Below are 113,628 nucleotides of genomic sequence, written 5' to 3'. Positions count from 1 at the left end.
AGGTGAGGATCGCCCCGATCAGCAGCGGCTTGCGCCGGTCGACGCGGTCGGACAGATAACCGACGCTGATCCCGGCGATCGCCCAGGTCAGCGCCGGGATCCCGCCGAGCAGGCCGATCTGGGCGTTGTTCAGCCCGAGCTCGTCCTTGAAGTACGGGGTCAGGAAGTTCAGGGCGAGCCGGTCGAAGAAGACGAACCCGAAGGTCGCGAACAGGACGGCCAGCAGGACGTTCTCGTAACGACCGCCGCGCGGCGGTGGCACATAGGCAGCGGGAACGCGGGCGGCAGCGGTGTCGGCCATGACCGCCTCAGCGGATCAGCGTGTCGATGACGTCGGCGCCCACCCCGGTCTCCGCGTAGTGCTTGCGGCAGAGCGCGAGGTAGTCGTGGACGTCGAAGTGGCCGCAGCTGTCGCCGTTCTCGTCGAGCCAGATCAGCGGGCCCTTGACCACGAAGAAGCAGCGCATCGGCTCGTCGGACTCGTAGGCGACGAGCGTGTGCCCCTCGCCGGGGGTCTCGAACACGAACGAGCCCGCCGTCGCGGTCCACTCCTGCTCGAGGTAGCCCCACCTCCCCGAGATCGTGTACGCGAACACCTCGTGCGGGTGGTAGTGCCGGTTCACGAGCCCCGCGGAGCGCGCCCACAGGATGTCGGCCCACCGGTTGTCCCGGGGCGAGATCCACAGCGGCCGCGAGCCCACGGTCGGGCTCAGCGGGACGTAGTAGCGCTCGTCGTCGATCGGCGCGAGCTGGTGGAAGACCTCGGGCTGCGCATCCGGCTTCAGCGCGTCGGCGATGGGCTTGAGCCCACGCCAGAACTCTGTTCCCGCCTCGGACATCATCGTCCGCTCCTCTCCGATGCAGGCGGCACCACCGCGGTGCCGCCGGAACCGGAGTCAAGGCGAAGGACCGGTCACCCGTCTTTCCCGAGCCGGACACATCGTTTGCCTGTTCCGGACAGGGCCGCGGCAGCCGCCCGGTGGGTGCGCCGCCGGAAACGGCGCGCGCGGCGACCAGGACACCACTGCTGCGCGCGCCACCCCTCCGTACTGCTCATGGCGATCATCCCGAGCTGATCACCGGAAGTGGTGCCGAGGCGACAGATCTGACCGCCTGGCACCCACCTCCCCTGATCATGGGCACGTTCAGAGCCGTCGTGCCGGCGATCGGGCTACGGTCCGATGCTCCTATGGAGCTCCAGTGGCTTGGGGGCGGCGTGGACCACGCGAGCGCCGTGGCGGCGCCACCGTCCAGGCCACCCCTCCTCGCCGGGCCCTTCGGTGGTGCCGCGCCCATCCGGGCCCACCTCACTTCGGTTGCCCCACGCTCGTCCAGGTCAACCTCCACCAGGCCTTCGGTGGCGCCGCGCATCCTGCGGGGCCGCCCCTCACGCCTCAAGGGCGCTCCGCGTCGCTCCGCGATCGCTACGCGACCCTTGACCCGCGAGCCTCTGCGACCCCTTTCGGGCCCGCTTCGCGGGCAGGCACGGGCCTGCCCTTCCTGGCGCGCGGCGCCACCGAAGGCGGGTCTCGCGGCCATGATCAGGCTTCGGGCGTTCAGGAGCCGGTATCGGTCAGGATCGGTCTGCCTCGGCGGCCGGTGATCGCCGCAAGTGGTGGGAGAGCGACGGATCTGACGCCCTCCAACCACTCCTGGTGATCATGCCCACCGTGATCATCGCAAGTGGTGTGGGAGCGACAGATCTGTCGCCCCCACACCACTCGCAGCGATCAGCCTCACCCGAGGCCCGGCGACCCGCCCGGAGGGCGCTGATCAAGGGCCGAGGGTCGCCGGCGAAGATCAACCAGCGACCTTCTCCCCTTGATCAGCGGCCGAGTGCGGGAGGGCCAAGGGATATCGGTGACACGGGCCTCCTGGCGGCGCCGCGCACCAAGGAGGGCAGGCCCTTGGGCTGCCCGCGCTGCTTGCCCTCAGGGGCCGCAGAGGCTCGCAGGTCAAGGGTCGCGCCAGCGATCGCGAAGCGACGCGCAGCGCCCTTGAGCTGTGAGGGGCGGCCCCGCACAATGCGCGGCGCCGCCAGGAGGCCCCGGGAAAAGCAGACCGTGCGCAGGAAGCCTTGACGCCATCACCCGGCCACCGCCGTGCCCAAGACGAGGACGGCCGCAGCGCAACCCCATCACGCACCGCCTGGGCGACCATGATCCGAACCGGCGGTTGCCCATGGCTGCCCCCACGACCATGGACACCCGATGCATCGGATCATGAGCGCGAACCACACCCGACGGGCTGTCGTACTAGGAGGGACTCGCCCCGCCGGTGTGCTCGATCGACAGCGAGTACACGACGACCTCACCCTCGGCGTCGGCCCCGTCGCCGCGCTCCGGGTTCGACTGCGTGTAGGCGCCGATCTTCCAGTACCAGCTGCTCCCGCTGCGTTCGATCTCAGCGCGCTGCTCGCCGTCGTAGAAGACGGTGATCCGCCCGTTCGCAGCCACGATGCGCAGGTCGAAGGGGGTGCCGAGCCGGTAGTCCGGATCGATGACGATCTGTTCCTTCCCGTCGGCGTACTGGGCGACGAGCGTCGGGCCCTCCAGCCGGATCTGCATGACGTCGTCGCCGCCGTCGTGGATCTGGGCGGACACCACCTCCGGCTTGGCCCGCGGCACCTCGGTGATCGCCTGGCGGGTCTGGAGCGTGTGGGTGCCCTCCGTGTTGGACCAGGCGGCCTTCTCCTCCCCGTTCATCTCGCGCAGCTCGGATCGGGGGTACTTGCTGTTCTTCGTGGTCACGCCACCGGCCGGGGCGCGGAACACCACGCCGGCGCCGTCCGGGGTGAGGTCGAACCACTCGCTGCGGTAGTCCAGCAGCTCGGGCTGGTCGATGGAGTCGGGGTCGCCCGGGGGGCCGATGGGCAGCGTGAGGAACCAGTTCTCGAGATCGAGGAGGTCCCCCGGCTTGCTCGCGGCACCCTGGGCGCGCGGCGGCTCGGCCTCGGGGATCACGGGCGGCAGGCAGATCGGCGGAAGCACCCCGCCGACCCCGACCGCCTGGACCACCGCGCACGGGTCCGCCGGCGGAGCGGGCACCATCGCCGGTTGGAGGGTCAGCACGGCCGTCGCGGCCAGTGCCATGGGCATGGTGAGGGCCGGCACGGCGCTATCCCGCGCGGTGCGGACGGACGGCGGCAGCGGGTTCGTCGAGCAGGCGGAGTGGAACGGCCTCGGGCATGGCTCTCCCGTCATCGAAGGTGCAGGGCGCTGCTGCAGCGGAGAACGAGCGGGTGGCCGGGCCGCTCACCGTGACGACGATTCGCATCGTCCGTGAACGTGATCGTATTTTGGGCTTCACGACCGCGCTCCGGATCGCGCCCGTCATGACCCGAACGTGCTCGTTCCCAGCCGCCCGGGTGAACTCACACGGGTGCGGCACGGCCGCATCGGGTACAGGTGATGCGCTCCGCTCGCCGTGGTCAGTCCGGCGGTGAATAATCGATTTTCACTGAAAGCGTCTATGATCTGGCGCGTGAGTGACACGTCGGCGAAGCCGATGCTCTCCGCCCGGGTGTACGGCGAGCTGCGCGACGCGATCCTGCGCGGCGACTTCGCCCCCGGCGCCGCGCTCAAGCCCCAGGAGCTGGCGAGCGCGCACGGGGTGAGCCTGGCCGTGGTGCGCGAGGCCCTCGTCCGCCTGGTCGGCGACGGCCTCGCCGACCGGCTCACCAACCGCGGTTTCGCCGTCCCGCTGCAGTCCGACCAGCGCTGGCAGGACCTGGCCGAGGCACGGGCCGTCGTCGAGCCGGCCGCGCTCCGGCTGTCCATCGAGCGCGGCGACCTGGACTGGGAGGCGCGCGTGCGCGCGACCCACCACCGCCTGGCACGCACCCCCGCGTACGAGGCAGGAGCGGGCGGGGTCATCAGCGCGGAGTGGTCCCGCGCGCACCGTGCCTTCCACCGCGCCTTGCTGGAGGGCAGCGGCAACGCCGTGCTGCTGGAGACCTTCGACCGCATGTGGCTCGCCGCGGAGCTGACGCGTCGCTGGTCGGCCGGCCGCGGCCCGGCCCGGGACGCCGTCGCCGAGCACCGCCGGATCGAGGAGGCGACCCTCGCCCGGGACGCCGACGCCGCCGCCGCGCTGCTCGCCCAGCACTTCTCGCTGACCGCCGCCGCGCTCACCGAGGAAGCCTGAGCCGGCCGCCGCCCTCGAGCGATGACCCGCGTCCCGCCGTCCCAGCTGGTCCGGTGCCGTTGTGACGCCGCACCCCTGCGCGAGAGCGTCATCGCCGCCGAGCAGCCGCTGCGTTCCCGGTCACGGGGCGGGACCGCCGCCTGATCGTCAGAGCTGCCAGGACCGCAACCACACCGTTTGCGCCGACCGGCGCAGGGCGGACAAGGTCGCGTCCGACAGCACGGTGTCGGTGTCGGTGAGGACGTACCCGTGTCCGCCGCGGGTCGACAGCGACTGGCCCACCACGTTCACCCCGGCGTCCGCGAGCAACCGGTTGATCTCGGCCAGCACCCCGGGCCGGTTCTCGTGCAGGTACCCCATCCGGAACGCGCCCTGAGGACTCGGGGGCGACACCTGCGGCAGGTTGACCGAGAGCGCCGTGCTCCCCGCATCGACGAACCCGAGCAGCTTGTTCGCGACGAAGTGCCCGATCTCCTCCTGCGCCTCCTGCGTGGACCCGCCGACGTGCGGGGTCAGGATGACGTTGTCGAGGCCCCGCAGCGGCGAGTCGAACGGGTCGCCCTGCGCCTTCGGCTCCAGCGGGAAGACGTCGATGGCGGCGCCCGACAGGTGCCCGGACCGGATGTGGTCGCGCAGCGCCGCGTCGTCGACCACCATCCCTCGGGAGGCGTTGATGAACACCGCCCCCGGCTTCATCATCGCGAACCGCTCGGCGCCGAAGAGCCCCGCGTTGCCCGGCCTGCCGTCGACGTGGATGGTCACCACGTCCGACTCCGCCAGCAGCTCCTCCAACGACCCGACCCGGCGCGCGTTGCCGTGCGCCAACCGGTCGGCGGTGTCGAAGAAGATCACCCGCATGCCGATCGCCTCGGCGACGTTGGACAGCTGGGTGCCGATGTTGCCGTAGCCGACGATGCCCAGAGTGCGGCCGCGGACCTCGCGGCTGCCCTTCGCCGACTTGTCCCACACCCCCTCGTGCATCCGCTGCGTCTTCTCCGTGAGCCTGCGGGCCAGCGCGATGATCTCGCCCATCACCAGCTCGACGACGCTGCGCGTGTTGGAGTACGGCGCGTTGAACACCGCCAGACCCCGCTCGGCCGCACTCTCCAGGTCCACCTGGTTGGTCCCGATGCAGAAGCACCCCACCGCCAGGAGGTCCTTCCCGGCATCGAGCACCGCGGGCGTGACGGTCGTGTTGGACCGGATCCCGAGCACCGACACCCCCGGCAGCTCGGCGATGAGCTCGTCCTCGCTCAACGAGCTCGAACGCGCGTCGACCTCGAAGCCCGCACGCCGGAACGCCGCTGCCGCAACCGGATGGATGTTCTCCAGGAGCATCGCCTTCACCCGGCCAACCTAGACGAGCAGCCCCGGACCCGACTCGACCCGGCAGCCGCTGGATCGACCGCCCGCATCCCGCGTTCGGCGGAACGCAGGTCGGCGGACGGTGGTCTCGGAACCCCAGGCGGGTGGCGGTGCACATCGTGCGGGGTCGGTGCACATGGCCGGCAGTGTGTGCCGTGGCGGGAAGGTGTGCACGGTGCCCCTTGTGCGTTCCGCGGAACGCGGCGCGGTGCCGTTGTGGTGCCGTCCTCGTGGGAAACCGTTCCGGTTGGCGCGCCGTACCCGACTCGGGCCTGTCAAGAAGTCTGTGTAAGTCGATCTAGGAATCGGTCAGGTCAGGTAGGGGTTGATGCGCTCGGGGTAGGCCAGGGCGAGCGAGCCGAGGGCCTGTTTCCAGCCCTGGACGACGGCGCCTTCGACCAGCCGGCCCGGGGCCTTGCGTTCGTTGGCTGGTAGGCCCTTCTCCTTCGCCCGGGCGCGGGCGCGTTTGTCCTCAATGTCGCGGATCGCCAGCCACAGCAACTTGATCGCGGCGTCGTCGTTCGGGAAGTGCCCCCGGTTCTTGATGATCTTCCGAAGTTGGTAGTTCAGCGACTCGATCGCGTTCGTCGTGTAGATGATCTTCCGGAGCTCGGGTGGGAACGCCAGGAACGGGATGAACCGCTCCCAGGCGTTCACCCAGGTCGCCACGGCGGCCGGGTACTTCTTGCCGAGGCTGGAGCTGGCGAAGCTGTCCAACTCGGTGCGGGCGATCTCGTCGGTGGGGGCGGTGTAGATCGGCCGCAGCGCCGCGGCGACCTTCTTGCGGTCGGCGTAGGAGACGAACCGCATCGCCGCGCGCAGCAGGTGCACCGTGCAGGTCTGCACGATGCTCTGCGGCCAGGTCGCTTCGATGGCCTCGGGGAATCCGCTCAGCCCGTCGCAACACACGATCAGCACGTCCCGCACGCCGCGGTTGCGCAGCTCGGCGCACACCCCGGCCCAGAACTTCGCCCCCTCGGCTGCCTGCACCCAGATCCCGAGCACGTGCTTGACGCCGTCGAGGTCGACCCCGACGGCCAGGTGCGCGGACCGGTTGCGGACCTGGTGCCCGTCCCGCACTTTGATCACCAGCGCGTCCAGGTAGACGATCGGGTAGATCTCCTCCAGCGGGCGGGACTGCCAGGCCTTCACCTCCTCCAACACCGAGTCGGTGATCTTGGAGATGGTGTCGTGGGACAGCTCGGTGCCGATCGTGCGCTGCAGGTGGTGGGCGATGTCGCGCACGGTCATCCCACCCGCATACAGCGAGATGATCATCTCATCCAGGCCGCCGGTGCGCCGCGAACCCTTCGGCACCAGGCGCGGTTCGAACGTGCCAGACCGGTCCCGCGGAACGTCCAGGGCCACGTCGCCGACCTCGGTGGCCACCGTCTTCGGGCTGGTGCCGTTGCGCGAGTTCGGCGTCCCACGCCCGGCCGGGTCGCCTTTCTCGTAGCCCAGGTGCGCGGTCTGCTCGACCGCCAAGCCGCGTTCGAGCACCGCTTTGATCATCTCCGGGAGGAAACCACCATCGCCGGTCAAGGCGAGCTCGCCCGCATCGACCTGGGACATGAGCTGATCCAGCAGGCCGGCCTCGATCATGCTGTTCACCGCGTCCCGCGCGGTCACCGGCCCGGCATCATCGTCGGCGCCGAGAGGATGGCCAGCCCGTGGCTCACCGGTCATGGTCATCTGTGTACTCCTCAACTCAAGAGGATCTTGTTACACAGACCATCTGACACGCTCCCCGACTCGGACCTCCCGGCCTCACCTATCCGCCCCCGGCTGCTGGTGTGGTCGATCCGGTTCGCCTCTCCCCGCACCTACCGCGGCAGCTGGCTTGGGTTCACTACCGAATTCCGTGGTTGCTCGGGCGGCCGTCCCCGACGCGGGGGCACGGCGGTCCCGACGAACAGCCGACCTGAGTGCCACGCAACCGGCTGTGGTCCCGTTCCCACCCAACAACCCCTGCCATCCAGGCGTGATCAGGTGCAGACGCCCCGTCCCTGGACTGGTCCGGCCTGACCGTGCGCGGATGGGCTGGGGTGCGAGGGTCGGGACCACAGCAGGTCGCGTGGCACCCAACCGCGGCGGTCTCGTCCCCGACCGCCGTGCCCCCAAGCCGGGGACGGCCGCCCACGCAACCACAGAATTCGGTAGTTGACCCAACCCAGCCACCCCCACCAGCCGAAGGGATCGACGGGAACCGGGGGGAACACCCGAGAGGCCGACAACGGGGCCGGGCGCCGAGAGGCCCGAGCCGGGAACGGCGCGCCCACCGGCGGGTTTTGTGACCAGGCCGACCCGACGGGAATCAACCAGAGCCGCACGGACCATGATCCGAACTGGCGGTTGTCCATGGCTGCCGGCACGACCATGGACGCCCGCTACAGCGGATCATGCCCACCAAGATCGCGTGCATCGGTTGCCCATGGCTGCCGCCACAGCAGTAGCGAACCGCTACACCGGATCATGCCCCGCGAGGACGGCAGGACGAGGCTCGGTGAGAGCACCGGGCGCCCGTGATCATCACCACTGCCCCACCCCGACCGGTGACACCCGCTCGGACCGCACGCCGCGCCCACACGATGCGGTATCCTCGAGGTGCATGGGCCCCCCGCATTCGCGGGTATGCGAAGTTCTGGTGTCCGGTCCCCCCTCGTGCACCAGATCGAGTCGCTGATCAGCGGGTTCTCGCACGATCTGCTCGTGCATGATCTGTATGCCGCAGGTCGGCGAGTCCGCTCGCGTCTCGGAGAGAGCCGCTCCGGCCCTCTCCCCGCAACGCCCATCACCCGGCCGCAGCACCGTGCGCGGCAACCGAGGAGGAGTCAGTGGCTCGACGAGGCCAGCCCCAGACCAGGGCTCGCCGTACCGTCCCGCGCGACCGTCGTCACGGCCGCCGCCGCGAGGACGTCAAGCAGGACGTCTACTCGGTGCTCGCCCGCGCCGTCCGGGAGGTCGAGGCGGCCCTCCACACCGGTCGGGTCACGCCGTCGACGCGCACGAAGTTCCAGGCCGTCGCGCTGCTGCTGCGCGACGAGCGCGCCCGGGTCCGTGCGGAGGAGAACGTCACCGACGCGCACCGGGCCGAGCAGCTCAAGCGCCTCGACGGGATCGCGACGATCCTCGCGAAGAGCGCCGTGCGCGACTCCGATCTCCTGGCGCTGCTCGCCGAGGACGCCGTGGTCTCCGACGAGGCCCGGTCGGTCAAGCGCGACATGCTGCGGAGCGCCGGCATCGAGCCCTCCGTCGACGAGCTGCCGCCTGCGGAGCCCGCGGCAGCCGCCGAGCAGCGGGTGGTGCCGCGGTCGGTCGTCTCGCGGCAGCTGGCCAACCCGTTCCTCGCCCCCGACGTCGCCGCCGTCCGGCCGAGCGGACCCCGTCCCACGCGGCTGGCCACGTGGGAGCTGATCGGCCCGCTGCTCAGCTCGTTCGAGCGGGCAGGGAGCGGCGCGTCGGCGTGCATGGACCTCCCCGCGCCCACCTCCCGATACACGCCGCGCGACATGGAGCTGATGCCGCACCAGGCCCGGCTGGTCGCCGCGGCCGCGGCGGGCCATCGCACCTTCCTGCTCGCCGACGAGCCGGGGTTGGGCAAGACGGCTCAGGCGCTGCTCGCCGCCGAGGCGGCCAACGCCTACCCGCTGCTCGTCGTCGTGCCGAACGTCGTGAAGACGAACTGGGCGCGCGAGGCCAAGATGTGGACGCCCCACCGCGCGGCCACCGTGATCCACGGCAACGGCGAGTCGATCGACGGGTTCGCCGACATCGTCGTCGTCAACTACGAGGTGCTCGACCGCCACGTGGGCTGGCTCGGCGGCTTCGGCCTGCGCGGCATGGTCGTCGACGAGGCGCACTTCATCAAGAACAAGTCCTCCCAGCGCTCGAAGCACGTACTGGCGCTCTCCGAGCGGATCCGGTCCTTCACCGCGCGCCCGCTGCTGATGGCCCTCACCGGCACCCCGCTGATCAACGACATCGAGGACTTCCGGGCGATCTGGCAGTTCCTGGGCTGGATCGACGACAAGAAGCCGCTCGCCGAGCTGATGAACGCGCTCGACGAGACCGGCCTGACCCCCGCCGACCCGGGGTTCTACTCCGCCGCCCGCCAGTGCGTCGTCGATCTCGGCATCGTCCGCCGCCGCAAGGTCGACGTGGCCGCCGACATCCCCGCGCGCCGCATCGCCGATCTGCCCGTCGAGCTGGACGGACCGGTGGGGCGCTCGATCCGGGCGGCCGAGCGCGAGCTCGCGCGCCGGATGGTGGCGCGGTACGAGGAGGCGCTGGCCAGCCGCCGGTCCGGCGCCGTGGCCGACGGCATCGACCACGACCTCGTGCGGCAGGTGGCCAGGTGGGAGCAGAAGGACGCCACCACCTCGACGACCGGCGAGAACGTCTTCAGCATGATGCGGCGCATCGGCCGGGCGAAGGCCGGTCTGGCCGCCGACTACGCGGTCCAGCTCGCGCGCAGCGCGGGCAAGGTGGTCTTCTTCGCCAAGCACGTCGACGTGATGGACGCGGCCGAGGAGACGTTCGCCCAGCAGGGGGTCCGCTTCTCGTCGATCCGCGGCGACCAGACGCCCACCGTGAGGCAGCGCAACATCGACGCCTTCACGAACGACGCCGACGTGGCCGTCGCGGTCTGCTCGCTCACGGCGGCAGGCGTGGGCCTCAACCTCCAGGTCGCCTCCAACCTCGTGCTCGCCGAGCTCTCCTGGACCGCCGCGGAGCAGACCCAGGCGATCGACCGCAGCCACCGCATCGGCCAGTCGCAGCCCGTCACCGCGTGGCGCATCATCGCCGCGCAGACGATCGACGCCCGGATCGCCGAGCTGATCGACAGCAAGGCCGGCCTCGCCGCCCAGGCGCTCGACGGCTCGGACGAGGAGGTCGGCTCGTCCACCGACGTGCAGCACGAGGCGCTCGTCGCGTTGCTGACCGACGCGCTGTCGACGGCCCCGACGAGCCTGGAGGGCTGACAGGGGCGAGCGGCACGGGTCAGGGACGCCGGGTGCGGGCGCGGAGGTGGGCCCGCTCGCCCTGGAGACCGAAGAGGGCGAGCATCTCGGTCGGCACGGGGTCGGCGGCGCCGAACCAGTGCGGGACCTGGGTGTCGAACTCCGCGGCCTCGCCCGGGACGAGGACGATGTCCTGGTCGCCGAGGACGAGCCGGAGCCGCCCGTTGAGGACGTAGAGCCACTCGAAACCCTCGTGGCTGCGCTGTTCGGGGGCCGGCACCGGCTCGTCGACGCCGGGCAGGATCAGCTTGTAGGCCTGGATGCCGCCCGGCCGCCGGGTCAGGGGGATGAGGGTCTTCCCGTCCCGTGTCACCGGGCGCATGTGGACCCGCGGGTCACCGGTCGGCGGGCCGCCGATGAGCTCGTCGGTGCTCACGCGGTAGGCCGCGGCGAGCGCGAGTACCTGCTCCAGGTTGGGCCTGCGCGCCCCGGTCTCCAGCCGGGACAGCGTGCTGACCCGGATGCCCGTCGTCGCCGACAGCTCGGCCAGCGTCGTACCGCTCCTGCGGCGCAGCGCCCGTAGCCGGGGCCCGACGGATTGCAGGGTTGCGTTCAGATCGACGGACACCGACGCAGCTTGACAGATCCGCAAAGTTCTTGGCGTCCGGCCACGGCGAGGACGCAGGCTGGCGATCATGACCACTCCGCTCGACGGGCGCACCGCCCTCGTGACCGGCTCCACCAGCGGCATCGGCCGCGCCACCGCCGACGCGCTGGCTGCGCGCGGCGCTCACGTCATCGTGTCGGGCCGGGACGAGGCCCGCTGCGAGCTGATGGTGAAGGCACTGCGCAGTGCCGGTGCGGCCGCCGACTTCGTCGCTGCCGACCTGGCCACGCCGGCCGGGGCGCGGTCGTTGGCCGAGCGGGCGCTGCGGGTCACCGGGCGCGTGGACGTCCTGGTCAACAACGCCGGCATCTACTCGTTCGGCCCCACCACGAGCCGCACCGAGACCGACGTCGACGGCATCTACGGCGTCAACCTGAAGGCACCGTTCTTCCTCGTGCAGGCCCTCGTGCCGCACATGGTGGAGCGCGGGTCGGGTGCGGTGGTGAACGTCCTCACCGGCGCGGCGCACCGCGGTAGCGCGGCGGCCGGGCTCTACGGGTCGAGCAAGGCGGCGCTGCTGCTGCTCACCAAGGCCTGGGCGGCGGAGTTCGGCCCGTCGGGTGTCCGCGTCAACGCGGTCAGCCCCGGGATGATCCGCACGGAGGGCACGGCCGGTGGCGCCGGGTTGGAGCCCATCGCCGCCACGATCCCGGCCCGGCGGCTCGGCGACCCGCACGAGGTGGCCGCGGCCGTCGCCTTCCTCGCCTCCGACGAGGCCGCCTACGTGCACGGCGCGATCCTGCCGGTGGACGGCGGAGCCACCGCGGCCTGACTTCGACGCTTCCACTATGACAGCTGTCATGATAGCAATGCCGGGTGACACCCGAAGTCCGTCAGCTCGAAGGGCCGGGGCCCGCCCCGCGCCCTTCGGATCGCAACAGTGGCGAGAGCTCGGTGACGACGGTGTCCAGCGGCTCGACGTCGCGGTTCACCCTCGCCCACATGATCGCGCCCTCCAGAGCACTGATCATCAGGACGGCGAGGCCACGAGCGCGAGCCGGCGGCACGCCCATGTGCCCGAGCTCGTCCGCCACGGCGCGGCCCCACTGCTCGAGTGCGCCGCGCAGCGGCGCCGTGACGGCCGACTCGGCGCCCGCCAGGTCCGCGGCCGTCGCCATCACCGGGCACCCGCGCTCGTACCCGCGCCGGGAGAACTCGTCCTTCCACGGCTGGACGATGTGGGCGAACAACCCGTCCGGTGACGGTGCGTCCGTGGTCCGGCGATAAGAGGCGACCCGCTGTGCCGCGAACTCCCCCGCCCACGAGACGGCTTCGCCGACGAGCTGGTCCTTGCCGCCGGGGAAGTAGTGCTGGAACGAACCGCGCGGAGCGCTCGCGTGTTCGACCACGTCACGCACCCCGGTGGCCGCCACTCCGCGGGCCCGGATCAGCTGGGCCGCGCTGTAGACCATGCGCTCCCGCGGGCGGCGCTGCGGTTCGGGCATGGCGCACTCGCTCCCTCGGAGACAGCCTCGTATGACACTCGACATAGTAGGTGCGGATGAGCATCGGTTTCCTCGGTCTCGGCGTCATGGGTGCACCGATGGCACTCAACCTGGCCGGAGCGGGCACACCGCTCGTCGTCTGGAACCGCTCGGCCGACAAGTGCGAGCCGCTGCGCGCGGCGGGGGCGAAGGTGGCGGGCAGCCCCGCCGAGGTCTTCGACGAGGCACGGGTGGTGCTCCTCATGCTGGCGGGCGCCGACGCGATCGACTCCGCCCTCGGCCGTGACCCGTCCGGGTTCGACGTCGACGTCGCCGGCCACACGGTCGTCCACATGGGGACGACTCCGCCCCCCTACTCGCGCGCGCTGGAGGCCGACGTCCGCGCCGCAGGCGGGAGGTACGTCGAAGCGCCCGTCTCGGGTTCGCGGACGCCGGCCGAGGCGGGACAGCTCGTCGCCATGCTGGCGGGTGACCCCGCTGCGGTGGACGACGTCCGCCCGGTACTCGGCCCGATGTGCCGCGAGACGATCGTGTGCGGGGCGGTGCCGAACGCGCTGCTGATGAAGTACTCGGTCAACCTCTTCCTGGTCACGATGGTGACCGGCCTCGCGGAGGCCGCGCACTTCGCCGACCGGCACGGCCTGGACATGCAGCGGTTCCTCGACGTGCTCGACGCCGGCCCGATGGCCAGCGCTGTGTCGCGGGTGAAGGTTCGCAAGCTGGTCGACCGGGATTTCGGCGTCCAGGCCGCGATCGCGGACGTCCTCGACAACAACTGCAGCCCGATCGCGGACGCGGCGCGACGGGCGGGCATCGCGTCGCCGCTGCTGGACGTCTGCCACGCACTCTTCGGCGAGGCCCATTCCCTGGGGCTCGCGAACGCCGACATGGTCGCCGTGATCCGGGCGATCGAGCAACGGACCGCCGCACGCGGATGAGCGAGATCGTCCAGCTCACGCTCCCGATCTTCGGCCTCGTGGGGCTCGGCTGGACGGCGGTGCGGACGGGCCTCGCCCCTCGGACCGCGCTCGATGCGCTCGGTGCGTTCGCATTCCGGTTCGCCCTTCCGGCACTGGTCTTCCGGCTCATCGCCGGGCGGCCGCTCGCCGGTTTGCTCGACCCGGTGTTCTACGGCGGCTACCTGCTGGGCGGGATCGTCGTCTTCGCGGTCGCGTTCGCCCTCTCGCGGATCCTCGACCGTCGAGCCGCCGCCGCGGCGGGGGCACGCGCCAGCGCCGCCGCCGTCGGCAACCTCGGGTTCCTCGGGCCGCCGCTGATGCTGGCCTTCTTCGGAGAGCAGGGCGCCGGACCGCTCGCCATGGCGATCCTGGCCGAGATCATGGTCCTGCTCTCCGTCGGAGCCGTGATCATGAGCACCGCCGGGAGCGGCGACCGTGCGGGCATCGGGTCCCTCCTGCTCCGTGGAACGCTCCTGAACCCGGTCGTCGCGGCGATCCTCCTGGGCACCGCACTCGCCGCAACCGGCGCGACGCTGCCCGTACCGGCAGAACGGTTCCTCGCCCAGCTCGGCGCCGCGGCGGGCCCCACCGCCCTGTTCGCGCTCGGCGGCGCGCTCGCGCTCCAGCACATCGACCGCGCCACCGTGGCCACCGCAGCCGCGATCACCACCGCCAAGCTCATCGCCTACCCCGCGTTGGTCTGGTGGATACTCGCCCACCTGCTGCGGATGGATCCGTTCTGGGTCCAGACCGGCGTTCTCATGGCGGCACTGCCGACAGCGGGCAACGTCTACGTGGTGGCGCGGCAGTACGCGGCCGACGCCGACCGGGTCTCCGCCGCGGTCCTGCTGTCCACCGTGGTGAGCATCGTGACGGTTCCCCTCGTGGCTGCGTGGGCGCTCGGGTGACGGCATGACGCCACGGGCGGCGGAGATCGTTCACCCCGCCGTGGGCAGCCGGACCGCGGCGCGACGGAACCGCGGCACCCGCGAGGATGAGGGTGGTCGATCACCGTCGCTCCGCGGAAGGATCAGCGCATGCCCCGATGGTCGGTCTCCCGGCGAACCCTGCTGATCGTGATCGGTCTCGCCGCGCTCGCGGTGGTCGTGGCCGCGCTCGTCGTTCCGCGCGCGAACGTCGCCCGTCCACCGATCGACGTGCAGCTGCTCGCGCTGAACGACTTCCACGGCAACCTCGAACCGCCGAGCGGGTCCAGCGGGAAGATCGACGAGGTCGACGCGGGCGGTGCCGAGTACCTCGCCACCCAGCTGCGCCTGCTGGCCGAGCAGGTCCAGCGGCCCGACACCATCACCGTCGCGGCCGGCGACCTGATCGGGGCCTCCCCGCTGCTCTCGGCGGCGTTCCACGACGAGCCGGCGATCGAGGCCTTGGGGCTGGCCGGGCTCGACCTGGCGAGCGTTGGCAACCACGAGTTCGACGAGGGCTCGGACGAGCTGCTGCGCATCCAGAACGGCGGCTGCCACCCGCAGGACGGATGCGCCGACCCGGCGCGGCCCTACGCCGGAGCCGACTTCCAGTACCTGTCCGCCAACGCGTTCGTCACCGCCACCGGGGAGCCGCTCCTGCCCCCGTACGCGATCCGCGAGGTGCAGGGGGTGCGGATCGGCTTCATCGGGATGACGCTCGAGGGCACGCCCGACATCGTCACGCAGTCCGGGATCGAGGGCCTCGCGTTCCGGGACGAGGTCGAGACCGCGAACCGCTACGCAGCCGAGCTGCAGGAACAGGGCGTGCAGGCGATCGTCGTGCTGCTCCACGAGGGTGGCACGCAGGCAGGCGGCGGGGGGATCAACGACTGCACGAACCTCACCGGCCCGGCCGTGGACATCGTCGGCGGCTTCTCCGACGCCATCGACGTCGTGGTAAGCGGGCACACCCACCAGGCCTACAACTGCGTGCTCGATGGTCGGGTGGTCACCAGCGCGAGCTCGTTCGGCCGGCTGGTCACCGACATCGACATGCGCATCGACCCGTCCTCGGGTGACGTGGTCGAGGCGCGGGCCCGCAACGTGGTCGTCGGCCGCGACGTGGCCCCCGATGCCGCGCAGAAGGACCTGATCGGGCACTACCGTGCGCTCCTCGGGCCCGTCGCGGCCGAGGAGGTCGGCGAGACCAGCGCACCGATCACCCGGGAAGCCGCCCCCTCCGGGGAGACGCCGCTCGGCAACCTCATCGCCGACGCACAGCTCGCCGCCACCGACGACGAGCAGGGCGCCGTCGCCGCGTTCATGAACCCGGGCGGGGTGCGAGCCGACCTGGACGCCGGACCGGTCACGTACGAGGAGGCGTTCACCGTCCAACCGTTCGGCAACTACATCACCACGCTGGACCTGACCGGCGCCCAGCTGGACTGCCTGCTCGAGCAGCAGTTCGTCACCGAGCGGGTCCTGCAGCCCTCGGCCACCGTGCGCTACGTGGTGCGGCAGGCCGGAACCCCCGGAACCGGTGCCGACCCGTGCGCGGGCACGAAGGTCGACGGGATCACGATCGGGGGCGCCCCGGTCGACCCCGCCGCCACCTACCGGATCACGATGAACAGCTTCATCGCAGGCGGCGGCGACGGGTTCTCGGTGGCGACCCAGGGCGCGAACGACTTCGTCGGTGGCGCGGACGTGGACGCGCTCACCGCCTACCTCGGCGCGAACCGTCCGGTCGGCCCACCCGCGACCGACCGCATCACCCTCGGCTGAGGTAAGGCGGTGCGCGAGATCCTTCAGACGGGTAGCCGAACCGTCCGGCGCACCAGCCCGACACCTGCCTGGACCACCAGCGCGGCCACGAGCGCGCACGCGAAGGCGGTGACCCCGACCGGCTCGACCAGCGCCGCCAGCGCGCAGCAGAACGCGGCGAACCCGAACAGACCGCGCAGCAGCCCGGCGAGCATCCGCGTCGCCTCCACCGGCCCACCCTGTGCGAGGGCGAAGGCCGCGACGACGCTGGCCGCGGTCGGGAAGGTCGCGAGCAACCCGGTCCACTGCGGGCCGAGGGCCGTCGAGGCCGTGGTCAGCGAGATGACGAGCACCGCTGTGGCGAGGGATCGGGCGGCGAGGTCCCACGGCGGCGGCGGGCGCATCCCGGTGCCGCCGCCGTGCGGCAGCCTGGGCATGGCCAGCACGGCGGCGGCCACCGCGGCCAGCGTGACCGCGAGCGCGGCGGGCCCCGGCAGGCGCAACTGCGCCAGCCCGGCGTCGACGGCCAGCACCGCTACCCAGCCCGCCACCAGCGCGGCAGGCCAGGACCACCGCCGCCCGGCCAGGGCGAACACGAGCGCGAACGCGGCGAGCGACACCAGCCCGAGCAGCGACGCGGTGGCCGACTCCCGGGTGAAAGCGGCGCCGTGCTCCAGGTGGATGACGAGCAGGACCGGGCCCGCGACTATCGGGAACGCGACCAGTGCTCCGGTGACGGCCGGTCCCCAACGGCGGCCGGCGAGGCTGGACGCGACGACGAGCGCGGGGGCGAGCAGCAGCTTGATCAGCAGAACGACCACTTACGGGCATCCTACGGGCCCGCGACGGTGAGCACGACCTTCCCCGTGGTGCGACCCCCGGCAACCAGCTCGTGCGCCGCGGCGGCCTCGGCGAGCGGGAAACGCGCCGAGACGTGGACCGCGAGCCGGCTGTCCTCGAAGAGGCCGGCGAGCGCTTCCAGCGCGTCGGCGTCCGGCTCGACGAGGTACGAGGTCGCCCGCACCCCGAGCGCCGCGGCGCGCTTCGCCATCCCCTTCGTCCACGCGCCCTGGGCGTTGACCATGATCCCGCCGGGGCGGAGGCAGGCGAGCGCGTTCAGCGCGTGGTCACCGCCGAACATCTGGACCACGACGTCGACGTCACGCACGGCCTCTGCCACGTCGACGGCCGCGTAGTCGACGACCTCGTCGGCTCCGAGCTCCTTCACGAAGCCGTGCTTCGCGGTACTGGCCGTGCCGATGACGTACGCGCCGCGCGCCTTCGCGATCTGCACGGCGAGGTGGCCCACACCGCCTGCCGCCGCCGAGACCAGCACCCGGGCGCCGGGCGCGAGCCGCGCGACGTCCACGAGCATCTGCCACGCGGTCAGGCCCGCCAAGGGCAGCGCCGCCGCCTCGACGAGGTCCATGCCGTCGGGCACCGGCGCGAAGTGCCTCGACGGCGCGGTGACGTACTCGGCGTAGCAACCCGCTTCGTACGGGAACCGCGGCATGCCGAACACGCGGTCGCCTGGCCGGAACCGGGTGACGCCGTAGCCGACCTCCTCCACCACCCCGGCCACGTCCCAGCCGTTCACGAAGGGCAGCCGCAGGACGCTGTTGTAGGCGAGACCCCGGCGCGTGTACACGTCCACCGGGTTGATCCCGGCCGCGACCGCCCGCACGAGGACCTCGGTCGGCGCGGGGGCGGGCCGCGGGAGGTCGACGACCTCCATCGCCTCCGGACCGCCCCACTCCTGCTGACGCACCGCACGCATCTGCACGTCTCCTCACGCCTCGGGTCGGAACAGCGAGTCGAGGAGGCGGTGCGCCGTCTCTCCCATGACGATGCGGGTCGCGCGCGGGTCCTCTGCACCGGCGATCACGATCCCGGCCTGCACCAGAGCGCCGTACACGAGGTGGGTGAGCGCAGCCGCGGACGGGGCCGCGATCAAGCCCCGGTCGACGGCCGCACCGAGGCTCGCGGCCAGCAGCCGTCGCGCGCAGCGCGGGCGGTCGAGCCGTTGCCATCGCTCCCAGCCGAGCACGGACGGCGCCTCCTGCAGCAGGATCCGCTGCACGGCGTGCTCGAGGCAGGCGTCGAGGAAGACGTCGATGCCCGCCGCCAGCCGGCCCCGGACGTCGTCGCCCAGCCGGGCACCGGTGGCCTGCACGCGGTCGAAGATGTCGCCCTCCACCGCGTCCAGCGCCGCCTCGAAGACCTCGTGCTTGTCGGCGAAGTGGTGGTAGAGCGCACCGCGGGTGGTACCGGCCCGGTCGACGATCTCGGTGGTGGAGGTGTCGGCGTACCCCTTCTCGGCGAACAGCGCGATGGCCGATGCCACGAGCACCTCCCGCGTGTGCTCGCCCTGCTCGACCTTGCGGTTGCGGACGGTCACGCGGCCTCCTGCAACAGGCCCGCCAGCGCGGCGGGGGCGGTGACCATCGCGTTGTGGCCGGACTCCAGCTCCACGATGGCGTAACCCAGGTCGTGCGCCCACTCCCGGAACGGGATCAGGGCGGCCGGTACGCAGAGCACCGCACGGCCGGGGACAGCGTCCACGGCGCCCGTGAGGCGGGTCGGGTCGGCGAAGGTCCGGCGCGGCTGCGGCGTCAACCGCTCCTCCAGCCAGGCGACCTGGTCCGGCTCGGTCACGCCCATGGTCGCGGGCGCCGGCACGGCGATGAGGCCGTCGGTCGTCGCCGCGTCGACCCAGTTCCGGAAGAACTCCGGCGCGAGGCCGTCCATCGACGCGCCGTCGGGCCCCACCCAGCCGTCCACCAGCACGAGCCGGGCGATCCGGGCGGGCTCCCGGTCGGCGGCCTCGCGCACGACGAGCCCCGAGTAGCTGTGCCCGACGAGCACGACGTCGCGCAGATCCCCGCTCCGCAGCACGTCCACGACGTCGTCCACGTGCGTCTCCAGACCGACGTCGGGCCGGAGCTCAGCGGCCCGCTCCCCGAGCCCGGTGAGGGTCGGCGTCAGGACGTGGTGGCCCTCCGCGCGCAGCAACGCGGCCACGTCGCGCCAGCACCATCCGCCGTGCCACGCGCCGTGCACCAGGACGTATGTCCCCATCTCCCACTCCCCCTCGAGATCAACGGGAAGGAGCATACGTACGTGCAGCCTGTACGTACAGCTTGTATGTATCTTGCGCAAGACTAACTCCCATAAGTTTTCACCTGTAAGGTGACGGCATGTCGGAAGGACAGGTCCGGGTGCGCAACCGGCGGGGCGAGGGTGCTCGCCTGCGCGACGAGATCGTGGCCGGCGCGGTCGCGCTGCTCGACGAGACCGGCGACCAGACGTCCGTGACCCTGCGGGCAGTCGCGCGCAAGGTCGGGATCTCGGCGCCGTCGATCTACCGCCACTTCGCCGACCAGCCGAGCATCATGTTGGCGGTCGTCCAGCAGGCGTTCGACGAGCTGGAGGCGGAGCTACGCCGCGCGCGGGACTCCGCCGGCGACGACCCCCGGACGCGGCTCTTCGCCACCTGCACCGGCTACCTGGAGTTCGCCCGGACCCATCCCGGGCGCTACCGCACGATGTTCGGCGGGCTCTGGATGCCCGACCTCGAGACGAGCTCGCTCACCGAGGCCGACATGCACGCGTTGGGCGAAGGCAGCTTGCAGCTGCTCGCCGATGTCCTCGGCGACTGCGTCGCCTCGGGCATCGCCACCAGCACGGACCTGTCCGCCGACGCGATCGCACTGTGGGTGGGCCTGCACGGGCTGGCCCACCAGCAGTCGGTGACCGTCAGCTTCCCGTGGCCTGCGGACATCACCGAACGCCTCGTCCTCGCCCTCGCGCACCTCAAGGGTTGACGACGTCGAGCGCCCGGGCCAGCGGCACGCCCGGCCGGTAGGCCAGGTGCCGGTAGGACGGCGCCTCCAGCACGCACAGGTCGGCGCGCGCACCGACACCGAGGCGCCCGACGTCGTCGCGGCGCAGCGCTGCCGCGCCACCGGCGGTCGCCGCCCACACCGCCTCGGCAGGCGTCATCCGCATCTCGCGCACCGCGAGCGCGATGCAGATCGGCATGGACGACGAGAAGCACGTGCCCGGGTTGCAGTCCGTGGCCAGCGCCACGGTGACGCCCGCGTCGAGCAGCCGGCGGGCGTCCGGGTATGGCTGGCGGGTCGAGAACTCGACGCCCGGGAGCAGGGTCGCCACGGTGTCGCCGGAGACCAGCGCGTCGACGTCGGCATCCGTCAGGTACGTGCAGTGGTCGACGCTCGCGGCCGCGAGCTCGACCGCCAGCTGCACGCCCGGCCCGGGCCCGAGCTGGTTGCCGTGCACCCGCAGGCCGAGGCCTGCGGCGCGCCCGGCCTCCAGCACCGCGCGGCTGGCCGGCCCGTCGAAGGCGTGCGGGGAGGCCGGCTCGCAGAACACGTCCACCCAGCGCGCGAACGGCGCGCAGGCCTCCAGCATGGGGCCGGTCACCAGCGCGACGTACTCCTCGACCCGTCCCGCGTACTCCGCCGGGACGACGTGCGCGCCGAGGAAGGTGGTCTCGTCGGTCACCTCGTGGGCGAGCCGGAGTGCTCGCGCCTCGTCGTCGACGGTGAGGCCGTAACCGCTCTTGACCTCGACCGTCGTGGTGCCCTGGGCGCGCATCTCCCCCACGAGCGCCCGCAGCCGCGACCGCAGCCGGTCGTCGTCGGCGGCGCGGGTGGCCGCGACCGTGGAGGCGATGCCGCCGCCGTCGTAGGGGACGCCGGACATCCGGGCCTCGAACTCGGCCGACCGCTCGCCGGCGAACACCAGGTGGCTGTGGCTGTCGACGAACCCGGGCAGCACCGCCCGGCCGTCCACGTCGATGCGCGCGTCGGCGGCCGGGGCCGCGGCGGCGGGACCCACCCAGGCGACCCGGCCGTCGTCGACCACCATTGCCGCGTCGGCCACGATCCCCAGCGGGCCGGGGCCGAGCGCGGGATCGTTGGTGACCAGCTCGGCGATGCCGCTGACCAGCGTGCTCATACGTCCTCCCATAACGGGGCGATGGCGGCGGCCAACAGCCTTCCCACGTCCCCCAGTACGTGCCTGCCGTCGCGCACGATCACGCGCCCGTCGGTCACGACGGAGTGGACGTCCTCGGCGGACGCGGCCATCACCACCTGCTCGGGGGCGATGCCGGCGGTACGGGGGCGGTCCAGCCCCACCGCCACCAGGTCGGCCCGCGCGCCGGGGGCGATGCGGCCCGCGTCCGGCCAGCCGAGGCAGGCGTGCCCGTGCACGGTGAGCGCGTCCACGAGCGCGGCGGGTGTCAGGCGGCCGCGCTCGCCGGAGGCCAGCCGCTCGTAGGACTCGACGAGCCGGGCCTCGGCGAGCAGGTCGACCGTGACGTGCTGGTCACTGCCGACCGTCAGCGGTGAGCCGGCCCGCAGCAGCGCGCGGAACGGGCCGATCCCGTCGGCGAGGTCCGCTTCGGTGCTCGGGCAGGCGCACACGGTGGTGCCCGAAGCGCCGAGCAAGGCGATGTCGGCGGCGCTCAGGTGCGTGGCGTGCACCGCGGTGGTACCCGGCCCGAGGACGCCCTGCTCGGCCAGCAGCGCCGTGGGCGTGGCCCCGTAGAACGCCTGGCACGCCTCGTTCTCCTGCGGCTGCTCCGACAGGTGGACGTGCAGGGGGCGCCGGCCCGCGGCCCGCACGACGGCCGGCAGCTGCGCGGCGGGCACCGCCCGGACCGAGTGCACCGCCGCGCCCACGCGCACGCCGTCGGTGTCCGCGAGCCGGCCGACGCGCTCCGCCCAGGCATGGGCGTCACCGTCGCCGAACCGCACCTGCACGCGGTCGAGGGGGGTGTGGCCGGACGTGCCGAGCCCGCCTGCGAGGTAGCAGGTGTCCAGCAGGGTGAGCCGCACGCCCGCGTCGGCCGCCGCCTGGATCAGGGCCTGTCCCATCGCGTTCGGGTCGGCATACGGCGTGCCGTCCCGGTCGTGGTGCAGGTAGTGGAACTCGCCGACGGAGGTCACGCCGGCCAGCGCCATCTCCGCGTAGGTGGCCCGGGCCAGCGCGAGGTAGCGGTCCGGGTCGAGGCGCGCCGCCACCTCGTACATCCGCTCCCGCCAGGTCCAGAACGTGCCGCCGCGGTCGTGCGTTCGGCCGCGCAGCGCGCGGTGGAAGGCGTGGCTGTGCGCGTTCGCGAAGCCGGGCAGCACCAGGCCGGTGAGCCGCACGTCGTCGGGTCCGGGATCCACGCCGATCGTGACGCCTGCGATCCGGCCCCCGTCGACCGCGACCCGGACCCGGTCGCGCGGGCCGCCCTCCACCCAGGCCCGCTCGCACCAGTACGCCGTCACCCCAGCTCCTCCACGACCCGCGCGAGCGCCTCCACGCCGCGGTGGCAGTCGGCGGGCTCGGCGTGCTCCTCCGGTGAGTGCGAGACCCCGGTGGGGTTGCGCACGAACAGCATCGCCGCCGGGATCCCGGCGGCGGAGAGGATCCCCGCGTCGTGACCGGCGCCGGTCGGCAGCACCGGCGCGGCGAGCAGCGCCGCCAGCCGGTCCCGCAGGCCGGCGTCGAAGGCGGTCGAACCGGTCCACGACTCCTCGACCGGCTCGCTCCCCGCTGCCGCGCCCACCGCGGCGACGACGGCCCGCACGTCCGCCTCGACGGGGCCGCGCGCGTCCAGCCACGCGGTGATGCGGGACGGGATCGCGTTGACCCCGCCCGGTTCCACCCGCAGCTTGCCGATCGTGGCGAGCGCGTCGTGCTCCCCCGCCGCCCGCCGCGCCGCGGTGATGGCCTCGGCGAGGTGCAGCATCGGGTCGTCGCGGTCCTCGAGCCGGGTGGTGCCGGCGTGGTCGGCGCGGCCGCGCAGGTCCAGCCGCCAGCGGCCGTGCGGCCAGATCGCGCTCGCCACGCCGACGGCCGCTTCGTCCGGCGCGTCGACCAGCGCCCGGCCCTGCTCGACGTGCAGCTCCACGAACGTGCCCACCCGCGCCAAGGTCGTCTGGTCCGGACCGACCTGCACCGGGTCGTGCCCGGCCGCGGCCATCGCCTCGGCGACGGTGGTGCCGTCCGCGTCGGTGAGCGAGCGGGCGCGGTCCGGGTCGAGCGCGCCGGTGATGATCCGGCTGCCCGCGCACGCGACGCCGAACCGCGCTCCCTCCTCGTCGGAGAAGACGGCGATGCCCAGGGGGCGGCTCGGCGTCCACCCCCGTGCGCGCAGGACGTCCAGGGCCGCGAGCGCGGACACGACGCCCAGCGGACCGTCGAACGCGCCGCCGTCGGGCACCGAGTCGAGGTGGCTGCCGACGACGAGCCCTGGCCCGTCGGCGTCCGGGTCGCCCCACCACGCCCACAGGTTGCCCGCCCGGTCCGGCACCACGTCGAGCCCGCGCCCCGCCGCCTCGCCGGTGAACCACTCGCGCAGGGCGCCGTCCTCGGCGGTCCAGGCGAACCGGCGGTAACCGCCGCTGCGGCGATCCCGGCCCACCGGCTGCAGGTCGGCCCACATCGCGTCGAACGTCATCGCACCATCGTCCCGGCGGATGTCAGCAAAGCCACTTTGCTGACGTCTCGTGTCGTGAAAGTGGCTCTGCTGACGCTCACTCGGACATCGGGACGCGGATGCCGTGGGTCTCCGCCGTCTCTGCCGCCACGTCGTAGCCCGCATCCACGTGGCGGAGGACGCCCGTTGCCGGGTCGTTGGTGAGCACGCGCTCGATCTTCATCGCGGCCAGGTCGGTGCCGTCGGCCACCGTGACCTGGCCGGCGTGGATCGAGCGGCCGATGCCGACGCCGCCGCCGTGGTGGATCGACACCCAGCTCGCCCCGGACGACGTGCTGACCAGCGCGTTCAGCAGTGGCCAGTCCGCGATCGCGTCCGAGCCGTCGGCCATTCCCTCGGTCTCGCGGTAGGGCGAGGCCACGGAGCCGGTGTCGAGGTGGTCGCGCCCGATCACGATCGGTGCGCTGATCCGCCCGTCGGCGACCAGCTCGTTGAACCGCAGCCCGGCCCGGTCGCGCTCGCCCTGCCCGAGCCAGCAGATCCGGGCCGGTAGCCCCTGGAACGCCACCCGCTCGCGAGCGGCGCGGATCCAGCGGTGCAGCCGGTCGTTCTCGGGGAAGAGCCCCAGCACGGCGTCGTCGGTGACGGCGATGTCGGCCGGGTCGCCGGACAGGGCGGCCCACCGGAAGGGGCCCTTGCCCTGGCAGAACAGCGGCCGGATGTAGGCGGGCACGAACCCGGGGAACGCGAACGCGCGGTCGTAGCCGCCCTTGCGGGCTTCGTCGCGCAGCGAGTTGCCGTAGTCGAACACCTCGGCACCGGCGTCGAGGAACCCGACCATCGCCTCGACGTGGCGGGCCATCGACTCACGCGACCGGTCGGTGAACTCCTCGGGCTTCTTCGCGGCGTAGTCGTCCCAGTCGTCGAGGTCGATGCCGTCGGGCAGGTAGGACAGCGGGTCGTGCGCGGAGGTCTGGTCGGTGACGATGTCGACCTCGACGCCGCGGCGCAGCAGCTCGGGCAGCACCGTGGCGCAGTTGCCGACGAGCCCCACCGACAGCGCCCGCTTCTCGGCCTTCGCCGCAGTGCAGCGCGCGACGGCGTCGTCCACGTCGGTGGCCAGCTCGTCGAGGTAGCGGTGCTCGACGCGCCGCCGCAGCCGGGCCGGGTCGACGTCGATCACCAGGCACACGCCGCCGTTCAGCGTGACGGCCAGCGGCTGCGCGCCGCCCATGCCGCCGCACCCGCCGGTGACGGTGAGGGTGCCGGCCAGCGTTCCGCCGAACCGCTTCTCCGCGACCGCGGCGAAGGTCTCGTACGTGCCCTGCAGGATGCCCTGGGTGCCGATGTAGATCCACGAGCCCGCGGTCATCTGGCCGTACATGGTGAGGCCGAGCTTCTCCAGCCGGCGGAACTCCGGCCAGGTCGCCCAGTCCCCGACCAGGTTGGAGTTGGCGATCAGCACCCGCGGCGCCCACTCGTGCGTGCGGAGCACCCCGACCGGGCGGCCCGACTGCACGAGCATCGTCTCGTCGTCGGCCAGCGTGGTGAGCGTGCGGACCATCGCCTCGAACGAGCGCCAGTCGCGGGCCGCGCGCCCGGTGCCGCCGTAGACGACGAGGTCGTCGGGTCGCTCGGCCACCTCCGGGTCGAGGTTGTTGCAGAGCATCCGCAGCGGGGCCTCGGTCTGCCAGGACCGGGCCGTCAGCGTCGTGCCGCGCGCGGCGCGGACGGGACGAGCACCCTCCATGACGATCTCCTCTCAGCTCAAGGGGCCGGCGACGCTCTCGGCGGCGGCGAGCGCCTCGCCGGAGGCGACGAACGCCACGGCGGCCTCGATCTCCGGAGCCAGCCACCGGTCCGGGCCCGGGCCGGGGACCTCGGCGCGCAGCCGGTCGCGGACGGCGGCCGTGGCCGCGGCCGGCGCGAGCGGTGCGCGCAGGTCGAGGGCCCTTGCGGCGGTGAGCAGCTCGATCGCCACCACCCTGGTGAGCCCGTCGACCGCGCGCCGCAGCTTGCGGGCGGCGGCCCACCCCATCGAGACGTGGTCCTCCTGCATCGCGCTGGACGGGATCGAGTCGACCGACGCCGGAACGGCCAGCCGCTTCAGCTCCGACACGATCCCCGCCTGCGTGTACTGCGCGATCATGTGCCCCGAGTCCACGCCGGCGTCGTCGGCCAGGAACGGCGGGAGGCCGTGGTTGCGCGCCACGTCGAGGAAGCGGTCGGTGCGCCGCTCGCTCATCGACGCCACGTCCGCCGCCGCGATCGCCAGGAAGTCCAGCACGTACCCGACGGGGGCGCCGTGGAAGTTCCCATTGCTCTCCACCCGCCCGTCCACGGTGACGACCGGGTTGTCCACGGCGGCCGCCAGCTCGCGGCCGGCCACCGCCTCGGCGTGCGCGACCGTGTCCCGGGCGGCGCCGTGCACCTGCGGGGCGCAGCGCAGGGAGTACGCGTCCTGGACGCGCGTGCAGTCCGGCGTGCGGTGGCTGGCCATGATCCCGGACCCGGACAGCAGCGCCCGGAGGTTGGCGGCGCTGTCGGCCTGACCGGGATGCGGGCGCAGCGCCTGCAGGTCGGCGGCGAACACCGCGTCGGTGCCCATCAGAGCCTCGACGCTCATCGCGGCGGCGACGTCCGCGGTGCGCAGCACCGTGCGCAGGTCGTGGCAGGCCAGCACCAGCATGCCGAGCATGCCGTCGGTGCCGTTGATCAGCGCGAGGCCTTCCTTCTCCGCCAGTTCGACCGGCTCGATGCCCGCGGCGGCGAGCGCCTCGGCCGCGGGACGCAGCACTCCCGACGCGTCGCGCACCTCGCCCTCACCCATCGCCGCCAGCGCGCAGTGCGCGAGCGGTGCCAGATCGCCCGAGCACCCCAGCGACCCGAACTCGCGCACCACCGGCGTGATCCCCGCGCTGAGCATCTCCGCGTACACGCGTGCGGTCTCCGGACGGACGCCGGTGCGGCCGGTCGCCAGCGTCGACAGGCGCAGCAGCATCAGCGCCCGCACGACCTCGCGCTCGACCTCGGGACCGTTCCCGGCGGCGTGCGAGCGCACCAGGCTGCGCTGCAGCTGGGCCCGCCGGTCCACGGGGATGTGCCGGACGGCGAGCGCCCCGAACCCGGTCGAGATCCCGTAGTGGGGCTCCACGTCGTCGGCGAGCGCCTCCACCACCTTCCGCCCGGCCGCCATCTCGTTCTCGGCGTCGGCGGACAGGCGAACGCCCGCCCCGCCCCGAGCGACGGCAAGGATGTCTGATGGGGCCAGCGGGCCGGTCCCGACGGTGATGGCATGCATTGCTCCATCCGACACCCGCCCGGCGCCACCGCACCATGGAGCAACGCTCGTTTCTGTCCGGGATCCCGGACAGTTGCTAGCCTCGGCGCCGTGTCCGGCCCGGTGAAGGCGCCCGCGGCGCACCAGGTTCTGGCGATCCTGGGCCACCTGGGGCGGCAGGCGGCCCCGGTGCCGGCCGCCGCCGTCGCGCGGGAGCTGGGGCTCCCCCGCTCCACGACCTACCAGCTGCTGGCCACGCTCGCCGAGAGCGGGTTCGTCGTCCACCTCGCCGACGAACGCCGCTACAGCCTCGGTGTCGCGGCCTACGAGCTGGCAACCGGCTACGCGCGTCAGGCGCCGCTGCAGCGCGTCGCGCGGGTACCGCTCGCGCGGCTCGTCGACCGCACCGGGCACACCGCCCACCTGGCCGTCATGCACGGGCACGAGGTCATCTACCTCATCGAGGAGCGGGCGCCCGGCCGTCCACCGCTGGTCACCGACGTGGGCGTGCGCCTTCCCGCCCATCTCACCGCGAGCGGCCGCGCGATGCTCGCCGCCCTGCCCGCGGCGCAGATCCGCGCCCTCTTCCCGCAGCCCGAGGCCTTCGTGACCCGGCACGAGACCGGACCCCGTTCCCTGTCCGCCCTGCGGAGACTCCTCGTGGAGACGCGGCGCAGGGGACACGCCGTCGAGGACGGCGAGGTGACGCCCGGCTTCGTCTCGATCGCCGTGGCCGTGCTCGACCACATGCGGCACCCGGTGGCGAGCGTGGCCGTCACGATGCCGCGACCGGAGCTCGACCCGGATCTGCGGGAGGTGGTCGTCGCCGAGGTCGGCCGGACGGCGCGGGCGATCGCCGCGCGCATCAGCGGCCACACCCATCCACCCGCTAGCGCCCCAGCGCAGACGCCTCGTGATCGTCGTGGACGCGCCGCAGGAGCGCCATGAGCTCCTCCTCGGCGCGGATCCGCGCCCGGTACTTCTCCGGGAGCCTGCGCAGCTGGGCCTCCTCGGCGAGCAGGTCCCGGAAGATGCTCTCGCGCACCGCGGGGTCGGTCTCGCACATCAGGTACTCGGTCGCGTGCCGCCTGGCAGCGGACACGAGGTTGACCGCCCGCCCCTTCGCGCTGGTCAGCGACGCGATCACGGTGACGACCAGCACGCCGACGATGACGCCGAGCGACAGTCCGGTGCCGATCTCGACGACGGACACCGGCTCGCCCCCGTTGATGAACGGCACGTTGTTCTCGTGCAACGCGTGCAGGATGAGCTTCACGCCGATGAAGGCGAGGATGGCGGCCAGCCCGTAGGAGAGGTAGACGAGCCGGTCGAGCAGCCCGCCGAGCAGGAAGTAGAGCTGGCGCAGCCCGAGCAGTGAGAACGCGGTGGCCGTGAACACCACGTAGACGTTCTGGGTGAGCCCGAAGATCGCGGGGATCGAGTCGAGCGCGAAGAGGATGTCGGTGCTGCCGATGGCCACCATCACCAGCAGCATCGGCGTCATGACGCGGCGGCCGTCCACCATCGTGAACAGCCGGTCGCCGTCGTAGACCTCGGACGTGCGGAGGAAGCGGCGGGAGAGGCGCACCATCACGTTGTCCGCTGACCGCTCCTCGGAGTCGCGGGGCCTGATCACGTCGCCCGCCGTGACGAGCAGCACGAGCCCGAACACGTAGAAGACCCACGCGAACGCGTTGATCAACGACGCACCCAGGAAGATGAACGCGGTACGGACGATCAGCGAGATCGCGATGCCGAACAGCAGCACCTTCTGCTGATCGGCGCGCGGCACCCGGAAGCTGGTCATGATGATCAGGAACACGAAGAGGTTGTCGACCGAGAGCGCCTTCTCGGTGATGTAGCCGGCGAAGTACTCCGCCCCCATCGTGGCGCCGCCGAAGACCAGCACCCCGACGCCGAAGAGCAGCGCGATCCCCACGTAGACCGACGACCACACCGCTGCCTCCGAGAGCGAGGGCACGTGCGACCTGCGGACGTGGAAGAAGTAGTCGAAGGCGAGCAGCGCGACGATCCCGAGGACCGTCGGCCACCACAAGGCAGCGGACGTCACGGTCGAAGACAACCAGCAACGCGACGAGGGCGACAGTCCTGCGTCGGCGTGGCGCCCCGAACGAGCCGTTGATACGTTCCAATTCCGGCGACCGGCGACCCGAGGAGTCGAGACGATGCCGTCTGCAGGGCAGGCCGTGCGCACGCTGCGGGAGGGCTTCGCCGCCCCGCCACCGGACGGCCGGGTGATGATGCGCTGGTGGTGGTTCGGCCCGTTCGTCGAGGAGGCCGAGCTGGCCCGCGAGCTGGAGGCGATGGCAGCGGCCGGTATCGGCGGCGTCGAGGTCGCGTTCGTCTACCCGCTGTCCGCGGATGCGGACCGGGACGGGGACGGGTTCCTGTCCGAGCGGCACCTGTCCCGGCTGCGCTTCGCCGCCGAGACGGCATCCCGGCTCGGTCTGCGCTTCGACGTCACCCTGGGCAGCGGCTGGTCCTACGGCGGCCCGCACATCACCGACGCGACAGCGGCCCGGCGGCTGCGGTGGGACGCGCGCGAGGTGTCCCCGCGGCCGCTCCGCATCGCCGCCGCCCGGCCGTGGCCGGGTGAGGAGCTCGTCGCCGCGTACATCGGCGACGGCTCGGAGCAGGAGCCGCCCACGCGATGGGAGCAGCTGCCCGCCCGGGACGGGGCGGTCGAGGTCCCGGCGGGCTCGGGGCCGCGGATGGTCCTCCTCGCCGTCTCGAGCCCGACGGGGCAGAACGTCAAGCGCGCGGCGGCGGGCGCGGAAGGTCCGGTGCTCGACCACCACTTCAGCCGGGCCGCGACCGAGGCGCACCTGCTGGCCGTGGCCGACCCGATCCTCGACGCCGTCCCGAGCGAGCTGGTCACCGCGGTGTTCTGCGACAGCCTCGAGGTGTACGCCGCGGACTGGACGCCCGCCCTGCCCGCGGAGTTCCGCGCCCGTCGCGGCTACGACCTCCTCCCCGAGCTGCCGCTGCTGCACACGCCGGGCGAGGGCTCCGCACGGGTCCGCACCGACGTCGCTGCCACGCTCGGCGAGCTCTACGAGGAGAACTTCGTCGCCGTCGTGCGGGAGTGGGCGCGGGCGCACGACGTCCTGTTCCGCATCCAGAGCTACGGGCAGCCGCCCGGCACGCTGTCGGCCTACCGGTACGCCGACCTGCCGGAGGGCGAGGGGTGGGGGTGGCGGTCGGTCACGCAGACCAAGTGGGCCACGTCGGCCGCCCACCTGTACGACCGGCCGGTGGTCTCGTCCGAGACCTGGACGTGGGTGCACTCACCGTCCTTCGCGGCCACCCCGCTCGACCTCGCGGGCGAGGCCCACGAGCACCTGCTCCTCGGCGTCAACCAGCTCGTCGGGCACGGCTGGCCGTACTCGCCGCCGGACGCACCGCCGCCCGGCTGGATCTTCTACGCGTCCGGCGCGCTGAACGACGCGAACCCGTGGTGGCCCGCGATGCCCGAGCTCACCCGGTACCTGCACCGCCTGTGCTGGCTGCTGCGGCAGGGCGAGCCGGTCGTCGACGTCGCCCTCTACGCGCCCGGCCGCGACGCCGCACAGCGCTTCACCCCCGGCACCCGCGGCTACCTCGACCTCTGGCACGCGACGCGCGAGCACATCGGCGAGTCGCTGCCGGCCGAGCTGCGCGACGCCGGGTACGACTACGACCTCGTCGACGACACCGCGCTGCAGGAAGCCGACTGGAGCCGGTACCGGGTGGTCGTCCTGCCTAACGTGTGCGACCTGCCGGAGCCGACCGCGCGCCTGCTCGAGAAGCACGTCGCCGCGGGTGGCGCGGTCGTGACCGTCGAGGACGTCGACGAGCTGCTGCCCGCGCTGGCCGCGATCGTGGCGCCGGACGCCGCGACCGGCCCGGACATCGGCGTCGTGCACCGCCGCGCGGGCGAGGCCGACGTCTACTTCGTCGCCAACACCGGTCCGGCGCCACGCGCCTTCACCTTCCGCCCGCGCGATGCGGCGGCCTCGTTCGAGCGGTGGGACGCCCGCACCGGGCGGGCCCACCTGGTCACCGCGCACGACGGCGGGGTGCCGCTCGAGCTGCAGCCGTACGAGGCGGCGGTCCTCGTCGCGCTGCCCGCACCCGAGCCGGACGTCCCGGCGCAGCCGCCCGCCGGCCCGGTCGAGACCGTGGACCTCGCCGGGCCGTGGACCGTCACCTACGCCGACGCGCCGGACGTGCGGCAGGACGTGGCGCTACCGCACCGGTGGGAGGACGACCCCGGGAGGGCGGACCACTCGGGCGGCGCGACCTACGAGACGACCGTCGACGTGCCGGCCGAGCGCCTCGGTGGCCGCGTCCTGCTCGACCTCGGTCCGGTCCGTCCCCGCGAGCTGGACGACCACGGCGAGCGGGGCCTGTGCGGGGCGTCGTTCCGCGCCGAGGTGACCGCACCGGTCGGTGAGGTCGCGCAGGTAGTGGTGAACGGCACCGACTGCGGCTGGGCGTGGGCACCGCCGTACGCCGTCGACGTCACCGAGGCGCTGCGCGCCGGGGAGAACGCGATCGCGGTGCGCGTGCTCAACACCGGGCTCGGCGCGCTGCGCGCAGCCACGGAGCTCACCGCGACCGTCGAGGCGGTGACGCGGACCTACGGGAGGAGGTTCCGCATGCAGGACCTGGAGCTCGCGCAGCGACCCACGACCTCGGGCCTGCGCGACGTACCGGCCCTGCGGTTCAGCTGAGGCGGTCAGCCCATGCGGATGCTCGGGTCGATGAACTCGTTGGTGTAGAGGCTGTCGGGGGCCGGGAGCTGGGTGATCGTGCCCTGCGCCTGCTGGATCGGGCCGAACGTCGACACGATCTCCTGCATGCGCGCCGGGTCGAACTGCCCGAACACGCCCGAGGCGGGGTCGTTGGTCACGAGTTGCTCCTCGCGCAGCGCCCGCACCGCGTAGTCGGCGACGCCGGGCGAGTAGCTCCACCCGGTCTGGTAGGTCTCGACGAGCTCGACGATCAGCGCGTTGGTCGGGGCGGGATCGGCCAGGTAGTCCAGCTGGGCCCGCTGCATGATCGGCACCAGCTTCTCGAGGCACGGCCGCAGCTGCTCGAGCCGGTCGGCGCGCACCGACAGCGCCGACGGGTAGACGGAGTAGCCGTAGTCGGCGAGCTTCTGGTTGGCCACCGGCCGACCCCACTCGGTGATCTCGCGCTCGTAGAGGTACGGCTCCGCGGTGACGTAGCCCTGCTGCAGGATCCGCGGGTCGGAGACGAACCGCGCCGGGGTGCCCTCGTAGCTGGTGTCCACCTGGGCGGAGCTGATGATCCCCTGCTTCTCCAGCAGCGCGGTGATGATGGGATCCGATGTGAGAACGGGCACACCGCTCGCCGCGACGTCGCGCAGCGTCTGCGCGCCGGGGTGCGACGCCGGGTCCCACATGAGCATCAAGGGGCTGGTCGTCATCTGCCCGACGACCGCGACGACCGGCTGGTTGGCCGACGCGGCGATCGCCACGTCGGAGTAGACCGTGCCCAGAACGATGCTGTCGTCGAGCTGCATGAGGGCGGGCACCGGCTGGAAACCGACGTTCGGGCCCCCCGGGCGAACTTCGATGTCCACACCTGTGTCGACGCCCTGCGCCACGAGCGAGCCGCGCACCAGCTTCGCGTCGGCGTCGATCGTGCGGTCCGGCCCGACGAGGCTGTACATGCCGCCGTGCTCGGCCTCCGGCTGCCAGTCCTGCTGCATGACCACGGTCGCCGGACAGACGCCGGCCAGGTCGAGTGGGCCACCAGCGGGTGGGGCCGGCGCAGCGGGTCCGGCGGCGGGGGCGGTCTCACCTCCCCCGCACGCACCGAGCACGAGCGCCGCTGCGAGTGACGTGGCGAGGACCGAGGCGCGGAGGCCGAACGTTCGTCTCATGTGGGAGCGCTCCTGACAGTCAGAGGCCAGAGCCAGCAATGTACCGATCATGCACCTGCGGATCGGGAGGCCGGGTGGAACCGAATCGCACGGGACGGTAAGGATGAGGTCGTGACCGACGAGACGCCGAGACCAGACGCGAATACCGGGATCGACACCACCGTCCCGCACTCGGCACGGGTCTGGAACTACTGGTTGGGCGGCAAGGACAACTACGCCGTCGACCGCGAGACCGGCGACGCCGTGATAGCGGTGTATCCGCAGATCAAGGTGAACGCGCGGGAGTCGCGGGCGTTCCTGCGGCGGGTCGTGCAGTTCCTGGCCGGCGAGGTCGGCATCCGGCAGTTCCTCGACATCGGCACCGGCCTGCCCACGGCGGACAACACCCACGAGGTCGCCCAACGCGTCGCCCCGGACGCCCGCGTGGTGTACGCCGACAACGACCCGCTGGTGCTCGCGCACGCGCGGGCCCTCCTCGTCGGCACGCCGGAGGGCATGACCAAGTACCTGCACGCCGACATCCGCGACGTCCCGGACCTGATGAGCGGTGCGGCGGAGATCCTCGACTTCACCGAACCGGTCGCCGTGCTCATGCTGGGCGTGCTCGGACACATCCACGACACCGACGAGGCCCGGTCGCTGGTCGCGCAGATCCTCGCCCGGCTGCCCTCCGGCAGCTACGTCACCATCTGCGACGCCATCCTGACGGAGGCCAGGCGGAACGCCGAGAAGACGTACTCCGAGCGGGACGGCGTGCACTACCACGCCCGCCGGCCGGCGGAGATCGAGTCGTTCTTCGACGGGCTGGAGTGGGTCGAGCCGGGGTTCACCTCCGTGTCGCTGTGGCGCGCCGACCTCCCGGCCGATGACCCGACGGGCAACGTGCTGCCGCTCATGTCGCCGTCACCCGTCGACCAGTACGGCGGGGTTGCGCGGAAGCCGTAGTACTAGCGGGGTGGATCCGAACTGCTGATCACAGCCTTCAGGTGCGTTCCGCAGAACGCGGTCGATTCCGACTCGGGCCTCCCGGCCCCACCTGTCCGCCCGAGCTCCTGGTGCGGCAATCCGGTTCGCCTCTCCCCGCACCTACCGAAATGGTCAGGTCGGCAACATCACCGAATTCGGTGGTCGACCCGACCCGGCCGACGCGCAGGTATTGAACGCCCGATACACCGGCTCTTGCGGCTCATGCGCCGCCCCACCCGGGATCGCGAGCACCGACGAAAGCAAGTCGGTCGGCCTCGTCCAGGTGGTCGCGCCGGCCCAGGACCTCCCAGCGCTGCAGGGCGAGGGGGACGTTGCCCTCACGCCACAGCCGGTCGTGGAAGCCCTGCAGGTCGAACGCACGACCGGCGTGCTGCTGACAGGTCGCGAGCAGGTCGAGGACCTGCAGCTTCCCCATCTGGTAGCTGAGCCCCTGGCCGGGGTTGCCGGCGAAGAAGACGGCCTCTTCCCAGGCTGTCCTCCGGTCCATCGGGACGGTCTCGGCGAGCTGCGCGGCGGCGTCGTCGACCGAGATCTCGCCGAGCGCGAGCGCGACGTCCACCTCGACCCGCAGCGCCCGCAGCCGCATCGCGTTGGCGATGAACTCGGCGCTGGCCGGGGCGTCGTCGAAGAGCCCTGACAGCAGCATCAACTCCTCGTGGTAGAAGGCGATCCCCTCGTTCACCGTGGAGTCGTAGTAGTGGCGGCGGGCCGGATCGGGATGGGCCCAGGACATTGCGAGCTGCTGGGCGTGCACGCCCTCGTGGGCGAGCGCGGTGCGCGGGTCGCGCGCCGCGGCCAGCGCGAAGTACGACAGGTCGGGGCGGGGCGCCGGCACGTAGCGCACGGCGTCCTCGTGCTGACGGGTCGGCGCAGCGCAGTAGTGCAGGACACCGAGCCAGGTGAGCGGTTCCAGGTAGGCGGGTAGCGCGGCGAAGCGGTAGTGGCGCAGTTGGGCGGGCTGGTTCAGGAGGCCCCGCTCGACGTAGAACCGGCGGACGGCGAGCTCGTCGGCGCGCTGGCGAGCCAGGTGTGTCTCCAGGTCGGCGACGAGCGGGGGGTCGGCCGCGTCCCGGTACCGGTTGCGCATGACGGCCTCGGTGGCGACCGCACGAGCCAGTTCCTGGCGGCCCTGCGCGCGCAGCCGCTCCACCGGGTGCGGCAGCAGCGCGACCGGTGCAGGAAGAACGCGAACGCGGCCGGGCCGGGCGCGGTCGGTCCCGTGAACGACGGCAGCTGCACCTCGAGCCACTCCCGGTACTCCACGAGCGCAGCCGCCGCCAGGTCGGTGGCGGCCGGGAGGCCGGCGGCCTGCAGCCGGGGCAGGTGCGGCGTCAGCGCGTGCATCGCGGTGCGCAGCCGGGCGTCGGCGGCGTCGAGCGCGCGGACCGCGTGCTCGGCGAACGACGGCGCGGCACGCCCCGCCAGGTTCTCCCGCGCCTGGGCCAGCACGACGGGCACCCGCCGCAGGTGCCGCAGCAGCGCCTCGGCGCGGGCCGCGTCGATCGGCGGCGGTTCCAGCAGCCGGTTGTAGATGGGCACCAGCGCCTGGTCCAGGTGGAAGCGGGGGTTGCGCTCCCAGCCGCGCAGCAGCTCCAGCTCCCAGTGCACCCGGGCCAGCGCGCAGCCGAGCAGGCGTCCGTCCACCTGCACCGCGACCGGCTCGGACGTCAGGTCGAGCTCCCGGTAGCGCTCGACGAAGGACGCGAGCGCGCGCCGCCGCCCCTGGACCGCTCCGGGCGACCAGTCCGCCACCCACCCGGCCGGCCGCTCGATCCGGGTGATGTCGTCGTAGGAGTCCGGCTGGGTCGCCGCCCGCCACGCCCAGAACTCCCCTGCGAGCCCGTCGAGCCCCATCAGCGTCCTCCCCCGCCGGGAACTCTCACCGCAGCGGCACCCGCCAGCTCAACCGGGTGCCGCCGCGGGGCGTCGGTCCGACGGTGAACGATCCGCCGCAGTCCAGCGCGCGGCCCTCCAGGTTGCGCAGGCCGCTGCGCGCCACGCCCGGCTCGATACCGGATCCGTCGTCCACGACGTCGACGAGGAGCTCGTCGCCTGCCTCCACGGTCAGGGTGACCCGGTCGGCATGGGCATGCCGGGCGGCGTTGCTCACGGCCTCGCGCACCACGGCCACGGCGTGCGCGGCGACGTCCGCTGGGACGAGCGTGTCGACCGCCCCAGCGATCCGCACGGACGGCGTCAGCCCCCACCCCGCGGCCGCGTCCGACGCGGCGTCCAGGAGGCGGCGGCGCAGCCCGCCGTCGGCCGCCTCGCCGCTCGTGTGCAGGTCGAAGATCGACGTGCGGATCTCGCGCACCGTCTCGTCGAGGTCCTCGACCGCCTGCTGGATCCGCCGCTGCACGGCCGGGTCGGGGCTGCGCCGCAGCGTGCTCTGCAGCTGCAGGCCGGTGGCGAAGAGGCGCTGGATGACCCGGTCGTGCAGATCGCGGGCGATGCGGTCGCGGTCGCCGAACACGTCCAGCTGGCGCTGGGCCCGGTTCTTCTCCCCCAGCTCCAGCGCGAGCGTCGCCTGCTCGGCGAAGGAGGTGAGCAGCGGCACCGCGCTGGGCTGGAACGGCGGCGCATCCCGCTTCCGCAGAGCGACCAGCACCCCCGTCACCCGGTCCTGCGACTGCATCGGCACGGCGATCGACGGCCCGAACTCCAGCAGCTCTTCGGCGTCCTCCAGCAGTGCGCTCGCCGAGGGGGCGAGTACCGCGGTGCGCGTCTCGACGACCTCGCGCAGCAGCCGCTCACGCGCTCCGAGCGACCGGCCGACGAGGCGGATGTCCTCGGCGCCCCGCTGAGCGCGCACGGTGAAGTGCTCGTCGGCCGGGTCCGGCCCCAGCACGATCAACGTGGCGTCGGACCTGGTCAGTTCTTGGGCGCGCAGCGCGACCAGGCCGAGGGCGTCCTCCTCGGTCGCGCCCGACAGGATCTCCCCGCGGATCTCGCCGGAGGCCTCCAGCCAGGCCTGGCGCAACCGGGACTGTTCGAACAGGTCCGCGTTCTGCACGGCGATCCCCGCGGCGGCGGCGAGTGCCTCCAGCACGACCTCGTCGTCGGGGGTGAACTCCCCGCCGCCGCGCTTCTCGGTGAGGTACAGGTTGCCGAACACCGAGTCGCGGATCCGCACGGGCACCCCGAGGAAGCTGTGCATCGGCGGGTGGTTCGCCGGGAAGCCGACCGACGACTCGTGGGTACCCAGATCGGCCATGCGCAGCGGCCGCGGGTCGAGCACCAGCTGGCCCAGCAGCCCCTTGCCCTCGGGCGGCCGCCCCATCCGCGCACGCGTCTCGTCGTCGAGGCCCACGGTGATGAAGCGCGAGATCGCACCGTCGGGCGCCAGCACCCCCAGCGCCCCGTAGCGCGCATCGACCAGGTGGACGGCCGACCGCACGATCCGCTGCAGGGTCGCGTCCAGCTCGAGGCCCGCCGCGACCGCGAACACCGCGTCGAGCAGGCCCTGCATCCGGTCGCGGATCTGCACGATCTCCGCCAGCCGCTCCTGCACCTCGTGCAGCAGCTCGTCCAGGCGCAACCCGGCCAGGACGTTCGGTCGCGACCGCGCCGGGTCGTCGTCAGGCATCGCGCCCTCCGGTGGCCTCGCCCGGACCCGTCGTGGACCCGTCTCCAATCTGGCATGCCGGGACGACCGTGAGCAACCACCCGAGCGCTGTGCGTGTCGCGCGGGGGAGGCCTACGGTTCTCGGTATGCGCTTCGCGATCAAGACCCGGCCCGAGCACACGACGTGGGAACGGATGCGGGACGTCTGGGTGGCCGCGGACGAGTTCGACGTGTTCGAGTCGGCGTGGAACTGGGACCACTTCTACCCGCTGAGCGGCGACCTGGCCGGACCGAACCTGGAGGGCTGGACGACGCTCGCGGCGCTCGCCCAGGCCACCCGCCGGATCCGCGTCGGATGCCAGGTCACCGGCATGATCTACCGCCACCCCGCCGTGCTGGCCAACATGGCCGCCACCGTCGACGTCATCTCGAACGGCCGGCTGGAGCTGGGGGTCGGCGCCGGGTGGAACCAGCAGGAGTGCGACGCGTACGGGATCCCGCTGCCACCGCTGCGGGAGCGGTTCGACCGGTTCGACGAAGGCGTCGAGGCGATGATCGGGCTGCTGCGCGACCCGGTCACCACGTTCAAGGGCAGCTACGTCGCGCTCACCGAGGCCCGCTGCGAGCCCAAGCCGGTGCAGCGGCCCCACCCGCCGATCACGATCGGTGGCAAGGGCCCGCGCCGCACGCTCGGCGCCGTCGCCCGCTGGGCGCAGGCCTGGAACGTGATCGTCGCCGACGCGGACGAGTGGCACCCGCTGAAGGAGACGCTCGTCGTCCGCTGCGCCGAGGTCGGCCGCGACCCCGCCGAGATCACGTGCTCGGTCAACGTCCGGATCGACGGCGACGTCCCGCAGGAGGAGGCGATCTCGGCCGCGCTCGACCAGGTCGCGGGTTTCACCGCGGCCGGCGTCGACCTGATCGTGCTGAACCTCCCGCTGGACGCCACCCCGGAGATCCTCCGGCCACTCGCCGACGCGCTCGCGCCGTTGTCCTGACGCGGGGCCTACGCCGGCTGGGCCGCCGTTCCTCCAGCTCCCGGTACGCCGCGATCTTGCCGTCGAGCACCTCCAGCTCGCGGTGGGTGCGCTCGATGCGGATCGTGTCGACGGCGATGCCGGTGCGCCGAGCGGCCTCGGAGATTCACGTCGTGGATGGTGCCGGTCCCAGTAGGAGCCGGTCGACCGCGGCCAGCTGGTCGGCTGCGAGCGGGCCGTGGTTCAGGGCGCCCACGAGCTCGCGCGCCTGCGCAGCCGTCCGTATGCCGGGTAGCGCCACCGCCCGCTCCGAGCGGGCCCACACGTAGGCGAGCGCGCCCTGCACGAGGGTGCGGCCGCCGGAGGTGAGCACGTCCCGCACGGCGTCCAGCCGGGCGAGCCACTCCGGCATCCGGTCGTCGTCGAAGAACGTCCACCACGGGGTGTTCCGGCGGACGTCACCGGCCGGGAGCTGGTCGGGGCTGCGGTACTTGCCGCTGAGCAGCCCCATCGCGAGCGGGGTGCGGGCCAGCACGGCCAGGTCGTGGCGCTCGCACGCCGCGAGAGCGGGCTCGTCGGCTCCGAACACGTTGAGCTCCTGCTGCACGGCCACGGCGTGTCCGCCCGCCGCGAGGACCGCGATCACGTCGGGGTCGGTCGCGCTGGTGCCGTACGCCCGGATCTTCCCGGCCGCCACCAGCTCCTCGAACGCGCCCACGACCTCGTGCGCCTGCTCGGCGCCCGCGCCACCGGGGTGGATCTGGTAGACGTCGATGTGATCCACCCCGAGCCGGCGCAGGCTCTCCTCGCACGCCCTCCGGATGTGCGCGGCGGACAGGTCGCTGCCGGCACCGGTACGTGCGGTCTCGTCGAACACGAGCCCGACCTTCGTCGCGAGCACGACGTCGTCGCGGAACGGGGCGATCGCCCGGCCGACGACCCGCTCGGCGTGCCCGCATCCGTAGACGTCGGCGGTGTCGACGAACCGCACGCCGCCGTCGTGGGCGGCGCGAACCGCCGCCACCGACTCCTCGTCGTCCACCGGGCCCCAGCCCGCGGGCTCGCCGTCGAACTGCCAGTCCCCGCCGAGCGCCCAGGTCCCGATGCCGAGCGCCGGAACGCTCCACTCCCCCACGCTGCGCGCCATGATCGATCCGTCCATGGCCGTGAGGTTGCCCCCTGGAGCGCGCTCCAGGTCAAGCGCGGAGGATCCGTGCGGATCAGTCGTCGTCCGGATCGGCCCCGTCGCCGGGCAGATGGGGGTGGACCGCCTCCCAGCGCTCACGACGCTGCGCCGCGAGGTCCGCGAGCCGGGGGCGCCGGATCGCGTCGATGATCCGGAGGGCGATCGCGCCGACCGTGAGGCACTCGAACCCGGCGAGCATCAGGCGGATCAACGGCGTGACCGTTGCACCGGTGGCGAACACGAGCAGCGTGAACATGGTCGGTCTCCCTCCGGCATCCGCGCCGGCTCTGCCCAGCAGTATGGGTCCTCCGCGCCCGCGCAAACGGCGATTCATCACGACAAGCGACACGGGCCGCCCGATCAGGTGACGCACGACCGGATGCGAGATCACGGATCGAATCCTCCATGGTCACGATCCGTGATTTCCGACCACACCGACCAGCCATCCGATATGTCCGCTTTCCTCCGCTTTCGCTAGGGTCGTGCCAGACGCCGGTGCTCCCCGTCGCTCCCCTCCGGCGTGCACGTCGAGGAGGCAGGATGTCCCGGTTCCCGCGGCGCGCCTGGTGGGCGCTGCTCGGTGCCGTCGCCCTTCTGGTGGCCGGATGCGGGGGTGCCGCGACCGACCCGGACCAGCCCCACCTGTTCGAGGCGCTCCCGGCGCCGTCGCCCCCACCGACCGCCGTCCCCACCCCGCTGTTCGACGACGCGCGCTCGGCGAACGGCCGGCCCGCCGGGACCGCCGGGCGTGAGTGGCGGCTGGTCTTCAGCGACGACTTCGACGGTCCGCGGCTCGATCCGAAGGCCTGGAACCGCTACAACTCCGTCGGCGGGTTCGGCAGCGGCTTCCGCCGCCCCGAAGCGATCACCGTCGAGGACGGGAAGCTGCGGATCACCGCCCGCGGCAACATCTCCGGCGGCATGAACCACGAGCGCAGCCAGACCTACGGGCGATGGGAGTTCCGGGCCCGCACCGAGAAGGGCCGCGGCCTCGGCTCGGCGATCCTGCTGTGGCCGGACTCCCTCGACATGAGGGCCGACGGCGAGCTGGACATGATGGAGGTGCCGGACGAAGGCCGGTCCGAGGCCCACTTCGTGATCCACTACTCCACGCAGAACAAGCTCGCCGGAACCCAGATAGCCGGCGACTTCAGCCAATGGCACACGTTCGCGATGGACTGGCTGCCCAACCGGATCACCTGGTACGTCGACGGGGTCAAGCAGTTCGAGACCACCGACCGCAACGTGATCCCGAGGAGCCCGATGCACCTGGCGATCCAGCTCGACATGGGCCCGTTCGAGGAGTGGATCCCGGCGCCGGACGAGACGACGCCCGCTGAGGTCCGCCTCGAGGTCGACTGGGTACGGGTGTACGCGCGTCGCTAGCCGCCTGGGAGAGGGTGTTGGGCATGGTCACCACGTTCGTCCTCGTGCACGGATCCTTCTGCAACTCGGCGGCATGGGCGCCGACGGTCCGCGAGCTCACGCTGCGCGGGCACCGGGCGCTCGCCGTCGACCTGCCCGGCCACGGACTCGGCGCGACGATCCCCAGCGGCTACCTCGGCACCCAGGACCCGGAGGCGCTCGCGACCGAGCCGAGCGGCATGGCCGGGATCGGCACGGCCGACGACGTCGCCGCCGTCACCGAGGTGCTGCGCCGCGCTCGCGCGAACGGGCCCGTCGTCCTCGTCGGGCACAGTCGCGGTGGCCTCACCCTCACGGCCGTCGGCAACGCCGTCCCCGAGCTGGTGGACCGGCTCGTCTACGTCGCGGCGTGGTGCTGCGTGGACGCGACCGTCAGCGAGTACTCGGCCGGCCCGGAGAACGCCGAGAGCCTGCTGGGCGACACCGGGCTCGTCCCGCTCGCCGACCCGGCGCAGGTCGGCGCGATCCGGCTGAACTGGCGCACCGGCGACCCGGACGTGCTCGACCGGCTGCAGGTCGCCGTGCTCGCCGACGGCTCCCGCACCGAGCTGCTGGCCTACCTGCACCACCAGGAGGCCGACGAGACCATCTCCGTCGACGAGGCCGCCACCCGCGGGCAGGCCGGCACCTGGGGGCGGATCCCGCGCACGTACGTCCGGCTCACCGCGGACCGCTCCGTGCCGCCCGCCCTCCAGGACCGGTTCATCGCGGAGGCCGACGCCCTCACCCCGGACAACCCGACGGACGTGCGCTCGATCGACAGCAGCCACGTGCGGTTCCAGATCCACCCCGGCGAGTTCGTGGAGATCCTCGACGAGCTGGCGCCCGCGAAGGTCACCCCGGGTCGGCAACGGGTGGGGTGACCGCATCGCCGTCAGTGGCCGCGGAAGGCCTCCGCCAGCCACCACGAGCCACCGTCGGACGCGATGCGGGCGTGCACCAGCAGAGGGGCCCTCCGCGGCCCGGCCACCCACTGCGCCACGGCGTCGAGGTCCGCGGGCGCGTTCACGGTGACGGCCTCGAAGCCGTACCCCCGGCCGATCGCGGCGATGTCGGTGTCCGGGAACACGACCGTCGCCGGGTCCTCGCCGGTGAAGTGGTGCACCTCGGCGCCGTAGCCGCGGTCGTCGTACACCACGACCACCATCGACAGGCCCAGGCGCGTCACCGTCTCCAGCTCGGCCGCCGACATCAGCGCCCCGCCGTCACCCAGCGCAGCCACCGTGAGCCGGTCCGGCCGGGCGACGGCGGCGCCGATCGCGGTGGCCAGCCCGAGCCCAATCGACTGGAAGCCCTGGGTGAGGCAGAAGCCGTGCTCGTCGGGAACCCGGAGGTAGGCGCTCGGGTAGCCCATGAAGTTGCCCGAGTCGACGGCCACCGTCCGTTCGGTGGGAAGCAGGTCGTCAAGGGCGATCGTGAGTGTGCGGGGGTCGATGCCGTCGGCGCCGGTCAGGTCCTTGTGGGGCTCGTCGCGCCAGCGGCCGCGCTCGGCGACCGCGGCCGCGACCTGCGGCGTGCGGTAGCCGGTGCGCGGCCCGTCGAGCGCGGCACGGACGTCCGCCGCCGTCGCGCGGACGTCGCCCAGCACGCCCAGGTGCACCGGACGGTTGGCGCCGATCGCGTCGGCGTCCAGGTCCACCTGCACGACCGTGGCGTCCGGGCCGATGAGCGCGCCGTGGCGCATCGTCCACATGTTGAGCGCGCAGCCCCACCCGACGACCAGGTCGGCTCCGGAGATCAGCTCGGCCGCGAGCGGCGTGGCGAAGCCGCCGGAGATCCCCAGCGACCACGGGTCGTCGGCGAAGAGCCCCGCCGCGACGGCGGACGTGGCCAGCAACGCCCCCGAAGCGGCGGCGAGCTCTCGCAGCTGCTGACCGGCACCGCGGGCGCCACGACCGGCGACGAAGACCGGCCGCTCCGCCCCCGCGATCAGTCGCGCGAGCGCCTCGACCGCGTCCGCACCCGGACGGACCGGGGCGAGCGGCTGCGCGGCGGGCACCGGCCCTGCGTCCGCTTCGGCCGCCTGCACGTCGAGCGGCAGGTTGAGCACCACGGTGCGGCGCTGCTCGACGGCGGTCCGGTAGGCGCGGACGACGTCGTCGAGCGCCGTACCGGCTGAGTGCACCCGCTCGGCCACCGCTCCCACCGACCGGGCCAGCGCGTCCTGGTCGATCCGGAAGTTCGAGCGCACCGCGCCCGCCCCGGTGTCGGCGGCGAGCACGATCATCGGGGTGCGGCTCTTCGCGGCCTCGGTGATGCCGGTCAGCGCGTTGGTGAGCCCGCAGCCCTGGTGCACCGTGAGCACGCCGACCCGCCCGCTGGTGCGGGCGTACGCGTCGGCCATCGTGGCGGCCCCGCCCTCGTGCCGGGCGGCGACGTACCCGACGCCGCCCGCGCGCAGCGCGTTCGTCACGTGGAAGTTGCCGCTGCCGACCACCCCGAACGCGTGGCCGACGCCCAGCTCGGCGAGGGCGCGTCCGACGAGTTCGGCGACCGTCACCGCTCCACCAATGCCAAGACGCGCGCCGGGCTGCCGGACCCGCCGACGATCGGCAACGGACCCGCCACGACCACCGCCCCGCTGGGCGGCAGCTGGGCCAGGTTCTGCAGCTGCGTGAGCCCGTACTTGCCGGCTCCGAGCAGGAAGCTGTGGCAGGGGAACGGCGGGTCGAAGCCGTGGGCCGCGCCCGCGTCCGTTCCGACGGTCTCCACGCCGATCCCGATCACCGGGGCCTCCTCGGCGAGCCACTTCGCGCACTCGACCGAGATCCCCGGCGTCGCGCCCGCGTTCAGGAACGCCTCGGCGTCAGCGCTGCGCGCGTCCCAGCCCGTGCGGTAGAGCAGCCACCCGCCCTCCGGCAGCGGCCCGTGCTCCTTCTCCCACGCCCGCACGTGCTCGATCTCGAGGAGGAAGTCGGGGTTCGAGGCCGCCTGGTCGGCGAGGTCGAGCACCGCGGCGGGTGCGAGCAGCTTCTGCGGCGCGACCTGTGCGATGTCCTCCCCGTCCTTCGCCGTGACCCAGTGGACCGGCGCGTCGAAGTGCGTGCCGGTGTGCTCGGAGGTGTGGATGTCGTTCCAGTACCAGGCCGGGCCGCGGTCGTCGTAGCGGCTGATCTCGGAGAGCCCGAACGCCGAAGCGTTGGCGAACGGCGGCGGCAGCTGCAGGACCGGCGTGTCCGCCTGCAGCGGGGCGGTCAGGTCGATGACCTCGACGGTGCGGTCGCGCAGCGCCGCAAGCAGGTCGGACAGCACGGACATGGGTTGCTCCCGGGGCTCGGCGCAGTGCACGAGCCCAACTTATTGGAAATCGCGCACGTCACGACACGTCGAGGACGCTGACCGTCCCGTCAACACTGTTGGACACGTACAACGTCGTGCCGTCGGATGTCGCGACGACGAAACGGGGGCTCCGGCCCACCGGCGTGGTGGCCACCACCGCGCCGACCGCGACGTCGACGGTGGTGACCGCATCGGTGTCCTCGTTGACGACGTACAAGCGCCGACCGTCGACGGAGAACGTCAGATGCTGCGGCGTCGGGCCGACGGGGATCGTCATGGTCGTTCGGTTGCCGATGGTCTCGACGAACGAGATGGTGCCGTCGTCGTAGTTCGCGACCGCCACGACGCGTCCGTCGGGCGAGGCGGCCAGGGCGTGCGGGCTGCGCCCGACGTCGGTCGTGGTCACCACGGTGTTCGAAGCAACGTCGATGACGGAGATGCTGTCGGACTCGTGGTTCGCGGTGTAGGCGCGCTCTCCCGACGGGGAGAACGCGACACTGTGCGGGTTCGGCTCAACCGTCACGGACCTTCCGAACTCCAGCGTCCGCCCGTCGAGGATCGCGACGCTCGCCGAGCCGTGGCTCGGCACGTAGACGTCCCCGGTCGGGGCGGCGGCAAGGGCGTACGGCTGCGGGCTGCTGGGCACCAGCGCCGAGACCGAGCCGCCGGCGAGGTCGATGGCCGCCACCGCGCTGTCGGCCCCCTCGCCGCTGTACATGCTGACGTACGCGCGGCGACCGTCCGGGCCGACCGCGACGTAGCGCGGCGTGCCGGGCACCGGCATCGAGGCGGACACGGCCGCGGCGTCGCGGTCGATGACCGAGACGGTCCGTGAGTCGACGTTGGCGACGAGCACCGGCCCGCCGCCCGGGGAGACGGCGAGACCCTGCGGCGCCTGCCCGACCGGCACCACCGCCCGGACCGTCGGGCCGCCGGCGTCGGACGGCGCGACCCGTTCCGGCGGCATCGCCCCGATCGGATCAGGAGGCGTGGCCGGCTCAGCGGCATCGGTCGGGGCGTCCTCCGACATGGCCGCGATGGTTCCGACCCCGGCGGCCAGAACGCCGATGACCGCGATCGCCGCGACGACCGTCAGCCACCATCGTGCGGAAGACGGTGTGGGGGAAGCCGGCACGTGAGCGGCAGACGCCGGTGATCCAGCAGGTCCCGGCCGCCCTGAGCGGGCCGCTCCGCCCTTCTCGAACACGTTCCCAGCGGTGCCGGCCGGGACGAAGAGCGCCCCCGGCACCTCCACCGACGTGTCATCCGCACGACGAGGAGGACCGGCGACCTGCACCGTCGCGGCCGACGAATCCGGCGCGGAACCGACCTCGACCACGTCGCGTCCGGTCGCCTGCTCGATGTGCTTGCGCTCCGCGCATTCCGCGAATGCGGCGTACTCGTCCGCACGGCTGTCAAGCTCGATTACTGCCGCTTCGGTGGACGGTTCTCCGGCCGCGGCAAGTGCGCGTTTGGCCGCGACGACCAACTCGCCGGCACTCTCGTACCGATCCTCGGACTTCTTCGCCAGCGCACGATCGATGACGTCGTCGAGCGCCGTTCCCAGTTCTGGCCGGATCTGCGAGGGAACGGTCGGGGCGACGTGGAGATGCGCGCGTGCCCACTCCGGAAGTCCGGATCCGTCGGCGTGAATCGGCTTCTGCCCGGTGACCAGTTCGAACAGCACGCACGCGAGCGCGTAGATGTCGGCCCGTTCGTCGATCACGCCTCCGAACTGCTCGGGGGCCATGTACTCGAAGCCGCCGAGGAATTCCTCCGTCTGGCTCAGCGAATGGGTCCGGGTGGCAGCATCAGCGAAGGTGACTCCGAAGTCCACGACGTAGACGTGGTCGCCGAGCGACTCGTCGACGTTCCGGTCGATCAACAGGTTCGACGGCTTGACCCCACGATGGACGAGTCCACCTGCGTGCGCGGCGTCGAGCGCGCCGGCCGCCTGTTCGATGATCGCGACGGCCCGGTCGGGCGAGACCGGCCCGACCGCCTTGATCACATCGGCGACGTCGACGCCGTCGACGAAGCGCATGTCGATGAACAGGCGTCCGTCGAGGTCACCGAACCTGTGAATGGGAATGACGTGCGGGTTGCCCAGGCCGGCCGCCAGTTGCGCTTCCCGCTCGAACCGGGCGCGGAACTCGTGATCACCCGTCAGCCGGGCGGGCAACCGCTTGAGGGCGACGACCCGCTCGCGCTCGGTGTCGAAAGCACGGAACACCTCACCCATTCCGCCGCGGCCGAGCAGGACCTCGAGGCGGTAGGGCCCGAACAGCTCTTCGTGGTACGAGCTCCGGAAAGGCTGATTCACACCTCGAGCCTGGCACGAACAGCGCGCCTTGTCACAAATCTCTAAGGTAGCCCATTAATCTTTAAGGTGACCCGCTGCGACGCTCGCCCTATGTGTCGAACCAATCCCTTTCAGTAGTGATCGGGTCGCGCGGTTCGCACAGCCGCTCCACCGCGTCCCGACACACGTGCCACGCGTGCGTCGCCGGGTCGATCAGCGCGAAGTGCTCCACCCCCGCCAGGGTCACCAGCTCCGCCTCGTCCCCGGCCGCCGCCACGAAGCGCTCGCTCTGCCGGATGGGCACGTTGACGTCGGCGGTGCCGTGCACGCACACGACGTGGACGCCGATCGGCAGCCGTTCCACCGGCGAGGCGAGGGCGTACCGGTCGGGCACGTCGTCCGGGCCGCCACCGAGCAGGTCCGTGGCCGCGCCGTTGCCCACGCCGTTCCGCTCCGCGTCCACGAGGTCCAGCACACCGGCCTGGCTGACCACACCGCGCAGCCGCACGGCCGGGCCCGCGCCGGGGGTGCCCGGTGGCAGGCCGGGGCGCGCGGCGAGCCAGGTGGCGAGGTGCCCGCCGGCCGAGTGCCCGACGGCCACGATCCGGTCCATGGGCAGGTCCCGGCCGGCGAGGAGATCGACAGCAGCGGCGGCGTCCTCGAACGTGGCGGGCCAGCCACCGTCGCCGCCCACGCGCCGGTACTCGATGTTCCAGGCGGCGTACCCGGCGGCCACGAGGTCGGCCGCGAGCGGCCGGCCGAGCTCGAGGCCGAAGCGCCTGCGCCAGAACCCGCCGTGCACCACGACGACGACGCCGCGCGGCTCACCGTCGGGGAGGGTGAGCTCGCCGAACTGGCTGGGATGGTCGCCGTAGGGGATGGCGAGCGGCGTCGGCACGGGGCGAGCATCGCACGTTCGGATGCCACGCCGCGGTGGACGTGGGGGGTACACCCACCGCGACGCGGCTCCGCCGGCTGGGGGGACTCGCCGGCGGCCCCGTGGGTGCGAGCACCCGCGGTTCGGAACCGGAACAGACGAACGGTACCCCCGCCACGACCTGGGGAACCTTGTCTCACCCGGATGACCGGGAATGTCACCCCCACCGCGCGGTGAGCACACCCAATGCGCCCAGTGCCACGGCTGCGGCCGTCGATGCGCGCAGTACCTCCGGGCCCAGCCGCACCGGCCGCGCGCCGGCCTCGACGAGCGTCCCGATCTCGGCGTCGGTGATCCCACCTTCCGGGCCGACCACGAGCAGCAGCTCACCGCGCGGCGGCAGCGCGAGGTCGGCGAGCCGTTCCGGGGCGGCCTCGTGCAGCACGACCGCGAGGTCGGCCCCGGCGACGCGGCGGGCGAGCGCAGCGGTGGTGACGGGCTGCTCGACAACGGGCAGCCACGGCCTGCGGGCCTGCTTCGCGGCCTCGCGCGCGGTGCTGCGCCAGCGGCCAAGTGCCTTCTCCCCCCGCGGCCCCTCCTCCCAGCGGGCCACGCAGCGCGCGGCGCGCCAGGGCAGGATCCCGTCCACGCCCGCCTCGGTGGCGAGCTCGACCGCCAGCTCGCCGCGGTCGCCCTTCACGAGCGCCTGGGCGAGGACCACCCGAGGGCTGGGCGGGTCGGCGTCGGCCCGGGCGGTGATCGTGAGGTCGACGGTGTCGCGGCCTGCGGTGTCGACCACGGCGTGCGCGAGCCCGCCGCGGCCGTCGCAGAGCAGCACGGTCTCACCCGGGCGCAGCCGCTTGACGGTGGCGGCGTGCCGGCCCTCCGGCCCGTCCAGCCGGGCCGGACCCGCCTCGGGGAGCGGGTCGAGCAGGAACAGCGGTGCAGTGGTCACGCGCGGCGGATGGGCATGATCGTTGGCGCCGCGTCCGAGGTGAGGAAGTCCAGCACGAGCTGGGTGACCAGCGCGGGCTTCTCCATGACCAGCACGTGCGAGGTGCCGGGCACCACCGCGAGCTCGGCCTCCGGGAGCGACCGGTACATCTCGATCGTGTGCTCGAGGGTGATCGCGTCGTCGTCACCGGACAGCACGAGCGTGCGGGCCGGAACCCCGGCGAGCTGCTCGGCGGCGAGCGTCGGCCCGGTGAGTGCGCTCTCGATGATCTTCGCCGCGACCACCGGGAAGTGCTCGCCGCCGTCCGGGGAATCCTCGGCGTACCAGACCCCGAGCACGGACTCCTGCAGCTCGGCCACCGCGTCCGGCCCGTGGAAGAACGCCGGGATCAGGCCGTTCTGGTGGAACTGGCCGCTGATCAGCACCATCCGGCGCACGAGGTCGGGGCGGGCGAGCCCCACGAGCAGCGCGGTGATCGCGCCGTCGCTGTAGCCGACGAGGTGCGCCGGCCCGCCGACGACCTCGTCGAGAAAGGCGACGGCGTCCTCCGCGTACAGCTCGTAGCTGAACGGGCCCGGCACGTCGGGGGTGTGCCCGTGGCCGCGTCGATCGGGTGTGAAGACGTGGAACCGCTCGGCGTACGCCTCGCGCACCGGTGCGAACTCGCGCGAGCTGGAGAACCCGCCGTGCAGGTAGACCAGCGGCTCCCCGTCGCCGTACTCGGCGTACCACGTGGGCAGGCCGCCGACGTCGATCAGCGTCATCGGCCGAACGAGTCGCGCAGCCGCGAGAAGATGCCGTGCCCGTTGCGGTTGCCGCCCGCGAGGTCGGGTTGCTCCTCACCGCGCAACGCCGCGAGCTGGCGCAGCAGCTCGGTCTGCTTGGCGTCGAGCTTGGTGGGCACGACGACGTCGACGTGCACCATCAGGTCGCCGTGACCGTCGACGCGCCCGGTGGAGCGCAGCCGCGGCATGCCCTTGCCCCGCAGGGTGCGCACGGTGCCGGCCTGGGTGCCCGGCTCCAGGTGCAGCTCCTCGACGCCGTCGAGGGTGGGCAGCGGCAGCGTGGTGCCCAGCGCCGCGGCCGTCATCGGCAGCTGCACGGTGCAGTGCAGGTCGGCGCCGTCGCGGGTGAACAGGTCGTGCGGCTCCTCCTCGACCTCCACGTAGAGGTCGCCTGCGGGGCCGCCGCCCGGGCCGACCTCGCCCTGCCCGGCCAGCCGCACCCGCATGCCGTCGGCGACGCCCGGCGGGATGCGCACGCCCACCGTGCGCCGCGAGCGCACGCGCCCGTCGCCGCCGCACTGCCGGCACGGCTCGGGGATCACCTCGCCGAAGCCGCGGCAGTTGGGGCAGGGCCGCGAGGTGACGACCTGGCCGAGGAACGAGCGCTGCACGCTCTGCACCTCGCCGCGGCCGTTGCAGATGTCGCACATCGTGGGAGCGCTGCCCGGCGCGCAGCCCGAGCCGCTGCACTCGTGGCAGAGCACGGCGGTGTCGACCGTGAGATCGCGGGTGACGCCGGTGGCGCACTCCTCGAGGGTGAGGTGCATCCGGATCAGGGCGTCGGCGCCCGGCTGCACCCGGCTGCGCGGGCCCCGGCCACGCGGACCGCCCTGGCCGCCGAAGAACGCGTCCATGATGTCGCCGAAACCGAACGCGCTGAACGGGTCGGCCGCACCGGCTGCCCCGCCGCCCCTGCCGTTGCCCAGCGGGTCGCCGCCGAGGTCGACTATGCGGCGCTTCTCCGGGTCGGACAGCACCTCGTACGCGGCGCTGACCTCGCGGAAGCGCTCCTGCGCCTCCGGGTCCGGGTTGACGTCGGGGTGCAGCTCACGCGCCAGCTTGCGGTAGGCCCGCTTGATGTCGTCTGGGCCGGCGTCTGGCGCGACGCCCAGTGTCCCGTAGTAGTCCCGTACCACGTGCGCGTTCCCCATGGTCCTTCTCGGTCAGTGAATGCTCCGGATGCGGCTCCTCGCCGCTCGTCAGCGTCCAGCCAGGATCTCACCAACGTAACGGGCCACCGCGTGCACGGCGGCGATGGAACCCGGGTAGTCCATCCTCGTGGGCCCCACGACGCCCATGCCGCCGAGCACCGTGCCCGGCCCGTAACCGATGGATACCACCGAGGTGTCGCGCATCTCCTCGGCCTCGTTCTCCTCGCCGATGCGCACGGTGACCATGCTCCGCTCCTGGGCGGACGCCAGCAGCTTGAGCACCACCACCTGCTCCTCGAGCGCCTCGAGCACCCGGCGCAGCGAGTGCGGGAAGTCGGCGGCGCTGCGGGTGAGGTTGGCGGTGCCGCCGAGGAGCAGCCGCTCCTCCGGGTGCTCGACGAGCGTCTCGATCAGCACCGTCGACACCGCGATCATGGCGTCGCGGAGGTCGGCCGGCGCGGTGTTGGGCAGCTCGGCGACGGCGGCGGACGCGGCCGCGAGCGGCCGTCCCACGAGCGCGCCGTTGACCAGCGTGCGCAGCTGCGAGACGGCGTCGTCGGAGGTGACGTCGCCGAGGTCGACGACGCGCTGGTCGACCCGGCCGCTGTCGGTGATCACGACCACCATCAGCCGGGCGGGCGTGAGTTGCACGATCTCGCAGTGGCGCACGGTGGACCTGGTGAGCGTGGGGTACTGCACCACCGCGACCTGGCGGGTGAGCTGGGCGAGCAGCCGCACGCTGCGGCGGAGGACGTCGTCGAGGTCGACCGCGCCGTCGAGGAACGCCTGCACAGCGCGGCGCTCCGCCGACGAGAGCGGCTTGACCTGCGCCAACCGGTCGACGAACAACCGGTAGCCCTTGTCGGTGGGCACCCGCCCCGCGCTCGTGTGGGGCTGGGCGATCAGGCCCTCGTCCTCCAGCACCGCCATGTCGTTGCGGACGGTGGCGCTGGAGACACCCAGGTTGTGCCGCTCGACGATCATCTTCGAGCCGACGGGCTCGTGGGTGGCGACGTAGTCGGCGACGATCGCCCGCAGGACGGCGAAGCGTCGCTCGTCGGCGTTCACGACAGCGCTCCTCCCGGCGATGTTGTGTGGACTTCCCCCAGTCTATGTGCTCTGCGCTGGTGCGAGCGGGCCCGCGGGTGCCGCGCGCCGGCGAGCCCGAACCCGGCGGGGTGAAGCGGCGGCGACACTCCCGCCAGGACGGAGCCCCACGACCGCGCGAGCGGGCCGGCGCCGTTCTGCGGGGGAGGCGCGCAGGGAGCGAGGAACGAGCGACCGAGCACCGGCGGAGCAGAACGGCGCCTCGAAGGCCCGCGAGCCCGCCGGAGCGAAGCGGAGGCAAGAGGACACTGTGGTCCGTGCTGATCCGTCGCCCCGTCCTCGACGCCATCGCAGCCGGCACGGTGACGTGTCTGTTCCGGCGCTGGGACCGGCCGCGCGTGCGGGTGGGCGGCACGCAGCGCACGGCGGTGGGCGTCCTCGAGTTCACCTCGGTCGACCCCGTCGACGAGGCCGGGCTGACCGCCGACGACGCGCGAGCGGCGGGTTTCGCCGACCTCGCCGCCCTCCAGCGGGCTCAGCGCGGGGAGGGGCAGCTCCACCGGATCGGGGTGCGGCTCGCCGGGCCCGACCCGCGCGTGGCGCTGCGGGCGAAGCGGCGGCTGTCGCAGGCCGACCGCGCCGAGATCGACGCCCGGCTGGCGCGCATGGATCGGGCCTCGGCCAACGGGCCGTGGACCGCGGCGGTGCTGGAGCTGATCGCGGAGAACCCCGGAGTGCGCGCGCCCGACCTCGCCGCGCGCATGGGCCGGGAGACGCTGCCGTTCAAGCGCGACGTCCGCAAGCTCAAGGAGCTGGGGCTGACCGAGAGCCTGGAGGTCGGCTACCGGCTGTCGCCGCGCGGACGGGCCTACCGCCGCGGCTGATAGATCTCGCTTATCGGGAGATCACGAAGTTTGCTTTGACCCGCCGCAGGTCAGACGGCGACTGTCTACAGTATGACGACCAACGTCACCGATCTCGCCGCACTGCGGGTGGGGCGGGTACGCGAGATCGCGACCGCTCGCCGTGGGCTGCGCGGCCCCCTGATCCCGATACTCCACGCGATCCAGGAGGACCTCGGCCACATCGATCAGGCGGACGTCCCGGTGATCGCGGACGTGCTCAACCTCTCCGCCGCCGAGGTGCACGGGGTCGTCACGTTCTACCGCGACTTCCGCCGCGAACGGGGCGGTCGCACCACGCTCCGGATCTGCCGGGCCGAGGCCTGCCAGGCCGTCGGGGCGGAGGCGCTCGGCGCGCACGCCCGCCGCCGCCTCGGCGTCGACTTCGGCGAGACCACCTCCGACGGAGCCGTCACCCTCGACGAGGTCTTCTGCCTCGGCAACTGCGCACTCGGCCCCGCCGTGCAGGTCGACGGCCGCCTGCACGGCCGGGTGAGCCCCGCGCGCCTCGACGCGCTGCTCGGCGAGGTGGTCCCGTGAGCCGGGTGTTCGTCCCGAGGGACTCCGCCGCCCGGTCCGTCGGCGCCGACGCGGTGGCCGAGCGGCTCGTCGCCGCCGGCGCCGAGGTGGTGCGCACGGGCTCGCGCGGCATGCTCTGGCTGGAGCCCCTCGTCGAGGTGGAGACCCCAGCCGGCCGCGTCGGCTACGGGCCGGTGGCCCCGGAGGACGTCGACGGGCTGGTGGCGGCGGGCATGCTGGAGGGCCGCGGCGAGAACCTGGGCATCGTCGAGGACCTGCCGTGGATGCGCAGGCAGCAGCGGGTGACGTTCGCCCGCGTCGGGGTCGTCGACCCGCTCTCGCCCGACGACTACGTGGCCCACGGCGGCCTGGAAGGGCTGCGAGCTGCGCTGCGGACGAGCCCGACGGCGGTGGTCGAGGCCGTCGTCGAGTCGGGGCTGCGCGGCCGTGGGGGCGCCGGCTTCCCGACCGGGATCAAGTGGCGCACGGTCCTCGGCGCGCAGGCGGACATCAAGTTCGTCTGCTGCAACGCCGACGAGGGCGACTCCGGCACGTTCGCCGACCGGATGCTCATCGAGGGCGACCCGTTCACCCTCATCGAGGGCATGACGATCGCGGCGCACGCCGTCGGTGCCGGCGAGGGCTACGTCTACCTGCGCTCGGAGTACCCGGACGCGGTCGAGACCCTGACGGCGGCGATCGAGGCCGCCCGGGCGCGCGGCTGGCTCGGCGAGCGGATCCTCGGCTCGGACCTCAACTTCGACCTGCACGTCCGGGTCGGGGCGGGTGCCTACATCTGCGGCGAGGAGACCTCGATGCTGGAGAGCCTCGAGGGCAAGCGCGGCCAGGTGCGGGCCAAGCCGCCCATCCCGGCCCTCGAAGGGCTCTTCGGCCGCCCGACCGTCGTCAACAACGTGCTCTCGCTGGCCTCGGTGCCCGCGATCCTCGCCGACGGCGCCGCGAGCTACGCCGCGCTGGGCGTCGGCCGCTCTCGTGGCACCAGCGTGTTCCAGCTCGGCGGCAACATCGCGCGCGGCGGGGTCGTCGAGACCGCGTTCGGGATCACCCTCGGCGAGCTGGTGAACGACCTCGGCGGTGGCACCGCGTCCGGCCGCCCGGCCCGCGCCGTGCAGGTGGGCGGCCCGCTCGGGGCCTACCTGCCGGTCGAGAAGTTCGACCTGCCGATGGACTACGAGGCGTTCGCCGAGGCCGGGGCGATGCTCGGGCACGGCGGGATCGTCGTCTTCGACGACACGGTCGACATGGCCTCGATGGCCCGCTTCGCCTTCTCCTTCTGCGCCGAGGAGTCGTGCGGGAAGTGCACGCCGTGCCGGGTCGGTGCGGTGCGGGGCGTCGAGACGATCGACCGGATCCGCTCGGGTCAGGAGCGCGAGAAGAACCTCGTGCTGCTCGAGGACCTGTGCGAGCTGATGACCGACGGGTCGCTCTGCGCCATGGGCGGGCTGACCCCCATGCCCGTGCGCAGCGCGGTGCGCCACTTCGGGGAGGACTTCGCGAGATGAGTTTGCTGAAGGAACCGGACTACGGCACACCGGCCCGCGAGGGCGCCGCCACCGTCGAGGTCACGATCGACGGTGTCCCGGTCACCGTTCCGCCCGGCACGTCCGTGATGCGGGCGGCCAAGCAGGCCGGCCTCGACATCCCGAAGCTGTGCGCCACCGACTCCCTGGAGGCGTTCGGCTCCTGCCGCCTGTGCGTCGTCGAGATCGACGGCGCGCGCGGCACGCCCGCCTCGTGCACCACCCCAGTCGCCCCGGGGATGGTGGTGCGCACCCAGACCGAGAAGCTGGGCAAGCTGCGCCGCGGCGTGATGGAGCTCTACATCTCCGACCACCCGCTCGACTGCCTCACCTGCTCGGCCAACGGCGACTGCGAACTGCAGGACATGGCGGGCGTCACCGGGCTGCGCGAGGTGCGCTACGGCTCCGGCGTGGACGCCGGGGCCAACCACATGGACGCGCCGAAGGACACCTCGAACCCCTACTTCGACTTCGACGCCTCCAAGTGCATCGCCTGCTCGCGCTGCGTCCGGGCCTGCGACGAGGTGCAGGGCACCCTCGCCCTGACGATCGAGGGCCGCGGCTTCGACTCGAAGGTCGCGGCGGGCGCCGGTGTGTCGTTCATGGAGTCCGACTGCGTCTCGTGCGGCGCCTGCGTCCAGGCCTGTCCCACGGCGACGCTGCAGGAGAAGTCGGTCATCGAGCTGGGCATGCCCACCCGCAGCGTCGTCACCACCTGCGCCTACTGCGGCGTCGGCTGCTCGTTCAAGGCCGAGCTGCGCGGTGACGAGCTGGTCCGGATGGTGCCGTACAAGGACGGTGGCGCGAACGAGGGCCACTCGTGCGTGAAGGGCCGCTTCGCGTTCGGCTACGCCTCCCACCCCGACCGGGTGCTCGCGCCGCGGATGCGCGAGTCGATCGCCGACCCGTGGCGCGAGGTGTCCTGGGAGGAGGCGATCTCGTTCACCGCGCGGCGGCTCCGGGAGATCCAGGCCGCGCACGGCACGAGCTCGATCGGGGCGATCACCTCGTCGCGCACGACGAACGAGGAGGTCTACGCGGTCCAGAAGATGGTGCGCGCGGTGTTCGGCAACAACAACGTCGACACCTGCGCCCGCGTCTGCCACTCCCCGACCGGTTACGGGCTCAAGCAGACCTTCGGCACGTCGGCCGGCACCCAGGACTTCAAGTCCGTCGCGAAGTCCGACGTGATCCTGCTGATCGGGGCCAACCCCACCGACGGGCACCCGGTCTTCGCCTCGCGCATGAAGCGCAGGCTGCGGCAGGGCGCCGAGCTGATCGTCCTCGACCCGCGGCGCATCGACCTCGTCCGGTCCCCGCACGTCGAAGCCGCCCACCACCTGCAGCTCGCCCCCGGCACCAACGTCGCGGTCGTCAACGCGATGGCGCACGTGGTGGTCACCGAGGGCCTGGTCGACCGCGAGTTCGTCGAGGCCCGCTGCGAGGGCTTCGAGGAGTGGGAGGCGTTCATCGCCGGGCCCGAGCACAGTCCGGAAGCCGTGGAGGAGATCACCGGTGTGCCCGCCGCCGAGCTGCGGGCCGCGGCGAGGCTCTACGCGACCGGTGGGAACGCCGCCATCTACTACGGCCTCGGCGTCACCGAGCACAGCCAGGGCTCCACGATGGTCATGGGCATGGCCAACCTGGCGATGGCCACCGGCAACATCGGGCGCGACGGCGTCGGAGTCAACCCGCTGCGCGGCCAGAACAACGTGCAGGGGTCCTGCGACATGGGTTCGTTCCCGCACGAGCTGCCCGGCTACCGGCACGTCTCGGAGGACGGCGCCCGGGAGATCTACGAGCAGCTGTGGGGCACGCCGATCCTCGACGAGCCGGGGCTGCGCATCCCCAACATGTTCGACTCCGCGATCGACGGGTCGTTCCGCGCGCTCTTCGTCCAGGGCGAGGACATCGCGCAGTCCGACCCGAACACCCAGCACGTGCACGCCGCCCTCGCCGCGCTCGAGCTGCTCGTCGTGCAGGACCTGTTCGAGAACGAGACCGCGAAGTTCGCGCACGTGCTGCTGCCCGGCACCTCGTTCCTGGAAAAGGACGGCACGTTCACCAACGCCGAGCGGCGCATCAACCGCGTCCGCCCGGTGATGGCGCCGAAGACCGGCAAGCACGAGTGGCAGATCGTCTGCGAGATCGCGCAGGCGATGGGCTACCCGATGCACTACGACTCGGCCGACCAGATCATGGACGAGATCGCGCTCACCACGCCGACGTTCGCCGGGGTCTCGTTCGACCACCTCGACAAGGTCGGCAGCGTGCAGTGGCCGTGCAACGAGAAGGCGCCAGAAGGCACGCCGATCATGCACGTGGACGGGTTCGTGCGCGGCAAGGGCCGGTTCGTCGAGACCACCTACGTGCCGACGCGCGAGCGGAGCACCCGGAAGTTCCCGCTGATCCTCACCACCGGCCGGATCCTGTCCCAGTACAACGTGGGCGCGCAGACCCGGCGCACGGCCAACGTGGCCTGGCACCCCGAGGACCTGCTCGAACTGCACCCGCACGACGCCGAGGTGCGCGGCATCGCCGACGGCGACATGGTCGCGCTCTCCAGCCGGGTGGGGCGCACCACGCTGCGCGCGGTGATCGCGGAACGCATGCCGGTGGGGGTCTGCTACACGACCTTCCACCACCCGGTCACCGGAGCCAACGTCGTGACCACCGAGAACTCCGACTGGGCCACCAACTGCCCGGAGTACAAGGTCACGGCGGTGCAGGTCGCGCTCGCGCCGGAACAGGCGGCCGTACGCGACGAGCTCGCCTCCCGGCCGGTCCCCGCGGCGGGTGAGTGAGCAGATGGACGGCACACCTCCCCACGTGCGGCTGGCCAACGACATCGCCGCCCAGTTCACCCACAGGCCGCTCGACGAGGCCGCCGAGGCCATCGCCGCGCACGTCCGGGCGTTCTGGGAGCCGCGGATGCGCACCGCGCTCCTGGAGCACCTCTCCGCCGGGGGCGCGGGGCTCGACCCGATCGCGCTGCGAGCGGCGGAGCTGCTCCGCCCGGCCGGTGTGCGATGACCAGCGCGGACGTGCGGCACGCTGCGACCGTGACGGGAACGCTGGCGTGGGACGCGGCGCGCGAGGTGGCCCACGCCGCCGCGGCGGCGCTGCCTGCACGCGAGGTCGACCTCGCCGACGCCGACGGGGCGGTGCTGGCGGCCCCGCTGGTCGCGGCGGCGGACCACCCGCCGGTGCCGCGATCGGCGATGGACGGCTACGCGGTGCGGGGCGCTCCGCCGTGGACCGTGGTCGGGCGCGGACTTCAGGAGAGTGGCTTTCCTGCAGTGACGGGCCCCGCGCTCCTGAGCGAGGGGGAGGCATGCGCCGTGGTGACCGGCGCCCCCCTGCCCGCAGGCGCCACCGCCGTCCTGGCCGATGAGGATGCCGTCCGGGACGGGGACCTGCTGCGCGGCGCGGCGCCACGGGGCCGGCACATCCGGCCGGCCGCCGAGGAGTGCACCGCGGGCGATGAGGTGCTGCCCGCCGGCTCCCGGGTCACGCCGGTGGCACTGGGGCTCGCGGCCGCGCTGGGCCACGACCGGCTGCTCGTGCACCCGATGCCGCGGGTCACCGCGCTGGTCACCGGCGACGAGCTGGTCCGCAGCGGACCGCCGGGGCCGGGGCGGGTGCGGGACGCGATCGGCCCGATGCTCCCCGGGCTCGTCGCACGTGCGGGCGCCCGGCTCGCCGAGCCGGTTGCGGTCCCCGACAGCAGGACCCTTCTGCGTGCCGCGCTGGCGGCGGCCACCGGGTCGGCCGACCTGGTGCTCGTCTCGGGTTCGTCGGCGGCCGGCCCGGCCGACCACCTGCGGGCGACGCTCGGCGAGCTCGGCGCCGAGCTCCTCGTCGACGGCGTGCGGTGCCGCCCCGGGCACCCGCAGGCCCTGGCCCGGGTCGGCGACACGCTGGTGGTGGGGCTGCCGGGCAACCCCCTCGCCGCGCTGGCCGCGTTCCTGACCGTCGCCGTCCCCGCGCTGGCCGGGCTGCGCGGGGAACCGCTCCCGGCGCTGATGGCGGTGCCGGTCCAGGGCGGGATCGCCCGGCACCCGGTGCACACCCGGCTCGTCCCGGTGGCCGTCGAGCCGTCCGGGGCCGTGCCGGTGGGCCGTGCGGGCTCGGCGATGTTGCGGGGCGCGGCCGCCGCCGACGCCTTCGCCGTGGTCGACCCGGGCCCGGCGGACGCGATCGCCGCCCGCCTCCTCCCCCTCGACCCGGGAGCACGCCCGTGGGCCGTCTGATCGCCCGCCGCCCCGTCCTCCGGCTCACCCCGGACGGCACGAGCCGCCGACCGGACGCCCTCGCGGTGGAGGAGCCCCTCGAACTGCGCGTCGACGGGCACGCGCTCGCCGTGACGATGCGGACACCCGGTCACGACGTCGAGCTGGCGCACGGCTTCCTGCTCACCGAAGGCGTCATCGGCAGCGTCGACGACATCCGCGACGCCCGTTACTGCGGTTCACGCGACGAGGACGGCCGCAACACCTACAACGTGCTCGACATCCGCCTCGCCGAGGGCGTACCGCCGCCCAGCACGGGGGTCGAGCGCAACTTCTACACGACGTCGTCGTGCGGGGTGTGCGGCAAGGCGTCCCTGGACGCGGTGCGGCTGCGCTCGCGGTACTCCCCCATCGACGACCCGACCCGCGTGGCACCCGCGGTGCTGGGCGCCCTCCCCGACGTACTCCGCGACCGGCAGCGCGTGTTCGACAGCACCGGCGGCCTGCACGCCGCAGGCCTGTTCACCGCGGCAGGCGAGCCGCTCGTGGTGCGCGAGGACGTCGGGCGGCACAACGCGGTCGACAAGGTGCTGGGCTGGGCCCTCATGCAGCGCCGCGTCCCGGCAGGCGGATCCGTGCTCGTCGTGTCCGGGCGCGCGTCGTTCGAGCTGGTGCAGAAGGCCGTGATGGCCGGGGTGCCGGTGCTCGCCGCCGTCTCCGCGCCGTCCTCGCTGGCCGTCGAGCTGGCCGTCGAGTGCGGCCTGACCCTCGCCGGGTTCGTCCGCGACGGGCGGATGAACGTCTACAGCCGCACCGAGCGGCTCGCTCCGGCCGCACACGCCTCGTGAGGTCGGCCTATCCGTCCTGGCGCCACCGCTCCGCGTACCGCTGGGCGCGCTCGGCCCGCTCCTCCGCGTTGGCCTCCTCGCGCACGCGCGTGGGGGTGCCTCGCGGGTAGCCCGCCTTGAGCGTGCGGTGCTCGGCCGACTCGGTCGCGTAGACCATCGAGTAGAAGAGGCCGATCAGGGCACCGCCGAGGACGGCGCAGCCCCGCACCCACGGCGGCCCCGGCAGGAGCAGGTAGATCACCAGCAGCAGCGGAGCGAGCTGCGCGACCGCGCGCACCAGGTGCCGCAGCTGCCAAGTGCTGGTGGTGACGTCGTGCAGGACCCACTCGCGGTACTCGGACGGCAGCCGTGCTCCGTAGGCGTAGGCCAGCCAGCGCAGCGGTCCCGGACGACGCAGAGCCACGATTATCACCCCAACTTTTGGTGTCCCAAGTATCGTACGCTGGGAACGTGCCTGCCGAACCGCGCCGTGACGACTCCCACGCGGGCGACCTCCTGCGCCTGGACCGCCAGGTCTGCTTCGCGCTCTCCGTGGCGGCGCGCAACGTCGTCGCGCTCTACCGGCCGCTGCTCGAACCGATGGGGCTCACCCACCCGCAGTACCTGGTGATGCTCGCGCTGTGGGAACGCTCCCCGCGCTCGCTCACCGACCTGGCCACGGTGCTGTCACTGGATCCCGGCACGCTGTCACCCCTGCTCAAGCGGCTGGAGGTGGCCGGGCTGGTGTCCCGGGAGCGGGTGCGGGGCAACGAGCGCACGCTGGCGGTGGGCCTCACCGAGCGGGGACGTGCCCTGCGCGCCGAGGCGGAGCGGATCCCGCCGGCCGTGGTGGAACGGCTCGGCATGCCGCTGGCCGACCTCGAGCGCCTGCACGCCGAGCTCAGCGCCGTGATCGCGGCCACCCGCACCGCGGTGGCGCGAACCGGGGACGGGACCGATCAGCCGGCGGACGGCCTCACGGGCACGGCGCGGTGATGTCGCCCGGCGACGGGCCGTCGACCGGCTGGGCCGCCGTGACCCGGTTGCCGCAGAACGTCCCCTGCTGGGCGTCCGAGCCGATGCGCACCGGCTCGGCCGCTGCCCCGGAGAGGGTGTTGTTCTCCAGGACGTTCCCGCCGTTGTCGTAGTCGTCCTCGTCGTCGGCCTGGATCTTCACGTTCCAGCCTGCGCTGTCGGCGATGACGTTGCCGCGCACGATGTTGCCGTGGCCGCGCAGCTCGACGTTGCTGCCGTTGAACTCGCGGGGCTCCGTGTTGCCCGAGCACTCGTTGTTCTCGAACACGTTGCCGTGCGCGTTCTCCTTGACGTCGAGGCACTCGGAGCCGAACGTCCGGATGACGTTGCCGGTGATGGTGTTGTTCGAGCTGGTGTCGTTGTCGGCCATCGGCTGCTTGTCCGAGTTCGGGCTCGTGCCGATGTAGACGCCCTCGCCGTTGTGGTAGGGGAACCGGTCGTCATCATCGTCGTCGGTCTGGCCTGCGCGCAGCCCGCAGTACTGGATCACCGAGTCGGCGATCGTGTTGCCGTTGGCGTTGTTGCGCATGCGCACGCATTCCGTGCCGGCCTCGGTGAGGAACATGTTGCGGATCGTGATGCCGGTGACGTCGCGGGACGTGTCGGCCGAGCCGACGTAGATCAGCTTGCTGTCCTTGATCTGCGGCTGGGCGCCGTTCCTGAAGGCGTCCATCGCGGCGAGGTCGGTGGGCAGCTGATCCGCGCGCAGCTGGTCCTGCCCGTCGATCGTGAACCCTTCGAGCGTGTAGTAGCTGTGGTCGATGTTCACGATGCGACCGGTGCCGTACAGCACGGCCTGGTTGCGCCCCGACGGGTCCTTGCCGTTCTCGGGACCCCGGATCGTGATCGGCGCGGCGGGGTCCCCGTCGCGCTGGGTGGTGATCTGCTCGCGGTACTCACCGGGCGCGAGGTTGATCACCGTGCCCTCCTCCGCCTCGTCCAGCGCGGCCTGGATGGTGCGCAGCGGTGCGGCCTGCGACCCGTCGTTCCCGTCGTTGCCGGCCGGGCTGACGTAGAGCTGCACCCCTTCCGCGGCGGGCTCCGGGGATGGATCCGGAGTCGATCCGCCCATCCTCGAGAAGATCACGACGATGACGATGATGACGATCGCTGCGATCGCCATCCCCGCGATCGCGATGTTCCGGCGGGTGTTGTTGATCGGGGAGTTCTGGCTCATGTGTTGTGGGATCCAGTGTGCGAGTCGGGTGAGGGCGCGCCGCCGCAGTCTCGCGACGCTTCCTTCATGTGGACGTAAAGCACAGCCGGTCGGTTCCGCCATTCCGGTGGTCGCTCGACGAACGGGGGGCTGGAGGACGTGAAGTCACACGGATGCCCCGGCCAACAGATCGTGCACCACCCGGTCGGCGAGGAGGCGGCCCTGCCTGGTGAGCACCGCCCGGCCCGCCGCCAGTGCTGCCGGGTCGAGCAGGCCGTCGGCGCCCGCTCGCCTCGCGGCGGCCGTGCCGGGCCCGTCGAGGAGGGTCAGCGGGAGACCGGCGGCGAGCCGCAGCCGCAACATCACGCGCTCGGTGTGCCGCTCGGCGTCGGTGAGCAGCTCGCGATCGGCCTCCGGCGACTCCCCCGCCGTCAGGAGGCCTGCGTAGCGGGCGGGGTGCTTGACGTTCCACCACCGCACGCCCGCGAGGTGGGAGTGGGCGCCCGGGCCGAGGCCCCACCAGTCGCCGTCCTGCCAGTAACCGGTGTTGTGCCGGCAGACGGCCTCTGGCGAGGCCGCCCAGTTCGACACCTCGTACCAGTCGAAGCCGGCGCCGGCGAGCCGGTCGTCGATCATCTCGTAGCGGGCGGCGGCCACGTCGTCATCGGGGGCGGGGAGCTCGCCACGGGCCACCCGGCGGGCGAGCGCGGTGCCGTCCTCGACGATCAGGGAGTACGCGGAGACGTGGTCGACCCCCGCGTCGAGCACGGCGTCGAGCGAGGCGCGCAGGTCGTCGTCGGTCTCGCCGGGCGTCGCGTAGATCAGGTCCAGGTTGACGTGCCCGATGCCTGCCGCGCGCGCCTCGCGGGCCGCCGCCACCGCCCGGCCCGGCGTGTGGCGCCGCTCCAGCACCCGCAGCACGTGCTGCGCCGCCGACTGCATGCCCAGCGACACCCGGGTGAACCCGGCCGCCGCCAGCCCGGCGAAGAACTCGGGTGACGTCGACTCGGGGTTGGACTCGGTGGTGACCTCGGCACCCGGCGTCAGCCCGAACGCGCCCCGGACCGCGTCGAGCACCTCGCCGAGCCGCGCGGCCCCGAGCAGCGACGGGGTACCGCCGCCCACGAACACGGTGTCGACCGGCCGCCGCCCGACCGTGCGGACGGCGAGCTCGAGCTCCTGCCGCACGGCCGCGAGCCACCCGTCCGGGGACGCGCCGGACCCGGCCAGCTCCGAGGCCGTGTAGGTGTTGAAGTCGCAGTAGCCGCACCGCGCCGCGCAGAACGGCACGTGGACGTAGATCCCGAAGGGCGGCACGGGGAACGAGTCTGCCAGGTCACCGCACGCGCTCGCCGCGGGCGAACACCGCGACCGGGTGGCACAGCACGGCGAGGTCGGCGAGCGGGTCGCCTGCGACGGCCATGACGTCGGCGTCGAAGCCCGCGGTGAGCCGGCCCTTGCGGTCGCCCACGCCGCAGACGGCCGCCGCGGTCGCCGTGCACGTCCGCAGGGCGTCGGCTGCCGGTACGCCGAGCGACGCGAGGTGCGCGACTCCGTACGGGAGCGTCGCGTGCGGCTTGACGGGGCCGATCCCCGAGTCGGTGCCCACGACGATCCGCGCGCCCTCCCGCCACAGCCGCGCGAACAGCGCGCCGAGGAGCGGGATCACGCGAACGATCTGCGGCGGCGGCGGAACGTCGGACGGCGCGACGCCACCGGTGAAGCCGACCGCGACCTGCCGCCGCACGAGCGCGTCGACGAGGTCGGCAGGCGCATCGACGCCGTCGGGGGTGCGGAACCCGCAGTGCTCGATTCCGTCGACGCCCGCGACCAGCGCGTTGCGGATCCCCTCGACCCCGTGGGAGTGGGCCGTGACGGGCAGGTCGCACCGGTGCGCCTCGTCGACGAGGGCGCGCAGCTCGTCCGGCGTGAACTGGGGCTCGAGCGGCATCGAGCCGGGCGTGAGCTCGCCCCCGCTCGCCATCACCTTGACCACGTCGACGCCCCGCTCCGCCCGCTCCCGCGCCGCGGCACGCATCCCGTCGATGCCGCTCGCCTCCCCGCCGAGGAAGTGGCAGTGCCCTCCAGGGGTGGTGACCGGCGGGCCCGCGGCGAGGATCGTGGGCAGCGGGCCGGGCACCCCGCCGCCCCGCAGCTCCAGCGCGAGGTAGCCGCGGTCCCCGAGGTCGCGCACCGTCGTCACCCCGGCCAGCAGCTGGACACGCGCGGCGGCGGCCATCGCCGCGAGCAACTCGTCGTCGTCCTGCGCGACGAGGGTGCCGACCGGATCGGTGCTCGCGTCGAACCCGAGGTGCACGTGGGTGTCGACGAGCCCGGGCAGCAGCGTGGCGCCGGGCAGGTCCACCAGCTCGGCGTCCGGCGGGACGGCGGCGCGCGGCCCGCAGGCGACCTCGCTGATCCGGCCGTCGGCCACCAGCACGAGCGGGTCCCGGACCAGCCCGCTGCCGTCGAAGAGTGCCGCCGCCCGGATCGCCGTGCGTCCCATCGCGCCTCCAGCCCTTTCGGAACCAGGTCGCAGATTCGGGATCATGCGTTTCCGGGAGCTACGTGTTCGTGCTGCCGGGCCGCTGCGCGCGCCGGGCCTCGTCCCCGCCGAACAGCGCCGAGCCGGCCCGGTGCCCCCGCCACAGCTGCGGCCGCAGGCGCTGCACGGCTTCGGCGACCTGGAGCAGCTGCCCCCGTCCGGTGCCGAGGGTCACGAGCCACCGCTGCTCCTCGCCGGGAGCCCTCAGCCGCCCGAGCGTCCAGGCCGCCTCCAGCTCCGGGTGCCGCGCGACGGCCTCCGCGTCCGCCGGGTACAGCTCCAGCCAGACCGGTACCGCCGCCATGCGGCGCGTCACCCAGGGCACCACGTCGTTCGGGGTGCCGCGCAGCTGACGGCGAAGGGCGGCCTCGTTCATCATCACGCCAACGCCCGACAGCTCCGTCCAGCCCAGGCGCACCATGACCTTCCCGCGCCCGTTCCACACGCGGATCCCCTCGTGGTCCACCACCAACCGGGCGGGCATCCGGGGGCGGCTGACCAGCACCCAGAGGTAGAGGAGCACGATCAGCAGGCCGACGGCGCCTGCGATCAGCCGCACGGCCGTTCCCTCCGGCCCGGCGACCAGCGTGGCGAGGCAGCCCGCCGCGACCAGCAGGGCGCTCACGTGACCGATCCACCGCGCGGCGGCCGTGGATCGGGGGCGGGATCTGAGATCGATCTCGTTCGGCGCCACGACGCGGAAGCGTAGGGCGGGGGACCGCCGGCACGGGGTGGTTCGGCGGAACTCGTGTGAGCCCGCTCCCAGCATGCGGACGCCGATGGATCGTGGACCGGACAAGTGGCACCCTGGCTGTCATGCACGCGCTGACCCTGCGACTCGTGGCTCGTCGCCACGTGGATCTGCGCCGGGTGAGCAGCGCTCTCTGTCGGTCTCGCTGATCTCGCGCCCCCCGACCCCCACCACCTCAGCCGAGTCCCGCCGCCGGTCCTGCGCGGCGCGGCCGTGCTGCGATCCGGAGGCTTGAGCCTTGCCCCCCACCACGCCCGTGAAACGCAAGCGCGGCGAAGGCCAGTGGAAGCTGGGCCACCGCGAGCCGCTCAACCCCAACGAGCGCACCAAGAAGGACGACGACGGCCTCAACGTCCGGGCGCGCATCGAGAACATCTACTCGAAGCGGGGGTTCGACTCGATCGACCCCGCCGACCTGCGTGGCCGGATGCGCTGGTGGGGGCTCTACACCCAGCGCCGCCCCGGGATCGACGGCGGCCGCACCGCGGCGCTGGAGCCCGAGGAGCTCGACGACCGCTACTTCATGCTGCGTGTCCGCATCGACGGTGGGGCGCTCACCACCGACCAGCTGCGGGTGGTCGGTGAGATCAGCCGGGACCACGCGCGCGACACCGCCGACATCACCGACCGGCAGAACGTCCAGTACCACTGGATCGAGATCGAGGACGTTCCGACGATCTGGCAGAAGCTCGAGTCCGTCGGCCTGATGACGACCGAGGCGTGCGGCGACACCCCGCGCGTGATCCTCGGCTCCCCGGTCGCCGGGATCGCCGCCGACGAGGAGATCGACCCCGAGCCGGCGATCCGCACCATCCTGGACCGCTACATCGGCAGCCCGGAGTTCTCCAACCTGCCCCGCAAGTTCAAGACGGCGATCTCCTGGCAGCAGGACGTCGCCCACGAGGTCAACGACGTCTCGTTCGTCGGCGTCGTGCACCCCGAGCACGGGCCTGGTTTCGACGTCTGGGTCGGCGGCGGGCTGTCCACCAACCCCAAGATCGCCCAGCGGCTCGGGACGTGGGTCCCGCTCGACGAGGTGCCCGACGTGTGGGCCGGGATCATCTCGATCTTCCGCGACTACGGCTACCGCCGGCTGCGCCACCGGGCCCGGATCAAGTTCCTCATCGCCGACTGGGGCGCCGCGGAGTTCCGCCGCGTGCTGGAGGAGGAGTACCTCGGCCGGAAGCTGGCCGACGGTCCTGCCCCCGCGATCCCCGAGCTGCCGATCGACCACGTCGGTGTGCACAAGCAGAAGGACGGCCGCAACTACGTCGGCGCCGCGCCCGCCTCCGGCCGGGTCTCCGGCTCCACGCTCGTGGCGTTGGCGAAGGCGGCCGAGACCGCGGGGTCGAGCCGGGTGCGGCTCACCGCGCAGCAGAAGGTCGTGGTGCTCGACGTCTCCGACGAGAACGTGGCCTCGCTGTCCGCCGAGCTCGGTGCGCTGGGTCTGCAGGTCGAACCGTCGCCGTGGCGGCGCTCCACGATGGCCTGCACCGGCATCGAGTTCTGCAAGCTCGCGATCGTCGAGACCAAGGAGCGGGCGATCCGCCTGGTCGAGGACCTGGAGCAGCGGCTCGCCGACGTGTCACCCGACGTGCCGATCTCCATCCACCTCAACGGCTGCCCCAACGCCTGCGCCCGCACCCAGGTGGCCGACATCGGGCTCAAGGGCCAGATCGTCACCGACGCCGAGGGCAAGCAGGTCGAGGGATTCCAGGTGCACCTCGGCGGCGGCCTCGGCCTGGACGCCGGGTTCGGTCGCAAGCTGCGCGGCCTGAAGGTCACCAGCGCCGAGCTGGGCGAGTACGTCGAGCGGGTCGTGCGCCGGTTCGTGGCGCAGCGCACCGACGGCGAGCGGTTCGCCCAGTGGGTGCTGCGGGCCGAGGAGGCCGAGCTCAAATGAGCGAGAGAGCCGTTCCGTTCTACTGCCCGTACTGCGGCGACGAGGACCTGCGCCCGTCGGAGGCATCGCACGGCGCCTGGTACTGCGCCGCCTGCCTGCGCACCTTCTCGCTGAAGATGATCGGCATCGGAGTTCCGGAGGTTTCGCGATGAGCCTGGCAACGGAAGTCGATTTGCGCGCGCTCGCCGAGCGCGGCTCGGAAGAGCTCGGACCGGACGCCACGGCGCAGCAGGTGCTCGCCTGGGCCGCCCGGACGTTCGACCGCCTGATCGTCGCATCGAACATGCAGGACGCGGTGCTCGTCGAGCTGGCGGCGAAGGCCCGCCCCGGCGTCGACGTGCTGTTCCTCGACACCGGCTACCACTTCGCCGAGACGATCGGCACCCGCGACGCCGTCGAGACCGTCTACGACGTGCGGATCGTCAACGCGACGCCCGAGCACACGGTCGCCGAGCAGGACTCGCTGCTGGGCAAGGACCTGTTCGCCCGCGACCCCAACCAGTGCTGCGCGCTGCGCAAGGTCGCACCGCTGCAGAAGACCCTCGCCGGCTACGACGCGTGGGTCACCGGCGTGCGCCGGGTGGAGGCGCCGACGCGGGCGAACACCCCGCTCGTCACCTACGACGAGAAGTTCGGCCTTGTGAAGATCAACCCGATCGCCGCGTGGACCGACGAGGAGATGGATGCCTACATCGCCGAGAACAACGTGCTGGTGAACCCGCTGGTCGCCGAGGGCTACCCGTCGATCGGCTGCGCGCCGTGCACGGCGCGGCCGGCCCCGGGCGCCGACAAGCGCTCCGGGCGCTGGGCGGGCACGGGCAAGATCGAGTGCGGGCTGCACGTCTCATGACCGCGACGCTGCCCATCGCCCCGGCGTCCGCGCTCGATGCGCTGGACGCCCTCGAGTCCGAGGCCATCCACATCTTCCGCGAGGTGGCGGGTGAGTTCGACCGGCCGGTGATCCTCTTCTCCGGCGGCAAGGACTCCACGCTGCTGGTGCACCTCGCCGTCAAGGCGTTCGCCCCCGCGCCCGTGCCGTTCCCGCTGCTGCACGTCGACACCGGGCACAACTACCCGGAGGTCATCGACTTCCGGGACCGGCTCGTCGAGCGGCTCGGCCTGCGCCTCGAGGTCGCGCACGTCCAGGACTGGATCGACGACGGCCGGCTGGTCGAGCGCCCGGACGGCACGCGCAACCCCCTGCAGACCGTCCCCCTGCTCGACACGATCAACGAGCACCGCTTCGACGCCGTGTTCGGCGGCGGGCGCCGCGACGAGGAACGTGCGCGGGCCAAGGAGCGGATCATGAGCCTGCGCGACTCGTTCGGCCGCTGGGACCCGCGCAAGCAGCGCCCCGAGCTGTGGAACCTGTACAACGGCCGGCACGCTCCCGGCGAGCACGTGCGCGTGTTCCCGATCTCCAACTGGACGGAGCTGGACGTCTGGCGCTACATCCAGCGTGAGGGCATCGAGCTGCCGTCGATCTACTACGCCCACCAGCGCGAGGTGTTCCGCCGCGACGGGATGTGGCTCGCGGAGGGGCCGTGGGGCGGTCCGCGCGGCGACGAGGCGCTGGTGAAGAAGTCGGTGCGCTACCGCACCGTCGGCGACGGCTCGTGCACCGGTGCCGTCGAGTCCACCGCCACCACGCTCGACGAGGTCATCGCCGAGGTCACGGCATCCCGACTCACCGAGCGCGGCGCCACGCGGGCCGACGACCGGCTGTCGGAGGCCGCCATGGAGGACCGGAAGCGCGAGGGCTACTTCTGATGACACGCGATCTCCTGCGCTTCGCGACGGCGGGCAGCGTCGACGACGGCAAGTCCACGCTGGTCGGGCGGCTGCTCTACGACACCAAGTCGGTGCTCGCCGACCAGATCGAGGCCGTGCAGCGGGCGTCGGTGGACAAGGGGCTCTCCACCCCTGACCTGTCATTGCTGGTCGACGGCCTGCGCGCCGAGCGCGAGCAGGGCATCACGATCGACGTCGCGTACCGCTACTTCGGCACCCCGAAGCGCGAGTTCGTGCTCGCCGACACCCCTGGCCACGTGCAGTACACCCGCAACACGGTCACCGGGGCGTCCACCGCGGAGCTGGCCGTGCTGCTCGTCGACGCCCGCAACGGCGTCGTCGAGCAGACGCGGCGGCACGCGGCCGTGCTCGCACTGCTGCGCGTGCCGCGGCTCGTGCTGGCCATCAACAAGATCGACCTGGTCGACTACGACGAGGGCGTCGCCCGCGCCATCGAGAAGGACTTCGACGAGCTGGCCCGCACGCTCGGGTTCGCCTCGGACGCGGTCGTCACGATCCCGGTCTCGGCGCTCGCCGGCGACAACGTCGTGGAACGCTCCGAGCGCACCCCCTGGTACGAGGGCCCGACGCTGCTGGGACACCTGGAGTCGGTGCCGGTCACCGGCCCAGAGGTGGCCGCCCCGTTCCGGATGCCGGTGCAGTACGTGATCCGTCCGCGCAAGGACGAGCTCCACGACTACCGCGGCTACGCGGGTCAGGTCGCCGCGGGCACCGTGGCGCCCGGCGACGAGGTCGTCGTGCTGCCCGGCGGCGCGCGCACCACGGTGGCCGCCGTCCGGACGGCCGACGGTCCGCTCGATTCCGCGGCCGCGGGTCGCAGCGTCACCGTGCTCCTGGACGACGACATCGACATCTCCCGTGGCGACGTCCTCGCCTCGGCCGCGGAGCCCCCGCGGGTCACCGACGAGCTGGACGCCACCCTCTGCTGGCTCGCCGAGAAGCCGCTGCGCCCCGGCGCCCGGCTGCTGCTCAAGCACGGCACCCGCGTCACCCAGGTGATCGTGGGCGCGGTCGGCGAGCGGCTGTCGCTGGACTCCGACGTCCCACTCTGGGAGCCGGCACCCGAGCAGCTCGGGATCAACGACATCGCGCACGCTTCGCTGCGGACGGCCGACCCGCTGCCCGTCGACGAGTACGCCGACATCCGCGCCACCGGCAGCTTCCTGCTCATCGACCCGCCCACCGGCAACACCCTCGCCGCGGGGCTGGTGGGCACGCCGCTCGCGGTGGCGCGCTAGGGCACCAGGCATGTCACCGGCACTCGTCGCCGTCGCGCACGGCAGTCGCGACCCGCGCTCGGCCGCCACGGTGGCCGCGCTGGTCGACGAGGTGCGCCGGCAGCAGCCGGGCCTGGATGTTCGGCTGTCCTTCCTGGACCTGTCCGCGCCCCGGCTGCCGGACGTCCTCGACGGCGTGGCCGCCGACGGGCACCGGCGTGCCGTGGTGGTGCCGCTCCTGCTCGGGCACGCCTTCCACGCGCGCGTCGACGTGCCGGGCGCGGTCACCCAGGCCGCGTCCCGGCTGCCCGGCCTGGACATCACGACCAGTCCGGTGCTCGGCGGGCACCGGGGTCTCTCGACGGCCGCGCTGCGCCGCCTCGCCGCGGCGGTCGCCGGCCCTCTGCACGACCCGGGACTCGGGGTGGTGCTCGCCGCGATCGGGTCCTCGCACGCACCGGCCAACGCGGCCGTCGCCGACCTCGTGGCCGGATGGACCCGCCGGTTCGGCTGGCACGGCGGCTGCGCGGCGTTCGCGACGACGACCACGCCCACCGTCTCGCAGGCGATCGCCGACCTCCGCGCGAGCGGCGCCCGCCGGGTGGCAGTCGCCCAGTGGATCCTCGCGCCAGGCCTGCTGCCCGATCGGATCGTCCGGGACGCCACCGCAGCAGGCGCGCCCGTCGCTGACGCGCTCGCGGCCGATCCGGGCGTGGTCCGCGCGGTACTCGACCGCTACGACGACACCGCCGCCGGATCCGCACGTCGGCGGGCGGCCAGCTGAGCGGCGCGCAAGCGCGTCCATGCTCTGGCCCCATCCGTGGTCCTGCTCACGCCGGCGGCTCGTCGTTTCCCGCGAGGCGGACCCGCACCAGCTGACCAGCGCGTGCCGAGCGGCTCGGACCCGGAAAAACCGCTGGCCAGAGCCCTGTGCAGAAGTACGGACAAAGACTTGCCGGAACGGGTGGAGCCCGCCGGCAGAAGTCCGGACATTTCAGCGCGATCCCGCAGCGCGGACACCTGGTTGTCCTGGTGATTCCGGGGACGCACGATGGTGTGGTGTCCCCGTCCGCGCTCCTGCCCGCCGGTTCCCGGCGGTCCGAGTCGTCGATGAGGGCCTTCCTGCACTCGGACCTCGAGCGGTTCTGGCCCTCGCGCCGGTGCCACGCGTTCGACGAGTTCTGTCTCTGAGTCTCCGCACCGCCCGCTGACGCCGTCGCGCGCCCGCGCTCGTTCGCCGCCGGTGCGCGCCGCCTGGCCCCCGACTCCAGACAGGACACCCATGCCCCGGCTCCGCCCACTCGCCGTGATCATCGCCGCCGTCACGTTGCTCGCCGCGGCGGCGTGCTCGCGCGCCGAGCCCGACCGTTCCGAAGCAGTGGCTCCCGTGGCGGGCGGCGTCGCCCAGGAGGTGCGTCTCGGGTACTTCCCGAACGTCACGCACGCCCCGGCCATCATCGCGGTCGAGCAGGGCCTCTTCACCGCCGAGCTCGGCAGCACGACGCTGACCCCGCAGACGTTCAACGCAGGTGGTGACGCGGTCAACGCGCTGCTCGGCGGTTCGCTGGACATCACCTACATCGGCTCCGGTCCGGCGATCAACGCCTTCGCGAAGTCGGAGGGCGCGGTCCGGCTCGTCGCCGGCGCAACCGAGGGCGGCGCCCAGCTCGTGGTGAAGCCCGAGATCACCAGCCCCGAGCAGCTCCGCGGCCGGACGATCGCCACCCCGCAGCTGGGCAACACGCAGGACATCGCGCTCAAGAAGTGGCTGAACGCGAACGGGCTCACCGCAGGCGACGGACCGCAGGACGTCAAGATCGCCAACCTGGACAACCCGCGCACCCTCGACGCGTTCCGCGAGGGCAGCGTCGACGGCGGCTGGCTCCCCGAGCCGTGGAGCTCACGGCTGGTGCTCGACGCCGGCGCGAGCGTGCTGCTGGACGAGCGAACCCTCTGGCCGAACGGGCAGTTCCCGACCACGGTTGTCCTGGTCCGCGCCGAGTTCCTGCAGCAGTACCCCGAGACCGTCCGCGCGGTGCTGCGGGCGCACCTGAAGGCGATCGACCTGGCCGAGAGCGACCCGGCGAAGGCGCAGACGATCGTCAACCAGGGTCTCGAGAAGCTCACCGGGAACACACTCGCCGCACCGGTGATCGAGCGGGCCTTCCAGAACATCACCCTCGCCCCGGACCCCCTGGCGTCGACGTTCCCGCAGCTCGCCGAGGACAGCGTGACCGCGGGCATCACCAAGTCGCCCACCGACCTCGCCGGCTTCGTCGACGTCGGCCCGCTCAACACGGAACTGCAGGCGGCCGGTGCACCCGCCGTGGACGCCGCCGGCCTCGACAAGCCTGGAGGCAACTCATGACCGCCATCCTCGACCGGCCCATTTCCACCGACCAACGCGTCGCGGTCGATCTGCAGGGCGTCGGCAAGGTCTTCGGCCGCGGCAGCGAGACCGTCACGGCGCTGGAAGGGGTCGACCTGCGCGTGCAGCCCGGCGAGTTCGTCGTTCTGCTCGGCGCCTCCGGCTGCGGCAAGACCACGCTGCTCAACCTCGTTGCGGGCCTGGACCAGGCGAGCGCCGGCACAGTCACCGTGACGAGCAGGCGCCCGGCCGTCATGTTCCAGGAGCCCGCCCTGCTCCCCTGGCTGGACGCAGGCCGCAACGTGGAACTCCCGCTGAGGTTGGCCGGGGCCGGCCGGAAGGCGCGCCGGGCTCGGGCCGACGAGCTGCTCGACCTCGTCCGGCTGGACGGGCTGGCTCGCAAGCGCCCGCACGAGCTCTCGGGCGGGATGCGCCAGCGGGTCGCTCTCGCCAGGGCGCTCGCGGCGACCGAGGACGGCGACGGCGGCCTCCTGCTGATGGACGAGCCGTTCGCCGCGCTCGATGCGATCACCCGCGACTTCCTGCAGGGCGAGCTGCAGCGGATCTGGCGCGCCACGGGGACCGCGGTGCTGTTCGTCACCCACGACGTCCGCGAGGCCGTGCGCCTCGGCCAGCGGGTGGTGCTGCTCTCGTCGCGCCCCGGCACGGTCGTCCGGGAGTGGAACCTCGCGGAGTCGGGCCCCGACCGCGAGCAGCTCACCGAGGAGATCACGGCGCGGCTGCGGGAGGTGATCTCGACCCATGGCCGCACCTGAGGTCCTCCCGGAGGCGCGCCCCGTCGACACGGCGGCGGTCGGCGCCGGCCTCGACGCGCTCGACACCCCGACGACCGCTCGGGAGCCGGTGCTGCGCCGGGTGCTGAGCACCGTGCTGCCGCCCCTGATCGCGCTCGCGCTCTTCTTCGGCGTGTGGCAGGCAGTCTGGGCGTCGGCGGTCTACCCGGAGTACCAGCTGCCCGCGCCGCTCGCGGTCTGGCACGAGTTCGTCGACACGGTCGTGGACGGCCGGATCTGGGACATCGTCTGGACCTCGGTGCACCGCGCCGTGCTCGGGTTCCTGGCCTCGGTGGTGATCGCCACGCCACTCGGACTCCTCGTCGCGAAGGTCCGGGTCGTGCGGGCCGCGATCGGCCCGCTGCTCGCCGGGATGCAGAGCCTCCCGTCCGTCGCGTGGGTGCCCGCCGCCGTCCTGTGGTTCGGGCTGACCGACGCCACGATCTACTTCGTGGTGCTGCTCGGGGCGATCCCGTCGATCGCGAACGGCCTGGTCGCAGGCATCGACCAGGTCCCGCCGATCCTCCCGCGGGTCGGGAAGGTCATGGGTGCGGGTCGGCTCGACTCCGCCCGTCTCATCCTGCTGCCCGCGGCTCTTCCCGGCTACCTCTCCGGGTGCAAGCAGGGCTGGGCCTTCTCCTGGCGGTCACTGATGGCCGCCGAGATCATCGCGACCTCCCCGCAGCTCGGCATCGGTCTCGGCGCCTACCTCAAGGAGGGCAGCGACTTCAACAGCATGCCCGGGGTCATCGCGGCGATCTTCCTGATCCTGCTCGTCGGCGTCGGCATCGAGCTGCTGGTGTTCCGACCGATCGAACGGCGGGTCCTGCAGGCCCGCGGGCTGGCCCTGACGTGATCGCCGCCGTGCGGCGCCGACACGTCGACCACGGGCGTGTGCACAGCTCGGGCTGTTGTCCCTGACGGACCGTCTCCCGGTGCCGCGTAGCGAGCCGGACCCTGCGTCGCAAAAGGGACAAATCCATGACCGAAACACCTCCCCCTGACGACCCGGCGGTGGGCAGCGCCCGCCGCGTCGCGCTCAACGAGGACTGGGCCGCCACCATCGTCGGCCTGCTGCTGCTCGGGCTGGTACTCACCGGCCTGCTGCCCGGCTGGCTGGTGCCGTGATGGCCGGCACGGAGGAGCGCACCACTTCGCCCGCCCGAGTCCAGGACTCCGCGGCCGTCCGGGCGCTCGCCGGCGTCGCCGTCGTGCTGGTGCTGGGCGCGGCGACCCGGTTCCTGGAGCAGACGGTTCCGGCGGCAACGGAAGGCTCGGCCTTCGGCGAGGTCGCGGCAGTCATCGAGTACCCCGTGTACGCGATCGCGCTGGGCCTGCTGGGCAACGTCGTGCTCACCCAGCTCGGGCTGCGCGATCGGCTCGCCGCCGGGTTCCGCACGGAGTTCTTCATCAAGACCGGGCTCGTGCTGCTCGGCGCCTCGATCAACATCGCGGTGATCGTGCGGGCCGCCGGACCGGCCATCGCGCAGGCCGTCGTGCTGATCAGCGTCGTCTTCGGGTTCACGTGGTGGCTCGGCGGCCGGCTCGGGCTGGACGACAAGCTGCGCGCCCTGCTGGCGTCGGCGGTCTCGATCTGCGGGGTGAGCGCGGCGATCGCCGCGGCGGGAGCGGTACAGGCGAAGCGCGAGCAGCTCGCCTACACCGCGAGCCTCGTCGTGCTCTTCGCGCTCCCGTCGATCTTCCTGCTCCCCGCCCTCGTCGACGCCTTCGGCCTCGGCCCGGCGGTGGGCGGGGCGTGGGTCGGCGGCAACATCGACACGACGGCGGCCGTCAGCGCCGCGGGCGCGATCGTCGGCGAGGAGGCGCTGCAGATCGCCACGATCGTGAAGACCACCCAGAACGCCTTGCTGGGTGTCGTCGCCGTGGCACTCACCGCCTACTTCGCGTTCCGCATCGAACGCAGCGCCGACTCCGCCCGGCCCCGCGCCCGGGAGCTGTGGGAGCGGTTCCCGAAGTTCGTGCTCGGGTTCCTCGCGGCGTCGATCATCGCGACGGTGTTCACCGATGCCGTGGGTTCGGCCGCCGCACGGCCGCTCATCTCCACCGTCAACGACCTGCGGACGACCTTCCTGATCCTCGCCTTCGTCGCGATCGGGCTGGAGTTCCGCGTCGCGCCGTTGCGTGAGGCCGGCTGGCGCCCGATCGGCGTGTTCGCGAGCGCCACCGTTGTGAACCTGGCCGTCGGTCTCGGCCTCGCGATCCTGCTCTTCTCCGGGTTCTCGGCCCCACAGCCATGACCGCGCCGGTGCTCGTCTCCCGGCGCGATCGGGACCTGCGCCGCGACGCGAGCGCGCGGTGTCGGACGAACGGCAGTCCCGTCCGTCCGACACCTCACGAGGAGACCCCAGTGCCGACCCACAGCCGCGAGTCCGTCCGCCAGTCCATCGCCGACCGCCTGTTGAACTCGCTCGAGGACCTGGTGCGCCGCCACCGGGCGCTCGGGCTGCACGCCGCGGAGGAGTCGGCCCTGCACGCCGAGCTCATCGCCGCCGAGGTCGCGCACGAGCTGGCCGTGGCGCGCAGCGCGCTGCACCGGCACCCACCGCTGCGCTGAGCCGGCCTCACCACGCGTAGGCCTCGGGCGCCGGTCCGGGACCGGGGAAGATCTCGTCGAGACGGTCGAGTTCGGCCTTGCCGAGGCGGACCTCGAGCGCGGTGAGCGAGTGCTCGAGGTGCTCGAGGGTGCGGGGTCCGACGATCGGCGCCGTCACGCCGTCCTGGTGCAGCAGCCATGCCAGGCCGACGGCGGCGGGATGGTGCCCGATCTCGTCGCAGTACGACTCGTACGCTTCGACGCGGTCCCGGACCGCGGCCAGCCGTGCCGCGGTCAGGTCGGAGCCGCTGTCGCGGCGCCGGGTCTTGCGCAGGATCCCGCCCAGGATCCCGCCGAAGAGCGGCGACCACGGGATGAACCCCAACCCGTAGTCGCGCGCGGCGGGCAGCACCTCCAGTTCGGCGGAACGCTCGGCCAGGTTGTAGAGGTGCTGCTCGCTCACCAGCCCGAGCGTGCGCCTGCGCCGGGCCGCTTCGCTCGCCTGCGCGATGTGCCAGCCCGCGAAGTTCGAGGAACCGACGTACAGCACCTTGCCCTGGGCGACGAGGGTGTCCATCGCCTGCCAGAACTCCTCCCACGGCGTGTGCCGGTCGACGTGGTGGGCCTGGTAGAGGTCGAGGTGATCGGTCTGCAGCCGGCGCAGCGTCCCCTCGACCTGCTGGCGGATGTGCCGGGCCGACAGACCGCTCGTGTTCGGCCCCTCCCCCATGGGCTCGTACACCTTGCTGGCCAGCACGATCTCGTCCCGCCGCCCGGACTTCGCGAGCCAGCGGCCGACGATCTGCTCGGTCCAGCCCTCGCCGAGCTTCCACCCGTAGATGTTGGCGGTGTCGAAGAAGTTGATGCCGCGGTCCAGCGCCCGGTCCATGATCGCGTGGCTGTCCTCTTCCGAGGTGTCCGGGCCGAAGTTCATGGTGCCGAGAACGAGCCGCGAGACCTGCAGGCCGGTCCGGCCGAGGTAGGTGTAGTGCATGCGGCCGAAGCTAAACTTGCACATCGATGTCAACGTCCAGTGATCGGGCCGTGGAGTGGGTCACATGCTGATCGGTGAGCTCGCGCGGATGACGTCGGTGAGCCCGAGGTTGCTGCGGTACTACGAGCAACAGGGCTTGCTCACGTCCACCCGGCTGCCCAACGGCTACCGCGACTACGCCGACGACGCCCCGATGATCGTCGGCCAGATCCGTGCCCTGCTCGACGCCGGCCTGCCCACCGAGGTGATCCGCGAGGTGCTCCCCTGCGCCGAAGGCAAGCCTCCTCGGTTCGACGCCTGCCCGAGCCTCTCCGCACTCCTGCAGGAGGTCCTGGAGAACATCGAGGCGCGCATGGACAAGCTCGCCCACCACCGCCAAGCCCTCACCCGGTACCTCGACGCGGCTGCCTCGGCCTCGCGCTGAGGCTCCCGGCAGCGACGTCCAGCTCCGCGGCGACCTCGCGCAGGAGCTCCAGCAGGCGCGCGGCGGCCGCGGAGGGCGCGTTCCGCGGGAGCACGGCCGCCACGCGGCGCGCCGAGCCCGCGCCGCGCAGCGGGCGCAGCACGACGTCGGGGCGCACGCCATCGGCCGCGAGCGACGCCACCACGGTGAGGCCGAGCCCGGCGGCCACGAACCCCTGCTTCGCGGTCCACTCCCGCACCCGGAACACGCGTTCCGGGGCGGGATCGGCGACGGCGAAGAGCTCGTCGGCCATGTCGGGAGTGCCCTGCACCCAGCGCTCCCCCGCCAGGTCGGCGAGGCGGACCTCGCGAGCCCCGGCCAGCCGGTGGCCCCGCGGCATCGCGACCAGCAGCGGGTCGCGCACCAGGTCGACCAGCTCGACATCGGCCGGCACGGGTTCGACCGGAACGGCGAACACGACCGCGATGTCGAGGTCACCCGTCGCGACGGCGCGGCCGAGGTCGACGCTGCCGCCCTCCCGCAGCCGCGGATCCACCTGCGGGTGGTCCGCCTCCAGCCGGGCGAGGGCGCGCGGCACCAGCGTGGCGTTGGCGGTGGGCACGGCGCCGAGCCGCAGCGGACCGGCCGTGCCGTCCCGCACGGCGGCGAGCGCAGCGGCGGCGTCGTCCATGGCCTGCAGCGCGATCTGCGCATGTCGGTGCAGCACCGCGCCGGGACCGGTGAGCCGGACACCCCGGGCGTCGCGGTGGAACAGGGCGACGCCCGCCGCCCGCTCCAGGGCGGCGATCCGGCGCGACACGGCCGACTGCGTGTAGCCGAGCCGCCCGGCCGCCGCGGTGAAGGAGCCGTGCTCCGCGACGGCCACGACCAGCCGCAGGTCGGCCCGATCCATGTCCACCGGGAATGTCACCCCTTCCGAGATGTCGCTAGTCGCATGCGTCGTCGCTGCCTACCGTAGGCGGTGTGAGTGCCCCGACCATCGGTCTGTTCCTGCACAACGCCGCGGTCCAGTCGGATCCCACGGCGGCCGCTCGCGTGGCCCGGCACGCCGAGGAGCTCGGCTACGACTCGCTCTGGGCAGGCGAGCACGTGGTGCTGCCGAGCCCGCGCGTGCCGCCGTCGCCGATGGAGCCGGGCGATCCGATCCTCGACCCGATCGTCCTGCTCGCCCACCTCGCCGCCCACACGTCGCGGGTGCGGCTGGGCACCGGGGTGATCGTGCTGCCGCAGCGCAACCCGCTGGTGCTGGCCAAGCAGCTGGCCAGCCTCGACGTGGTGTCGGGCGGGCGCCTCGTGGTCGGCGTCGGCGCTGGCTACCTGGAGCCGGAGCTGTCGGCGATCGGCGTGCCGATGGCCGAGCGCGGCTCCCGCACCGACGAGTACCTCGCGGCGATGCGCACCTTGTGGACGTCCGACGCTCCCATCCATTCCGGGAAGCACGTCCGGTTCGCCGGGGTCGACGCCCATCCGCGGCCGGTGCAGCGACCGCTCCCGGTGGTGGTCGGCGGCCGAACCGCCGCCGCCCACCGGCGCGCCGCCCGCGACGCCGACGGCTGGTACGGCTACATGCACTCGCCCGAGTCGACCGCCGAGCAGGTCACCGCCCTGCGCAAGGCCGCCGCCGAGGCCGGCCGGGATCGCCCGCTGCACATCTCGGTGACGCCGGAACGCCGGCTGGACACGGCCACGGTGCAGGCCTTCGCCGACGCGGGGGCCGACCGCCTGATCGTCGCCCCGCGCGCCGACGCGGACGGGGACGCCCTGTTGCGCTTCCTGGACCGCAACGCCCCCGGCGCCTTCCTCCCGTAGCTCCGCGACTACAGGCGCGGGTCCACCGGCTCCGACTCCAGCGCCAGCACCGCGAACACGCACTCGTGCACCCGCCACAGCGGCTCGTCGCGGGCCAGCCGCTCCAGCGCCTCGACGCCGAGTGCGTACTCGCGCAGGGCGAGGCCGCGCTTGCGGCCCAGCCCCCGCTGGCGGAGCCGGTCGAGGTGCTCGGGCGCGGTGTAGTCCGGCCCGTAGATCAGCCGCAGGTACTCCCGCCCGCGCACCTTCACCCCGGGCTGCACCAGCCCGTTCGTGCCGCGGACGAGCCCGGCGAGGGGTTTGACGACCATGCCCTCCCCGCCCCCGGCCGTGAGGTCGTCCCACCACGCCGTGGCCGCCGCCACCGACTCCTCGTCGGTGGTGTCGACGAGTGCCGTCGCGGTGCGGCGGATCAGCTCGGGATCTGCGGCGTGCAGCCGGTCGGCGAGCGCGAGGTGCCAGTCGTGCGGGCACGTGTGGAAGGCGGCGCCCTCGGCCGCGAGCACCTGGAACGGGGCGAGCTGCACGCCCGCCAGCCCGTCGGTCGGCCAGCAGTAGCGCCGGTAGGCGTCCCGGAACGCGGCGGTGGCGTCGATCCTCCTGTGGACGCGCGCCGCGAGGTCGGCCACGTCCACGCCGCGGCCCGTGGCGGCCTGCAGGGCCGTGTTGGCAGCGGCGAGACCGGCTGTCGCGGCCGCGCCGACGGCGGCGTACTGGTCCCGGATCAGCGCGCCCGCCTTCACGCTCCACGGCAGCAGCTCGGCGTCGAGCAGCAGCCAGTCGGTCGCCAGCTCCTCCCACAGGCCGGCAGCACCGATCGCGGCGCGCACGCGGGTCAGCAGGGCGTCGGTCAGCTCGGGGCCGAAGAACGGGCGGCCGGTGCGCGTCACCACCGTGCCGGGCCCGGGGAAGCGGCGCGCCCCGCCGTCGCGGCACACGAGCACCACCGCGCGGGAGCCCATGTGCTTCTCCTGGCACACGACCTGCTGCACGCCGTCGGAGCGGTAGCCGGCGAATGCTTCCGCGGGGTGCTCCAGCGTGCCGTCGCGGGTGGAGGCGGCGGTGGGCGCCATCGTCGGCGGCAGGTGGACCAGCAGGCGCGGGTCCACCGCGAACCTGCTCATGACCTCGAGCGCGGCGGCCGCCTGGTCGGCGCGCACGGTCAGCCTGCCGTGGTGCGCGGTTTCGATGATCCGCTTGCCGGTGACGTCGGCGATGTGGAGGACGTCCGGGTCACGGGTCGCGGTCGTCGGCTCGGGAACGAGCGGGCGCACCGGCTCGTACCAGACCTGCCGCGCCGGTACGTCGACGAGCTCGCGCTCCGGGTAGCGCAGCGCCGTGAGCTTGCCGCCGAACACCGCGCCGGTGTCGAGGCAGATCGTGTTGTTGACCCACTCCGCGTCCGGGGTGGGCGTGTGCCCGTACACGACGGTTGCGCCGCCGCGGTAGTCCTTCGCCCACGGCAGCCGCACCGGCAGGCCGTACTCGTCGGTCTCGCCGGTGGTGTCGCCGTAGAGCGCGAAGCTGCGCACCGCCCCGGACGCTCGGCCGTGGAAGCGCTCTGGCAGCCCGGCGTGTGCGACGACGAGGCGGCCGCCGTCGAGGACGTAGTGCGCTACGAGGCCGTCGCAGAACGCGTGGACCTGCTTGCGGAACTCCTCCGGCTCCGCGGCGAGCTGGGCGAGCGACTCGGCCAGCCCGTGGGTCACCTGGACCTGACGCCCGGCGAGCGCACGCACCAGCTTCTGCTCGTGGTTGCCGCACACGCAGAGGGCGTCGCCGTCGCCGACCATGCCCATGACCAGGCGCAGCACACCGGGCGTGTCGGGCCCGCGGTCGACGAGGTCGCCGACGAACACCGCCCGTCTGCCCTCCGGGTGGCGCGCGCCGACGGCGCGGCCGTCTCCGTCGCGGGCGATCGCGTAGCCGAGTGCGGTGAGGAGCTCCTCCAGCTCGGCGCGGCAGCCGTGGACGTCACCGACCAGGTCGAACGGACCGGTCTCGCCGCGCCGGTCGTTCAGCAGCGGCTCGACCTCGATCGTGGCGGCGTCGACCTCCTCCACCGAGCGCAGCACGTGCACGCGGCGGAAGCCCTCCTTCCCGAGCGAGCGCAGCGATCGGTGCAGGTCGCCGCGGTGGCGGCGCACGACGTGCGATCCGAAGTCGCGGTCCGGGCGGGCCGCGTTGCGCTCGTGGCACACCGACTCCGGCACGTCGAGCACGATCGCCACCGGCAGCACGTGGTGCTCGCGGGCGAGCGCGACGAGCGGGGCCCGGTCCTCCCGCTTGACGCTGGTGGCGTCGACGACCGTGACCCGGCCGCCCTCCAGCCGCTTGCCCGCGACGAAGCGGAGGGCCTCGAACGCCGGCGTCGTGGCCGACTGGTCGTTCTCGTCGTCGGCGACCATGCCGCGGAAGGCGTCGCTGGACAGCACGGCGGTGGCCGGGAAGTGCCGGCGCGCGAACGTCGACTTGCCGGAGCCGGACGCGCCGACGAGCACGACCAGCGCCATGTCCGGGATGCGGAGAACGCTCATGACGCCGCCTCCCTCTCGAACACGGCCATCTGGGTCGGCGGGCCGACCTCCGGATCGTCCGGGCCGACCGGCAGGAACCGCACGCCGTAGCCGTGCCTGCTCGCCGCCGCGGTGGCCCACGTGCGGAACTGCGCGCGCGTCCACTCGAAGCGGTGGTCGGCGTGCCGGAACCGGCCGGGCTCCAGCGTCTCGAACCGCACGTTGTGCTCGACGTTCGGCGTGGTGACGACGAGCGTCCTCGGCCGCGCCACGCCGAGGACCGCGTGCTCAAGCGCCGGCAGCCGCACCTCGTCGACGTGCTCGATCACCTCCATGAGCACCGCCGCGTCGTAGCCGGCGAGGGAGGCGTCGGCGTAGGTCAGCGCCGACTGCCGCAGCGCGACCCGCTCCCGCTGCCGCTCCGGCAACCGGTCCAGCCGCAACCGCCGGGCCGCGACCTCCAGCGCGCCAGCCGAGACGTCCACGCCCAGGATCTCGGTGAACTGCGAGTCCGCAAGCAGGTCGCGCAGCAGGGCCCCGCCGCCACAGCCGAGGTCGAGGACCCGCCGCGCCCCGGATGCCCTCAGCACGGCGAGCACGCTCCCCCGCCGCTGGACGGCCAGCGGTACGGGCTTCTCGGGGACGTCAGCATGGCCACCTTCATGACCCGTCGTGTCCTGAAGGTGGCCATGCTGACACTCCGGCTCGACGACCGGGGCCTCCAGCGCGTTGTCCAGCGCCGTGACCTCGACCTCGTCCGCCTCGGCAAGGCGCTCCAGTGCCGTCCGGACGTAGGCACCGCGGTGCGCCAGGTAGCGCCTCGTGATCAGCTCCCGCTCCGCGTGGGCGGCCAGCCACTCCCCGCCCGCGCGCAGGAGCTTGTCGACCTCGTCGGCGTCCACCCAGTAGTGCTTGGCGCCGTCGAGCACGGGCAGGAGGACGTAGAGGTGGGTGAGCGCGTCGGCGAGGCGCAGCCGCCCGGTGAGCGTGGTGTCGAGGTAGCGCGAGTCGCCCCATTCCGGGATCTGGGGGTCGAGCGGCACCGGTGTGGCGTCGACCTGCCAGCCGAGCGGTGCGAAGAGCCGCTCGACGAGCTCGGCACCGCCGCTGCACGGCAGGGTCGGGATGTGCACGGTCAGCGGGATCGCCCGCGACGGCAGCTCCGGCCGGGCGGCGCAGCGGCCCTTCATCGCGGATGAGAACACCCCGGCGAGCGCCACCGCGAGCATCGACCCGGCGGCGTAGGGCCGGTCGTTGACGTACTGCCCGAGCGTCGACGCGTCCGACCTGCCGCGGACCAGGGCGATCGGGTCGACCTCGAGCAGCAGCGCCGCCGTGCACAGCTCCGGCTCGGCGCGCGGGTAGAAGACGTGCGCCCGCCCGGCGGTCACGGGGAACGTCTGCGCCCGGTCGGGATGCTTGTGCAGCAGGAAGCCCAGATCGGTTGCCGGTTCCGCCGTGGTGGTCAAGGTCAGGAGCACAGGGCGGAGTCTGCCGGACAGCGCCCGCGGGCTCGCCGGCATTTCCGCGCCGCGCCGCGCCGCCCGACGCGCCGACGATGAAGATCCTCTTTCGGGTGAATCGTGACTCCTTCCGGCGCGGCTCGTTGCACCCCGTGCGGGCGTCGGTGGCTGGGCCAACCGGCCGAGGGAACGTCGATCGGGTGGAGATGACGGTGCGCAGTGCCACGCTGGTCCGTACAGCCTTGGCCGGTGCGGTCGTATGCCTGATCGCCGTCGGCGTCACGGCGCCGGCGCTCGCCGGGGGCGGCGACGGCGAGGGGAGCTGCGCCGGCGTCGGCCCGGTCGACGTCCTGCTGCAAGGCCGGGCCTGCACGGAGGAGGAGCCGGCCGAGAGGGCGGCTCCGGGGAGCCTGCTCAACCCGCAGTTCCCGGACTTCCCCGACTTCCCCGGCCTCGATGACGAGGACGACCAGGACGACGAGTCGGACGACGCCTCCGACGAGGACCCCGACGAGCGGGACTCCGATTCGGAGGACTCGGCCTCTTCGGAGGATCGCGAGGACGGCGACGACGACGCCGCGGAGGGCGCAGCGGCCGCCGGCACGGGCTCCGACGGGGGTTCCGACGACGAGACGAGCGACGCCGCCGGTGGTGAGACGGCCGGCGAGGAGGCCGCGCCTGCCGCTCCCGCCCCCGCCGCGCGCGCCCGGAAGGCCCCGGCCGCGGAGTCCGGGGCCGACGCCGCCGTCGGTGCCGCCGTGCTGCCCGGTGTCGGCAGCGCGGTCGACCGCGAGAAGTCGCCCGGCCTCGACTGGACCGGGGCCTTGACGCCGCGTCGCCCCGCCGCGCCGCAGGAGCCGCCGCTTCCCGGGCCCGCTCACAACGCCCCGTCCCTGCCGCCGGTCCCCCCGGCACCGCCTGCCGCACCCGAGCACACCGCCGACCTGGCCGCCGTCGCGTTCGCCACCTCGTTCCCCTCGCCGATCGAGGCGCGCTGGAACCCGGGTGCGGTCCTGCCGAGCCTGGTGCTGACGCTGCTGCTGCTCGCCGCGCTCGCCCTGCCCGTCGGCCGGCTCAACCGCGCCGCCGCGGAGCAGCCCGACCGCATCGAGGCCATGCTGGCGCGCCTGCGGGTCCCGCCGGGCGCTGCAGGTTCGGCACCGGGCGTGTTCCTCACCGCCGTCGCGATCACCGCGGTGGCCGGCGCGGTGATGCTCGGGTTCCTCACCCCCGAGTTCCCGTTCGACAACTCGGCGCCGGCCATGCTGGCCGGGCTCGCCGTCGCGTTCGTCCTCGTGACGGCGGCGCAGCAGGGCACGCAGCTGCTGTACGTGGCGCGCTGGTGGGGTGTGCGCTGCCACGTGGGTCCGGTTCCCGGGTTCCTGCTGCTCGGCGCGGTCGGCCTCGTGCTCTCACGCGCGATGGGGCTGGAGCCCGGGCTCGTCCTGGGCACTCTGGTGGCCTTCCGCAGCGCCCGGCCCCTGCGCACGGACGAGGAGGGTCCGGCCGTCGCGCTCGCCGCCACGGCGCTGACGGCCCTCGGCGGCGCGGCGTGGATCGTGCGCGAGCCGCTCGTCGCCGCGGCGGGCGCGCCGGGGACGTTCCTGGCGGACGTCGTCGCCACCGCGCTCACGGCCACCGCGGTCAGTGCAGCGGCGAACCTGCTGTTCGCGCTCGTACCGCTTTCGTTCCTGCCCGGAGCCGCGCTGCTGCGCTGGTCACCGGCGCTGTGGGCGCTCTTCGCGTGCACCGGCGGCTTCGCGTTCGTGCACCTCGCGGTGCGGCCGGCGGCCGACGCCCTCGCCGGGCGCGCGGGAGCGCTCGCCGTGCTGCTCGGCGTCTACCTCGTCGTGGCCGCGGGGCTCTGGACCTGGCTGCGGTTCGGGGCCGGCTGGTCCGTCCCGCAGCTCAGCCGCGCATCGCGGCAGAACGGGTAGCGGCGAAGGCGCGGCGGGAGGTCCCGCCGGGGACCCCGCCGACCGCCCAGTCGTCGGGCTGCACGGGGACGATCTCGCCGTGCACCAGCCTGCGATCGACGCCGAGCACGTCGACGATCAGGTCGGTGAGCGCACCAAGCAACCTGCGCCGCAGCTCGGCGGGCCGGTCGGTGAACACGACGGCGGTGAAGTACGGGGCCGAGCGCCCGTCCGCGGGGATGCCGCCGTTGGCCCACAGCTCGGGGCGGTGCAGCGCGAGGTGGGCCCGCACCCGGTCCAGGGGCACCTCGGTGACCTCGGCGTAGCGGGTGCTCAGCGCGACGAGCAGCTCCGCGTGCTGGGCGGAGGTGTGCAGCCCCTCGACGAGGTGGACTTCCAGGACCGGCATGCGCACACCGTAAGGAGCGGCCCGGGGGCCGAACAAGATCCGTGATGTTGCGATTCAGGCAGGCGGCGCGTCGACGATGGTGGACTGCTGCCGCTCCCAGGCGAGGAAGCGTTCGGTCTCGGCGAGGAACGCACCGCCGAGCCACAGCGCGATCACGCCGTCGTCGGCGAGACCGACCAGCGGGAGGAACGCCTCCGGCAGCAGGTCGATCGGTGAGACCAGGTAGGCCAACGCGAGCCCGATCAGCCCGAGCCGGGCACGGGACAACGCCGGGTACCGGCCCGTGACGGCGCCTCGCAGCATCCGCGGAAGGGCGCGGAGCCGCTCGGACGCGCTCGGCGCCCCGGGACGGCTCGACTGCGCCACTGCACGCCACAGAGCGGTGAATGCCGCGATCCGGCGCGGCTTGCTGATCGCCACGACTGGATCAACGCGGTAGAACCGCACGAAGTTCCAGATGGGGTGACCGACCGTGCCCGGGCGGCCACGGTCTACTGTCGGGCCGGAGCACCACGACGCATCTCGGGGGAACATCCGATGGGCCGCATGTCGCGCGCGGGAGCCTCGGCCGCCCTCGTCGTCACGCTGGGCGGGGTACTGCTCGGCTGCGGCGGCCGTTCGGTGGCCGACTCCGACGCCCCCGACCCCACGCGCAGGTCCGCCGCGCCTGCGAACCCGTTCTGCGCCGCCGCCCAGGCCAACCTCAAGGCGATCCGCCCGCTCAACGGGCTCATGGCCCAGGGCCAGGTGCCGCGCGACGAGCTGACCGACACCGTGGCCGCCGTCCGCAGGGCGGGACAGGACATGGTGTTCGCCGCGCCCGCCGACATCCGCGCGGACGTCGAGCGCACCGTGCAGGCGCTCGAGTTGCAGCTGGACGTGCTGGTGGCGAACGGGGGCGACCAGACGGCGCTCTCCCGCGACACCGAGCTCGTGAACCGGCTCAACTCCCCCGAGTTCGCCGGGGCGGGCGAACGGGTGCGCGCCTACGTCGAGCGCAACTGCGCGACGGGCGCGCCCAGCACCCGTCGCTAGCGTCCGATCGCGCGGCGGTTGCGCCCCTTCACCGCGGTGTAGGCGGCGGCGCCGACGAACACGACGGCGCCGATCACGAGCGCCCACGTGAGGAACTTGAAGAGCGCTCCGAGCACTGTGAACGCGAGCCACACGAGCAGCACGCCCCCGAGAACCTTCAGCCACATCGGCCCAGCCTCCTCGCCTCACCCGTTCGACGCCTGAGGCGTCCCCGAAGTTCCCGGACGAAGATGGGGTTGCATCGACGACTACGCGATATATCGTGATGGCACACGAGCCAGTCAGGCTCACCACGAACAGGAGATAGACATGAACGAGCAGAACACCCCATGGCCCGGACCCGCGTTCGGGTTCCGCGGCAGGCGCGGCGGACCGCGCCGTGGTCCGTTCCGTCCGGACGGGCCGCCCGCGCCGCCGTTCGCCGGCCCCGCCGAGGACGAGGAGGCGCTGCGGGGGCACCGGCACCGCCGGCACCCCTTCGGCCCCGGCTTCGGCCCACCCTTCGGCCCCGGGATGCGGGGCTTCCCCGGCCCGCGCGGCCGCCGCGGCCGCCGGACGTCGCGCGGCGACATCCGCACGGCCGTGCTCGCGCTGGTCGCGGAGCAGCCGCGGCACGGGTACGAGATCATCCAGGAGATCGCCGACCGCACCGGCGGCGCGTGGCGGCCGAGCCCCGGCTCGGTCTACCCCACGCTCTCGCAGCTCGAGGACGAGGGCCTGGTCCGCGTCGAGCAGGCCGAAGGCCGCCGCGTCGTCCACCTCACCGAGGAGGGCAGCCGGTACGTCGACGAGCACCGCGAGGAGCTGGACGCCGTATGGGCGTCAGTCGGCCGTGACGCCGACGACGAGAGCGCCGTGGAGCTGTGGGAGCAGCTGGGTCAGCTGCACGCAGCCGCGGCACAGGTGATGTCGGCCGGCACGCCGGAGCAGATCGCGTCGGCGACCACCACCATCACCGAGGCCCGCAAGGCGATCTACCGCCTGCTGGCCGAGTAAAAGGGGGGCCGTGAGCGGATACGGGTGCCGGAGCACTCGTATCCGCTCACGGGTTACGCGCGGACCGCGGGCATCCCCGGGACGAAGTCGGGGTCGATCTGGGCAGCCAGGTCGGCCCCGATCGCTCGGTTTCCCCAGGCAGCGGCGTTGCGCAGGTGGAACTCCACGGTGCCGCGGTGGTAGGCGTCCCAGTCGCGCTCGCGCGCGTCGAGTGCGGCGAGCACGGCGTCGAGCACGGCCAGGTTCTCGGGCTCGAGTGCGCCGACCGGGGCCACGGCCCCGCGCTCGGCGGCCCGCACCCACGCGGACTGGCCGAACCATCCGAGCAGCGCGTCGCCGACCTGGTCCCGCAGGTACCGGACGTCCTCGGCGTCGGTCACCTTGTTGCCGAGCACGCGCAGCTCCACGCCGTGGCCGCGGGCGTGCTCGGCGTACTGCTGGTAGACGCCGATCCCGCGCCGGGTCGGTTCGCTGACGAGCACGGTGAGGTCGAACCGCGTGAACAGGCCCGACGCGAACGCGTCGGCTCCCGCGGTCATGTCGACCACCACGTACTCGCCGGGGCCGTCGACGAGGTGGTTGAGGTAGAGCTCCACCGCACCGGTCTTCGAGTGGTAGCACGAGACGCCGATGTCGGCCTCGTCGAACTCCCCGGTCACGAGGTGGCGCACGCCGCCCGCGACGGCGGAGTGGCGCACCAGCAGCTCACCTTCGGGGTCGAGGTCGAGCAGGCGCGAGCCGCGCCCGGGGGGCGTCGTCTTGATCATCGACTCGGCGCTCGCGATGCGCGGGTTGGTGCCGCGCAGGTGCTCCTTGAGCCACGGCAGGTCCGAGCCGAGCGCGCGCGGCGGTGGGCCGTCGTGCCCGAGTGCCTGGCCGAGGTGCTGGTTGATGTCCGCGTCGATCGCGAGAACCGGTTTACCCAGCTCGGCCAGGTAGCGGCTGAACACCGCCGCCGAGGTCGTCTTCCCGCTGCCACCCTTGCCGACGAACGCGATTCGCACGCCGCCTCCTCCCGCAACTGCCGAACCCGGAGCGCAGATGATAATCATTGCCACGTATGGGTGACGGGAACGGGTACCGGTCCTCGGCCATCACCGGCTGCACGGGACCCTCGAAGGGCTCGGCCATTGGTGGATGACGCAGGATCCCGGCCGGGGCGCCCGCGTTCTCACCGGCTTCTGGGCGTCCCTGGACCACGGGTGACGGCGGACCCGCGCGGCGGCGCAGAGCCCGGAGGTCCGTCGGGCACGTCCTGCCGCTCGGGGGTGGCGCGCCGTGCCGCCAACGCCTTGCGCAGGGGCGGGACCACCACGCCCTCGCTCGCCATCTTGTTCCGGGCCCGCCTGCGCGCCACCAGGACGCCGCCGAGGCCGAGCGCCCACACCGCGTACTGCACCGTCCACGCCACGCGGAACGCCTCCGGCGTGTAGCCGCCGGGGCCGGCGAGCCCGAGCACCACGCCGACGGCGAGCGAGACGGTGAGCGTCGCGCTGAACCCGGCCATGTTGATGATCCCGACCGCGGCCCCCTGGCGGTGTCCGGGGTTGAACGTGCGCGCGTAGTCGAAGCCGATCATGGATGTCGGCCCGCCGAGTGCCAGCACGACCACGAGCAGCGCGATCAGCCAGCGCGGCGCGGGCGGCGGGACGGCGAGCACTGCCGTCCACACGGCGACCGTCACGGCGATCACGGCGATGACGAGCCACGAACGGCGGAACGGGTGCCGCGCGGTGAACTCGCCGAAGAGCGGCCCGGCGACGATCCCGGCCAGCACCAGCAGCGTGAGCATCGCGCTCGCGGCGCCCGTCGAGAACCCCTGGCCTGCCACCAGGTAGGGCACACCCCACATCAGTGCGAACACCTGGCCGGAGAACTGGGTGCCCAGGTGCGTCCAGAAGCCCAGGCGGGTGCCGGGCTCGCGCCACGAGCAGACGAGGCCGTGCAGTACCTCGCGCGTCGCAGGCGCTGGAGGTGGGGCAGGCGCGCCCGGCGGTCGGTCGCGCACGACCGCGAACGCCGCGAGCCCCACCGCCACGCCGAGCGCCGCGGCCGAGACGAACGCCGGCGTCCAGCCCGGACCGTGCAGCACCGCCGCGAGCGGTACGGCGGACAGCACCTGACCGAGCTGCCCGATCAGGCCGGTGAGCTGGGTCATCAGCGGCACCCGGCGCGGCGGGAACCAGCTCGTGACGACCGAGAGGACGCTGATGAAGGTCAGCGCGTCGCCCGCCCCGACCAGCACCCGCGCGAGGATCGCGAGCGGGAGGTCGGCGGCGACGGCCAGCACGAGCTGGCCCGCGGCCATCGTGAGCGCACCGAGGACGATCAATTTGCGGGCGCCGAAACGGTCGAGCAGCACGCCGACCGGGATCTGCAGGATCGCGTAGACCAGCAGCTGCAGCACCACGAACCCGGCGAGCATGGCAGGTGCCGCGTGGAACCGCGCCGCGGCGTCGAGACCCGCCACGCCGAAGGAGGTGCGGTGCATCACCCCCACCAGGTAGGCGGCCAGACCGATCGACCAGACGACCCAGAGGCGATGATGCAGCTTCATCTCGGCTCCATGGTGCCCCCGCGGGCGTGGAAACGGGATGGTGTGCGGGCAGACTCACGTTGCACCCGGAGAGATGTGCGACGGGCGGGGCCGGCGGCTCCGTCGAGAGGCGGAGGTGTGATGGTCGTGCTGGATCCAGCCGGTCTTTATGAGGTGGCGCCAGATGCGCCGCAGCTGGACGAACCCGTGCTGCTCGTGGCGCTGGACGGGTTCGTGGACGCGGGCAACGCGGCCCGGCTGGCGGTGGACGCCCTGCGGGAGGGCCGCGAGCCGCGCACGTTGGTCCGCTTCGACGTCGACCAGCTCGTCGACTACCGCTCACGACGCCCGCCGCTGCGGTTCGAGACCGACCGCTGGGCGGCCTACAGCCGTCCCGAACTGGACGTCGTGGCGCTCACCGACACCGGCGACACCAGCTACCTGCTGCTGAGCGGCCCCGAGCCGGACATGCAGTGGGAGCGGTTCTGCGCCGCCGTCGAGCAGGTCGTGCGGAGGCTCGGGGTGCGGTTGGTGATCAACCTCACTGCGATCCCGATGGCGGTGCCGCACACCCGGCCGATCGGCGTCACGGTGCACGGCACGCGCCCCGAGCTGACCGAGGGCCACGAGGCCTGGTTCGCCACCGCGCACGTGCCGGGCAGTGCGGTCGGACTGATGGAGTTCCGGCTCGGCGAGGCCGGGCTGGACGCCATGGGCTTCGCCGTGCACGTGCCGCACTACCTGGCGCGCGCCGAGTACCCGCAGGCCGCGCGGGTGCTGCTGGACCACGTCGGGCTCGCCGCGGGGCTGTACCTGCCCACCGAGACCGTCACGAAGGCCGCGGAGCGCACCGAGGCCGAGATCGCCGAGCAGGTGGCGGGCTCGGACGAGGTGCGCCAGGTCGTCGAGGCGCTCGAGCAGCAGTACGACATGGTCGCCTCCGGCAGTGCGGAGCGTTCCAGCATGGGCCTGTCGGGCGAGCTGCCCAGCGCCGACGAGCTCGCGGCCGAGGTGGAGCGCTTCCTGCGCGGGGAGGACGACGACAGCTCCTGAGCGTCACCGGCGGTTGTGGACGTCCTCGCCGGTGTGTCCGCGATCATGGAGGCCCTCATCGCCGCAGATGGTGCGGGTAACGAGGTGGTCGCCATTCGGCTTCACGAGTTGCGGGCGAGGCCCGGCGGACCGAGGGTGACCGCACGCGTGACTCGTGGAAGGGGGCAGGCTCCGGCCCAGGCCGGAGCCGTACGGCATGACCATTCACAAGGAAGACAACACGGCAGATACCCCACTACCCGATCCGGCGGCACCGATAACCACTGCCGAGCAGCGTCAGCCGGTCGACTGGTGGATCTTCGGGATCGCCGCCGGCCTCGTCGTCGCGTTCATCGTCTGGGGCATCGCCTCCGTGGAGACCCTGAGCGCGGTCTCCTCTGCGGTGCTGGCCGGCGTCATGAACGCGGGTGGCTGGGCGTTCGTCCTGGTGGCGAGTGGGTTCGTGGTGTTCGCGCTGTGGGTCGCGTTCAGCAGCCGCGGCAAGATCCCGCTCGGACGCGACGACGAAGGACCGGAGTTCCGCACGGTCTCCTGGGTCGCCATGATGTTCAGCGCCGGCATGGGGATCGGCCTGATGTTCTACGGTGTCGGCGAACCGCTCTCGCACTTCACCAGCCCGCCCCCCGGCACGGTGGCGGCCGGTTCGCCGGAGGCCCTCGACGTCGCGATGGCCACCACGCTCTTCCACTGGACGCTGCACCCGTGGGCGATCTACGCCGTCGTCGGGCTGGCGATCGCCTACAGCACGTTCCGCCGCGGGCGCCGGTCGCTGATCAGCTCGGCGTTCGCCCCGCTGCTCGGGGAGCGCCACACCGAGGGGGCGTTCGGCAAGTTCGTCGACATCCTCGCGATCTTCGCCACCCTGTTCGGCTCGGCGGCGTCGCTCGGGCTCGGCACGCTGCAGATCGGCGCCGGGCTCCAGGCCAATGGTTTGCCCGAGCCGGGAATCGGCCTGCTGATCGGCATCATCGCCGTGCTCACGCTCGCGTTCGTCGCCTCCGCGGTGTCCGGCGTGGCCAAGGGCATCCAGTGGTTGTCGAACATCAACATGGTGCTGGCCGGGATCCTGGCGCTCGTCGTGTTCGTCGCAGGCCCCACGATCCTCATCCTCAACCTCATCCCCACCGCCATCGGCGACTACTTCGGCAACATGGCTCAGATGGCCGCCCGCACGGCAGCCACCGGCGGCGACGCCACCGCCGAGTGGCTGTCCGGGTGGACGGTCTTCTACTGGGCCTGGTGGATCTCCTGGACGCCGTTCGTCGGGATGTTCATCGCCCGGATCAGCCGCGGCCGCACGATCAAGCAGTTCGTCGTCGGCGTGTTGCTCATCCCGAGCATGGTGAGCCTGATCTGGTTCGCGGTCTTCGGTGGCGCCGCGATCGACCTGCAACGCAGCGGCACCGACCTCGCGTCCGCCAGCGTCGAGGGACAGCTGTTCGGGTTGCTGCACTCATTGCCGCTGGGCGGGCTGCTCAGCGTGGTCGCGATGACGCTCACCGCGATCTTCTTCGTCTCCGGGGCCGACGCGGCCTCCGTGGTCACCGGCATGCTGTCGCAGCACGGCACGATCCGGCCCACCCGCTGGGTGGTGGTGTTCTGGGGCGTGGTGATGGGCGCGATCGCCGCGATCATGCTCGCCATCGGGTCCATCCAAGCCGGCGAGGGGGAGGAGGACACGGCTCTCACCGGGATCCAACAGATCACGATCATCTCGGCGGCCCCGTTCGCGCTGGTCATGGTCGCGCTGTGCATCGGTCTCGCGAAGGACCTGCACAGCGACCCGCTGATGCGCCGCGACCGGCGCGCGACCGCGGCCGTCGAGCAGGCGGTCGACCACGGCACCAAGACCTACGGCGACGAGTTCGTCGTGGCCGTGAAGCCGCACCCGGACACCGCGCGCAACGGGAGCCCGGCGCGCACGGAGACGACCGAGGAGACCTAGTGCCCCGCTAGGCCGTCTCCAGCACCACCTTCCCGGTCACCCGCCGCTCGTCGATGATCGCGAGCGCATCGGCGGCGCGGTCGAGCGGGAGGGTGGTGCCGATCACCGGGTCGAGCGCGCCGGAGCGCAGGTGGGGCTCCAGCTCGGCCCACTGCTCCTGCAGGTAACCCGGGCGCGCGGTGGCATAGGCACCCCATCCGACGCCCACGACGTCGATGTTGTTCAGCAGGAGCCGGTTCACCTTCACCGTGGGGATCTCGCCCGCGGTGAAACCGACGACGAGCAGCCTGCCCTCCGGGGCGAGGCAGCGCAGCGAGTCGGTGAAGCGGTCGCCGCCCACCGGGTCCACCACGAGGTCGACGCCCGCGCCGCCCGTCAACCCGCGAACGGTGTCCTTGAACCCGTCGGCGAGCACCGCCTCGTGTGCGCCGGCGGCCCGCGCCACCTCGGCCTTCTCCTCGGTCGACACCACGGCGACCACCCGGGCGCCGAGCGCAGCGGCGAGCTGCGTCACCGCCGTGCCCACCCCGCCCGCGGCACCTTGTACCAGCACGGTCTGGCCGGAGCGCAGGTGCCCGCGCACGAGCAGCGCGAAGTGGGCGGTGAGGTAGTTCATCGGCAGGCACGCGCCTGCGGGGAAGCCGATCTCGTCGGGCAGGGGCAGCACGCCGTCCGCCGGCGCGGCGACCACCTCGGCGAACGCGCCGGTCGAGGTGAACGCGGCCACCCGGTCGCCGGGCTGCAGCGGGGAACCCTCCGGCGCCTCGCGCACGACGCCCGCCACCTCGGAGCCGAGCGTGAACGGCAGGTCCGGCTTGTACTGGTAGAGCCCCTTGGTCTGCAGGACGTCGGGGAAGTTGACCCCGACCGCCTTCACGTCCACGAGCACCTGGTCGGGCTGCCGGCGCGGTTCCGGCACCTCCCGCACCTCGACCGCCGACGGCCCGTCCAACCGCAACACCTGAACCGCGCGCACCCGATGACCCCTTCGTCGACCGTCCTCGCCGGGACAGTAGCCGTCAGGGACTCCCCTCGACCGGGTCGCAGGCGGGCCGGAGCGTGCTGGATCCACCGGACGGCCGGCAGACACCGGTCCTGGAGCATGGGGGCATGGCGATCAAAGGCGTGCTCTTCGACTTCTCCGGGACCCTCTTCCGCATCGAGAGCGCGCAGCGCTGGCTCACCGCAGTCCTCGAGGAGACCGGCACCGCCCTTGCGCCCTCCGAGGTCACCCGGCTCGCGCAGCAGCTCGAGCGCGCGGGCGCCCTCCCGGGAGGTGCACCCCCGCATGCCGTGCCCGCGCACCTCGCGGACCTCTGGGCCACCCGCGACGAGAGCACCGAGCGGCACCGCGGCGCCTACACCGGTCTGGCCCGGCAGGTGCAGCTCCCGGACCCCCACCTGTACGACAGGCTCTACGACCGCCACATGTCCCCTGCGGCGTGGCGCCCCTACCCCGACGCCGCGGCCGTGCTGGAGGCGCTGCAGCGGCAGGGGGTCCGGATCGGCGTGATCAGCAACATCGGCTGGGACCTGCGGCCGGTGTTCCGGGCCCACGGGCTCGACGCCGCCGTGGACGCGTACGTCCTGTCCTACGAGCACGGCATCCAGAAGCCGGACCCGCAGCTGTTCCGGATCGCGTGCGACGCGCTCGGCGCCGACCCGTACGACGTGCTGATGGTCGGCGACGACCGCCGCGCCGACGCAGGCGCCGCTGCGATCGGCTGCGCCGTCCACTTCGTGGAGCACCTACCGGTCGACCACCGTCCCGACGGTCTCCGGCCGCTGCTCTCCATGCTCGACCAGCCCGGCACACCGTCGGCGTAACCGGCCCTGCGAGCATGTGACCGACCACGCACGGGCCGAGGGGAAGCGATGGGACTCGTCACGATCGACGTGCCGGAGCCGCGGGAGATGCGCGGGCGGTGGGCCGCGTTCGCCGCCGTCTGCGCCGCCCGCGGCTGGGGCCGCAGCTGCCACGCCGCAGGTGCCGTGTGGCACTTCGACGACGGCGGCGGCAACTGGGCCGACCTGCACCACGTCGGCGGCGGGCGGGCCGTGCTCGTGGGCCACGACCACGAGTACTCCGACACCTACTTCGCGGCCGCGGCCGAGTACTTCCAGGAGCCGGAGACCGATCTCCTCGCGGGCGCTCCCGACTGGTGGGCTCCCCCGGCCCGAGCGGCGATGGACCGCGAGTTGTGGGTCGGGTTCGTGTACGGCTTCGAGGACGGCGTCTGGCGCCGCGCCGAGTACGAGCCGGACGACGGGTTCGGCTCGGTCGGCCTCCCCGCGATCGACGACGAGCGGTGCCGCGAGCTGGTGGTCGAGTTCACGCAGGAGGCTCCCGGCCTGGCCGGCGGCGAGCCGGATCCGCGTGCCGTCGACGCGCTCATCGCCGCCGACGCCGACGTGACCGAGGCGCACGTGCGGGCGCTGATCGGTCCGACCGGCTGGGACCCGGCGGCGGGCGCTGCCGCCGCCCGGGAGTTCCTCCGGGTGTGATCAGGCGGGCACGCCGTCGTCGTACACCACGGCACGCGGCGTGCTCGTGAGCTCCTCCACGAGGGCGGTGAGCCGGCGGTCCATGCGCTGTTGGACGCGCTCCAGACCGTCCAGCTCGCGGGCCAGATCCACGGCGCGGTCCGAGTTGCCGACGCCGTCGAGGGCCCGCTCCAGCTCCGCGCCCACCCGCTCGATCCGCACCCGGCAACGGTCCGAGGCCTGGACGTGGGCGAGCAGCTTGGCGCGCTGATCGGCATCGACGGTGTCCGGCACGGACCCCACGACCTGCTGCAGCCGGTGTGGGTGCAAGGCGGTCCCCCTCACGTGACGGGCATCACCGATGACGGTAGAGCGGGACCCTCCGCTGTGGGAAGGGCCGCCGTTACCGTGACGGCGTGACGGCGTGGGTGGACACGGGCCGGTTCGTTCGCGAGTTCGTGCGCGACCCGCTGCACACGGCGTCGGTGACGCCCAGCTCGCAGGCGCTGGCGGCGGCGATGGTGCGGCCGGTCCCGGCGGTGGGCGAGCCGGTGGTCGTCGAGCTCGGCCCGGGCACCGGCGCGTTCACCCGGGCCATCCAGGAACGCACCGGCGGCCGGGCGCGGCACGTCGCGGTGGAGCTGAACGAGCGGTGGGCGCAACTGCTGACCGACCGCCACCCCGGGGTCGACGTGGTCCGGGCCGACGCCCGGGAGCTGCCGCGCCTGCTCGCCGAGCGCGGTATCGGATCCGTGGACGCGGTGGTCAGCGGGCTGCCGTGGGTGGCCTACACGCCCGGCTCCGACGGACGCGGCCTGCACGCCGTCATCACCGAGGTGCTCGCGCCCACCGGCGTGTTCACGCAGTTCGGCTACACCTGGACCCGGTGGGCCCCGCCCGCGCGGCGTCAGCTCACGGACCTGCGCGCCCACTTCGCCGAGGTGACGACCAGCCGCACGATCTGGCGCAACGTCCCGCCCGCTGTGGTCCACGAGGCCCGCCGGCCCGTTCGCCCGATCTGAAGGAACGCGCACGGCCGATTTGCGCGACCGGTCGAACAGCGCTACTCCGAAAGGCCTCCTCCGGGGAGGAGAAATGCGCGCGGACGATCAGGAAATGGGATCTCCGAATACCTGATCTTCGCCGGTGGTATGCCGCCCGCACAGCGACTATGCGCCCGCATCCGCCTCGACGATGGAGGGATGGGCATGTCCACCGATCCGAGCCGAGAGTCGAAAGAGCCCACGGGATCCACCGGAGACACCGGAGACACCGGACCAGCCCAACGCCGCCGGAACGTCGCCCCGGGTGGGGCGGTCGGCAAGGCCCGCTCGGGCGTTCGCGGCGCCGCGAACAGGCTCGGCCGGGTCGCGAGCAGCACCACCGCGTCCGGCCGGAGCGCCGCGAGCGGCGTGACCACGACCGCCGGCACAGCGGCTGACACCGCAAAGGCGGTCACCACGACGACCGCCGGCACCACGAAGGACCTCGCCACCACGACCGCCGGCACCACGAAGGACGTCGCCACCACAACAGCCGGCACCACGAAAGGTGCCCTCACGACGACCACGGGCGCTGCGAAAGGCGCCCTGACGGCAACGGCGGGCATTGCGAAGGGAGCCGTCTCCACGGTCACCGGCAAGGTGGTGAAGCCGCTGCTGAGCGGGGTCGCATTCGCCCTCGTCGTCCGCAAGGTCATGCTGGTCATCCAGTTCCTGCGTCAGCTGGCCCTCCGGCTGCTCGAGGCGCTCAAGCAGCTCGCACTCCGCCTGCGGGAAGCCGCGGCCCGGTACCGCGGTGGCGAGCAGCAGGAGGCCGTCGAGGGCGAGGAGGCCGGCGACGGTCCGGACGAGCGCCCTGAACCCGCCCCTCCGCGCCGGCCCGAGGGCCGGCGACCGCAGCGACCGGTTCGGCCGCGTCCGGACGGGGCTCAGCCCGACGCGCCTGCACCTCCTGAGCGGCGCCGCGCACCGGCGGCCCGCCGTCCCGAACGGCCCGGTGGGCGTGCGCCGCGAGCGGGCGGGCCGCGGTGACCGACGCCCTCGTCGCTCCCGCCCGAGCGGACAGGGCCGTCCCGGCCCGCGATGCCCCCGGAGCTCAGTCTCCGGGTGACCAGCTGAAGGCCGCTCTGCGGAAGCTCCTATCAACGGTGCTCGAGCGGGCGTTCGGGGTGGCCCTCGACAAGGTCGAGCAGCTGTCCCGGTCGCTCGACGACATCGCGGCACGCGGGGGGTACAAGATCGGCGCGGTGTTCGGTGGTGTCCGTGCCGCCGCCGCGGGCAGGAACCTCGTGTGGGGCGCCGTCAAGGGCGCCTTCTCCGCGTTGAGCCCCGGTGCGAAGGCCGCGATCATCGTCGCTCTCGTATTGGCGCTCCTGCTGCTGCCGGTCACGGTCGTGCTGCTCCTGCTACTGCTGATCGTCGTCGCGATCGTGGCGGTCGTTCAGTCGCGGTCCCGCGGCTGAAAGCGGCCGCGGCGGTCCCGGAGGGGGAACCGATGTTCACCGGCGCGCACGTCATCCTCCACAGCCGCGACGCGGAGGCGGACAGGGCGTTCCTCCGCGACACGCTCGCCTTCCCGAACGTGGACGCGGGTGGGGGCTGGCTGATCTTCAAGCTCCCGCCTGCCGAGGTCGCCGTGCACCCCACCGACGCGGAACCGAAGCACGAGCTCTACCTGATGTGCGACGACATCGAGAAGGTGCTGAACGCGAAAGGCATCTCGGTCGTGGAGCCGGCGAGTGACCAGGGCTGGGGGATCCTCGCGTCGATCCGGCTCCCGAGCGGCACTCCCCTGTCCATCTACGAGCCCCGACATCCCGTCGCCCACGACCTCTGAGCCGCCGCCCCGACTCGCGCGCACCCAGACCGCGACTCGCGTACACCCAGAGCGCGACTCGCGGAACGAGGGCTCGCCCACCCCGCGAGTCGCGGTCTCCGTACGCGCGAGTCGCTGTGTGAGTGCGCGCGAGTCGCGCCCTGGGTGCGGCCGACCGAGCCGGGGGGACGCGGGTCACAGGTGGGGTTGCACCAGCTCGACGTAGCGGCGGGCCATGGTCGCGACCACCTGGTCGCCCGGGGCCGCCCAGACGTCGGCGTGGAAGATCTCCACCTCCACGTCGCCGGTGTAACCCGCGGCGGCGACGGCGCGGGTGAAGGCCGGGAAGTCGACGTGGCCGTCGCCCATCATCCCGCGGGCGAGCAGGGAGTCGGCGGGGAGCGGGGTGATCCAGTCGCACACCTGGTACGACACGATCCGCTCCCCCGCCCGCGCGATCTGGGTGTGCACGCCGGGCTCCCACCACAGGTGGAAGGTGTCGACGACGACTCCGACCTCGTGCGGCGCGAACTGCTCGGCGATGTCGAGGGCCTGCGCGAGCGTGGAGATCACGCCGCGGTCGGCGGCGTAGATCGGGTTCATCGGTTCGATCCCGAGCGTGACGCCACGCTCGACCGCGGCCGGGACGAGCGCGGCGATCGCCTCGGCGGCGCGGATCCGGGCGCCCGCGAGGTCCTTGTCGCCGGCGGGCAGCCCGCCGGGGACGAGCACGAGCGCCTTCGTCCCGAGGCCCGCGGCCTCGTCGAGGGCGCACAGGTTGTCCTCGTGCGCGGCGGCCCGGTCGGCCGGGTCGGACGCGGTGAAGAAGCCGCCCCGGCAGAGCGAGGAGACGCGCAGGCCGGCGTCGTCGACGATGCGTCGGGCGACGTCGACGCCGACCTCGGCCACCGGCTCGCGCCACAGCCCGATCGCCTGCAGGCCCGCGGCGGCGGCCCCGTCGACCGCCTCCCGGAGGCTCCAGTTGGCGGTGGTGCGCTGGTTGAGCGAGAGCCGGGCCAGCCGGGGGTCGCCGGGGGCGGGGGTGTCGACGTGGGCCGGGATCCCGCTGGGGATGTCGAGGACGGTCACCGCACCGCCCCGGCCACGGCGAGCAGGCTGCGCAGCTTGGCGGCCGCCGCCTCCGGGTCCGGGAACAGCCGGGCGGAGTTGGCCAGCGCGAACACCTCGGACAGGTGGACGACCGACCGCGCCGACTGCAGCCCGCCGACCATCGTGAACCCGGCCTGGTGCCCGCAGAGCCAGGACAGGAACGCGATGCCGGTCTTGTAGTAGAAGGTGGGCACCTCGAACACCTTGCGCGACAGCTCGAGGGTGGGCGCGAACTCGGCGTCGTAGCGGTCGAGGTCGCCCTCGTCGAGCGCGGCCAGCGCCGCCGACGCGGCCGGGGCGATCGCGGCGAACGCGCCGAGCAGCGCGTCGGAGTGGTGGGTGCCGTCGCCGCGGATCAGCTCCGGGTAGTTGAAGTCGTCGCCGGTGTAGAGCCGCACGCCGTCGGGCAGCTCGGCGCGCAGCCCGATCTCGTGCTCGGCCGAGAGCAGCGAGACCTTCACCCCGTCGACCTTCGCCGCGTGCGCCTCGACGAGCTGCACGAACGTCGCCGTCGCCATGGCGACGTCCGCCGAGCCCCAGTAGCCGGCCAGCTGCGGGTCGAACGCCTCGCCCAGCCAGTGCAGGATCACCGGCTCGCGCACCTGGCGCAGCAGCTCCTCGTAGACGCGCAGGTAGTCGTCCGGACCCGCCGCGACGGCTGCGAGCTGCCGCGACGCCATGAGGATCACCTGCGCCCCGGTGCCCTCGACGAACTCGACCTGCTCGCTGTAGGCGGCCAGCACGTCGTCGACGGACGTGATGTCGGTGCGGTGGTCGGTGCCTGCGCCTGCCGCGATGCGGGCCCCGTGCGCCTCGGCCTGCTCGGCGCTGCGGCGCACCAGCTCCTGCACGGCGGGCCAGTCGAGCCCCATGTTCCGCTGCGCGGTGTCCATGGCCTCGGCCACGCCGAGGCCGTAGGAGAACAGGTGCCTGCGGAACGCCAGCGTCGACTCCCAGTCGACGGCGGCGGGTGTGCCCGGCACGTTCTCGCCCCACGGGTCGCCCACGACGTGCGCGGCCGCGAATGCCACCCGGCTGCGGTATGGCTCGGGGTGGGTCGTCCACTCCCGGGGCGGCGCAAGCTCGACGGTGCGCCACCCCCCTCCGGCGACCGGGAGGTCCACGCGGAGATCGAGTGCCGTCACCGCGCACCGCCCGACAGCTCCACCCGGATGCCCTCCGCGTTGGAGCGCAGCGCCGCGTCCACGAGCTTCAGGCCGCGTACGCCGCTGGCGAAGTCGTACGGGTGCGGCCGGCCGGCGTCGACGTCGAGCAGGAACTGCTCCCACTGGGCGCGGAAGCCGTTGCCGAACTCCTGGTTGTCCGGCACCTGCTCCCACTGCGCGCGGAAGTCCTGGTCGGTCGGCAGGTCCGGGTTCCACACGGGCATGGGTGTGCGCACGCGGTGCTGGACGCGGCAGCCGAAGAGCCCCGCGACGGCGGAGCCGTGCGTGCCGTCCACCTGGAACTCCACGAGCTCCTTGCGGTCCACCCGCACGGCCCACGAGGAGTTGATCTGCGCGATCACGCCGCCTGCCAGCTCGAAGATCCCGTACGCGGCGTCGTCGGCGGTGGCCTCGTACGGCTCGCCCTTCTCGTCCCAGCGCTGCGGGATGTGGGTGACCGCCTTCGTCATGACGGCCTCGACGCCACCGAACAGGTGCTCGAGCACGTAGTTCCAGTGGCAGTACATGTCGAGGACGATGCCGCCGCCGTCCTGGGCCCGGTAGTTCCAGCTGGGCCGCTGGGCCGGGGTCAGGTCGCCCTCGAAGACCCAGTAACCGAACTCGCCGCGCACCGACAGGATCCGCCCGAAGAACCCGGAGTCGATCAGCCGCTTCAGCTTGATGAGCCCGGGCAGGTAGATCTTGTCGTGCACCACGCCGTTGACGATGCCCGCGGCGCGGGCGGCCTCCACCAGCTCCTCGCCCTCGGCCACCGACTCCGCGGTCGGCTTCTCGGTGTAGACGTGCTTCCCGGCGGCGATCGCGCGCAGGATCGTCTTCTTGCGCTCGCTGGTGACGAGCGAGTCGAAGTAGACCGGGGCGTCGTCCTCGGCCAGGGCGGCGTCCAGGTCGGTGTGCACGGTCTCGATGTCGTGCTTGCGCGCGATCTCGGTGAGCTTCTCCCGGTTGCGGCCCACGATCACGGGCTCGACCTGGAGGCGCGTGCCGTCCGGACGCAGCACACCGCCGTCGTCGCGGATCGCGAGGATGGACCGCACGAGGTGCTGGCGGTAACCCATCCTCCCGGTCACGCCGTTCATGACGATGCGCATGCGTACTACCTGCTTTCTGGAGAAACGGTGGGACGGCCGCCGAGGTACAGCTCGGCGAGCTGGGGGTCGGCGAGGAGCTTCGGTGCGGGGCCGCTGATGTGCACGCGGCCGAGGTCGAGGACGCAGCCGAGGTCGGCGGTCTCCAACGCGCGCCGGGCGTTCTGCTCGACGAGCAGGATCGCGAGCCCGGCCTCGCGCATGGCGGCGACCTGCTCGAACACCACGGCGGTCGCCTTGGGGTCGAGGCCCATCGAGGGCTCGTCGAGCAGCAGGACCTCGGGGCTGACCATGAGCGAGCGGGCGAACTCCACCTGCTTCTGCTGGCCACCCGAGAGCAGCCCGGCCAGGGAGCGCCAGCGCTCGCGGACCACCGGGAACAGGTCCTGCACGAACGCGACCCGCTCAGCGATCCGGGCCTTGTCGGTGACCGTGTACGCCCCGAGCGTGACGTTCTCGGCCACGGTCATCTCGGGGAACACGCTGTGGCCCTGCAGCACGTGGGCCACGCCCGCGGCGAGCATGCGCTGCGGGGAGAGGCCGGTGACGTCCTTCCCGTCGACCCGGACGGCACCCGAGCGCGGGGCGAGCAACCCGCTCGCGACCTTCAGGACGGTGGACTTGCCTGCGCCGTTGGGGCCGACGAGGCAGACCACGGTGCCCGCGGGAACGCTCACCGACAGCCCGCGCAGCACGAGGGCGGCGCGGCCGTACCCGGCCTCGATGTCGCGGAGTTCCAGGAGTGGTTGATCAGACACCGAGGTACGCCTCCAGCACCGCCGGGTCGGCCCGGACCACGTCCGGCGGGCCCTCGGCGATCGGCCGCCCGCGGTCGAACACGACCACGTGGTCGGACAGGCTCATGACCAGCTCCATGTTGTGCTCGACGACGATGAAGGTGCGCCCCTCCGCATTGAGCTCCCGCACGAGCGTGGCGATCCGGTCGATCAGGGCGGGGTTCACGCCACCCGCCGGCTCGTCCAGCATGATCGTCTCGGGGTCGGCCATCAGCACCCCGGCCAGCTCCAGGAGCTTCTGCTGCCCGTAGGACAGGTTGCGGGCCTCGACGTCCTCCAGGTGGTCGATCCCCACCCGGCGCAGCCAGCCCCGCGCCCGCTCCACGTCGTCGGCGGCGTGGGCCGAGCGCAGCAGGCCGGCCAGCCCGCGGGGCCGCACGGCGGCGAGCACGTTCTCCCGCACCGTCATGCGCGGGAAGATGCGGCACAGCTGGAAGCTGCGCCCGATGCCCGCCGCTGCGATGCGGTGCGGCGCCTTCCCGGTGACGTCGCGTCCCTGGTAGCTCACGGTGCCGGAGTCGGGCCGGATCATCCCGGTGACGCAGTTGAAGAACGTGGTCTTGCCGGAGCCGTTCGGCCCGATCACCGCGTTGATCTTCCGGTCCTGGAACTCGACGGTGGCGTGGTCGACGGCGCACACGCCGCCGAAGGACTTGGTGAGCCCGCTCGTCGCGAGGTTCACAGCTTCACCTGCTCCCGGAGCTCCGCCGCGCTGACCTCGCGGATCGAGCTCTGCTGCGGCCGGAACCGGTTGAGGAGCGCCTGGACCGCGGGGATCACGCCGTCCGGCATGAACAGCACGACGGCCGCCAGCAGCAGCCCGGTGGCGACCAGGTGGAACTGGGTGTCGCCGTAGGACACCTTGAAGTACTCGATCGCCACGCCGACGACCAGCGCTCCCAGCGCCGGCCCGAACAGGTGCCGCACCCCGCCCAGCAGCGCCATCAGCACCATGTAGGAGCCGAGCAGGATCGAGAACTGGAAGATCGGGTCGAGGTCGCCGAACCACAGCGCGTAGAGGCCGCCGCCGAGCGCGGTGAACGTCGCGGAGACGACGAATGCGACGAGCTTGTAGGCGAACGTCGGCACCCCGAGCGACTGGGCCTTGTCCTCGTCCTCGCGGATCGCCTTGAGACCCAGGCCGAAGCGGGACCGGTCGATCGTCCACCAGGCCAGCAGCGCCACCCCGAGCAGCACGGCGAAGAGGATGAAGAACACGGCGTGGTGCTGGGGGCGCAGCAGGTCGGGGAACGGGCGCGGCACGGTGAGGCCGTCGGACCCGCCCGTGACGTCCCGCCAGCTCTGGAACACCAGCAGCAGCACCAGCACCAGCGCGATCGAGACGATCACGAACGACGCCCCGCGCACCCTCAGCGCGGCGATCCCGATCGGCACCGCGAGCACCGCGACGACCACGGCGGCCAGCCCGAGGGCGAGGAAGCTCGGCACGCCTGCCCGCGCGATCAGCAGCCCGGTGCCGTAGGCACCCAGGCCGAACCACGCCGCGTGCCCGAGGGACATGTAGCCGGTGAACCCGCCGACGAAGTTCCACGACGTCGACAGGACCGCGTACGAGAGCACGACCACGCCCGCGGACAGGATGTACGGGTTCGGGCTCCAGAGCGGGAACGAGAGCACCGCGGCGGCGCCGACGACCAGCGCCACCCACTTGGAGACGCTGTGACGGCTAGAAGCGCTGTGACGACCAGAAGCGCTGTGACGACTAGAAGCGCTGTGACGACTAGAAGCGCTGGGCAAGGCGACCTCCGAAGAAGCCCTGCGGTCGCACCAGCAGGGTGGCGAAGAGCGCGAGGTAGAACACCGTCTGCGCCCACGTGGTGCCCAGCGGCAGCTGCAGCAGGCTCTGCACGATCCCGAGCACCATCGCCGCGATCGCCGCGCCGGGGATGCTGCCCAGCCCGCCGACCACGATGATCGCCATCAGCGGGCCGATCCAGTGCCAGTGCAGCGACGGGTAGATCGTGGAGTCCAGCGACAGCGCCGCCCCGCCGACCGCGGCCGTGGCCAGGCCCAGCCCGAAGCCGTAGCCGGCCACCCGGTCGGTGTCGATGCCGATCAGCCGCGCCGCCTGCGGGTGCTGGATCGTGGCGCGCAGCGCCTGGCCGAACCGGCTGCGCGTGAGCAGCAGGTACAGCGCGAGCAGCGACAGCGCGGCCAGCCCGAACGCGATCAGCTTGACGACCGCCACCTGCGCGCCGAACACCTCGATGCTCGCGGCGCTGTAGGACAGCTGCACCCGCCGCTGCGTGCCCGAGTAGACGAACCCGAGCATGCCCTCGATGGTGAGTGCCACCGCGAACGTCAGCAGCACCGACATCATCGTCACCGTCGCCGGGCGCAGCCGGGCGATCAGCAGGCGCTGGAACCCGACGCCCGCGAGGAAGAACAGCGGCACGGTGACCACCAGCGAGAGCAGCGGGTCGATGCCGAAGCGCTGGTGGACGTCCCACGCCAGGTACGCGGCGAGCACGAGGAACGCGGCGTGGGCGATCATCACCACCCGCATCACGCCGAAGTACAGCGTGAGCCCGGCGGCGAGCAGCGCGTAGAGCCCGCCCAGCAGGATGCCGAGCACCAGGCTCTGGAAGAGGAGGGATCCGGTCACCAGGTGGCCTTCGGGTAGGTGAGCTCCGCCTCCGCGGTGTCCTTCGGCAGCACGATCCGGATCTGGCCGCCGACGTACTGCTGGATGAGGTGGGCGCTCTGTGGGCGGCCCTGCGCGTCCCAGCTGAGCGGGCCGACCACGGTCTCGACCGTGTTGTTGCGCAGCCAGTCGACGAGCCGCTGCTGGCACTCGCCCTGCTCCGCGCATCCGACGGCCTGCACGGCGGCGGCCACGACCTGGCCGGTGGTGTAGGCGTTGGCCTCGTCCTCGGTGGGCGGGCTGCCGAACTGCGCGGTGTAGCGCTGCACGAAGTCGACGTTGGACGGGTAGGGCGCCTCCGGCGTGTAGCCGGTGGGCGAGACGATGCCCTCGGTGGCTCCGCCGATCGCCTTGGAGAACTCCGGGTTGGTCGGCGCGGTGGAGAACGCGGCGAGCTTGGGCTGGTAGGCCAGCTGCTGCAGCGCGACGATCAGGTTGACCGCGTCCTGGTACTGGGTGCCGCCCACCACGATGTCCGCCTGGGAGTCGGCGATCTGGGCGGCGATCGAGGAGAAGTCGGTGGTGTTGGGCGGGTAGACCTGGTCGACCACCGTCTGGATCCCGCCGGCCTCCAGCTTCTCCTTCAACCCGTACGCCGTGCCCTGCGCGAACGGGTCGTCCATAGCGGCGTACGCGGCCGTGCGGGGCCGCTCCCCCTCCGGCATGGCGAGGATCGCCTCGGCGAGGTGGTTGTAGTGGTCGTTCGCGACGGCGGGGGCGGCGTAGAAGAGGTTGTCGAAGCCCTGCTCGAACACCTGGGCCGCGGCGCCCGCCGGCTCGACGAACAGCATCCCGTACTCCTTGGCGACGCGCGCCGACGGCACGACGAGGCGGGTGGAGAACGGCCCGAACACCAGGTCGACCTGGTCCTGGGCGATCAGCTGCTCGTAGTCGGCCACGACCCGGTCGGCGTTGGACTGGTCGTCGAGGACGCGCAGCTCCACCTGCCTGCCGAGCAGGCCGCCGGTCGAGTTCACCGCCGCCGCCCACGCCTCGTAGCCGCGCTGGATCCCCTTCCCCGGCTCGGAGAAGTCGCCCGTGAGCGGCAGCGAGATGCCGACCGTGATCGGCTCGGACGCCGAGCCGCCGCCGGCCTCGCCCCCGCCGGAGCATGCGGTGAGGACCAGGGCCGAGATGCCGACGAGGCATCCCAGCCGGAGGGCGGTGCGGGCGTTCATCGTGGGGGTCTCCTCCTCGTCGAGGCACGTAAGCGCTTTCCGTAAGCGCTTGCGTAGACTACGGTCGACCCCGGCAGCTGGCAAGGAGGCATCGATGCCAAAGCCCCGCTCGGCACCTCGCCTCGCCGACGTCGCGGCACGCGCCAGCGTGTCGATCGCCACGGCGTCCCGGGCGCTCGCGGGCCGTGAAGGGGTGAGCGAGGCCGTCGCCGCACACGTGCGCGAGGTGGCCGTGCGGATGGGCTACGTCCCCAACGTCCACGCGCGCACGCTCGCGGGCGGCGCCACGTCCACGGTCGGGCTGATCGTCCACGAGATCGGCGACCCGTACTTCGCCGAGATCGCGAGCGGCGTGATCGGGGTGGCCGCCGAGCGCGGGTTCTCCGTGCAGATCTGCCACTCGGGGCGCGACCCCGGCAACGAGCTGCACCAGATCCGCACGCTCATCGCCCACCGCACCGACGCGATCATCGTGGCCGGGTCCGGCTACACCGAGCCCGCGGTGCAGGCCGAGTCGAACGCGGTGCTCACCGCGTTCCAGGAGAGCGGCGGGCGGGTGGCCGTCATCGGCCGCCACCACCTCGCGGCCGACGCCGTTCGCCCCGACAACGAGGCGGCGGGCAACGCCGCGGCCGCCCACCTCCTGGAGCTGGGACACCGCCGCATCGGGGTGATCGCCGGTCCCCCGGTCCTCACCACGGTGGCCGACCGGCTAGGCGGCGTCGAGCGGGCGTTCGCCGACCGCGGCCTCTCGCTCGACGACGTTCCGGTGCTCCACACGGACTTCACCCGCAACGGCGGGGCCTCCGGCGCCGAGCAGCTGCTGGCCGAGCACCCCGACCTCACCGCGCTCATCGCACTGAACGACCTGATGGCGATCGGGGTGCTGTCGGTGCTGCGCACCCGCCGCATCGCCGTGCCCGAACAGGTGTCCGTGGCGGGCGTCGACGACGTCGCCGTGGCGGCCGACCTCGCCCCCAGCCTCACCACCGTCCGGCTGCCGATGGCCGAGATGGGCGAGCTGGCCCTGTCGATGGCGCTCAAGCCCCCGTCGGCGCGCAGGCGGCGCAAGAACACCGGCCACCAGCTGATCGTGCGCGACTCGACGGGCCCGGTCCCGCGCTAGTGCACTGGTCGGGCTCGTCGGCCAGGTAGGGCGGGGCGGGCTCGTACTGGATCGCCGCCCGCACCGCGCGGGCGTTGTCGCGCCCGTGCAGGCGCCCGACCAGCCACAACGCCATGTCGATCCCCGCGGACACGCCCTGGCTGGACACCAGGTTGCCGTCCACCACGTAGCGGGCGTCGCGCACGACCGTGAGGTCCCCGAGCCGCTCCAGCTCGTCCTCGAGGGCCCGTTCGGTGGCCACCCGGCGCCCGCGCGAGACCCCCGCGGCGCGCACGAGGAACGCGCCGGTGCACACGCTCGTGACCCATTCGACGGTCGCGGCCGTGCTCTCGACCCATTTCACGACGGCGGGGTTGGCCATCTCCGCCTCGATGCGGGAATGGGCGCCTCCGGGGACGAGCACCACGTCCAGGGGCGGGTGGTCGTCGAGGGTGTGGTCGGGCAGCACCCGCATGCCGTTCGCGCACCGGACGAGGCCGGGGCGCTCGGCGACGAGCACCACCGTGTCGGCCCGGCCGCAGCGCCGCGAGGACGCGTGGAAGACCTCCCACGGCCCGGCGAAGTCCAGCTCCTGCACCCCGTCGAAGAGGAGGATCCCGTACGTCGTCATCAGCCGGCCCTCTCGAACTGGATCGCGTGCAGGCCCGCGTACCGGCCTCCGCTGGTGAGCAGCTCGTGGTGGGTGCCCCGCTCGACGATCCGGCCGTCCTGCACGACGAGGATGCGGTCGGCGGCGCGGACGGTCGACAGCCGGTGCGCGATCACGATCGCCGTGCGCCCGTCCAGCGCGTCGGCGAGCGCCTCCTGCACCGCCACCTCGGACTCGGAGTCGAGGTGCGCGGTCGCCTCGTCGAGGATCAGCACGCGGGACCGTGCGAGCAGCAGCCGGGCGATCGTCATCCGCTGGCGTTCGCCACCCGAGAGCCGGTAGCCGTGCTCCCCCACCACCGTGTCGAGCCCGTCCGGGAGCGACCGCACCAGGCGCCCGAGCCGGGCGCGCCGGATCGCGTCCCACAGCTGCGTCTCGCTCGCTTCGGGCCGCGCGTAGAGCAGGTTGGCCCGGATGGTGTCGTGGAACATGTGCCCGTCCTGGGACACGACGCCCACGGTCTCGCGCAGCGAGTCGAAGGCGACGTCGCGCACGTCCACCCCGTTCAGCCGCACCGCGCCGCCGTCGACGTCGTAGAGCCGCGGGACGAGAGCCGCGATCGTCGACTTCCCGGCCCCGGACGGACCGACCAGGGCGACGAGCTCGCCCGGCTCGACCCGGAAGCTGATCCCGTGCAGGACCTCGGCGCTGCCGTGCTCGTCGAGGGCCGCGACCTCCTCGAGCGAGGCGAGCGAGATCCGGCCGGCCACCGGGTAGCCGAAGCGGACGTCGTCGAGCTCCACCGACACGGGGCCGGCGGGCACCGGGCGCGCGTCCGGCTTCTCCGTGAGCATCGGCCGGAGGTCGAGCACCTCGAAGACCCGCTCGAACGACACCAGCGCACCCATGACGTCGACGCGCGTGTTCGCGAGCGCCGTCAGCGGCGTGTACAGCCGGATCAGCAGCAGCGCCAGCGCCACCACCGCGCCGGGCTCCAGCCGGCCGGTGAGCGCGAGGTAGCCACCGACCCCGTACACGACGGCCTGGGCGAGCAGGCTCACCAGCGTCAGGCTGGTGAGGAACACCTTGCTCAGCATCGCGATCCGCACGGCGACGTCGCGGACGCGCGCGGCGTGTGCGCCGAACTCCTCGGCCTCCTCGCGCCGGCGCCCGAACAGCCGCACGAGCGTGGCTCCCGGGGCGGAGAACCGCTCGGTCATGCGCGTGGTCATCGCGGCACCGAGTGCCGCGTTCTCGCGCTGCAGGCCGGCCAGCCGCCGACCCATCCGGCGGACCGGGAGGACGAACACCGGCAGCAGGAGCAGCGCCAGCGCGGTGACCTGCCAGGACAGCGCCAGCATCACGACGAGCGACGCGGCGAGCTGGATGACGTTGGTGACGAGGCCCGACAGCGTGGAGGTGAACGCCTGCTGCGCGTCCCGCACGTCGGCGTTCAGCCGGTGCACGAGCGCGCCGGTCCGGACGCGGGTGAAGAACGCGACCGGCATCCGCTGCACGTGCTCGAAGACCGCCCGGCGCAGATCGTGGATCAGGCCTTCGCCGATGCCGGCGGACAGCCGGCGCTCGACGAGCCCGAGCGCCGCGCCTGCGATCGCGAGGCCGGCGATCGCGAGCGCGAGGCGGACGACGGTCTGCGCGTCACCGCGGCCGGCGATCGTGTCGACCACCCGTCCGGCGAGCAGCGGCATACCGACGAGCAGGGCCGCCGAGACCGCCGTGACGAGCACGAGCGCGCCGAGCTCCACGCGGTGCGGCCGGGCGAAGTCCGCGATGCGCCGCAGCGTGCCCGCCCGGACGGCCCTCGGCGTGCTCGCCGCGCCGACCGCGCCGTTCAGGTAGGCCTGCATGCCGTTCATCGGACCTCCACCGCCGTGCGATCCGGGACGGCCCGGGCGTCGACCACCAGGCTGCCGACCACGAGCGCACCCCCGACGAGGTCCAGCCACGTGAGCCGCTCCCCCAGCAGGAGCACCGCGCCGAGCACACCGAAGACCGGGATCAGCGTGAGGTAGGTCGCCGCCCGCGCGACCGGCATCCGCGTGAGAGCGGTGAGGTAGAGCCAGAACGGCAGGGCGTAGTTGAGGATGCCGGCCGCGGCGATCAGCACGAGCTGGCCGGGGGTCGCCGACAGCAGCGGACCCGCCAGCACGACCTGGCAGGCGATCACGAAGCCGAGCGCCCACACCTGCTGGGTGAGCGCGGCCGGCAGCGGCGCGACCGTCGTGACCTGCTTCGACGCCACCACGACGTACAGCGCGGCCGCAGCGACGCTCGCGACGACCAGGCCGTCGCCCAGCCATGACCCGCTGCTCCCGTCGGCCGAGAACGACACCAGCACGGACCCGGCCGTCGCGCCTGCGATCACGACGAGGAGCCGCGGGCGCGGGCGTTGACGCAGCAGCGCCCATGCGATGAGCGGCACCATCACCGGCTCGAGGCTCCCCAGCACGCTCGCGTTGGCGGCGCTGGTGAGCGCGAGGCCTGCGAGGGCGAACTGGTAGGCGATCCCGGGCTCGAGCAGGCCGACCCACCCGTGCCTCCACGCACCCGCCAGCCCGGCGCCGGTGACCGCGCAGGCGGCGGCCAGCGCGCCGACGGAGGCGATCAGCTGCACCACCAGCACCGAGCCGGGCGCCGCCCCCGTGACGTCGAGCGCGAGCTTCGTGAGGACGAGGCCGCCCGCCCAGGTGGCGGCGCTCGCCACCATCAGCAGCGGCCCGCCCGCCCTCACGTCCCCGCCCCGATCGCGAGCGTGACCGGGCAGCGGTCCTGCGGGCACCGGTACTCGTCGCACAGCCGGCAGATCCGCTCGGCCGACTCCTCGTCGCCGGTGACCGCGGCGAGGAGCGCGGAGACGACCCGCTCGACGTCGGCCTGCTCGGCCGGCGCGAGGCGCGCGATCGTGCGCTCCAGCCACCGGATGCGGGCGTCGGCCTGCCGTTGCCACACCTCCTCCCCGGCGACGGTGAGGTGCAGCGAGACGGTGCGGCCGTCCACGCCCGCGCGGCGCTCCACGAGCCCGGCGGCGGCGAGGCGGTCGACGGTGCGCACGGTGCCGGGGTGCGTGATGCCGAGCGCGACCCGCACGGCCCCGATGCTGCAGCCGGGCGCCACCCCGACCGCGTTGAGCGCCGCCGCGTCGGTGGGCGCCAGTCCGGACGACGCCGCCAGCTCGGCGGTCTGCGCGTCGGCGAGGGCGACGCCGAGGGCGCCGAGGAGGTTGGCGGTCCGCGAAAACATGCCTCAGTTATATAACAGAGTCATGTGTCCGTCAACACACCGGCCGCACGCACAGCCGCGAGAGTGACTTCACAGACCCAGCCCCGACTTCACACAGGGCCCGCCCTATGCGAAGTTCGGGTTGGGTCTGTGAAGTCACCTCGAGGAGCTGCCGGGGCGTTACCCGGAGCACACCCGGTCGGGCGATCTTTAGTGGGGGCCCCCTCGATCGGGAAGTTCGGGGCCTGCCAAGGTTGGTCGAGTGCGACTCGTGTTCGGCCCCGACGATCTGGAGGAGTACTCCGCCGTTCGCGACCGCCTGCGGCTGCACATCGTCGCGTGGGCCCGCAGGAGAGGCATCGCGGTGGAGCCGTCGCTGGTAGCGGCCGCCTTGGACCACAAACACAGCGTCGACGGCCGGCTCGGCCATTGGACCCGGAGACACGTTGCGGACGCGCTCGCCGTGTGGTTCCCGCGCACCGTGGCGCTGCTGGAGGACGACCGAGACGCCGTCCCCACGGCGTTGCACGCCCTCATCGGCTTCCTCGACGAGCACGACTGGCTGGACTCGCGTTCGGCGTCGGCGGTCGAGCTGCACGAGCAGATCCGCGACTCCACGCCCGCGCTGCACGACGCACTGGACGACGAGCGCAACCACGACCTCGGCACGTTCTGGGCCGTGCAGATGCTGCGCCACGGTGTGCCCACGGCCGACCCGGCGGCCGTCGCGCGGTTCCTGCAGCAGGTGCACGCGGGCGAGCTGGAGATCGACCGCGCGGCCCTGGACGAGATCCAGCGCCGGCACGCCGACGAGAAGCCGGAGCCGCCGCAGGCCGAGCTGCCTCCGGTGCTGCCGCCGAGCGCGGCGCAGATGCTCGCGGCCGCCGACTCCTCGGTGGCACTCGCCCGGCTCCGCGCGTTCACGCGGTGGGTGCGCGCAGGCCGCGCCCTCACCCGCGAGGGACGGCTGCTGCTCTCCGACGCCCGCGCCGTGGCCGACGCGCTCGACCTCGACCACTTCTCCCGCGACCGCGCCCGCACCAGCGACGACATGCCCGAGATCAGCCTGCTCCTGCACTGGGCCCGGCAGGCCCGCCTCGTCAGGGTGGTGCGCGGGCGGCTGGTGCAGGTCCGCAACGCGGCACCGCTGCTGTCACGGCCGATCGAGCTGTGGAAGCGCGCGTTCGAGGCCGTCGGCGGGATCGGTGAGCACTTCGGCGGCAGCAACGTGTTCGGGGCGCCGTCGCTGTTCGGGATGAGCCTCGGTGAGGCCTACCCGATCCTGCTGTACCAGCTCTACGCCGCCGGCGGCGAGCCGATCCCCGTCGAGCGGTTCCACCGCGCCGTGCGCGAGACCGTGAACGAGCGGATGGGCTGCGTCGTCGACGACCTCGCAGGCGACGTGGAGCACCGGCTGTGGCGCCGCGACGTCACCGCGCTGCTCGACGCGCTGGAGCTGCTCGGCGCCGTCCAGCTGTCGGAGACCCCCGGCGTGGAGGACGGCGACGACATGGCCGAGCTCATCGCGCTCGCCGGGCGGGACGACCCCGACCCCACCCTCGTCGCGCTCACCCCGATCGGGATCTGGGCGGTGCGGGAGATGCTGGTCGAGCGGGGGGTGCACGCGCCGCTGGTCGGCGAGCTCGCCGACGAGGACATCGAATACGTGTGCGTGCGCATGGCCGGCCTGAGCCGGGAAGTGGCCGAGGCCGAGCTCACCGCCTGGGTGCGGGCCCGCTCCGGGCGGGCGGCGAGCCACGAGATCATGCGCTACCTGCAGCGCGTGGAGGTGCCCGCCCACCGCGAGCTGGCGCTCTTCGCGCTGTCGCGTTGCGGCGCGCCGGGACGGGAGACGAGCCGCTGGCGCGCCCGCATCAGCGCCGCGCTGCGAGCGCCGTCGAGCGGTGCCCAGCCCCGCGTCGAGTGCGACGCGCGACTCGCCCGCCCCTGACCACCCGATCGGGTGACACCGGCGCCGCACTGTGACACCGTGGCGCGGCGGCGCGAATACGGATGCGTACAACAGCATCCGACCGAGCGCCGAAAGAAGGAGCCGACGTGGCCACGCCCGACCCCTACCAGCACTGGTCCGGGGCGCCGAAGCACTGGGTGCACGTCCCGGCCCAACGGAGCGGCCCGCCCGCGCCCGACGAGCTCGACGCGGCCGCGGGCGACCCGACCGGCGCACCCGGCCGGGTCACGCGCGGTGAGTGGACGGTCGCCGCGATCGCGGTCGCCGTTGCCGTCGCCGCGTTCGTCCTGATCGGCACGGGGAGCGCGGTGACGGGCGACGAGTCGCCGCCCGCTCCGGCGACGCCGGGGACATCCTTCCGCTAGACCGGCTTCTCACCTGCTGTAATCGCGACCACAATCGGGTAGTCCTGGTAGGACACCGAGCGGGGATGGTGGCAATGCGGACGATCGTCGCGCTGCTCGTCGCCGCCGGCTCGTTGTTGCTCGGTTCCGCGCCGGCCGCAGCCGACGGGGACACCTACATGGTGAGCCGCTCGTGGAAGCTCACCTACTCCCACGGCGACCCGCGGATCGTGCCCCACGTCGAGGACGACGTCGTCGAGAGCACCTGCCACAACGACGACCAGATGACGGACTGGCGGGTCAACGACGAGGACCTCGTCGCCGAGTGGTGGGAGAAGGCCGACGGCACCGGGGTGCAGG

General features: G+C 72.9%; 110 protein-coding genes (2 of these 110 running past the window's edge). 51 read left to right on the top strand and 59 right to left on the bottom strand.

All coding sequences use genetic code 11. From position 1 onward, the window contains the following. The 3 genes from FB388_RS04545 to FB388_RS04535 form a co-directional block, all read right to left on the bottom strand. Positions 1-301, bottom strand: the start of a protein-coding gene (locus tag FB388_RS04545; protein ID WP_142097306.1) for an MFS transporter. Its footprint begins 968 nt before the window's first position; the window shows 301 of its 1,269 coding nt (coding positions 1-301); the start codon lies at positions 299-301; the stop codon falls past the left edge of the window. A gap of 7 nt (positions 302-308) precedes the next feature. Next, positions 309-842: a 2,4'-dihydroxyacetophenone dioxygenase family protein gene (locus tag FB388_RS04540; RefSeq protein ID WP_142097303.1), complete on the bottom strand. Its 534-nt coding sequence runs from the start codon at positions 840-842 to the stop codon at positions 309-311. A 1,413-nt stretch (positions 843-2,255) separates the two neighbouring features. Then, positions 2,256-3,113, bottom strand: coding sequence for a polysaccharide lyase family 7 protein (locus FB388_RS04535; RefSeq protein ID WP_211361765.1), 858 nt, complete (start codon positions 3,111-3,113; stop codon positions 2,256-2,258). 394 nt (positions 3,114-3,507) lie between these two features. On the opposite strand from FB388_RS04535, the gene FB388_RS04530 reads away from it, so the two are divergent. After that, positions 3,508-4,146 carry a GntR family transcriptional regulator gene (locus FB388_RS04530; protein WP_142102560.1) on the top strand — a complete coding sequence of 213 codons (639 nt, stop codon included), beginning with the start codon at positions 3,508-3,510 and terminating at the stop codon, positions 4,144-4,146. A gap of 147 nt (positions 4,147-4,293) precedes the next feature. On the opposite strand, the gene serA is transcribed toward FB388_RS04530, so the two are convergent. Further along, positions 4,294-5,484 carry a phosphoglycerate dehydrogenase gene (gene serA, locus FB388_RS04525; protein WP_342787915.1) on the bottom strand — a complete coding sequence of 397 codons (1,191 nt, stop codon included), beginning with the start codon at positions 5,482-5,484 and terminating at the stop codon, positions 4,294-4,296. A 336-nt stretch (positions 5,485-5,820) separates the two neighbouring features. Then, a complete protein-coding gene (locus FB388_RS04520) occupies positions 5,821-7,197 on the bottom strand; it encodes an IS256 family transposase (protein ID WP_142102488.1) in 1,377 nt (458 codons plus the stop codon). 1,148 nt (positions 7,198-8,345) lie between these two features. Here FB388_RS04520 and FB388_RS04515 point away from each other — a divergent pair. Further along, positions 8,346-10,493 carry a DEAD/DEAH box helicase gene (locus tag FB388_RS04515; RefSeq protein ID WP_142097295.1) on the top strand — a complete coding sequence of 716 codons (2,148 nt, stop codon included), beginning with the start codon at positions 8,346-8,348 and terminating at the stop codon, positions 10,491-10,493. A gap of 19 nt (positions 10,494-10,512) precedes the next feature. On the opposite strand, the gene FB388_RS04510 is transcribed toward FB388_RS04515, so the two are convergent. Next, positions 10,513-11,100 carry a helix-turn-helix domain-containing protein gene (locus FB388_RS04510; RefSeq protein WP_142097292.1) on the bottom strand — a complete coding sequence of 196 codons (588 nt, stop codon included), beginning with the start codon at positions 11,098-11,100 and terminating at the stop codon, positions 10,513-10,515. Between the two features lie 67 nt (positions 11,101-11,167). Between FB388_RS04510 and FB388_RS04505 the strand changes: the two genes are divergently transcribed. Continuing rightward, a complete protein-coding gene (locus tag FB388_RS04505; RefSeq protein ID WP_142097289.1) occupies positions 11,168-11,911 on the top strand; it encodes an SDR family NAD(P)-dependent oxidoreductase in 744 nt (247 codons plus the stop codon). Between the two features lie 61 nt (positions 11,912-11,972). Here FB388_RS04505 and FB388_RS04500 read toward each other — a convergent pair whose 3' ends face one another. After that, positions 11,973-12,584: a TetR/AcrR family transcriptional regulator gene (locus FB388_RS04500; RefSeq protein WP_142097287.1), complete on the bottom strand. Its 612-nt coding sequence runs from the start codon at positions 12,582-12,584 to the stop codon at positions 11,973-11,975. Between the two features lie 56 nt (positions 12,585-12,640). Between FB388_RS04500 and FB388_RS04495 the strand changes: the two genes are divergently transcribed. The 3 genes from FB388_RS04495 (at position 12,641) to FB388_RS04485 (ending at position 16,254) form a co-directional block, all read left to right on the top strand. Beyond that, a complete protein-coding gene (locus tag FB388_RS04495; protein WP_142097285.1) occupies positions 12,641-13,522 on the top strand; it encodes an NAD(P)-dependent oxidoreductase in 882 nt (293 codons plus the stop codon). Further along, positions 13,519-14,451 carry an AEC family transporter gene (locus tag FB388_RS04490; RefSeq protein WP_142097282.1) on the top strand — a complete coding sequence of 311 codons (933 nt, stop codon included), beginning with the start codon at positions 13,519-13,521 and terminating at the stop codon, positions 14,449-14,451. The genes FB388_RS04495 and FB388_RS04490 overlap by 4 nt, the downstream gene beginning before the upstream one ends. Before the next feature lie 129 nt (positions 14,452-14,580). Then, complete coding sequence (locus FB388_RS04485) at positions 14,581-16,254, top strand: bifunctional metallophosphatase/5'-nucleotidase (protein WP_142097279.1); 1,674 nt, start codon at positions 14,581-14,583, stop codon at positions 16,252-16,254. A gap of 23 nt (positions 16,255-16,277) precedes the next feature. Here FB388_RS04485 and FB388_RS04480 read toward each other — a convergent pair whose 3' ends face one another. The 4 genes from FB388_RS04480 to FB388_RS04465 are packed head-to-tail and all read right to left on the bottom strand — an operon-like array spanning position 16,278 to position 19,311. After that, a complete protein-coding gene (locus FB388_RS04480; protein WP_142097276.1) occupies positions 16,278-17,054 on the bottom strand; it encodes a hypothetical protein in 777 nt (258 codons plus the stop codon). 11 nt (positions 17,055-17,065) lie between these two features. Continuing rightward, a complete protein-coding gene (locus FB388_RS04475) occupies positions 17,066-18,010 on the bottom strand; it encodes an NADP-dependent oxidoreductase (RefSeq protein WP_142097273.1) in 945 nt (314 codons plus the stop codon). Positions 18,011-18,022: 12 nt separating this feature from the next. Further along, positions 18,023-18,631, bottom strand: coding sequence for a TetR/AcrR family transcriptional regulator (locus FB388_RS04470; RefSeq protein ID WP_170225467.1), 609 nt, complete (start codon positions 18,629-18,631; stop codon positions 18,023-18,025). Next, positions 18,628-19,311, bottom strand: a complete 684-nt coding sequence (locus tag FB388_RS04465; RefSeq protein WP_142097267.1) for an alpha/beta fold hydrolase — start codon at positions 19,309-19,311, stop codon at positions 18,628-18,630. Before FB388_RS04465 ends, FB388_RS04470 begins: the two co-directional genes overlap by 4 nt. Positions 19,312-19,430: 119 nt before the next feature. On the opposite strand from FB388_RS04465, the gene FB388_RS04460 reads away from it, so the two are divergent. Next, a complete protein-coding gene (locus tag FB388_RS04460) occupies positions 19,431-20,057 on the top strand; it encodes a TetR/AcrR family transcriptional regulator (protein ID WP_142097264.1) in 627 nt (208 codons plus the stop codon). Here the strand turns inward: FB388_RS04460 and hutI are convergent. From hutI to hutH, 5 genes are all read right to left on the bottom strand, one after another. Then, the gene (gene hutI, locus FB388_RS04455; protein WP_211361763.1) at positions 20,047-21,213 is read right to left on the bottom strand and encodes an imidazolonepropionase; all 1,167 of its coding nucleotides are present in this window, start codon (positions 21,211-21,213) and stop codon (positions 20,047-20,049) included. The genes FB388_RS04460 and hutI overlap by 11 nt on opposite strands. Continuing rightward, positions 21,210-22,535 carry a formimidoylglutamate deiminase gene (locus FB388_RS04450; RefSeq protein WP_142097259.1) on the bottom strand — a complete coding sequence of 442 codons (1,326 nt, stop codon included), beginning with the start codon at positions 22,533-22,535 and terminating at the stop codon, positions 21,210-21,212. Before FB388_RS04450 ends, hutI begins: the two co-directional genes overlap by 4 nt. Continuing rightward, on the bottom strand, positions 22,532-23,710 hold the full coding sequence (locus FB388_RS04445) for an allantoate amidohydrolase (RefSeq protein WP_211361762.1): 1,179 nt from the start codon (positions 23,708-23,710) through the stop codon (positions 22,532-22,534). The genes FB388_RS04450 and FB388_RS04445 overlap by 4 nt, the downstream gene beginning before the upstream one ends. A 76-nt stretch (positions 23,711-23,786) precedes the next feature. After that, a complete protein-coding gene (gene hutU / locus FB388_RS04440) occupies positions 23,787-25,439 on the bottom strand; it encodes a urocanate hydratase (RefSeq protein WP_142097256.1) in 1,653 nt (550 codons plus the stop codon). A 12-nt stretch (positions 25,440-25,451) separates the two neighbouring features. After that, a complete protein-coding gene (gene hutH, locus FB388_RS04435; RefSeq protein ID WP_142097254.1) occupies positions 25,452-26,990 on the bottom strand; it encodes a histidine ammonia-lyase in 1,539 nt (512 codons plus the stop codon). 90 nt (positions 26,991-27,080) lie between these two features. Between hutH and FB388_RS04430 the strand changes: the two genes are divergently transcribed. Next, positions 27,081-27,917, top strand: a complete 837-nt coding sequence (locus FB388_RS04430) for an IclR family transcriptional regulator (protein WP_246121599.1) — start codon at positions 27,081-27,083, stop codon at positions 27,915-27,917. Here the strand turns inward: FB388_RS04430 and FB388_RS04425 are convergent. Beyond that, positions 27,859-29,040: a TerC family protein gene (locus tag FB388_RS04425; RefSeq protein ID WP_142097248.1), complete on the bottom strand. Its 1,182-nt coding sequence runs from the start codon at positions 29,038-29,040 to the stop codon at positions 27,859-27,861. The two genes, FB388_RS04430 and FB388_RS04425, sit on opposite strands and share 59 nt — an antisense overlap. 115 nt (positions 29,041-29,155) lie before the next feature. Between FB388_RS04425 and FB388_RS04420 the strand changes: the two genes are divergently transcribed. Next, positions 29,156-31,705, top strand: coding sequence for a glycosyl hydrolase (locus FB388_RS04420; protein WP_142097245.1), 2,550 nt, complete (start codon positions 29,156-29,158; stop codon positions 31,703-31,705). 5 nt (positions 31,706-31,710) lie between these two features. Here the strand turns inward: FB388_RS04420 and FB388_RS04415 are convergent, their stop codons facing one another. Further along, on the bottom strand, positions 31,711-32,883 hold the full coding sequence (locus tag FB388_RS04415) for a substrate-binding domain-containing protein (RefSeq protein ID WP_142097242.1): 1,173 nt from the start codon (positions 32,881-32,883) through the stop codon (positions 31,711-31,713). A gap of 111 nt (positions 32,884-32,994) precedes the next feature. On the opposite strand from FB388_RS04415, the gene FB388_RS04410 reads away from it, so the two are divergent. Beyond that, entirely contained in the window at positions 32,995-33,828 is an 834-nt protein-coding gene (locus tag FB388_RS04410) for an SAM-dependent methyltransferase (RefSeq protein ID WP_142097239.1), read from the top strand. A gap of 241 nt (positions 33,829-34,069) precedes the next feature. Here the strand turns inward: FB388_RS04410 and FB388_RS04405 are convergent, their stop codons facing one another. The 3 genes from FB388_RS04405 to FB388_RS04395 all read right to left on the bottom strand — a co-directional run bounded on the left by FB388_RS04405 (position 34,070) and on the right by FB388_RS04395 (position 37,456). Beyond that, positions 34,070-34,756, bottom strand: coding sequence for a DUF885 family protein (locus tag FB388_RS04405; RefSeq protein WP_246122050.1), 687 nt, complete (start codon positions 34,754-34,756; stop codon positions 34,070-34,072). A gap of 77 nt (positions 34,757-34,833) precedes the next feature. Continuing rightward, positions 34,834-35,724, bottom strand: a complete 891-nt coding sequence (locus FB388_RS40180; protein ID WP_142097232.1) for a DUF885 family protein — start codon at positions 35,722-35,724, stop codon at positions 34,834-34,836. Between the two features lie 25 nt (positions 35,725-35,749). After that, complete coding sequence (locus FB388_RS04395) at positions 35,750-37,456, bottom strand: sensor histidine kinase (protein ID WP_142097229.1); 1,707 nt, start codon at positions 37,454-37,456, stop codon at positions 35,750-35,752. A gap of 125 nt (positions 37,457-37,581) precedes the next feature. On the opposite strand from FB388_RS04395, the gene FB388_RS04390 reads away from it, so the two are divergent. Then, positions 37,582-38,433, top strand: a complete 852-nt coding sequence (locus tag FB388_RS04390) for a TIGR03560 family F420-dependent LLM class oxidoreductase (protein ID WP_142097226.1) — start codon at positions 37,582-37,584, stop codon at positions 38,431-38,433. 145 nt (positions 38,434-38,578) lie between these two features. Here the strand turns inward: FB388_RS04390 and FB388_RS04385 are convergent, their stop codons facing one another. Both FB388_RS04385 and FB388_RS04380 read right to left on the bottom strand, forming a co-directional pair. Continuing rightward, the gene (locus FB388_RS04385) at positions 38,579-39,574 is read right to left on the bottom strand and encodes an aldo/keto reductase (RefSeq protein WP_142097223.1); all 996 of its coding nucleotides are present in this window, start codon (positions 39,572-39,574) and stop codon (positions 38,579-38,581) included. A gap of 58 nt (positions 39,575-39,632) precedes the next feature. Continuing rightward, positions 39,633-39,854, bottom strand: a complete 222-nt coding sequence (locus FB388_RS04380; protein WP_142097220.1) for a hypothetical protein — start codon at positions 39,852-39,854, stop codon at positions 39,633-39,635. A 284-nt stretch (positions 39,855-40,138) separates the two neighbouring features. Between FB388_RS04380 and FB388_RS04375 the strand changes: the two genes are divergently transcribed. Next, positions 40,139-40,984, top strand: a complete 846-nt coding sequence (locus FB388_RS04375) for a glycoside hydrolase family 16 protein (RefSeq protein WP_142097217.1) — start codon at positions 40,139-40,141, stop codon at positions 40,982-40,984. 23 nt (positions 40,985-41,007) lie between these two features. Next, positions 41,008-41,886: an alpha/beta fold hydrolase gene (locus FB388_RS04370; RefSeq protein ID WP_142097214.1), complete on the top strand. Its 879-nt coding sequence runs from the start codon at positions 41,008-41,010 to the stop codon at positions 41,884-41,886. An 11-nt stretch (positions 41,887-41,897) separates the two neighbouring features. Here the strand turns inward: FB388_RS04370 and FB388_RS04365 are convergent, their stop codons facing one another. The 8 genes from FB388_RS04365 to hrcA all read right to left on the bottom strand — a co-directional run bounded on the left by FB388_RS04365 (position 41,898) and on the right by hrcA (position 51,440). After that, positions 41,898-43,523, bottom strand: a complete 1,626-nt coding sequence (locus FB388_RS04365; RefSeq protein WP_142097211.1) for a thiamine pyrophosphate-binding protein — start codon at positions 43,521-43,523, stop codon at positions 41,898-41,900. Continuing rightward, positions 43,520-44,281: a cyclase family protein gene (locus FB388_RS04360; protein ID WP_142097208.1), complete on the bottom strand. Its 762-nt coding sequence runs from the start codon at positions 44,279-44,281 to the stop codon at positions 43,520-43,522. Before FB388_RS04360 ends, FB388_RS04365 begins: the two co-directional genes overlap by 4 nt. Before the next feature lie 58 nt (positions 44,282-44,339). Then, complete coding sequence (locus FB388_RS04355) at positions 44,340-46,625, bottom strand: serine/threonine-protein kinase (protein ID WP_142097205.1); 2,286 nt, start codon at positions 46,623-46,625, stop codon at positions 44,340-44,342. Between the two features lie 88 nt (positions 46,626-46,713). Continuing rightward, positions 46,714-47,502 carry an alpha/beta hydrolase family protein gene (locus tag FB388_RS04350; protein ID WP_142097202.1) on the bottom strand — a complete coding sequence of 263 codons (789 nt, stop codon included), beginning with the start codon at positions 47,500-47,502 and terminating at the stop codon, positions 46,714-46,716. A 196-nt stretch (positions 47,503-47,698) separates the two neighbouring features. Next, positions 47,699-48,436: a 16S rRNA (uracil(1498)-N(3))-methyltransferase gene (locus FB388_RS04345; protein WP_142097199.1), complete on the bottom strand. Its 738-nt coding sequence runs from the start codon at positions 48,434-48,436 to the stop codon at positions 47,699-47,701. Further along, the gene (locus FB388_RS04340; RefSeq protein WP_142097197.1) at positions 48,433-49,200 is read right to left on the bottom strand and encodes an alpha/beta fold hydrolase; all 768 of its coding nucleotides are present in this window, start codon (positions 49,198-49,200) and stop codon (positions 48,433-48,435) included. Before FB388_RS04340 ends, FB388_RS04345 begins: the two co-directional genes overlap by 4 nt. After that, positions 49,197-50,357 carry a molecular chaperone DnaJ gene (gene dnaJ / locus FB388_RS04335; protein ID WP_142102555.1) on the bottom strand — a complete coding sequence of 387 codons (1,161 nt, stop codon included), beginning with the start codon at positions 50,355-50,357 and terminating at the stop codon, positions 49,197-49,199. Before dnaJ ends, FB388_RS04340 begins: the two co-directional genes overlap by 4 nt. 63 nt (positions 50,358-50,420) lie before the next feature. Beyond that, complete coding sequence (gene hrcA, locus FB388_RS04330; protein ID WP_211361761.1) at positions 50,421-51,440, bottom strand: heat-inducible transcriptional repressor HrcA; 1,020 nt, start codon at positions 51,438-51,440, stop codon at positions 50,421-50,423. Between the two features lie 296 nt (positions 51,441-51,736). On the opposite strand from hrcA, the gene FB388_RS04325 reads away from it, so the two are divergent. The 7 genes from FB388_RS04325 to fdhD all read left to right on the top strand — a co-directional run bounded on the left by FB388_RS04325 (position 51,737) and on the right by fdhD (position 59,461). Then, positions 51,737-52,303 carry an ASCH domain-containing protein gene (locus FB388_RS04325; RefSeq protein ID WP_142097191.1) on the top strand — a complete coding sequence of 189 codons (567 nt, stop codon included), beginning with the start codon at positions 51,737-51,739 and terminating at the stop codon, positions 52,301-52,303. A 72-nt stretch (positions 52,304-52,375) separates the two neighbouring features. After that, complete coding sequence (locus FB388_RS04320) at positions 52,376-52,861, top strand: formate dehydrogenase subunit gamma (RefSeq protein ID WP_142097188.1); 486 nt, start codon at positions 52,376-52,378, stop codon at positions 52,859-52,861. Continuing rightward, on the top strand, positions 52,858-54,363 hold the full coding sequence (locus tag FB388_RS04315) for a formate dehydrogenase beta subunit (protein WP_142097184.1): 1,506 nt from the start codon (positions 52,858-52,860) through the stop codon (positions 54,361-54,363). The genes FB388_RS04320 and FB388_RS04315 overlap by 4 nt, the downstream gene beginning before the upstream one ends. Further along, entirely contained in the window at positions 54,360-57,185 is a 2,826-nt protein-coding gene (gene fdhF / locus FB388_RS04310) for a formate dehydrogenase subunit alpha (RefSeq protein ID WP_142097181.1), read from the top strand. The genes FB388_RS04315 and fdhF overlap by 4 nt, the downstream gene beginning before the upstream one ends. Further along, complete coding sequence (locus tag FB388_RS04305) at positions 57,178-57,414, top strand: formate dehydrogenase subunit delta (protein ID WP_246121597.1); 237 nt, start codon at positions 57,178-57,180, stop codon at positions 57,412-57,414. Before fdhF ends, FB388_RS04305 begins: the two co-directional genes overlap by 8 nt. A 29-nt stretch (positions 57,415-57,443) precedes the next feature. Continuing rightward, complete coding sequence (locus FB388_RS04300; protein ID WP_142097178.1) at positions 57,444-58,634, top strand: molybdopterin molybdotransferase MoeA; 1,191 nt, start codon at positions 57,444-57,446, stop codon at positions 58,632-58,634. Continuing rightward, positions 58,622-59,461 carry a formate dehydrogenase accessory sulfurtransferase FdhD gene (gene fdhD / locus FB388_RS04295; protein ID WP_142097175.1) on the top strand — a complete coding sequence of 280 codons (840 nt, stop codon included), beginning with the start codon at positions 58,622-58,624 and terminating at the stop codon, positions 59,459-59,461. Before FB388_RS04300 ends, fdhD begins: the two co-directional genes overlap by 13 nt. Before the next feature lie 7 nt (positions 59,462-59,468). Here fdhD and FB388_RS04290 read toward each other — a convergent pair whose 3' ends face one another. Beyond that, on the bottom strand, positions 59,469-59,864 hold the full coding sequence (locus FB388_RS04290) for a DUF5313 family protein (protein WP_142097172.1): 396 nt from the start codon (positions 59,862-59,864) through the stop codon (positions 59,469-59,471). A gap of 47 nt (positions 59,865-59,911) precedes the next feature. On the opposite strand from FB388_RS04290, the gene FB388_RS04285 reads away from it, so the two are divergent. Further along, positions 59,912-60,436: a MarR family winged helix-turn-helix transcriptional regulator gene (locus tag FB388_RS04285; protein ID WP_246121595.1), complete on the top strand. Its 525-nt coding sequence runs from the start codon at positions 59,912-59,914 to the stop codon at positions 60,434-60,436. Here FB388_RS04285 and FB388_RS04280 read toward each other — a convergent pair. From FB388_RS04280 to FB388_RS04265, 4 genes are all read right to left on the bottom strand, one after another. Then, entirely contained in the window at positions 60,417-61,652 is a 1,236-nt protein-coding gene (locus FB388_RS04280) for a DUF1565 domain-containing protein (protein WP_211361760.1), read from the bottom strand. The genes FB388_RS04285 and FB388_RS04280 overlap by 20 nt on opposite strands. A gap of 144 nt (positions 61,653-61,796) precedes the next feature. Beyond that, the gene (gene hemW / locus FB388_RS04275; protein ID WP_246121593.1) at positions 61,797-62,948 is read right to left on the bottom strand and encodes a radical SAM family heme chaperone HemW; all 1,152 of its coding nucleotides are present in this window, start codon (positions 62,946-62,948) and stop codon (positions 61,797-61,799) included. Positions 62,949-62,967: 19 nt separating this feature from the next. Then, on the bottom strand, positions 62,968-64,137 hold the full coding sequence (locus FB388_RS04270; RefSeq protein WP_142097164.1) for an amidohydrolase family protein: 1,170 nt from the start codon (positions 64,135-64,137) through the stop codon (positions 62,968-62,970). Between the two features lie 58 nt (positions 64,138-64,195). Further along, entirely contained in the window at positions 64,196-64,801 is a 606-nt protein-coding gene (locus tag FB388_RS04265; RefSeq protein WP_142097161.1) for a hypothetical protein, read from the bottom strand. Between the two features lie 191 nt (positions 64,802-64,992). On the opposite strand from FB388_RS04265, the gene FB388_RS41130 reads away from it, so the two are divergent. The 13 genes from FB388_RS41130 (at position 64,993) to FB388_RS04210 (ending at position 75,596) form a co-directional block, all read left to right on the top strand. Then, positions 64,993-65,076 (top strand): putative leader peptide, encoded by an 84-nt coding sequence (locus FB388_RS41130; RefSeq protein ID WP_425468552.1) that lies wholly within the window; start codon positions 64,993-64,995, stop codon positions 65,074-65,076. An 89-nt stretch (positions 65,077-65,165) separates the two neighbouring features. Next, positions 65,166-66,830, top strand: coding sequence for a nitrite/sulfite reductase (locus FB388_RS04260; protein WP_142097159.1), 1,665 nt, complete (start codon positions 65,166-65,168; stop codon positions 66,828-66,830). Then, positions 66,827-66,982, top strand: coding sequence for a PDDEXK family nuclease (locus tag FB388_RS04255; protein ID WP_075952119.1), 156 nt, complete (start codon positions 66,827-66,829; stop codon positions 66,980-66,982). Before FB388_RS04260 ends, FB388_RS04255 begins: the two co-directional genes overlap by 4 nt. Beyond that, on the top strand, positions 66,979-67,680 hold the full coding sequence (locus tag FB388_RS04250; protein WP_142097156.1) for a phosphoadenylyl-sulfate reductase: 702 nt from the start codon (positions 66,979-66,981) through the stop codon (positions 67,678-67,680). The genes FB388_RS04255 and FB388_RS04250 overlap by 4 nt, the downstream gene beginning before the upstream one ends. After that, positions 67,677-68,600, top strand: a complete 924-nt coding sequence (gene cysD, locus FB388_RS04245; RefSeq protein WP_142097152.1) for a sulfate adenylyltransferase subunit CysD — start codon at positions 67,677-67,679, stop codon at positions 68,598-68,600. Before FB388_RS04250 ends, cysD begins: the two co-directional genes overlap by 4 nt. Further along, positions 68,600-69,880 (top strand): sulfate adenylyltransferase subunit 1, encoded by a 1,281-nt coding sequence (locus FB388_RS04240; protein WP_142097149.1) that lies wholly within the window; start codon positions 68,600-68,602, stop codon positions 69,878-69,880. The genes cysD and FB388_RS04240 overlap by 1 nt, the downstream gene beginning before the upstream one ends. 10 nt (positions 69,881-69,890) lie before the next feature. Continuing rightward, positions 69,891-70,643 (top strand): sirohydrochlorin chelatase, encoded by a 753-nt coding sequence (locus FB388_RS04235; protein ID WP_142097146.1) that lies wholly within the window; start codon positions 69,891-69,893, stop codon positions 70,641-70,643. Between the two features lie 498 nt (positions 70,644-71,141). Next, complete coding sequence (locus tag FB388_RS04230; RefSeq protein WP_142097143.1) at positions 71,142-72,227, top strand: ABC transporter substrate-binding protein; 1,086 nt, start codon at positions 71,142-71,144, stop codon at positions 72,225-72,227. Beyond that, on the top strand, positions 72,224-73,003 hold the full coding sequence (locus FB388_RS04225; protein ID WP_142097140.1) for an ABC transporter ATP-binding protein: 780 nt from the start codon (positions 72,224-72,226) through the stop codon (positions 73,001-73,003). The genes FB388_RS04230 and FB388_RS04225 overlap by 4 nt, the downstream gene beginning before the upstream one ends. Next, complete coding sequence (locus FB388_RS04220) at positions 72,990-73,877, top strand: ABC transporter permease (protein WP_142097137.1); 888 nt, start codon at positions 72,990-72,992, stop codon at positions 73,875-73,877. Before FB388_RS04225 ends, FB388_RS04220 begins: the two co-directional genes overlap by 14 nt. A 125-nt stretch (positions 73,878-74,002) precedes the next feature. Then, positions 74,003-74,149 (top strand): hypothetical protein, encoded by a 147-nt coding sequence (locus FB388_RS39215; protein ID WP_170225466.1) that lies wholly within the window; start codon positions 74,003-74,005, stop codon positions 74,147-74,149. Further along, the gene (locus FB388_RS04215) at positions 74,149-75,279 is read left to right on the top strand and encodes a YeiH family protein (RefSeq protein WP_142097134.1); all 1,131 of its coding nucleotides are present in this window, start codon (positions 74,149-74,151) and stop codon (positions 75,277-75,279) included. The genes FB388_RS39215 and FB388_RS04215 overlap by 1 nt, the downstream gene beginning before the upstream one ends. Positions 75,280-75,389: 110 nt before the next feature. After that, a complete protein-coding gene (locus FB388_RS04210) occupies positions 75,390-75,596 on the top strand; it encodes a hypothetical protein (RefSeq protein WP_142097131.1) in 207 nt (68 codons plus the stop codon). Between the two features lie 7 nt (positions 75,597-75,603). Here the strand turns inward: FB388_RS04210 and FB388_RS04205 are convergent, their stop codons facing one another. Beyond that, entirely contained in the window at positions 75,604-76,569 is a 966-nt protein-coding gene (locus tag FB388_RS04205) for an aldo/keto reductase (protein ID WP_142097128.1), read from the bottom strand. 64 nt (positions 76,570-76,633) lie between these two features. On the opposite strand from FB388_RS04205, the gene FB388_RS04200 reads away from it, so the two are divergent. Beyond that, positions 76,634-76,993, top strand: coding sequence for a MerR family transcriptional regulator (locus tag FB388_RS04200; RefSeq protein WP_142097125.1), 360 nt, complete (start codon positions 76,634-76,636; stop codon positions 76,991-76,993). On the opposite strand, the gene FB388_RS04195 is transcribed toward FB388_RS04200, so the two are convergent. Beyond that, positions 76,953-77,885: a LysR family transcriptional regulator gene (locus FB388_RS04195; protein ID WP_142102550.1), complete on the bottom strand. Its 933-nt coding sequence runs from the start codon at positions 77,883-77,885 to the stop codon at positions 76,953-76,955. The genes FB388_RS04200 and FB388_RS04195 overlap by 41 nt on opposite strands. A 71-nt stretch (positions 77,886-77,956) precedes the next feature. Between FB388_RS04195 and FB388_RS04190 the strand changes: the two genes are divergently transcribed. Next, the gene (locus tag FB388_RS04190; protein ID WP_211361758.1) at positions 77,957-78,802 is read left to right on the top strand and encodes an LLM class F420-dependent oxidoreductase; all 846 of its coding nucleotides are present in this window, start codon (positions 77,957-77,959) and stop codon (positions 78,800-78,802) included. Between the two features lie 8 nt (positions 78,803-78,810). Here the strand turns inward: FB388_RS04190 and FB388_RS04185 are convergent, their stop codons facing one another. Together FB388_RS04185 and FB388_RS04180 are read right to left on the bottom strand one after the other, a co-directional pair. Then, positions 78,811-81,339, bottom strand: a complete 2,529-nt coding sequence (locus tag FB388_RS04185) for a polynucleotide kinase-phosphatase (protein WP_142097121.1) — start codon at positions 81,337-81,339, stop codon at positions 78,811-78,813. Next, a complete protein-coding gene (locus FB388_RS04180) occupies positions 81,336-82,799 on the bottom strand; it encodes a 3' terminal RNA ribose 2'-O-methyltransferase Hen1 (protein WP_142097118.1) in 1,464 nt (487 codons plus the stop codon). The genes FB388_RS04185 and FB388_RS04180 overlap by 4 nt, the downstream gene beginning before the upstream one ends. Positions 82,800-82,993: 194 nt before the next feature. Here FB388_RS04180 and FB388_RS39210 point away from each other — a divergent pair, with 194 nt between their 5' ends. Beyond that, positions 82,994-84,718 (top strand): hypothetical protein, encoded by a 1,725-nt coding sequence (locus FB388_RS39210; RefSeq protein ID WP_170225465.1) that lies wholly within the window; start codon positions 82,994-82,996, stop codon positions 84,716-84,718. Here FB388_RS39210 and FB388_RS04165 read toward each other — a convergent pair. Both FB388_RS04165 and FB388_RS39795 read right to left on the bottom strand, forming a co-directional pair. Then, a complete protein-coding gene (locus FB388_RS04165) occupies positions 84,690-85,106 on the bottom strand; it encodes a tautomerase family protein (protein WP_142097115.1) in 417 nt (138 codons plus the stop codon). The genes FB388_RS39210 and FB388_RS04165 overlap by 29 nt on opposite strands. A gap of 54 nt (positions 85,107-85,160) precedes the next feature. Further along, a complete protein-coding gene (locus tag FB388_RS39795) occupies positions 85,161-85,526 on the bottom strand; it encodes a YkvA family protein (protein WP_246121591.1) in 366 nt (121 codons plus the stop codon). A gap of 126 nt (positions 85,527-85,652) precedes the next feature. On the opposite strand from FB388_RS39795, the gene FB388_RS04155 reads away from it, so the two are divergent. Further along, positions 85,653-86,141, top strand: coding sequence for a hypothetical protein (locus tag FB388_RS04155; RefSeq protein WP_142097108.1), 489 nt, complete (start codon positions 85,653-85,655; stop codon positions 86,139-86,141). On the opposite strand, the gene FB388_RS39205 is transcribed toward FB388_RS04155, so the two are convergent. Continuing rightward, positions 86,138-86,308 (bottom strand): hypothetical protein, encoded by a 171-nt coding sequence (locus tag FB388_RS39205; protein ID WP_170225464.1) that lies wholly within the window; start codon positions 86,306-86,308, stop codon positions 86,138-86,140. The two genes, FB388_RS04155 and FB388_RS39205, sit on opposite strands and share 4 nt — an antisense overlap. Positions 86,309-86,450: 142 nt before the next feature. Here FB388_RS39205 and FB388_RS04150 point away from each other — a divergent pair, with 142 nt between their 5' ends. Next, positions 86,451-87,137 (top strand): PadR family transcriptional regulator, encoded by a 687-nt coding sequence (locus FB388_RS04150; RefSeq protein ID WP_142097106.1) that lies wholly within the window; start codon positions 86,451-86,453, stop codon positions 87,135-87,137. A 53-nt stretch (positions 87,138-87,190) separates the two neighbouring features. On the opposite strand, the gene FB388_RS04145 is transcribed toward FB388_RS04150, so the two are convergent. Continuing rightward, positions 87,191-88,141 (bottom strand): ATP-binding protein, encoded by a 951-nt coding sequence (locus tag FB388_RS04145; protein ID WP_142097103.1) that lies wholly within the window; start codon positions 88,139-88,141, stop codon positions 87,191-87,193. 167 nt (positions 88,142-88,308) lie between these two features. Beyond that, the gene (locus FB388_RS04135; protein WP_142097100.1) at positions 88,309-89,694 is read right to left on the bottom strand and encodes an MFS transporter; all 1,386 of its coding nucleotides are present in this window, start codon (positions 89,692-89,694) and stop codon (positions 88,309-88,311) included. A 120-nt stretch (positions 89,695-89,814) separates the two neighbouring features. Here FB388_RS04135 and FB388_RS04130 point away from each other — a divergent pair, with 120 nt between their 5' ends. Both FB388_RS04130 and FB388_RS04125 read left to right on the top strand, forming a co-directional pair. Next, positions 89,815-90,726, top strand: coding sequence for a proteasome assembly chaperone family protein (locus FB388_RS04130; protein WP_211361757.1), 912 nt, complete (start codon positions 89,815-89,817; stop codon positions 90,724-90,726). 196 nt (positions 90,727-90,922) lie between these two features. Continuing rightward, positions 90,923-92,671 (top strand): BCCT family transporter, encoded by a 1,749-nt coding sequence (locus FB388_RS04125; RefSeq protein ID WP_142097094.1) that lies wholly within the window; start codon positions 90,923-90,925, stop codon positions 92,669-92,671. A 7-nt stretch (positions 92,672-92,678) separates the two neighbouring features. Here FB388_RS04125 and FB388_RS04120 read toward each other — a convergent pair whose 3' ends face one another. Then, complete coding sequence (locus FB388_RS04120) at positions 92,679-93,647, bottom strand: NADPH:quinone oxidoreductase family protein (protein ID WP_142097091.1); 969 nt, start codon at positions 93,645-93,647, stop codon at positions 92,679-92,681. Positions 93,648-93,781: 134 nt separating this feature from the next. Here FB388_RS04120 and FB388_RS04115 point away from each other — a divergent pair, with 134 nt between their 5' ends. Then, a complete protein-coding gene (locus tag FB388_RS04115; protein WP_142097088.1) occupies positions 93,782-94,498 on the top strand; it encodes an HAD family hydrolase in 717 nt (238 codons plus the stop codon). 48 nt (positions 94,499-94,546) lie between these two features. Then, positions 94,547-95,176, top strand: coding sequence for a proteophosphoglycan 5 (locus FB388_RS04110; RefSeq protein WP_142097085.1), 630 nt, complete (start codon positions 94,547-94,549; stop codon positions 95,174-95,176). Here the strand turns inward: FB388_RS04110 and FB388_RS04105 are convergent, their stop codons facing one another. Next, a complete protein-coding gene (locus tag FB388_RS04105; protein WP_142097081.1) occupies positions 95,177-95,485 on the bottom strand; it encodes a hypothetical protein in 309 nt (102 codons plus the stop codon). It lies immediately after the preceding gene. Between the two features lie 86 nt (positions 95,486-95,571). Here FB388_RS04105 and FB388_RS04100 point away from each other — a divergent pair, with 86 nt between their 5' ends. The 4 genes from FB388_RS04100 (at position 95,572) to FB388_RS04085 (ending at position 97,993) form a co-directional block, all read left to right on the top strand. Further along, positions 95,572-96,177, top strand: coding sequence for a class I SAM-dependent methyltransferase (locus FB388_RS04100; RefSeq protein ID WP_246121588.1), 606 nt, complete (start codon positions 95,572-95,574; stop codon positions 96,175-96,177). 390 nt (positions 96,178-96,567) lie between these two features. Beyond that, on the top strand, positions 96,568-97,188 hold the full coding sequence (locus tag FB388_RS04095) for a hypothetical protein (protein WP_142097078.1): 621 nt from the start codon (positions 96,568-96,570) through the stop codon (positions 97,186-97,188). A 116-nt stretch (positions 97,189-97,304) separates the two neighbouring features. Beyond that, a complete protein-coding gene (locus FB388_RS04090) occupies positions 97,305-97,619 on the top strand; it encodes a hypothetical protein (protein ID WP_142097075.1) in 315 nt (104 codons plus the stop codon). Between the two features lie 32 nt (positions 97,620-97,651). Next, positions 97,652-97,993, top strand: a complete 342-nt coding sequence (locus FB388_RS04085) for a VOC family protein (RefSeq protein WP_142097072.1) — start codon at positions 97,652-97,654, stop codon at positions 97,991-97,993. Between the two features lie 174 nt (positions 97,994-98,167). Here FB388_RS04085 and FB388_RS04080 read toward each other — a convergent pair whose 3' ends face one another. From FB388_RS04080 to FB388_RS04045, 8 genes are all read right to left on the bottom strand, one after another. Continuing rightward, on the bottom strand, positions 98,168-99,034 hold the full coding sequence (locus tag FB388_RS04080) for a sugar phosphate isomerase/epimerase family protein (protein WP_425468551.1): 867 nt from the start codon (positions 99,032-99,034) through the stop codon (positions 98,168-98,170). A gap of 23 nt (positions 99,035-99,057) precedes the next feature. Then, complete coding sequence (locus FB388_RS04075) at positions 99,058-100,227, bottom strand: dihydrodipicolinate synthase family protein (protein WP_211361756.1); 1,170 nt, start codon at positions 100,225-100,227, stop codon at positions 99,058-99,060. After that, positions 100,224-101,360 (bottom strand): Gfo/Idh/MocA family protein, encoded by a 1,137-nt coding sequence (locus FB388_RS04070; RefSeq protein ID WP_246121586.1) that lies wholly within the window; start codon positions 101,358-101,360, stop codon positions 100,224-100,226. Before FB388_RS04070 ends, FB388_RS04075 begins: the two co-directional genes overlap by 4 nt. A gap of 5 nt (positions 101,361-101,365) precedes the next feature. Next, complete coding sequence (locus FB388_RS04065; protein WP_142097063.1) at positions 101,366-102,115, bottom strand: ABC transporter ATP-binding protein; 750 nt, start codon at positions 102,113-102,115, stop codon at positions 101,366-101,368. Next, positions 102,108-102,836: an ABC transporter ATP-binding protein gene (locus FB388_RS04060; RefSeq protein WP_142097060.1), complete on the bottom strand. Its 729-nt coding sequence runs from the start codon at positions 102,834-102,836 to the stop codon at positions 102,108-102,110. Before FB388_RS04060 ends, FB388_RS04065 begins: the two co-directional genes overlap by 8 nt. Continuing rightward, positions 102,833-103,819: a branched-chain amino acid ABC transporter permease gene (locus tag FB388_RS04055; protein WP_211361755.1), complete on the bottom strand. Its 987-nt coding sequence runs from the start codon at positions 103,817-103,819 to the stop codon at positions 102,833-102,835. The genes FB388_RS04060 and FB388_RS04055 overlap by 4 nt, the downstream gene beginning before the upstream one ends. A 76-nt stretch (positions 103,820-103,895) precedes the next feature. Continuing rightward, positions 103,896-104,780, bottom strand: coding sequence for a branched-chain amino acid ABC transporter permease (locus FB388_RS04050; protein WP_142097057.1), 885 nt, complete (start codon positions 104,778-104,780; stop codon positions 103,896-103,898). Further along, positions 104,777-105,997, bottom strand: a complete 1,221-nt coding sequence (locus FB388_RS04045; RefSeq protein WP_142097054.1) for an amino acid ABC transporter substrate-binding protein — start codon at positions 105,995-105,997, stop codon at positions 104,777-104,779. Before FB388_RS04045 ends, FB388_RS04050 begins: the two co-directional genes overlap by 4 nt. A gap of 94 nt (positions 105,998-106,091) precedes the next feature. Here FB388_RS04045 and FB388_RS04040 point away from each other — a divergent pair, with 94 nt between their 5' ends. Further along, positions 106,092-107,123 (top strand): LacI family DNA-binding transcriptional regulator, encoded by a 1,032-nt coding sequence (locus FB388_RS04040; RefSeq protein ID WP_142097051.1) that lies wholly within the window; start codon positions 106,092-106,094, stop codon positions 107,121-107,123. Here FB388_RS04040 and FB388_RS04035 read toward each other — a convergent pair. Genes FB388_RS04035 through FB388_RS04020 form a run of 4 tightly spaced genes read right to left on the bottom strand, consistent with a single transcriptional unit; the run spans position 107,038 to position 110,973 of the window. Further along, a complete protein-coding gene (locus FB388_RS04035) occupies positions 107,038-107,733 on the bottom strand; it encodes a DJ-1/PfpI family protein (protein ID WP_142097048.1) in 696 nt (231 codons plus the stop codon). The genes FB388_RS04040 and FB388_RS04035 overlap by 86 nt on opposite strands. After that, a complete protein-coding gene (locus FB388_RS04030; protein ID WP_142097045.1) occupies positions 107,733-109,589 on the bottom strand; it encodes an ABC transporter ATP-binding protein in 1,857 nt (618 codons plus the stop codon). Before FB388_RS04030 ends, FB388_RS04035 begins: the two co-directional genes overlap by 1 nt. Continuing rightward, entirely contained in the window at positions 109,586-110,512 is a 927-nt protein-coding gene (locus FB388_RS04025; RefSeq protein WP_142097043.1) for a DMT family transporter, read from the bottom strand. Before FB388_RS04025 ends, FB388_RS04030 begins: the two co-directional genes overlap by 4 nt. Next, the gene (locus FB388_RS04020) at positions 110,461-110,973 is read right to left on the bottom strand and encodes a MarR family winged helix-turn-helix transcriptional regulator (RefSeq protein ID WP_142097040.1); all 513 of its coding nucleotides are present in this window, start codon (positions 110,971-110,973) and stop codon (positions 110,461-110,463) included. Before FB388_RS04020 ends, FB388_RS04025 begins: the two co-directional genes overlap by 52 nt. Before the next feature lie 241 nt (positions 110,974-111,214). Between FB388_RS04020 and FB388_RS04015 the strand changes: the two genes are divergently transcribed. The 3 genes from FB388_RS04015 to FB388_RS04005 form a co-directional block, all read left to right on the top strand. After that, positions 111,215-112,903, top strand: coding sequence for a hypothetical protein (locus FB388_RS04015; RefSeq protein WP_142097037.1), 1,689 nt, complete (start codon positions 111,215-111,217; stop codon positions 112,901-112,903). Positions 112,904-113,010: 107 nt separating this feature from the next. Beyond that, the gene (locus FB388_RS04010; RefSeq protein WP_142097034.1) at positions 113,011-113,289 is read left to right on the top strand and encodes a hypothetical protein; all 279 of its coding nucleotides are present in this window, start codon (positions 113,011-113,013) and stop codon (positions 113,287-113,289) included. 74 nt (positions 113,290-113,363) lie between these two features. Then, a protein-coding gene (locus FB388_RS04005; RefSeq protein WP_142097031.1) for a hypothetical protein crosses the window boundary here: on the top strand, positions 113,364-113,628 show its 5' portion. The gene runs 65 nt beyond the window's last position; the window shows 265 of its 330 coding nt (coding positions 1-265); its start codon is at positions 113,364-113,366; the stop codon falls past the right edge of the window.

The sequence above is a fragment of the Pseudonocardia cypriaca genome, assembly GCF_006717045.1.
GTDB classification, from domain to species: domain Bacteria; phylum Actinomycetota; class Actinomycetes; order Mycobacteriales; family Pseudonocardiaceae; genus Pseudonocardia; species Pseudonocardia cypriaca.
The sequence above is the reverse complement of the archived record's forward strand: the minus strand, read 5'-3'. Positions and strand labels throughout refer to the sequence as shown.

Bases quoted from the DNA above. Each gene is read 5' to 3' on its own strand.
- FB388_RS04540 (WP_142097303.1), bottom strand. From the start codon at position 842: ATGATGTCCGAGGCGGGAACAGAGTTCTGGCGTGGGCTCAAGCCCATC.
- FB388_RS04530 (WP_142102560.1), top strand. From the start codon at position 3,508: ATGCTCTCCGCCCGGGTGTACGGCGAGCTGCGCGACGCGATCCTGCGC.
- serA (WP_342787915.1), bottom strand. From the start codon at position 5,484: ATGCTCCTGGAGAACATCCATCCGGTTGCGGCAGCGGCGTTCCGGCGT.
- FB388_RS04520 (WP_142102488.1), bottom strand. From the start codon at position 7,197: ATGACCGGTGAGCCACGGGCTGGCCATCCTCTCGGCGCCGACGATGAT.
- FB388_RS04505 (WP_142097289.1), top strand. From the start codon at position 11,168: ATGACCACTCCGCTCGACGGGCGCACCGCCCTCGTGACCGGCTCCACC.
- FB388_RS04500 (WP_142097287.1), bottom strand. From the start codon at position 12,584: ATGCCCGAACCGCAGCGCCGCCCGCGGGAGCGCATGGTCTACAGCGCG.
- FB388_RS04495 (WP_142097285.1), top strand. From the start codon at position 12,641: ATGAGCATCGGTTTCCTCGGTCTCGGCGTCATGGGTGCACCGATGGCA.
- FB388_RS04490 (WP_142097282.1), top strand. From the start codon at position 13,519: ATGAGCGAGATCGTCCAGCTCACGCTCCCGATCTTCGGCCTCGTGGGG.
- FB388_RS04485 (WP_142097279.1), top strand. From the start codon at position 14,581: ATGCCCCGATGGTCGGTCTCCCGGCGAACCCTGCTGATCGTGATCGGT.
- FB388_RS04475 (WP_142097273.1), bottom strand. From the start codon at position 18,010: ATGCGTGCGGTGCGTCAGCAGGAGTGGGGCGGTCCGGAGGCGATGGAG.
- FB388_RS04465 (WP_142097267.1), bottom strand. From the start codon at position 19,311: ATGGGGACATACGTCCTGGTGCACGGCGCGTGGCACGGCGGATGGTGC.
- FB388_RS04460 (WP_142097264.1), top strand. From the start codon at position 19,431: ATGTCGGAAGGACAGGTCCGGGTGCGCAACCGGCGGGGCGAGGGTGCT.
- hutI (WP_211361763.1), bottom strand. From the start codon at position 21,213: ATGAGCACGCTGGTCAGCGGCATCGCCGAGCTGGTCACCAACGATCCC.
- FB388_RS04445 (WP_211361762.1), bottom strand. From the start codon at position 23,710: ATGACGTTCGACGCGATGTGGGCCGACCTGCAGCCGGTGGGCCGGGAT.
- hutU (WP_142097256.1), bottom strand. From the start codon at position 25,439: ATGGAGGGTGCTCGTCCCGTCCGCGCCGCGCGCGGCACGACGCTGACG.
- hutH (WP_142097254.1), bottom strand. From the start codon at position 26,990: ATGCATGCCATCACCGTCGGGACCGGCCCGCTGGCCCCATCAGACATC.
- FB388_RS04420 (WP_142097245.1), top strand. From the start codon at position 29,156: ATGCCGTCTGCAGGGCAGGCCGTGCGCACGCTGCGGGAGGGCTTCGCC.
- FB388_RS04415 (WP_142097242.1), bottom strand. From the start codon at position 32,883: ATGAGACGAACGTTCGGCCTCCGCGCCTCGGTCCTCGCCACGTCACTC.
- FB388_RS40180 (WP_142097232.1), bottom strand. From the start codon at position 35,724: ATGGGGCTCGACGGGCTCGCAGGGGAGTTCTGGGCGTGGCGGGCGGCG.
- FB388_RS04395 (WP_142097229.1), bottom strand. From the start codon at position 37,456: ATGCCTGACGACGACCCGGCGCGGTCGCGACCGAACGTCCTGGCCGGG.
- FB388_RS04390 (WP_142097226.1), top strand. From the start codon at position 37,582: ATGCGCTTCGCGATCAAGACCCGGCCCGAGCACACGACGTGGGAACGG.
- FB388_RS04385 (WP_142097223.1), bottom strand. From the start codon at position 39,574: ATGGACGGATCGATCATGGCGCGCAGCGTGGGGGAGTGGAGCGTTCCG.
- FB388_RS04380 (WP_142097220.1), bottom strand. From the start codon at position 39,854: ATGTTCACGCTGCTCGTGTTCGCCACCGGTGCAACGGTCACGCCGTTG.
- FB388_RS04375 (WP_142097217.1), top strand. From the start codon at position 40,139: ATGTCCCGGTTCCCGCGGCGCGCCTGGTGGGCGCTGCTCGGTGCCGTC.
- FB388_RS04370 (WP_142097214.1), top strand. From the start codon at position 41,008: ATGGTCACCACGTTCGTCCTCGTGCACGGATCCTTCTGCAACTCGGCG.
- FB388_RS04360 (WP_142097208.1), bottom strand. From the start codon at position 44,281: ATGTCCGTGCTGTCCGACCTGCTTGCGGCGCTGCGCGACCGCACCGTC.
- FB388_RS04340 (WP_142097197.1), bottom strand. From the start codon at position 49,200: ATGACGCTGATCGACGTCGGCGGCCTGCCCACGTGGTACGCCGAGTAC.
- FB388_RS04320 (WP_142097188.1), top strand. From the start codon at position 52,376: ATGACGACCAACGTCACCGATCTCGCCGCACTGCGGGTGGGGCGGGTA.
- fdhF (WP_142097181.1), top strand. From the start codon at position 54,360: ATGAGTTTGCTGAAGGAACCGGACTACGGCACACCGGCCCGCGAGGGC.
- FB388_RS04280 (WP_211361760.1), bottom strand. From the start codon at position 61,652: ATGAGCCAGAACTCCCCGATCAACAACACCCGCCGGAACATCGCGATC.
- FB388_RS04270 (WP_142097164.1), bottom strand. From the start codon at position 64,137: ATGGGACGCACGGCGATCCGGGCGGCGGCACTCTTCGACGGCAGCGGG.
- FB388_RS41130 (WP_425468552.1), top strand. From the start codon at position 64,993: ATGCACGCGCTGACCCTGCGACTCGTGGCTCGTCGCCACGTGGATCTG.
- FB388_RS04255 (WP_075952119.1), top strand. From the start codon at position 66,827: ATGAGCGAGAGAGCCGTTCCGTTCTACTGCCCGTACTGCGGCGACGAG.
- FB388_RS04250 (WP_142097156.1), top strand. From the start codon at position 66,979: ATGAGCCTGGCAACGGAAGTCGATTTGCGCGCGCTCGCCGAGCGCGGC.
- cysD (WP_142097152.1), top strand. From the start codon at position 67,677: ATGACCGCGACGCTGCCCATCGCCCCGGCGTCCGCGCTCGATGCGCTG.
- FB388_RS04240 (WP_142097149.1), top strand. From the start codon at position 68,600: ATGACACGCGATCTCCTGCGCTTCGCGACGGCGGGCAGCGTCGACGAC.
- FB388_RS04235 (WP_142097146.1), top strand. From the start codon at position 69,891: ATGTCACCGGCACTCGTCGCCGTCGCGCACGGCAGTCGCGACCCGCGC.
- FB388_RS04230 (WP_142097143.1), top strand. From the start codon at position 71,142: ATGCCCCGGCTCCGCCCACTCGCCGTGATCATCGCCGCCGTCACGTTG.
- FB388_RS04225 (WP_142097140.1), top strand. From the start codon at position 72,224: ATGACCGCCATCCTCGACCGGCCCATTTCCACCGACCAACGCGTCGCG.
- FB388_RS04220 (WP_142097137.1), top strand. From the start codon at position 72,990: ATGGCCGCACCTGAGGTCCTCCCGGAGGCGCGCCCCGTCGACACGGCG.
- FB388_RS39215 (WP_170225466.1), top strand. From the start codon at position 74,003: ATGACCGAAACACCTCCCCCTGACGACCCGGCGGTGGGCAGCGCCCGC.
- FB388_RS04215 (WP_142097134.1), top strand. From the start codon at position 74,149: ATGGCCGGCACGGAGGAGCGCACCACTTCGCCCGCCCGAGTCCAGGAC.
- FB388_RS04205 (WP_142097128.1), bottom strand. From the start codon at position 76,569: ATGCACTACACCTACCTCGGCCGGACCGGCCTGCAGGTCTCGCGGCTC.
- FB388_RS04200 (WP_142097125.1), top strand. From the start codon at position 76,634: ATGCTGATCGGTGAGCTCGCGCGGATGACGTCGGTGAGCCCGAGGTTG.
- FB388_RS04195 (WP_142102550.1), bottom strand. From the start codon at position 77,885: ATGGATCGGGCCGACCTGCGGCTGGTCGTGGCCGTCGCGGAGCACGGC.
- FB388_RS04185 (WP_142097121.1), bottom strand. From the start codon at position 81,339: ATGAGCGTTCTCCGCATCCCGGACATGGCGCTGGTCGTGCTCGTCGGC.
- FB388_RS04165 (WP_142097115.1), bottom strand. From the start codon at position 85,106: ATGCCGGTCCTGGAAGTCCACCTCGTCGAGGGGCTGCACACCTCCGCC.
- FB388_RS04155 (WP_142097108.1), top strand. From the start codon at position 85,653: ATGTCGCGCGCGGGAGCCTCGGCCGCCCTCGTCGTCACGCTGGGCGGG.
- FB388_RS39205 (WP_170225464.1), bottom strand. From the start codon at position 86,308: ATGTGGCTGAAGGTTCTCGGGGGCGTGCTGCTCGTGTGGCTCGCGTTC.
- FB388_RS04150 (WP_142097106.1), top strand. From the start codon at position 86,451: ATGAACGAGCAGAACACCCCATGGCCCGGACCCGCGTTCGGGTTCCGC.
- FB388_RS04135 (WP_142097100.1), bottom strand. From the start codon at position 89,694: ATGAAGCTGCATCATCGCCTCTGGGTCGTCTGGTCGATCGGTCTGGCC.
- FB388_RS04130 (WP_211361757.1), top strand. From the start codon at position 89,815: ATGGTCGTGCTGGATCCAGCCGGTCTTTATGAGGTGGCGCCAGATGCG.
- FB388_RS04125 (WP_142097094.1), top strand. From the start codon at position 90,923: ATGACCATTCACAAGGAAGACAACACGGCAGATACCCCACTACCCGAT.
- FB388_RS04115 (WP_142097088.1), top strand. From the start codon at position 93,782: ATGGCGATCAAAGGCGTGCTCTTCGACTTCTCCGGGACCCTCTTCCGC.
- FB388_RS04110 (WP_142097085.1), top strand. From the start codon at position 94,547: ATGGGACTCGTCACGATCGACGTGCCGGAGCCGCGGGAGATGCGCGGG.
- FB388_RS04085 (WP_142097072.1), top strand. From the start codon at position 97,652: ATGTTCACCGGCGCGCACGTCATCCTCCACAGCCGCGACGCGGAGGCG.
- FB388_RS04070 (WP_246121586.1), bottom strand. From the start codon at position 101,360: ATGCGCATCGTCATGAACGGCGTGACCGGGAGGATGGGTTACCGCCAG.
- FB388_RS04045 (WP_142097054.1), bottom strand. From the start codon at position 105,997: ATGAACGCCCGCACCGCCCTCCGGCTGGGATGCCTCGTCGGCATCTCG.
- FB388_RS04040 (WP_142097051.1), top strand. From the start codon at position 106,092: ATGCCAAAGCCCCGCTCGGCACCTCGCCTCGCCGACGTCGCGGCACGC.
- FB388_RS04035 (WP_142097048.1), bottom strand. From the start codon at position 107,733: ATGACGACGTACGGGATCCTCCTCTTCGACGGGGTGCAGGAGCTGGAC.
- FB388_RS04030 (WP_142097045.1), bottom strand. From the start codon at position 109,589: ATGAACGGCATGCAGGCCTACCTGAACGGCGCGGTCGGCGCGGCGAGC.
- FB388_RS04020 (WP_142097040.1), bottom strand. From the start codon at position 110,973: ATGTTTTCGCGGACCGCCAACCTCCTCGGCGCCCTCGGCGTCGCCCTC.